Raw genomic sequence first — 115,343 nt, forward strand, 5'->3', positions numbered from 1 at the left:
TCGTCGTTTTTTCCACCACCCACTCCACCTGCGGCAGCAGCGGCATTACATAGCTGCCCTGATGCGGCGGCAGCGTCTGCGCCAGTTGCTGCACGGTGGCATCGGTCCAGCGCATTACCACGACATGGTCGCCCTCGCCCGGCCACGCCACCGCATTGTTGCCGTCGGCGCCAGCAGGCTCCAGCACCAACTGCCACTCATGCCCCGCCACCCGCAGCGGGCGGCCAAACGGCAGGCGCAGCGGCAGCAGGGTCACCAACTCGTCTACCTGGCGAGCGCCCACCGTGACCTGCGTGATCGGCTTACGCAGCAGCCGCTTCACTTGCTTGAGGCCCAGCACATCGGTGAAAAGGACCCCGCTGGCAGACCTATCGCGCCTCAAGCCCTCGTCCACCTGCTGCTTCACCGCCGGGTTGGCCAGTAACGACGCGCGGCCTAGGTCCGTCACCCACAGCGGCATGTGCGGCAGCAGCACCTCCAGCAGGCTGCGGGTGCGCCACTGCTTGGCCGCGCGCTCCTCCTCCACCGTCAGGCCCACCACCTGCAAGAACTCCACCGAGCCATTGGGCGTGGCCAGCGGCTCGGCAAGCTCCGGGTCCGTGACAAAACCCATGGAGCAGATCTGCGTGGCCCGCCCCAGCGCAATCGGGCCATTGGCCGTCATCCAGTGCCCATCGCGAAACACGTTGTCGCTCTGGAACACATAGCGCGCAAGGTTCTGCAAAAAGTTCAGCGCCCAGGCCGGTGGCTCGGCGTTGGGGTCTCCAGCCACCTCGCCCTGCTCCATGGCCAGCCGAAAGGTCAGCTCGAACCCGTAGCCGCTCACCTCCGGGTCATCGGACTCCTTGGCATACAGCTCGCTCAGCCCATAGGTCACAAAGTGCCAGTGCGGCACCGGGTCCGTGCGCCGCCACGCGCTAATGCCGTCCAGCGGGTCTGGCCCGCCCAGCATGTGCGAGATCAGCGTACCGAAGTGCTTGGGCTCCTGGCCGGGGTAGAGCTGGTCCACGCGGGCGGAGATGGCGTCCCAGCCGGGGGAGGATGCCTCGGTATCGTCGTCGATGGTGGTTGAAGTCATACCTGCCCCCCCACACCTTTAAACTTCTCGACAAACGCGGCGATTTTCTGAAACACACCTTGCTTTGTGGTCAGGTACTGCGGATTCAAAGGGCTCATTTTCGGAAGCACGGTGTTGAGTTCTGTACCGTTGTCGCTGGCGAATTCCCGTTTGAGCGAGGTGGCGATATAGCGTCGTGCTGCCTCAGGATTCAGATTCTCGGCACTGATCAACTCTTGCGCCTCGCGCTGCTGTTCCGTCTGCGCAAAGATGAAGAAGGAATCAATCACGCTGGCCTTGTCGCCAATCTGGTCCAGATCGGTCTGGTTGATGAAGTCCACCAGCAAGCCCTCTTTCGCGCGATTGCCCAAGCTTGCGCGAATCACCCGGCGCACTTCATCCACCAGCTCCGATTTGCTCTTGACCTTCTTGTTGTGCTCAAAGATCAGTTCAAGGATGTAGTCCAGGTTGATTTCCTGAGATTTGAGCAAATCCACCTCAAATACCACGTCATCCCAGTCAATGGTGGACTTCTCTTTCTCGGCCCCGGCCTTGTCACGGCGCAGCCAGTCGCGCACGTCGTTGTAGGTCGAGCGGTAGTCCTGAATTTTCCGCTCAGCCGGGAGCGTGATGGTTTGCAGCGCCGTCAGATCTTCATCGCTCAGATAGTGCTTGGCTTTGAACGCCTCTACTGCGGCAGGGTCGGCAAGATCGACGTTTTGCAACTCCTTCAAGCTGGCAAACTCGTCGTAGTTTTGAAGCACATTCTCCACGCGCAAATACTCACCAAACAGCTTGGCGAAGGCCTTCTTGTCGGCCTCCTTTTCAATGGCTGCGGGGTCTGGAAAGCGTGTTTCCAGTTCCGTCACCACATCCATGAAGCCTCGCCGCGCCTCGCCGGTGGTCGCATCGGTGAAGCCTTCCATGTACTCCTTGTAGCTCTTCTCCAGCACCACGTTCTTGGTGTTGGTGTCACCGAACAGTGTGATGGCATCGATGGTCGCCTGCTCCAGGTCGCGGAAAGTGATGATGTTGCCGAAGGTCTTGGTAGCGTCGAAGATGCGGTTGGTGCGCGAGTAGGCCTGCATCAGGCCGTGGAAGCGCAGGTTCTTGTCGACAAACAGCGTGTTGAGCGTGGGTGCATCAAAGCCGGTCAGGAACATGCCCACCACGATGAGCAGGTCGACTTCCTTGGCCTTCACCTGTTTGGCCAGATCTCGGTAGTAGTTCTGAAAGCCGTTGCTGTCCACGCTGAAGTTGGTCTTGAACAGCGCGTTGTAGTCGGCGATAGCTGCGCTCAGGAACTCCTTGGCGCTGCTATTCATGGCCGAAACATCAAAGCTCTCGTCCTGGATGTCGCCAATCGCGTCCTGCTCTTCGTTGGCGGCGAACGAGAAGATGGTGGCTACCTTCAGCGGCTTGTCGCTGGTCTTCTGCAACTCTCGGAAGCACTCGTAGTACAGCTTGGCAGCATCCACGCTGCTGACTGCAAACATGGCGTTGAAGCCTTTGTTGCCCGCGTGCAGGCGGTGGGTCTTTTGCCGGAAGTTGTTCAGGATGTACTGGGTGATCTCACGAATGCGATCCGGGTGCAGCAGGGCTTGCTTGTTCTCTGCTGCGCCCAGCTTCTTCTCATCCTTTTCGGTTTCAATGGCCTTGAACTGCGGACGTACATCGTTGTAGTCCACCTTGAACTTCAAAACCTTTTCGTCTCGAATCGCATCCGTGATCACGTACGAATGCAATTCACGGCCAAACACGCTGGCAGTGGTCTCAGCGCCCGATGCGTTCTCCGGGAAGATGGGCGTGCCGGTGAATCCAAACTGACAGAACTTCTTGAACTTCCTCCTCAGGTGTTTCTGGGCTTCGCCAAACTGGCTGCGATGGCACTCGTCAAAAATGAACACCACTTGCTTACCGTAGATAGGCAGGTCCGCCTCGCTCTTCATCAGGTTGTTGAGCTTTTGGATGGTGGTCACAACGATCTTGTTGTCGTCCTTCTCCAGGTTGCGTTTCAGGCCCGCCGTGCTGTCCGAGCCGTTTACGCTGTCCGGTGAAAAGCGCTGGTACTCCTTCATGGTCTGGTAGTCCAGATCCTTGCGGTCCACCACGAAGAACACTTTGTCGATGAAGTCCAACTCGGTGGCCAGGCGCGCTGCCTTGAAGCTGGTCAGCGTCTTGCCCGAGCCGGTGGTGTGCCAGATGAAGCCGCCGCTTTCCGTTTTGCTCCAGCTCTTGGCCTGATGGCTGTTTTTTATCTTCCACAGAATGCGTTCCGTTGCGGCAATCTGGTACGGGCGCATCACCAGCAACGTGTTGCTGACATCAAACACCGAGTAGTGCAGCAGCACATCGAGCAGCGTGTGCTTCTGAAAGAAAGTGGCTGTGAAGTCCTTCAGGTCCTTGATCAGGCTGTTGTCCGCCTTCGCCCAATTCATGGTGAAGTCGAAACTGTTCTTGTTGCGCTGGGTGGTGTTGGCAAAGTAACGGCTGTCGGTGCCGTTGGAGATAACAAACAACTGCAGATACTTGAACAGAGAATGCTCGCTGTTAAAGCTTTCCTTGCTGTAGCGGTGCACTTGGTTAAAGGCTTCACGAATCGCCACGCCGCGCTTCTTCAATTCCACCTGCACCAGCGGCAGACCGTTGACCAAAATGGTCACGTCATACCGGTTGGCATGTGAGCCTGCTTGCTCAAACTGCTTGATGACCTGCACCTTGTTGCGGGCGATGTTCTTTTTGTCCAGCAGGTAGATGTTCTGGATGCGGCCATCGTCAAACACGAAGTCATGCACATAGTCATCGTGAATCTTGCGCGTCTTCTCAACAATGCCATCGCTAGGCTTGTCCAGCCAAGTTTCCACAAAGCGCTGCCACTCGGCATCGGCAAACTGCACGTTGTTGAGCGACTGCAGCTGTGCACGCACATTGGCCAGCAAGGCAGCAGGTGTGTTAAGGCCTGGCGGAGCCTCATAACCTTGATGGACCAGGTCTTGAATAAACTCCCGCTCCAGATCACCCTCACTCTGGTAGCTCTCATTGGTTTGCCATTCCTTCGTGTACTTGTCCAGAACGATGAAGTTTTTGGATTCGGCAATGGTCTTGTAGTCACTCATTCGGCTTGCTCTCATCGTTGTGAATCAGCGCGGTCAGCTCGCTCTCAATCTCTTGCACCGTCGGCAGCTGCGACTGCACCGACAGGGGAATGTCTTTGGTGATGAATGAGCTCACGCCCATCGGTTTGTTAATGTCGCGCAGGGCATATTCCACATCCAGCTTGTCTTTGTCTTTGCACAGGATCAGGCCGATGGTCGGCTGGTCCCCCTCAGCGCGCAGCTGGTCGTCTACCGCCGAAAGGTAGAAGTTGAGTTTGCCCACGTACTCGGGTTTGAACTCGCCCGCCTTCAGCTCAATCACTACATAGCACTTCAGCCGTGCGTGATAGAACAGCAAATCCAGAAAGTAGTCTCTGCCATTTACCACCAGCGGATATTGCCGCCCAAGGAATGCAAAGCCCTTGCCCAGCTCTAGCAGAAACCGGGTGATCTGCGCCACCAACTGGTTCTCAATATCCCGCTCCACCGCCTGCGGGGTCAGGGTCAAGAAGTCGAACACATAAGGGTCTTTCAGGCTTTGCTGCACCAGCTCTGATTGGGGTGCTGGCAGCGTCTGAGCAAAGTTGCCTACGGCCTTACCGGCGCGCTCATGAAAGCGCTGCTCAATCTGCCACTCCAGCACGTTGCGGCTCCAGCCATGCTCGATGCAGGCCTGCGCATACAGCAACACCAGCTCTACAGACTTCACCTTGGTCAGCAGGGTGCGCACATGCCCCCACGGCATTTGTCCCACAGGCTGTGGGACAACTTCAAACTGAGGGCTGAAGAACGCATAAAACTGCCGCATGGCAAACAGGCTGGTGCGTGAGAAGCCCTTCATGCCGGGGTAGGTGGCTTGCAGGTCCTGCGCCATGTGCTCCACCACCGCTGAACCCCAGGCTCGCTCACGTTGCCAGGTGTCCAGTTGGCGGCCAATGTCCCAATACAGGTTCAGCAACTCGGCATTCACCGCCAGCACAGCGCGGATTTGCGATGCCTGAATACGCTGCTTGATGGCGGTAATCGCCTGCCGGTAGTCGGTGTGCTGGGTGATGTCGGTCATGGGGTCAGGCTCCCTGCTGCTGCCAGAAAGCATGGCGGCTTTTCAGGTGATCCGTCAGCAGCTTGACAGTCACCTGTTCTGCGGGCGTCGGCACCGCCATGGCTTCATTCGACAGCGTGCTGTGGCTGGTGAAATTGATGATGCGGCTGTAGTACAGCTGCTTGTCGTCTGGCAGCAGCTCTGACCACTTTGGGTAGCCCAAGAAACTGGCCGTCTTCTCGTAAAGATTGCGCAGCAGCGTGAAGTGGTAGCGCTCCACCTTTTGATCGGCAATCGCCTGCTCGATGGTCTGCAACAGGTGTAGGTGGTAGGAAAAGCTCTTGTTGGAGTCGCCGTGTTTTTCGGTCAGTGTGAAACTGCCGTCTTCCTGGCGATCCAGCATGTAGCAGGCTTTGCTGTTGAACTCGTTGAACAACACGTTGTAGAACAGCGGGTTGTGGGTGGCGATGATGAACTTCAGATCAGTGGACTGGCTGGATTTGATCAACCCCGCCAAGTTCACCGCCAGCTCGATCACATGGTTTTCATCCAGTGAACTCACCGGGTCATCCACAAAGACGTACCTCAGATTGTTGAAAACATCGGTGGATCGGTTGGCGACCTCTGCGATGTTCAGCTCGGCAATCACTTGTTCGAGCAAGGCATTGAACACACTCCAGATGAAGTTGCTTTCCTCGCCCTTGGAAATCTTGATGTTCGGTTCATGCTGGTCGTTGCCACGCTCAAATGAGAAGGTGACCGAAGAAAAATCTGCACTGAAATGGGGTGTCAACTTCCCGCTGGTGTAGTGCTGAAAAGTGCCGGTGATGCTCTGGTCCTGGCCCTGTTCTTCAAGCACCCAACGGGTGAACGCGTTGGGCTGTATGACCAGCCTGGGCTCAACGTCTCGCTCCAAGTCGTTCTTCCAATAGAACAGATCTTCCGTGAACGCGCTGTAGTAGATGACCTTCTTGGCAGCTAAGTCAGACGCCTGCGCTTCTTCGCCCTCTGTCTTGGGCGAAATCAACTCCTTGAATGCTCGAGACAATCGCGTTTTACCCGTGCCGTTGAAGGCATAGATCAACTGCACCTTCTTGTTGGCATCCCTCAGCTGCTCGGCGATTTCGGTCAGCGTCTGGCTCATGTCAGGTCGCAGCCTCTTTCGGCTTCGGGAAGCTCAACATCAGATCGCGGTAATGCTCGTACTGCTTCTGACGAAGCTCGATTTCCCGGGGTAGTCCTTCGGTGATGGAGTTGGTTAGGGCGTTGAATTTGTCCAAGATGGAAACAATGCGCGCCTGCTCAACCAATGACTTCTCGATATCGTCCGGATGGGGGATCGGTATTCTGACTTTCGCGACGCCATCGACGAGCAATCTGTTGACCTTGCCACGCGACACATGCTTTGCCTTTTCATCGATGAACGCAGCGGTTTGCATTGCATAGGATATGTACTTCGGATTCATGGAATGACGAAAAGCATAGCTGTCATCATGAATGGCGACATCGCCGTCACCAACCCAAGCGACTGCTTTGCCAACGTCTTCCACGGTTTCACCAACTCCGGTTATCACGACATCGTTGGGCTCCGCGTAGCGCAATGCGCCTTCCAAATCAGATCGAACCTTAGAAACGGCATGATCGGTCCAAGTGTCATACCGGGTGTAAATCTCTCCGTAATGGATTGCACTGATTCCGTTTTCCACAAAATCAGCTTTTGTAAAGCGCTTGCCACGTATAAATTTCCCGATTTTGTTTAACGGCTTCCACTCGACACTCTCGTCTTCAAACCGCAATAATTGATCGCGATAGTGCCTGTATTGTTTCTTGCGTGCCGTAAGCTCGGCCGTAAGCTCGGCCGTAAGCTCGGTAAAGGCATCCAATGATCGGACGATTTTTGCTTGAAATTCAAGTGACCTTTCGATGTCATCAGGGAGAGGGATGGGGACTAGATAATTTAAAATTTCTTCCGTTGGCAAGTGTGCGGGAATAGCATCTGTTGCCAGCGATTGAATTTCTTTTTGATTATTTTTTAAATAATAATAGAGGTATTTATTATTGAGTGCTTGACTTGGTTTTACGCAATAGCAAACGTCGTTTGCCCAAAAATCCGTCTCGATGAGGTTAATGAAGCCGGCGGTTCCATACTTAACGATAGTAATGGTATTTTTTGCCTGATTAAAGTTGTCATAAAACCCCATTGGGGTAACGCCGCCGCTAAAAACGGGGTATTTCTTTTCAGGGCTCAACTCACTTTTTGTCACGCGACGACCTCTCTCGAGAGTTGCGCATGACTCCAGCGGCATCCACTTCACCTCAACTCCATCCAGCAGCTTGTCCAAAAAGTCCACGCTGCTCATACCTTAGTCTCCTCGCCTTCGATTTCAGCCACGATGGCGTCAATGTCTTTGCGCAACTGATCGATCTTGGCCACGGTGGTTTTCAGCTCGGCATTGAGTTGGGCGATGTCCACCACTTCGCGGTTGTCCTTGGCGTCGATGTAGCTGCTGACCGACAGGTTGTAGTCGTTGGCGGCCACCTTATCGAACGGCACGGAATAGGCGAAGTGATCTACATTTGCCTTACTGTCGAAAACCGCCATGATCTGTTCAACGTGCACGTCCAGCAGCGCGTTATTGTTGGTCTCTTTCTTAAACAGGCCGCTGGCGTCAATGAACTGGATTTTATTGTTTTGCTTGTTTTTTGCCAGCACCAGAATATTCACAGCTATGGTGGTGCCGTAGAACAGGTTGGAGGCCAGCGCTATCACCGTTTCTACATAGTTGTTGTCCACCAGATATTGGCGAATTTTCTGCTCGGCCCCACTGCGGTAAAAGATGCCAGGAAAGCAGACGATGGCAGCGCGGCCTTTGGCCGAGAGGTAGCTGAGCGCATGCAGCACAAAGGCAAAGTCGGCTTTGGATTTGGGAGCCAGCACGCCTGCTGGGGCAAAGCGGTCATCATTGATGAGGGTAGGGTCGTCCGAGCCTTTCCACTTCACTGAGTAGGGCGGGTTGGAGACGATGGCGTCAAAAGGTTTGTCGCCCCCAAAGTGCGGCTCAATCAGGGTATCGCCCAGCTGGATGTTGAATTTGTCGTAGTTGACGTTGTGCAGAAACATGTTCATCCGCGCCAGGTTGTACGTGGTGTGGTTGAGTTCCTGGCCAAAAAAGCCGTCTTCGATGATGTGTTGATCGAAATGTTTTTTGGCTTGCAGCAACAGGGACCCCGATCCGCAAGCAGGGTCGTAAATCTTGTTGATGCTGGTTTGCCCGTGCATGGCCAACTGGGCAATGAGCTTGGAGACCTGTTGCGGCGTGAAGAACTCGCCGCCTGATTTGCCCGCGTTGGCGGCGTAGTTGGAGATGAGGAACTCGTAGGCATCGCCAAACAGGTCGATGTGGCTGTCGTCAAAGGTGCCAAAGTCCAGGTCGGCAACCCCTTTGAGCACGGCGGCCAAGCGGGCATTTTTGTCTTTGACGGTGTTGCCCAGGCGGTTGCTGGTAGTGTCAAAGTCCGCAAACAGGCCTCGGATGTCGCGCTCTGACGGGTAACCGATGGCAGAGGATTCAATGAGAGAAAAGATTTTGGCCAGGTCGGTGTTCAGGCTTTCGTTGGTGTTGGCTTTGGCCGCGACATTGACGAATAACTGGCTGGGGTAGATGAAGTAGCCCTTGGTCTTGACAGCGTCGTCGCGGATTTCGGGGGTGATCACGAGGTCGGACAGCGCTGCGTAGTCAACGCCGTCGTCCCCGCCCTCGATGTAGGCCGCAAAATTTTCGCTGATGAAGCGGTAGAACAGGGTGCCAAGCACGTATTGCTTGAAGTCCCACCCATCTACGGCACCACGCACATCGTTGGCGATTTGCCAGATGCGGCGTTGCAGTTCGGCGCGTTGTTGGATGCTTGTCATGGTTTTCTGGTGTCAATACCCGGGTGCAAAAGGGCGAGCTTTGGGCTGTCGAGCGTTATCGAGAACGAAATCGTTGCGATGAGCTACTTGCTCTCGCAAGGCGCTGGGAAGTCTACTTGCGCTCCACGCACAGGACGCGGTTCAATGAGATTTAAGGCGTTGGCGCAATGAACTGATTTGCGCTCCGGCAAAAGCGGTCGGAGGGCAAGCGACCAAGGGGCCGCTCCAAAGCAGTCTCAACAGTCTAGCGCCGAGGTATCACAGGAAGTGCCTCTTTTGGAGTGAACAGGCGGGCGTCGTCGATCTGCACGCTCAGCAAGTAACGCACATCGGATCGAGGGTCGTTTCTGGTTGCTTGGGTGACCTGATTCGTACCGGCTCAAGCGGTGATTACTGCTCGGCGTACTTGCGACTGCTTCACCGTGCCTGATCCACAGGGTATTCCTGTCCCTTGATCCCCACCTTGGCATTCGCCGTCTCAGTCAAATCAACCTCCAGCGCAGTGACCATCTGCACAAGGTACAGCAGCACATCTGCCATCTCATACGCAACGGCCTGTTTCTTGTCAGTCGGCAGGTTGCGGCTTTGCTCCTTGGTCAGCCACTGAAAGTGCTCCAGCAGCTCGCCGGCTTCCACGATCAACGCAGACGCCAGGTTCTTGGGCAAATGGAGCTGGCCTCAGTTGCGCTGCTGCGCGAAGTCTTGCAGGCGCAGGGCCAGTTGCTGCAGGGTGGTGGCAGGCGCTGTGGCTGGTGTTGTGGAAGGGTCTTGATGCATAGATAGAAGCCGAGCTTGATGAAAAAACGCCCGGGTGTTGGCCGGGCGTTTTTGTTTATTAGTGCACCACTACAACGTAGCGGGCTGGCTCACACATCAATATTCCCCGCCCGCAGCGCATTCGTCTCAATGAAATCCCGCCGCGGCTCCACCTCATCCCCCATCAGCATCGTGAACACCCGATCCGCCTCGATCGCATCATCGATCTGCACGCGCAGCAGGCGCCGCACATTCGGGTCCATCGTCGTTTCCCACAGCTGCTCGGGGTTCATCTCGCCCAGGCCCTTGTAGCGCTGGCGGCTGGTGGTGCGTTCGGCTTCGGTGATGAGCCACTTCATGGCCTGGCGGAAGTCGCCGACTTTCTCTTCCTTCTGCTTCTCGCCTTCGCCGCGCAGGGCCTTGGCGCCCTCGCCCAGCAGGCCGCGGAAGGTTTCGGCGGCTTCGGCCAGGGCGGCGTAGTCGGCGCCGTGCACGAAGTCCTGCGTGATGACGCTGCTCTTGACGTTGCCGTGGTGGCGGCGGCTGATGCGCAGGATGGGTTTGTCGGTGCGCACGTCGAATTCGCCGGCCACTTCGGCGGGCGTGCCGGTGGTGTTCAGCTCGCGCAGCTTGATCTGCAGGGCCACGGCGCTGGCTTCGGCTTCGGCCACGGAGTCGAGCTTGAGGCTCACGCCGTCGGCCACGGCGCGCAGGGCTTCGGCGTCCATGAAGTTGGACAGGCGGTGGATCACGCTTTCAGCGACCTGGTGCTTGCGCGCCAGTTCGGCCAGGGTGTCGCCGGCCAGCACTTGCGGGTTGGCGCCACCGGTGCTCACGCTGGCGTGGTTCAGCGCAATGCGCAGCAGGAAGCCGTCGAGCGCGGGGCCGTCTTTCAGGTACAGCTCTTCCTTGCCGGCCTTGACCTTGTATAGCGGTGGCTGCGCAATGTAGATGTGGCCGCGCTCGACCAGCTCGGGCATCTGGCGGTAGAAGAAGGTCAGCAGCAGGGTGCGGATGTGGGCGCCGTCGACGTCGGCGTCGGTCATGATGATGATGCGGTGGTAGCGCAGCTTGGCCACGTCGAAGTCATCGCCCCCCGTGGTGCCGCCGGCCTTGCCGATGCCGGTGCCCAGGGCGGTGATCAGCGTCAGGATTTCGTTGCTGGTCAAGAGCTTTTCATACCGGGCCTTTTCCACGTTCAGGATCTTGCCGCGCAGGGGCAGGATGGCCTGGAACTTGCGGTCGCGGCCCTGCTTGGCGGAGCCGCCGGCGGAGTCACCCTCGACGATGTAGATCTCGCACATGGCCGGGTCTTTTTCCTGGCAGTCGGCCAGTTTGCCGGGCAGGCCCATGCCGTCGAGCACGCCCTTGCGGCGGGTCATTTCGCGGGCCTTGCGGGCGGCTTCGCGGGCGCGGGCGGCTTCGACGATCTTGCCGCAGATGATCTTGGCGTCGTTGGGCTTTTCCTGCAGGTAGTCGGTCAGCAGCTTGCCCACGATGTCTTCCACGGGGGCGCGCACTTCGCTGGACACCAGCTTGTCCTTGGTCTGGCTGCTGAACTTGGGCTCGGGGACCTTCACGCTCAGCACGCAGCACAGGCCTTCGCGCATGTCGTCGCCGGTCACTTCGACCTTGGCCTTCTTGGCGAACTCGTTTTCTTCGATGTACTTGTTGATGACGCGGGTCATCGCCGCGCGCAGGCCGGTCAGGTGGGTGCCGCCGTCACGCTGGGGAATGTTGTTGGTAAAGCAGAGCACCTGCTCGCTGTACGCGCTGTTCCACTGCATGGCCACTTCGACGCCGATGTGCGTGCCCGGGATGCCGCCATACGTCTCGGCCGGGCGCTCGCCCGCGGCGTAGAACGAGTTGGGGTGCAACACCGTCTTGCCCTTGTTGATGAACTCGACAAAGCCGCGCACGCCGCCGGCGCCCGAGAAGTCGTCTTCCTTGCCGCTGCGCTCGTCCTTCAAGCGAATGCGCACGCCGTTGTTCAGGAAGGACAGCTCGCGCAGGCGCTTGGCCAGGATCTCGTAGTGGTAGTCGTTGTTCTCTTTGAAGATCTCGGTGTCGGGCAGGAAGTGCACTTCGGTGCCGCGCTTTTCGGTGTCGCCGGTGACCTTCATGGGGCTGACTTCAAAGCCGTCCACGGTGTCGAGCAGGCGGTCTTGCACAAAGCCGCGCGCAAACTCGATCTGGTGCACCTTGCCTTCGCGGCGCACGGTCAGGCGCAGCCATTTGGAGAGCGCGTTCACGCAGCTCACGCCCACGCCGTGCAGGCCGCCCGAGACCTTGTAGCTGTTCTGGTTGAACTTGCCGCCGGCGTGCAGCTCGGTCAGCGCGATCTCGGCGGCACTGCGCTTGGGCTCGTGCTTGTCGTCCATCTTCACGCCGGTGGGGATGCCGCGGCCGTTGTCGGTGACGCTGATGGAGTTGTCGGAGTGGATGGTGACGACGATGTCGTCGCAGTGGCCGGCCAGGGCTTCGTCGATGGAGTTGTCCACCACTTCGAACACCAGGTGGTGCAGGCCGGTGCCGTCGGACGTGTCGCCGATGTACATGCCGGGGCGCTTGCGCACGGCCTCCAGGCCTTCCAGGATGGTGATCGAGCCTTCGCCGTAGCTTTCGCTGGCGCCGGCCTGGTTGGTGTCGATCTTGTGCGGAACAGGCTCACCCGTGCCGGTAGGTTCTTGCTCGGGCAGGTTGTTGTCAGCGGTCATGGTGGGCCTTGGGATCCGTGGAGGCCGGGGTCGGCGTCCAATGTTTTCAATAGGGGTCAAATAGCGCCCTACCGCTTGTCCATCCTGCGGTAGCAGCTATCATTACAGTAGCAAAAGCGAAGCAGCCCCGTTCAGGCCATGCACCTGCACAGGGGCAAGGCACGCCGGGCCGGGGCCGATGGCTAGATGCGCATCGGCATCACCACGTACTTGAAGCTTTCGTTGTCGGGGATGGTCATCAGCGCAGAGCTGTTGCCGTCCGAGAGCTCCACCTTCACCATGTCCTGGCCCATGTTGGCCAGGGCGTCGATGAGGTAGGTCACGTTGAAGCCGATCTCGATGGTGTCACCACCGTAGTCGATGTCGAGCTCGTCCACGGCCTCTTCCTGCTCGGCGTTGTTGGACGCCACGCGCAAGGTGCCGGGCTCCAGGTTCAGGCGCACGCCCTTGAACTTGTCGCTGGTCATGATGGCGGTGCGCTGCAGGCTGGCCAGCAGCGGCGCGCGGCCCAGGGTGATGCTGTTCTTGTGGTTCTTGGGGATCACGCGGTTGTAGTCGGGGAACTTGCCCTCGACCAGCTTGGTGACGAACTCCATGCCGCCGAAGGTGAACTTCGCCTGGTTGTTGGCGAACTGCATCTCGATGTGGGGCTGGTTCTCGCCGCCGGCGTCCGACAGCAGGCGCTGCAGCTCGATCACGGTCTTGCGCGGCAGGATGACTTCCTGCTTGGGCACTTCGACGTCCAGCGTGGCGCTGGCAAAGGCCAGGCGGTGGCCGTCGGTGGCCACCAGGGACAGTTGCTTGCCCTCGGCCACGAAGAGGATGCCGTTCAGGTAGTAGCGGATGTCCTGCACGGCCATTGCGAACGACACCTGGGACAGCAGGTCCTTCAGCACCTTCTGCGGCACGCTGAACGCGGGGCCGAAGGCGGCGGATTCCTGCACCAGCGGAAAGTCTTCGGCCGGCAGGCTCTGCAGGGTGAAGCGGCTCTTGCCGCCCTTGAGGATGAGTTTGGACTGCTGCGACTCCAGGCTCACCGTCTGGTCGCTGGGCATGGTGCGCAGGATGTCGATCAGCTTGCGCGCGCCCACCGTGGTGGTGAAGTCGCCGGTGTCGCCGCCCAGCTCGGCCGTGGTGCGGATCTGGATTTCGAGGTCGCTGGTCGTCAGCTGCAGGGCATTGCCCGTCTTGCGGATCAGCACATTGGCCAGGATGGGCAGGGTGTGCCGGCGCTCGACGATGCCAGCCACGGACTGGAGTACCGCGAGAACCTTGTCTTGTGTTGCCTTCAGGACGATCATGTCATCAACCTCTTGTGGATTTTCTAAAACGGTGCGTCGGCAGCGGCACGGGTGGTGCCCCCCCTGCTGCCCAATCCGTCATTTTGCCTTGTAAGAACGTGTTTGCTGCCTCGGCATGGCAACGAACAAGTTCTTACAGAAGCGGGCCTGGCTGGACACACGGGAGTTCAGCCTTTCAGCGTCTGCTCCAGCACGTGCAGCTGCTGGTTCAACTCGGTCAACTGCTGGCGCTCGCCGGAGATCTTGCGCACGGCATGCAGCACGGTGGTGTGGTCCCGACCGCCGAACAATTCTCCGATCTCCGGAAGGCTCTTTTGCGTCAGCTCCTTGGCCAGGTACATCGCGATCTGGCGCGGGCGGGCAATGCTGGCCGGGCGCTTCTTGCTGTACATGTCGGCGACCTTGATCTTGTAGTAGTCGGCCACCGTCTTCTGGATGTTTTCCACACTGATCTGCCGGTTCTGGATGGACAGCAGATCGCGCAGCGCCTCGCGGGCCAGCTGGATGGAGATTTCCTTCTGGTTGAAGCGCGAGTACGCCAGGATCTTGCGCAGCGCGCCTTCGAGTTCGCGCACGTTGGAGCGCACGTTCTTGGCGACGAAGAAGGCGACCTCCTCGGGCATTTCGGTGCCTTCGACGCGGGCCTTGTTGATCAGGATGGCCACGCGCATTTCGAGTTCGGGCGGCTCGATGGCCACCGTCAGGCCCGAATCGAAGCGCGAGACCAGCCGCTCGTGGATGTTGGCCAGGCCCTTGGGGTAGGTGTCCGACGTCATCACGATGTGCGACTTCTTGGCCAGCAGAGCCTCGAACGCGTTGAAGAATTCTTCCTGCGTGCGGTCCTTGTTGGCGAAGAACTGCACGTCGTCGATGAGCAGCAGGTCGAGCGAGTGGTAGCGCTCCTTGAACTCGTCGAAGGTGCGGCGCTGGTAGGCCTTAACCACATCCGACACGAACTGCTCGGCATGGATGTAGAGAACTTTGGCGTCGGGCTTGTCCTGCAGCAGGCGGTTACCCACAGCGTGCACCAGGTGGGTCTTGCCCAGGCCGACACCGCCGTAGATGAACAGCGGGTTGTACAGATGGCCCGGCATGCCTGCCACGTGCATCGCCGCGGAGCGTGCCATGCGGTTGGCCGTGCCCTCCACCAGGGTCTCGAAGGTGAGGGCCGCGTTCAGGCGGTTGCGGAAGGCACCGGCCGAGGCGTCGTCGCTGCTGGCGGCGGGCGATTCGGCGGGCTGCGGGGTGTTGGTCGGCTCGGCTGCGGCGGGGCGAACGTAAGTGCGGGCCACGGATTCCCGCTGAGCGAGCGCTAACTCCAGCGTGACGGGCTGGCCGTACAGGCCTTCGAGCAGCGACGCGATGCGGCCCGCGTACTGCGCGCGGATCCAGTCGAGCTTGAAGCGGTTGGCCACCAGCAGGGTGACCTTGGAGAAGTCTTCGGCCACCTGGGCGGTCAGCGGCTTGATCCAGGTGTTGAACTGCTGCTCGGGCAGGTCTTGCGCCAGTTGCTCTACGCAGGCTTGCCACAGGCCCTGGCCGGCGTCGGAGCCGGACGATGGAAGGGTGCTGCGGGAGGGTTCCTCGGTCATTTCGGGGGAATTCTTGTTGTGGATAGGAGGAACGGGGCTGGGCGGGGGATTGTACCTTGTCAAGGAGTTATCCACAATTTGCGGCCTGCCCGCAGCCGGGTGATTCCCGGGGTTGAGTTTTGGTCGTGGCTGTGCTCGCTGGAGGGCTTTCGGGACCCGCTCGTCGGTGAACATATCTGTGCTTTGGCCGCGCGTTTTAGTGGGGCTCAAGGGGTACGACAACCCGCCGGCCAGCCCGGCCAGGCCTGTCTTTCAACGGCCCCGGCCAGTGCGAACAAGGCCCGTCCAGCCGAAAGGCATTGCCAGCGGCCACCAAGCCTGCGATAATTTTGGGTTTCCCTGAATGTGTTCAGGGTGATTTGACCCGGCGCGCCGTTATTTCTGCCCCGTGGGTCTGCCGCCAAGGCGCTGTTTTATATGGTGTGGCTGTGCAGATTGCAGGGGGTTCAAGAGCAGCAGTCCGGAACTGAACCTCAAGGAATAGCACCATGAAACGTACTTACCAGCCCTCCAAGACGCGCCGCGCGCGCACCCACGGTTTCCTCGTCCGCATGAAGACCCGCGGCGGCCGTGCCGTCATCAACGCACGCCGCGCCAAGGGCCGCAAGCGTCTGGCCGTCTAAGGCAGACCCGGTCTACGGCCTGCACGCCGCCTGCTCCCGGTTTGTACCGTCAGGTTCCAAACGGGGCGCTTGCATGCAACGGCTGAAAACCCGTCCGCAGTTCCAGGCCGCCATGGCGGGGGGCACCGTCTCCCGCACTGCGCATTTTGCGTTGCACCGCCTGGTGCTGGGGGCCGAAGGCAGCCTCGCCGCTGCCGACTCCGCCAGTGCGGCACCCACAGGGCCCGGTTCCTTGCCTTCAACGCAAGGGCCGCAGGCCCTGTTTGCCGTGCAGGGCGTCTGGCTGGGCGCCATGGTGCCAAAGCGCTGGGCGCGCCGCGCCGTGACGCGCAATACCATCAAGCGGCAGATCTACACCGTGGGCGACACCTTCGAGGCGCGGCTGGAACAGGTCGCGCCGCAGTCCGCCCATGTGGTGCGCCTGCGCTCGGGGTTCGACCGCAAGCAGTTCGTGAGCGCCACGTCCGACCAGCTCAAGGCCGCGGTGCGCGCCGAGCTGCTGCAGCTGTTTGGCTACGCCACGCGGCGTGCGGGCGGCAGTGCGCCGGCGGCCAGCGCTGCCGTCACGGCTGCGGGCGCGACGACTGTGACTGTGACTGTGACTGCTGCCGCCATGGCCCCGCCCCAGCCCCCGGCCGAGGTGCCTGCGCCATGCTGATGCAGCGCCTGCTCATCGGCGTGGTCAAGGGCTACCGGCTGTTTCTCAGCCCCTGGCTGGGTTCGGCCTGCCGCTTCGAGCCGACCTGCTCGGTGTATTCGCTCAAGGCGCTGGAGTTGCACGGCGCCGGCGTGGGCAGCTATCTCACGGTGCGCAGGCTGGTACGCTGCCACCCCTGGTGTGACGGAGGCCACGATCCGGTGCCTCCGGGCCCTCACGATCTGCCGCGCAGTTTGCGGCTGTTTTCGCGGCTCTCCGATTCCAACACCCAACCATCCTCACCAAAGAAGTCTTCATGAACGACATTCGCCGCACCATCCTGTGGGTGATTTTTGGCTTTTCCATGGTTCTGCTGTGGGACAAGTGGCAACTGCACAACGGCAACAAGGCCACCTTCTTCCCCAGCACCACCGAGGCGGCGGCGCCAGCCCCGGCGGCCAACGCGTCCGGCGCAGCGGGTGCGGCCAGCGTGCCGTCTTCGTCCAGCACCCCGGTCGCGGCCACTGCAGGCGCGGCGGCAGTGCCCGGCCAGCAGGCACCCGCTGCGGTGCCCGCTGCCCCGGCCGCGCGTGAGCGCGTGCAGGTGACCACCGACGTGTACCGCCTGACGTTCGACAGCGAAGGCGGCTCGCTCACCCATGCCGAGCTGCTCAAGCACGCCGACATGGCGGACAAGGCCCGCAACTTCCTGCTGCTGGACGAGAGCGCACAGCGCGTCTACGTGGCGCAGACGGGCCTGATCGGCGGCAACTTCCCCACGCACAAGACCCCGATGACGGTGGTGCCCGGCCCGCGCGAGCTCAAGGACGGCCAGGACGAACTCAGCATCCGCTTCGAATCGCCCGACCTGGGCGGCCTGAAGCTGGCCAAGACCTGGACGATCAAGCGCGGTGTCTACGACATCGCCGTCAAGCACGAGGTGGTCAACACCGGCACCGCAGCTGTGTCGCCGCAGCTGTACTTCCAGCTGGTGCGCGACGGCAACAAGCCGCCGGGCGAGTCGTCGTTCTACTCCACCTTCACCGGCCCAGCGGTCTACACCGAAGCCAAGAAGTACCAGAAGATCGAGTTCAAGGACATCGAGAACGGCAAGGTCGACATCCCCAAGGATTCGCCCAACGGCTACGTGGCCATGGTGCAGCATTACTTCGCCACGGCCTGGCTGCTGGCCGACGGCACGCAGCGCGAGCTGTTCACCCGCAAGGTCGACACCAACCTGTACTCCGTGGGCATGCTCACGTCGCTGGGCGCCATCGAGCCCGGCGCGACCAAGACCGTGGACGCGCGCCTGTTCGCCGGCCCGCAGGTCGAGACCATGATGGAAAAGCTGTACCCCGGCCTGGAGCTGGTCAAGGACTACGGCTGGCTGACCATCTTGTCCAAGCCGCTGTACTGGCTGCTGGACCAGCTGCACAAGCTGTTGAACAACTGGGGCTGGTCCATCGTGGCGCTGGTGCTGCTGCTCAAGATCGCGTTCTACTGGCTCAACGCCAAGGCCTACGCCAGCATGGCCAAGATGAAGGCCATCAACCCCAAGATCATGGAGATGCGCGAGCGCCTGAAGGACAAGCCGCAGCAGATGCAGCAGGAGATGATGCGCATCTACCGCGAGGAAAAGGTCAACCCGATGGGCGGCTGCTTCCCCATCATGATCCAGATCCCCGTGTTCATCGCCCTGTACTGGGTGCTGCTGTCCAGCGTGGAAATGCGCAACGCGCCCTGGATCGGCTGGATCCACGACCTGTCGGCCCCGGACCCGTTCTTCATCCTGCCGCTGCTGATGACGCTGTCGTCGCTGCTGCAAACGGCGCTGAACCCCGCGCCACCCGACCCGATGCAGGCCAAGATGATGTGGTTCATGCCGCTGATCTTCAGCGTGATGTTCTTCTTCTTCCCGGCCGGCCTGGTGCTGTACTGGCTGACCAACAACATCTTGTCGATCGCGCAGCAGTGGCTTATCAACACCCGCATGGGCGTGCCGCCGCAATTTAACTTGCCTAGCTTCAAGTGACCTTGAGTCGCTGAGAAAGCACGAACCCCGAAGGCCGCGCAAGCGGCCTTTTTTATTCCACCCGCACCCCACCCTTGTAAAGTCGCCCCCATGCTTGCCCGCCACCAGGACCCCATCGTCGCCATCGCCACCGCTCCGGGCCGGGGTGCCGTCGGCATCGTGCGGGTGTCCGGCCGGGCCATCGGTGGGCTGGTGCAGGCGCTGTGCGGCCGGGCGCTCAAGCCCCGCGAGGCCACCTACCTGCCCTTTCGGGATGCGCAGGGCCAGGCCATCGACCAGGGGCTGGCGCTGTACTTCCCCGGCCCGCACAGCTACACCGGCGAGGACGTGCTGGAGCTGCAGGCCCACGGCGGCCCCGTGGTGCTGCAGCTGCTGCTGGCCCGCTGCCTGCAGGCGGGCAGCGCGCCCGACGCCGCCACCGGCCAGGCCTGCCTGCCCGGGCTGCGCGTGGCGCAGCCCGGCGAGTTCACCGAACGCGCTTTCCTGAACGACAAGATCGACCTGGCCCAGGCCGAGGCCATCGCCGACCTGATCGACGCGAGCACCGAGGCGGCGGCCCGCAGCGCCAGCCGGTCGCTGACGGGCGCGTTCTCGGCCGAGATCCACGGCCTGCGCGACGCGCTCATCCACCTGCGCATGCTGGTGGAGGCCACGCTCGACTTTCCGGAAGAAGAAATCGACTTCCTGCGCAAGGCTGATGCGCACGGGCAGTTATCGAATCTGCAGCAGACGCTGGCGTCGGTGATGCAGCGCGCACGCCAGGGCGCGCTGCTGCGCGAGGGCATCAAGGTGGTCATCGCCGGCCAGCCCAATGCGGGCAAGAGCTCGCTGCTCAACGCTCTGGCGGGGGCCGAGCTGGCCATCGTCACGCCCATTGCCGGCACCACGCGTGACAAGGTGCAGCAGACCATCCAGATCGAGGGCGTGCCCCTGCACATCATCGACACCGCCGGCCTGCGCGACAGCGAGGACGAGGTGGAGCGCATCGGCATTGCCCGCGCATGGGACGAGATCGCCGGGGCCGATGCCGTGCTGTTCCTGCACGACCTGGAGCGTGCCGATACTATTGAATACATAGCTGCTGACGCTGACATAGCAAGCGCTATCGCCCAAAGGCTGCCCGCTTCCATCCCGGTCATCGACGTCTGGAACAAGCTGGACCGTGCACCGGCCGCACCCGCTGCAGCGCTGCCCGCGGACACCACGGCAGCTGCGTCCACTGCCGCTGCGGTGCCAGCCCCCGCCAATGCCGGCGCGCGGCCCAGCGTTCGCCTGTCCGCCCGCACCGGCGAGGGGCTGGACAGCCTGCGGCGCGTTCTGCTGGACGTGGCCGGGTGGCAGTCGGCGCCCGAGGGCATCTACATCGCCCGCGCCCGGCATGTCGAGGCGCTGCAGGCGGTCGGCGCCCACCTGCAGGAGGCCGCCGACCAGCTCGGCGCCCAGGGCCCGGCGCTCGACCTGCTGGCCGAAGAGCTGCGGCTGGCGCAGAACGCACTGAGCGCGATCACCGGGGAATTCACCTCCGACGACCTGCTGGGCGTGATCTTCTCAAGCTTCTGCATCGGCAAGTGAACGGCCGACCGGCCGCCTTTGGGTCTAGCCGGCCAGTGCCTACGCAGGGTCGAAAATCAGGCCGCCCCCCTTGGCCCCGCCCCGGTTTGCCCCGTAGAACAGCCCCAGCCCGCCGCCTGTCGCTAATGTTGTAAACGGACGTAAACAGCGCTTGTGTCCAACCTGTAACAAGGGTAGCTTCGCGCCCCATGAACGTTTCCTCTCCATTGGCGCCCAAGGTTGACCTGCAGGGCCTGATCGACGCCATCGCGCAGGCCAGCGCCGATGACAGCATGACCAACCCCTTGACCCCCGCGCAGTGGGAAATCCTGTCGTCGTACCTGCTGCCCGTGGTCATGCCCGCCGGGCAGGTGCTGTTCTCGCAGGGCGCGACGGACCGCACGCTGTACCTGGTGGAAAGCGGCAGCCTCAGCGTGCACTACCAGGACGAAAAAGAGCGGTTGCGCCTGGCCATCGTCGGCGCGGGCTCCGTGGTGGGCGAAGGCGCTTTCTTCTCGCACCGCTCGCGCAGCGCCACCGTGCAGGCCAGCGCGCCGTGCAAGCTGTGGAGCCTGCCGGCCCTGCGCTTCACCGAATTGACCAACCGCCAGCCCGCCATTGCGCTCGGCCTGGTGATGGCGGCCGGGGCCGTGCTGGCCAAGCGGCTGGGTAACCGCCGCCGCCGCGTTGCGGCCACCTGACAGGCGGGCGGTTCAGGCGGGCCTGCGGGCTTTTGCGGGGCGATATCGGGTGTACACCGCGTTACACTCAATTTTCGATTTCCCCGGGCGCCATCTGTAGAAAGCAAGTCATGTCCCTGTTCAGCTGGTTCAGCCGCAAACCTGCCCCTCCCAAGCCCCGCCCGGCCGCCGAGCCCTCGGGCTTGCTGAATGCCGACGCCACCGTGCCCCTGTCCCCGGGCCGCCTGGGCAAACCGCTGCTCGAACCCGTGCCCCCGGAGCATGCCGCCAACCGCAAGAACGAGCGCATGGAGCGCCGCGAGCTGCTGTACACCGTGGTGCGCGATGCGATGGTGCGTGCCGGCGTGCTGTCGGCCAGCTACAAGTTCAAGGTGCTGTCGCTGGACCAGCGCGGCCGCCAGTTCCTGGTGATGATGGACCTGGCCCGCGAATACGGCGGCGAGACCGTGCGCCTGTCCGAGATCGAAGCCCTGATCGCCCAGACCGCCAAGACCCGCTACGACATCCTGGTGACCGCCGTGTACTGGCGCATCAACGACCATGTGGCGGTGGGCATTCCGCAAAAGGGCGTGGCGCCGCTGGGCGCCTCGCTGCAGGCGGCTCCGGCGCCCGCCGTGCGCCGCCCGGCGCCCGTGCTGGCAACGCCCGCCCCCGCCCCCGCCCCTGCGCCCGCTGCCATGCCGGCACGTGCGGCCGCTGCGCCCGTGCCTGCGGCGCCAGCCCCGGCGCCTGCGGTGCGCCCAGCTGTTGCAGCGCCCGCGCCAGCGGCATCCGCCCCTGCGGCGGCCGTCCCGCCGGTGCGGCCGGCTGCGCCCACACTCGCGGCCCAGGCCACGGCGCCCGCGCCGCTGCTGCCGGCCGCTCCCACCCTGGCCCCGGCCCCCGCGCCAGCCACGCGCCCGTCGCCGCGCTACGAGCCCATCGAGGCCGACGAGGTGGCGGCGTTCAAGCGGGCGCTGGCCAATGCCGCAGGTGCCAGCGCCGCGGCGCCCGCAGCCGCCGCTGCCGCCCGGCCGGGTGTGCCGGTGCGCTCCGGTCCGCTGCTGCCGCCGTCGTCGCACTCCACAGGTTTCGAAGACACCGAGATGCCTGGCTCGGACGGTCCGTCCCCCGACCTCAGCAGCACCCAGTATGGCGAGCTGAACTGATTGCATGGACCGGATCGGTGGCGGCGGGCGTGGGTGCCCGCCCCGCCGCTGATGGATGCCAGCCCTCCGCATGGAGGGCTTTCCTTTTGGCGCGCCCGAAGCGACGGGTGGGGCTGGTGTCCCGCCTTCCTGCCGCTGCCTGCGCCGTGGCGTGGCCTCAGTGCCCGGCGAAGTCGACCAGGGTGTACAGCGGCAGGCCGCCGTCGCGCAGGCGCTGCGAGCCGCCCAGCTCAGGCAGGTCCACGATGGCGGCGCCTTCGGTGACGGTGGCGCCCAGCTTTTCCAGGAGCTTCTTGCCGGCCATCATCGTGCCGCCGGTGGCAATCAGGTCGTCGATCAGCAGCACGCGGTCGCCCGCCTTCACGGCGTCGGTGTGCAGCTCCACCGTGGCGCTGCCGTACTCCAGCTCGTAGGTTTCTTCCACCGTGGTGAAGGGCAGCTTGCCCTTTTTGCGGATGGGCACGAAGCCCACGTTCAGCTCGTACGCCACCACGGCGCCCAGGATGAAGCCGCGCGCATCCAGCCCGGCCACCACGTCGGGGCGCAGCGCCTTGTCCATGTAGCGGTGCACGAACGCATCGATGAGCACGCGGAACACCTTCGGGTCCTGCAGCAGCGGCGTGATGTCGCGAAACTGCACGCCCGCCGCGGGCCAGTCGGGCACGGTGCGGATGTGCTGGCGAAGAAAGTCGTTGACGCTGAGTGGCTGCATGAGCGGGCGGTGTGGGCTTGTTGGAGAGAGGGGCGGTGCGGCGCCACGGGGCTGCGCGCCGGGCGCGCGGGAGGGCACGAGTGTAAACACCGGACAACGGTGGGCCAGACAGGTGCCGCGCGGGGCTGTCAACCGCCATAATGTTCCTGTGTTGTTACATACTCCCGCCCGCACCTGCCGCCGCGCACCCCTGCACTGAAGATCGGCACATGCCCATCACCGTCCTGCTGATCGAAAACGACCCCGCCCATGCCCAGGCGGTGGCGGATGCCTTGGCGGACCCGTGGTCGGGCTGGCGCGTGGACGTGGTGGGCTCGCAGGCCCAGGCCGGCGCGTACCTGCAGCACCAGCGGCCCGACATCGTGCTGGCCGCGCAGCGCACGGTGGGCGGATCGGCCTTCGACCTGCTGCAGTTGCTCGGCGGCGTGCCCGCCATGATCCTCGTGCGCGCCGGCGCCGAAACCCATGCGGCGCAGGCCATGCGCTACGGGTTCGAGGACTTCGCGGTGCAGGACCCTGCGCTTGATTACCTGCTGGAACTGCCCGCGCAGATCGACACCGTGCTCGAGCGCCACTCCAGCGCGCGGGCGCGCCAGGTGGCCGAGGCCATGCTGGCCCGCCAGCACCGCCTGCTGCAGGCCATCTCGCGCGCGCAGGCCATGTTCATCGCCAGCTCCGGGCCGCGGGCCGCGTTCGAGGCGCTGCTGCAGGAGCTGATGTCGCTCACGCACAGCGCCTTCGGCCTGGTGGGCCAGGTGGTGCGTGCGGAAGACGGCCACCCGCTGCTGCGCGTGCATGCGATGACGGACATCAGCTGGGACGAGGCGTCCCGGGCCCGCTACGCCCAGCACGCCGACGAAGGCATGGTGTTCGACAACCTGCAGTCCCTGCTGGGCGCGGCGCTGGTGTCGGGCGAGCCCGTGCTCACCAACGATGCGCGCCAGGACCCGCGCAGCGCGGGCACGCCCCCGGGCCATCCGCCCCTGACCACCTACCTGGGCCTGCCCATCCATGCCGCGGGCGAGCTGGTGGCGCTGGTGGGCCTGGCGAACCGCAGCGAGGGCTACACCGCCGCCGACGTGGAGTTCCTGCAGCCCCTGCTCAACACCATCGGCCAGCTGGAGATGGCCCGCCGCGCGGAACTCGCGCGCCGCGAGGTCGAGGCCGAGCTCGAGCGCACCAGCGGCCTGCTCGCGGACAAGACGCGTGCGCTGGAGGCCACGCTGGCCAGCGTGTCGCAGGGCATCACCAACGTGGACGCCGAGGGGCGCATCCGCGTCTACAACCGCCGCTACCTGGAGCTGCTGGACCTGCCCGAAGCGCTGCTGGCCACGCAGCCGCGCTTCGAGGAAGTGGTGCGCTTTCAGACCGAGCGCGGCGACTTCGGGCCGGGCTTTCAGTACATCGAGCCCATGGCGCGCAGCTATGTGTCGTCGCAGGCCGACACACCCGACGGCAACGTGCAGATGCCGGCCGCCTACGTGCGGCGCACGCACACCGGCCGCTACATCGAGGTGCGCACGCGCAGCCTGGAGCAAGGCGGGCGGGTGCGCACCTTCACCGATGTCACCGACTACCTGAGCACGCTGGAGGCCCTGCGCCTGAGCGAGGCGCGCTGGCGCAGCCTCACGCAGCTGTCGTCGGACTGGTACTGGGAGCAGGACGCGCAGTTCCGCTTCGTGCGGCTGGATGGCAACCCCTACCGCGAGGCGGGTGTGCCCGACGAGATGCACTACGGCCGCACCCGCTGGGAGCTGCCCGACACCTTCGTGACCGACGGGCAGTGGCGCGAGCACCGCGAGAAGCTCGAAGCCCGCCAGGTGTTCCACGACTTCGAGATGCAGCGCATGACCGAGGACGGCAAGCCGGTGTGGGTGTCGATCAGCGGCGAGCCCATCTTCGATGCCGAAGGCCAGTTCACCGGCTACCGGGGCGTGGCGCGCGACATCACCGAGCGCAAGCTGGCCGAGGCCGAGATCCAGCGCCTGGCCTTCTACGACGAACTCACCGCCCTGCCGAACCGGCGCCTGCTGATGGACCGCCTCGAGCGTGCCGTCACGGCCTGCGCGCGCGAGGGCTGCCACGGCGCGCTGCTGTTCCTGGACCTCGACAACTTCAAGGGCGTGAACGACACCATGGGCCACGAGTGGGGCGACCGGCTGCTGGTGCAGGTGGGCCACCGCGTCAGTGCCTGCGTGCGTGCCACCGACACCGTGGCCCGGCTGGGCGGCGACGAATTCGTGGTGGTGATCCAGGGCCTGCACGCCCACGCGGACGAAGCCGCCGCCGAAGCCGAGGCCGTGGCGCAGAAGGTGCTGGCCTCGCTCAACCAGCCCTACCTGGTGCAGGGCAGCGAGGTGCACAGCACGCCCAGCATCGGCATCGCGCTGTTCCGCGACGTGGAGCTGCCGGTGCAGGAACTGCTCAAGCGCGCCGACCTGGCCATGTACCAGGCCAAGGCCCAGGGCCGCAACACGATGTGCTTCTTCGACCCCGCCATGCAGGCCGCGGCGTCGGCGCGGTCGGCGCTGGAGGGCGACATCCGACAGGGCATCCTGCGCAGCGAGTTCGTGCTGCACTACCAGCCCGTGGTGAACGAGTCCGGCCAGGTGCTGGGCGCCGAGGCCCTGGTGCGCTGGAACCACCCGCAGCGCGGCATGGTGCCGCCGGGCGAGTTCATCTCGCTGGCCGAGCAGACCGGCCTGATCCTGCCCCTGGGGCGCCAGGTGCTGGGCATGGCCTGTGCGCAGCTGGCCCGGTGGTCCCACACGCCGCACAAGGCCCACTGGAGCGTGGCCGTCAACGTGAGCGCGCACGAGTTCCGCCAGGCCGACTTCGTGCAGGAGGTGCTGGCCGTGCTGGAGAGCTCGGGCGCCGACCCGCGCCGGCTCAAGCTGGAGCTGACCGAGAGCCTGCTGCTGCAGGACGTGGAAGACAGCATCCGCAAGATGCAGGCCCTGCGCACGCTGGGCGTGGGGTTCTCGCTGGACGACTTCGGCACCGGCTACTCGTCGCTGTCCTACCTCAAGCGCCTGCCGCTCGACCAGCTCAAGATCGACCAGAGCTTCGTGCGCGATGTGCTCACCGACCCCAACGACGCCACCATCGCCTGCACCATCATCACGCTGGCCCACAGCCTGGGCCTGGACGTGGTGGCCGAAGGCGTGGAAACCGAAGGCCAGCACGCCTTCCTGCTGCGCAACGGCTGCCAGCGCTTCCAGGGCTACTTCTTTGGTCGGCCCGGACCTGCAGAATTGTTGTGAATGCTATACAAAAGATAGCTGTTGGCGCTTGATACACAATCGCCAGAGGCTGTTTTTGCCATCAATTCGCCACAGCGGGCAAAACGGGCACGCCCCCGGCCAGCGACCGCCGCGCAAGGGCCGCCCCGCCGCGCTGGCGGTGTCCCCCTCCCCCAATGGCGCAGCCGTTCGAGAGAAGGGGGAGGGCGCGAAGCGCCTCAGGGGGATGCACCTCTTGCTTATCCCTTGAGCAGCTTTTCCTCGGCCAGCGACAGCGCCGCCGGGTGGCCCGAGAGCACCAGCGTGTCGCCCACCGCCAGCAGCGCGTCGTCCACGGCCGAGCTCATGTGGCCGCTGCTGCGCCGCAGGTTCACCACCCGCACGCCCATGGCCGACAGCGCCAGCTGCCCCAGGCTCTGGCCCAGCGCGGTGGAGCCCGGCGGCAGGTTGATGGTGGACAGGCGCTCCTGGTCGCGCTCGTTGGCGGTGTCGTCGTCGGCGCCGTGGAAGTAGCCGCGCAGCAGGTTGTAGCGCGCGTCGCGCTGGTCCTGCACCAGGCGCAGCACGCGGCGCATGGGCACGCCCACCAGCGCCAGCGCATGGCTGGCCAGCATCAGCGAGCCCTCGATGGCCTCGGGCACCACCTCGGTGGCGCCGGCGGCCTGCAGCTTGTCCAGGTGGGCGTCGTCCTGCGTGCGCACCACCACCGGCACCTGCGGCGCGTGGGACCGGGCATTGGCCAGCACCTTCAGGGCGGCGGGTACGTCGATGTAGGTGATGGCGACGGCGCTGGCGCGCACCAGGCCCGCGGCCATCAGCGCCTGCAGCCGGGTAGCGTCGCCATACACCACCGAGTCGCCGGCCGCGGCGGCCTGGCGCACGCGGTCCGGGTCCAGGTCGAGCGCCATGTACGGGATGCCTTCGTGCTCCAGCATGCGCGCCAGGTTCTGGCCGCAGCGGCCGTAACCGCAGATGATCACGTGCTTGCTGGTGTTGATCGACTTGCGCGCGATGCTCGTCATCTGCAGCGACTGCTGCAGCCAGTCGCTGGCCACCAGCTTCATCACGATGCGGTTGCTGTACATGATGAGGAACGGCGTGGCCAGCATCGACAGCACCATGGCCGCGAGGATGGGGTTCATCAGCGCGGGCTGCACCAGGCCGTTGGCCTGCGTGAGCGACAGCAGCACGAAGCCGAACTCGCCCGCCTGCGCCAGGTACAGCCCGGTGCGCAGCGAGATGCCGGTGGTGGCCCCCATGCCGCGCGCCAGCACCAGGATGATCACCAGCTTGAGCACCAGTGGCACGGCCAGCAGTCCCAGGACCATGGCCCAGCGGTCCACCAGGATGTGCCAGTCCAGCATCATGCCGATGGTGATGAAAAAGAGGCCCAGCAGCACGTCGTGGAAGGGCCGGATGTCCGTGCCCACCTGGTGCTTGTACTCCGTCTCGGACACCAGCACCCCCGCGATGAAAGCCCCCAGGGCCAGGCTCAGCCCCGCCACCTCCGTCAGCCAGGCCAGTCCCAGCGTGATCAGCAGCAGGTTGAGCATGAACAGTTCGTCGCTCTTGCGCCGCGCCACCAGCGTGAGCCACCAGCGCATCACCCGCTGCCCGCCGGTGAGCAGCAGGCCCACCAGCACCGTGGCCTTGATCAGCGCCCAGCCCAGCGCGGGAAGCAACTGCTCGGGCGACGAACTCAGTGCCGGGATCAGCACCAGCAGCGGCACCACGGCCAGGTCCTGGAACAGCAGGATGCCCATCACGCGGCGGCCGTGCTCGCTCTCCAGCTCCGCGCGCTCGGCCATCAGCTTGACCACGATGGCCGTGCTGCTCATGGCGATCACGCCCGACAGCGCCAGCGCCGTCTGCCAGCCCATGTCCCACACGCCGCCCACGAAGCGCGACAGCAGCAGGGCTGCGCCGGCCACGATGGCCATGGTCAGCACCACCTGCATCAGGCCCAGGCCAAACACCTGCCGGCGCATGGCCCGCAGCTTGGGCAGGCTGAACTCCAGGCCGATGGCGAACATCAGGAACACCACGCCGAACTCGCCCAGGTGGCGCACGCCTTCGGAGTTCTGCGCCAGCGCCAATGCGTGCGGCCCGATCAGCACGCCCGCCGCCAGATAGCCCAGCATGGGCGGCAGCTTGAGGCTGCGGCAGGTCACCACCCCCAGCACGGCGGCCAGCAAATACAGCAGGGTGAGGGCGAGCGAAGACATGGTTTCGATGCTATCCGAGGCGTGGGGCGTGGTTACAGTTTTTTCGGCCCTGCATGCATGCGCCGTGCCACCGAAGGACAAAATGCTGTCGCCGCGGGCGGGCATGCCCCGCTCGATAGAATCGCCGGATGACTCCCGCCCCTGCCGCGCTGCCCCCCTTCGATGCCGAACAGGCCCTGCGCCTGGCCCGCGAGACCTTCGACATCGAGGCCGCCGCCCTGCACGGCCTGTCGGCGCGCGTCGACGGCGTGTTTGCGCAGGCCGTGTCGATGGCCCTGCAGACGAGGGGCCGCGTGGTGGTCATGGGCATGGGCAAGAGCGGCCACGTGGGCCGCAAGATCGCCGCCACCCTCGCCTCCACCGGCACGCCGGCGTTCTTCGTGCACCCCGCCGAGGCCAGCCACGGCGACCTGGGCATGGTCACCGGCGACGACCTGGTGCTGGCCATCTCCAACAGCGGCGAGAGCGGCGAGCTCACCGCCATCCTGCCCGTGCTGCGCCGCCTGGGCGCGCCGCTGATCGCCATGACCGGCGGGCTGGAGTCCACCCTGGCGCGCCACGCCGAGCTGGTGCTGGACACCAGCGTGGAGCGCGAAGCCTGCCCCCTGAACCTGGCGCCCACCGCCAGCACCACGGCCCAGCTGGCCATGGGCGACGCGCTGGCCGTGGCCCTGCTGGACGCCCGGGGCTTTCGCCCCGAAGACTTCGCCCGCTCGCACCCCGGTGGCGCGCTGGGCCGCAAGCTGCTCACCCATGTGAGCGATGTGATGCGCACCGGCAGCGAGATCCCGCGCGTCGCGCCCGAGGCCTCGTTCAGCGACCTCATGCGCGAGATGAGCGCCAAGGGGCTGGGCGCCTCGGCCATCGTCGGCCCGGCGGGCCAGGTGCTGGGCATCTTCACCGACGGCGACCTGCGCCGCCGCATCGAAGCCGGGGCCGACCTGCGCACCGCCACCGCCGCGCAGGTGATGCACGCCGGGCCCCGCCGCATCGCACCCGACGCACTGGCCGTGGACGCCGCCGAATTGATGGAGGCCCATGCCATCACGAGCGTGCTGGTGGTGGATGCCGCCGGCCTGCTGGTGGGGGTGGTGCACATTGGTGACCTGATGCGCGCGAAAGTCATATGACCCCCTGTGTCGCTTCGCGCCTTACCCCAAGGGGGACGCACCCGGTGGACCGGCTGAGCCGGTTCCACGGGTGCGCTGGTGTGCGCCGTGCCTGTTCAAACGCTGTGTGATGACCTCTGACGTGACCTTTCCTGTGCTGCAATTTCCGCCCGAGCTGCTGCTGCGTGCCCAGGATGTGCGCGTGGCGTTCTTCGACGTCGACGGCGTGCTGACCGATGGCAGCCTGTACTTCAGCGAGGCGGGCGAGACGATCAAGCGCTTCAACACGCTGGACGGGCATGGGCTCAAGCTGTTGCAGAAGGCGGGCATCACCCCCGCCGTGATCACGGGGCGCGACTCAGCGCCGCTGCGCGTGCGCCTGAAGGCGCTGGGTGTGGAGCACGCGGTGTTCGGCACCGAGGACAAGCGCCCCGCGGCCGAGGACATCCTGGCGCGGCTGGGGCTGGCCTGGGCCCAGGCCGCGGCGATGGGCGACGACTGGCCGGACCTGCCGGTGATGCGGCGCAGCGCTTTCGCGTGTGCACCCGCCAATGCCCAGGCCGAGGTGCGCCATGCCGCGCACTTCGTCACCCAGGCGCGTGGCGGCGACGGCGCGGCGCGCGAGCTGTGCGACCTGCTGTTGGTGGCGTCGGGTCGCTACGCGGCACTGCTGGCGGAATACACCGCATGAGCAAGGCACCCATGAACGCGTGGCTGCACCGCCGCCGGCCTGCCGGTGCGGAGGGCTGCCTGTGAACCGCATGGTGCGCCAGGGCTGGGACCAGTTCTCGCTGTATTTGCCCGTGGTGCTCATGGGCCTGCTGGCCCTGGGCACCTGGTGGCTGGTGCGCAACGCGCCCGCCCCGGTGCTGCCCGCCGTCGCGCGCACGCAGGGGCACCAGCCGGACTATTTCATGAAGGGCTTTTCGGTGAAAAGCTTCGACGCCACCGGCCGCCTGCAAAGCGAGGTGCAGGGCGAGGTGGGCCGCCACTACCCCGACACCGACACGCTGGAGATCGACAAGGTGCGCATGCGCTCGGTCGCGCTCGACGGCCGCATCACCGTGGCCACGGCCGACCGCGCGCTGTCCAACGCCGACGGCTCCGAGGTGCAGCTCTTTGGCAATGCCATCGTCACCCGCGAGCCCCTGCCCGCCAAGCCGGGCAAACCGGCCGAGCCCCGCCTGGAGTTCCGCAGCGAGTTCCTGCACGCCTACACCAACACCGAGCGGGTGCGTTCGGACAAGCCCGTCGTCCTCACCCGGGGCAACGACCGGTTCACGGCCGACGGCATGGACTACGACAACCTGGACCAGGTGATGCAGATGCGCGGCCGTGTGCGCGGCGTGCTGCAGCCCGGTGCCGCCAAGTAGCCGCCAGCCCTGCGCTGCCTGCCGCTCCCACCCCCGCCTGTCCCCGCCCGCCGGAGCCCGTATGACCACCCCTCTCGTCTTCATCACCGGCGCTTCCAGCGGCATCGGCCAGGCGCTGGCCCTGCGCTTTCACCAGGCCGGCTACCGGCTGGCCCTGGCCGCGCGCCGCACTTCCGAGGTCCAGACCTGGGCTGCCGCGCAGGGGATCAGCGCCGACAGCTATGAAATATATAGCGCAGACGTCGCGGTGACCGACAGCATCGTCGCCGCGGGCCGGGACTGCCTGCAGCGCCAGGGCGTGCCCGACGTGGTCATCGCCAATGCCGGCATCAGCGTGGGCATGGACACCGCCGTGCGGAACGACCTGGACGTGATGGCCCGCACCTTCGCCACCAACAACCTGGGCCTGGCCGCCACCTTCCACCCGTTCGTGGACGCCATGGTGCAGCGCGGCAGCGGCACCCTGGTGGGCATCGGCAGCGTGGCGGGCATCCGCGGGCTGCCCGGGCACGGCGCCTACTGCGCCAGCAAGGCGGCCGTCATCAGCTACTGCGAAAGCCTGCGCGGCGAGATGCGCCCGCACGGCGTGCGCGTGGTCACCATCTCGCCCGGCTACATCGACACCCCGCTCACGCAGCAAAACCGCTACGGCATGCCGTTCCTCATGCAGCCCGGCGACTTTGCCGACCGCGCGTACCGCACCATTGCTGCCGGGGTGAGCTACCGCGTCATTCCCTGGCAGATGGGTGTGGTCGCCAAGCTGCTGCGCCTGCTGCCCAATGCGGTGTTCGACAAGCTGCTGGCAGGCCGCCCGCGCAAGCGCCGAATCGACGAATAGCAGCCCTCCCTGTCTGTGGCGCTTTGCGCCTTTTCCCGCAGGGGAACGCTCCCGGCGTAGCGGGCCGGCCTTTGCGCAGGCGCAGTGGCCGTCTCGTGCCGCCTTGCGACGACGGGACCACGGAATTCGAACTCGTCACGCCGTGGCATGAAAGATGGCCGCTGATGCCCAACGGAGCGCTTTTCACTCTGCAGCGGCCCGGACATGAAAAAAGCTCCCGAAGGAGCTTTTCTCAAGAATGCAGTACCTGCGAGGCTCAGTAGCCGCTGTTGCCGCCGCCGCCGTAACCGCCGCCGCCACCATTGCGGCCACCGCCGCCGCCATTGCGGGAGCCCGAGCCGTAGGGGCTGCGAAAGCCGCCTTCGCCACGGCCACCACCGCCGCCGCCATATCCGCCGCCGCCGTCACGGCCGCCACCACCACCACCGTAGCCACCGCCGCCGCCTTCACGGCCACCGCCGTAGCCGCCGCCGCCACCACTGCGGCCACCGCCGCCAAAGCCGCCACCACCACCGCCGCCGAATCCACCGCTGCGGGGTGGGCGGGCTTCCATGGGACGGGCTTCGTTGACCACGATGGAGCGGCCGCCCAGGGGCTGGCCGTTCATGCCGTTGATGGCGGACTGGGCTTCTGCGTCGCTGCCCATCTCCACGAATCCAAAGCCCTTGGAGCGTCCCGTGTCGCGCTCCATCATGACCTTGGCGCTGGTCACGGCGCCAAATTGGCCAAAGGCCTGTTCCAGATCACTGTCGCGCACCGAGTACGGCAGGTTGCCGACATACAGTTTGTTGCCCATCGAGGGACTCCTCAAAAACACATGGATAAAGCGAAGGGAGTCCCGAAAACGCAGCCAGCTGATCTCAATGACATTCTTAGCGCGAAACTGACGGACACCGCAGACTTGGACGACGGGGGAAAATCCCGCCAGCACACTATGCTCCACACTTTGGCTGAAAATGCAAGCGCTATCGCATGCTGTGGTGACTTTGCTGCGCATCCATGAAATGGCCCTGGCTCCTTGGCGTTGCCGCACCTTGCCGGCGGCCGTGCGGGGCGGCTGCGCCAGGCGGGTTTTTGCGCTGCAGCGATGGACGCCGCCAGTGGCATGGCGATCGTCCGGACATGAAAAAAGGAGCCCGAGGGCTCCTTTGTCTTGCCTTCAGCAGACACCGCGAAGGGTCTGCTGATCAGGTCTTTCAGTAGCTGCCGCGGCCACCGCCGTAGCCACCGCCACCACCTTCACGGCCACCGCCGTAACCACCACCGCCGCCGCCGCCGCTACGGCCACCGCCGTAACCGCCGCCGCCACCACCGCCGTAACCGCCACCACCGTTGCCGCCGCCGAAGCCGCCGCTACGTGGAGCGCGTGGCTCCATAGGACGGGCTTCGTTGACCACGAGGTCACGGCCGCCGAAGTTTTGGCCATGCACGCCTTGGATGGCGGCTTGTGCTTCGGCATCGCTGCCCATTTCCACAAAGCCGAAGCCCTTGGAACGGCCGGTGTCACGTTCCATCATGACCTTGGCGCTGCCAACGGAGCCGAATTGGCCGAAAGTCTGTTCCAGATCTTGGTCGCGGAACGAATAGGGCAGGTTGCCCACGTAAAGTTTGTTGCCCATGAAGGACTCCTCAAAAAACACAAAAACGCGATGGAGTCCGACGCAATCAACAAACCTGTGACGACTTCAGAGACGCGAAACTGACCATACACCGCTAAGCTATTTGCCCCCTGCGAGCAGAAGAGCGGATTCATTATCAATCACTTTATGGACCCCGTGGGGGTTTATTTGGTCATCGGGCGACCGAATCCGCAGAAAGTTGAAGGGATTGGGGCCTTTCTTTGCAGAATCTGCGGGGAAACCCGCAAAAAACGGAAGCCGGCCTCCCGCCCGCGGGCGCCGCCGAGGCGCTGCCGGACCACAGCGCCACGCCGGTCTGCTAAAATCCGCCGGTCTTTGGGGAGTAGCCCGCCCGGTGCGCAACGCGCCGGGGGCATGCGTCAACAAACTTGGGTCCTGTGGGCCTATGGCGCATGCGGTTGTTGAGCTGGGCGAGACCATTGACTGCATGCCGATCCAATGGCCGGAGTCGGGGTGCAGTCAATGCGTTGTCTATAACTATCCGGCCGGATAGATCCCCACATGGAACCGTTCTTCATCTCCACCGCCATCGTCGCGCTCGCCGAAATGGGCGACAAGACGCAGCTCCTGGCGCTCGTTCTCGCCGCCCGCTTTCGCAAACCCTGGCCCATCGTCCTGGGCATCCTGGTGGCCACCCTGGTCAACCACGGCCTGGCCGGCGCCGTGGGCTCGTGGGTGACCACCTTCGTGGGCCCGCAGGTGCTGCGATGGATCCTCGCGGCATCCTTCATCGCGATGGCCATCTGGATGCTGATCCCCGACAAGCTCGACGAAGGCGAGGCCGACGGCTCGCCGCGCTGGGGCGTGTTCGGCACCACGCTGATCGCGTTCTTCCTGGCCGAGATGGGCGACAAGACGCAGATCGCCACCGTCATGCTGGCCGCGCAGTACAACGCCTACGTGTGGGTGGTGGCCGGCACCACGCTCGGGATGATGATCGCCAACGCGCCGGTGGTGTGGCTGGGCGAGCGCATCACGCGCCGGGTGCCGATCCGCGCGGTGCACATCGTGTCGGCCGTGATCTTCCTGGTGCTGGGGTGCCTGGCCATCTTCATGCCTGCCGGCACCTGATGGATGGACGAAGTGGCAGGCGCTTTGGTATATTTACCGCCAGCGCCGATTTGCCACAGCTTGCGGGCGCTCTATAAATTCTGCTAAAGACCCGTCCGACGTACCTGCCCGGCCTCGTTTTTAGCGACGCCGGGTATTTTTTTGCCGCGGGCTGCCAGCCAGCCCCGGCCAAAGCGGCTCCTGCAGGGAGCATTCGGCGAATGCAAGCGGTGGAACGTGAGGGCTCACCAGTTCCAACTATGTCGTTCATCGCCACACCCCAGACCATGCACTTTGCGGAGGTGCTGCCGCTGCAAAGCGGCGCGACCATCCGCGCCTTCGACCTGGCCTTCGAGACCTACGGCACGCTCAATGCCGACCGCTCCAACGCCGTGCTCGTGTGCCACGCGCTCAACGCCTCCCACCACGTGGCGGGCGTCTACGCCGGGCAGGACAAGAGCGAAGGCTGGTGGGACAACATGATCGGCCCGGGCAAGCCGGTGGACACCGACCGCTTCTTCGTGATCGGCGTGAACAACCTGGGCTCGTGCTTCGGCTCCACCGGCCCCATGCACACGCACCCCGACACGGGCGAGGTCTACGGCGCGGACTTCCCGGTGGTCACGGTGGAGGACTGGGTCAACGCCCAGGCCCGCCTGCTCGACCGCCTGGGCATACGGCAACTGGCCGCCGTGCTGGGCGGCAGCCTGGGCGGCATGCAGGCCCTGAGCTGGACGCTGCAGTACCCCGAGCGCATGCGCCACGCCGTGGTGGTGGCCAGCGCGCCCAACCTCACGGCCGAGAACATCGCCTTCAACGAGGTCGCCCGCCGCGCCATCGTGACCGACCCGGACTTCCACGGCGGCCACTTCTACCGCCACGGCGTGATCCCCAAGCGCGGCCTGCGCATCGCCCGCATGATCGGCCACATCACGTACCTCAGCGACGATGTGATGAACGAGAAGTTCGGCCGCAGCTTGCGTGCGCCCACGCTCCCCGCTTCGCGTGGTTCGCTGCCCCCCGAGGGGGCTGGTCCGGCTCGGGGCGGCCCAGCGCCGGACCTCCGCGACTATCTGTACAGCACCCAGGACATCGAATTCCAGATCGAGAGCTACCTGCGCTACCAGGGCGACAAGTTCAGCGACTACTTCGACGCCAATACCTACCTGCTGATCACCCGCGCGCTCGACTACTTCGACCCCGCCCGCGCGCACGCTGGCAACCTCACGCGGGCCCTCGCGCGGGCCACGGCGCGGTTCCTGCTGGTGAGCTTCACCACCGACTGGCGCTTCTCGCCCCAGCGCAGCCGAGAGATCGTCAAGGCCCTGCTCGACAACCGCCGCAGCGTGAGCTACGCCGAGATCGACGCACCCCACGGCCACGATGCCTTCCTGCTCGATGACGCCCGCTACATGGGCGTGATGCGCTCTTACTTCGATAGCATTTCCAAGGAGGTGCAGCCATGACCGACAAAGCCGCCATGGAGGCGCTGGCGCGCCTGGTGCCCCAGGGCAGCCGGGTGCTCGACCTGGGCTGCGGCAATGGCGCCATGCTCGACTACCTGCAGCGCGAACGCGGCTGCAGCGGCTACGGCGTGGAGATCGCCGATGCCAACGTGCTGGCCTGCGTGCAGCGCGGGGTGGACGTGATCCAGCTCAACCTGGACGAAGGGCTGGCCATGTTCGGCGACAACAGCTTCGACGTGGTGCTGCAGATCGACACGCTGCAGCACCTGCGCAATGCGGAGGTCATGCTGCGCGAAACGGCGCGCGTGGGCCGCACCGGCGTGGTGGCCTTTCCCAACTTTGCGCACTGGCCCAACCGCCTGTCCATCCTGCGCGGGCGCATGCCCGTCACGCGCCGCCTGCCCTACCAGTGGTACGACACGCCCAACATCCGCGTGGGCACGTACAAGGACTTCGAGGTGCTGGCCACCAAGAACAGCCTGCGCATCCTGGAGTCCTTCGGCCTGCAGGACGGGCAGGAAGTGCGCTGGCTGCCCAACATGCGCGCCAGCACGGCAGTGTTCCATTTTGAACATGCGTAGCGATGCGGCGTCCATCGGCTTGAACCGTTCACGCTGACGCAGTCGAAGCGCCGCGCAAGGATTCGACAGGCTCGGCCCGAACGGTGGGTGCGAGTGCAAAGAGGCCCATGCCATGGCGGCTCCCGAGGGGCGCGAAGCGAGGCGACACGCCGCTGTCAACCGCATCGGCTAAGGTGCGCTCTTCTTGCAAGGACTGAAGGAGACCCGCATGAACCGCATTGCACTGCGCACCGTGGCTGCCGCCGCGCTGCTCGCCACCTGGGCCCTGGGCGCCACAGCTCAGCAGGCCTGGCCGCCCACGCCCACCGTCATCGCCCACCGGGGCGCCTCGGCCCTGCGGCCCGAGCACACGCTGGCGGCCTACCAGAAGGCCATCGACGACGGCGCCGACATCATCGAGCCCGACCTCGTGATCACCAAGGACGGCGTGCTGGTGGCGCGGCACGAGAATGCCATCGCCATCCTGGGCACCGACGGCGCGGTGAAGGAAGCCACCACCGACGTGGTGGACCGCCCCGAGTTCGCCGCGCGCAAGGCCACCAAGACCATCGACGGCCAGTCCATCACCGGCTGGTTCACCGAAGACTTCACGCTGGCCGAGCTGAAAACCCTGCGCGCCCGCGAACGCATCCCGGCGCAGCGCCCGGCCAATGTGGCCTACAACGGCCAGTTCGAGATCCCAACGCTGCAGGAAGTGATCGACCTGGCCAAGGCCCAGAGCACCAAGACGGGCAGGACCATCGGCATCTACCCCGAAACCAAGCACCCCACCTACTTCCAGTCCATCGGCCAGCCGCTGGAGGCGCCGCTGCTGGCGGTGCTGGAGAAGAACGGCTGGAACCACCAGGACGCACCCGTGTTCGTGCAGTCCTTCGAAGTGGCCAACCTGCAGGCCATCCGCAAGCTCAGCACCGTGCGCCTGGTGCAACTGATCGCGCCGTCGGGCCGGCCCTACGACTTCGTGGCCCAGGGCGCGGCCAACGCGCGCAGCTATGCCGACCTGCTCACGCCGGGCGGCCTGCAGCAGGTGGCCGCGTACGCCAACGCCATCGGCCCGTTCAAGACCCTGGTGGTGCCGGTGAAGGACGGCCTGCCCGGCGAGCCCACGGGCCTGGTGGAGCGCGCCCGCGCCGCCGGCCTGGCCGTGCACATCTGGACCCTGCGGCCCGAGAACGCCTTCCTGCCTGCAGGCCTGAAGAAGGCGCCTGCCACCGACGGCACGCAGCGCGGCGACAGCGTGGCCGAGATCACCGCCTACCTGCGCGCGGGCATCGACGGCTTCTTCACCGACGACCCGGCCGTGGGCCGTGCGGCGGTGCAGGCCTTCACGGCGTCGTCGGCGTCGTCGGCGAAGAAGTAGCGGCGGGCGCGAGGCCGGGCCCGGTGCGCCGGCCTCGCGGCGCGCGCCGCGCCTGCCGCGCGCCCAGCTGGCGCGCCGCCTCCACCCACTGCGCCAGCCGCCCGGTGCTGGCGCTGCGCACCGGGCCGAAGCTGTGCACGCGCACCGGCCGGATGCCGCAGAACTCCAGGATGGCCTTCTTCATCTGGTGGTGCCCCGGCATGCGCGTGACCCAGCGGAAGTACCACGGCGGCGAGTCCATCGTCACCAGCAGCTCGGCCGACCGCCCGGCCAGCAGCTTGTCCCACAGCGACGAACCGGGGCGGTATTTGAATGCGTACCCGGGCAGGAACACCCGGTCGATGAAGCCCTTGAGCAGCGCCGGCATGGCGCCCCACCAGATCGGGTAGACCCACACCAGGTGCCCCGCCCAGGCGATGTCGGCCTGCGCGGCCGCGAGGTCGGGCTCCAGCGGCTGGGCCGCGCCGTAGCCCTGGAACCGCGGGTCGAACGCCAGCTGCCCCAGGTTGAGAAGCCTCACCTCGGTGCCCGCCTGGCGCGCGCCATCGGCATACGCGTGCGCCATGCCGGCACACAGGCTGTCGGCCGACGGGTGGCCCAGGATGATGAGAATGCGCTGCTGCTCTGCCACAAAACCTCCATTCGCCTGCACGGCGTGAGAGCCTGCTCAGGCTCTTGGTTGTCGATGCAGGCATGGTCACCCTGCCCCGCGGGGCAGAGTCAAGCAGCGGGATCAAACCCTGGCGACAAAGCCGCGTGGCGGGTTGGTGCGCGCAGACTTGGTGGCGGGCCTCGATGGAGGTGGGGGCGGTGGCGAGGCAGGCTCCACCGCGCAGGCCGCAGCGCTCGCGGGCACGGCCTGGGCATCGCACTGCAGCAGCTCCCGCTCCAGCTGCGCCAGTTCGGCATCGAGCAGGTCCAGGCGCGCGCGCTCGGCGGCCACGGCAGCGCGGCGGTCGGCGATGAGCTGGCCCACGGCGTCCCACCCCGTGGCGGAATCGAGCGCAGGCAGACCGCCCAGCTCCGCCAGCCGAAACCCCAGCGCCTGCGCGCGCCGGATCAGCAGCACCCGCGCCACATCAGCCTCGCCATAGTCGCGGTAGCTGCCTGAGCGCGCCACCGCGCCCATCAGGCCGCGTGCCTCGTACAGGCGCACGGCCTTGGGGGTGGTGCCGGTGCGTTGGGCGAGTTCTCCGATGCGCATCGAGGGTCCTTCACGGTGACTGGAAATGGTGTGGAAATAGCAATGCTATTAATTTATGAGCTGCTGGCGCTCGTCCATCAAGCGGTAGCGGCCATTTTGGCTTGTAGGTGTCGGTGTGCCGTGCTGCAGCCTGCCTGCTGCACGATAAGCTGCCGGGTCCTGAACGCCACTGCACCCGCTGCCATGCCCCAGTTTGCCGCCAACCTGACGCTGATGTACACCGAGCTGCCCTTCCTGGACCGCTTTGGCGCCGCGGCGCGCGACGGTTTCAGCGCGGTGGAGTTCCAGTTCCCGTATGCCTGGGCCGCGGGCGACATTGCGGCGCGGCTGCAGGACAACGGCTTGCAGCTGGTGCTGTTCAACGCGCCGGCTGGCGGCGCCGACCCCGCCGGCATGGCCGCCGCCTGGGACCAGAGCGCGCGCGGCACCGCCGCCCTTCCCGGGCGCGAAGCGGAGTTCCGCGCCGGCGTGCAGGAGGCCCTGCGCTACGCCGACGTGCTCGGCTGCCCGCGCATCCACGTGCTGTCGGGCATCGTGCCATCGGGCGTGGAGCGCGAGTCGCTCAAGGGCCTGTGCGCGGGCAACCTGCGCTGGGCGGCGGACGAAGCCGCGCGCTCCGGGCGCGAGATCCTCATCGAGCCCATCAACCTGCGCGATGTGCCGCGCTACTTCCTGAACCGGCAGGACCACGCGCACGAGCTGCTCGACGCGGTGCAGGCCGACAACCTCAAGGTGCAGATGGACCTGTACCACTGCCAGATCGTGGAGGGCGACGTGGCCACCAAGCTGCGCCGCTACCTGCCCACCGGCCGCGTCGCGCACATCCAGATCGCGGGCGTGCCGTACCGCCACGAGCCCGACCAGGGCGAGCTGCACTACCCCTACCTGCTGGACACCATCGACGCCCTGGGCTGGCGCGGCTGGGTGGGCTGCGAATACCGGCCGGCGGCGGGCACGACCGAAGGCCTGGGCTGGCGCGACCGCGCCCTCGCCCGGGCCGCCGCGGCGACCTGAGCGCGGCGCACCGCCGGGCGCCTTGCGCCGCAGGCCTGCACATTTGCCGTTTCCTGCGCCGCGGTCCTTGGTTTATGCTGGGCCGACCCACCACAAGCACCCACTCCAGCACTTCATGGCTGCCCACGTCCCCACCATGCTGGCAATGATCATTGTCAGCTCGCTCATGATGGCGGCCGCCATGGCCGTGGTGGGCTGGGGCCGCCGGCGCGACGGCCTGGCGCGCTGGGCCGGGGCGCTCCTGGTCAATGCCATCGGGCACAGCCTCATCATGCTGCGCGGCGTGGTGCCCGACGTCCTGTCGGTGGTGGTGGGCAACGTCCTGCTGTCGTGCGTGTTCGTGGGCATGATCGCGGCGATCTACCAGTTCCAGGGGCGGGCGGTGCGCTGGATGCTGCTGTGGGCGCCGCCTGCGCTGGTCGCCGGGGTCGTCATCGTTTTCATCGACAACTTCGCCGCGCGCGTGAGCTTCGTCAGCCTGGTGATCGGCCTGCAGGCCGTGTGGACGCTGGTCTCCGCGCTCGAGCGCCGCCACGCCACGGTGGGGCGCGGGCAGTGGCTGCTGGTGGCGGGGCTGGGCATCGAGGCGGCCGTGCTCGGCGGCCGCGCGCTGCTGGCGCTCAGCAGCCATTCCACCGCCATGAGCATCCTGCAGGGCAGCGTGCTGCAGACGCTCACGTTCATGGGCACCTTCTCGGTGGTGCTCATCAGCACCATGGGCTTCGTCTTCATGGCGCGCGACCGCGCCGATGAAAACAACCGCATCATGGCCGCGGTCGATCCGCTCACCGGCGTGGCCAACCGCCGCTCGCTCATCGCCGCGCTCGACCGCGATGCCTCGCGCGCCGTGCGCACGCGCGAGTCCATCGCACTCATGATGGTGGACATCGACCACTTCAAGCGCGTGAACGACCGCTACGGCCACCCCGCCGGCGACCAGGTGCTGTGCCACGTGGTCAACGTGCTGCGGGCCCGCGTGCGCGCGCAGGACCTGGTGGGCCGCTACGGCGGCGAAGAGTTCATGGTGCTGCTGCCCGACACCACCCTGCTGGGCGCCGAGCAGCTCGCGCGCGCGCTGTGCCGCGAGGTGGCGGACTCGCGCTGCCGCATCCGCGCGGCCGACGGCACCGAATCCAGCGAAGGGGTCAGCATCCCCGTCACCGTGAGCATCGGCGTGTTCGGCGGGCGGCTGGAGCCCGGCGACAGCTGGGACATGCTGATCGCCGCCGCCGACCGCGCGCTCTATGAGGCCAAGGAAAAAGGGCGCAACCGCGTCGAGGTGGCCACGTCGCTGCGCCGCCCGGCGGACCCGGGCCCGCGCAGCAGCCCCGACACCCAGCCTGCGTCGCGGTACTGAAGGGCTCCTGGTTACCGGCGGGCGCTGCCGCCTGCGCGCTGCCGCATGGCGGGGCACTCCAGGGACATGCCTTTGCGCCATGGCGCCCGCGCGGGTGTTGTGTTGGAATGGTGGTTTTGGTCCACGAGACCCATCCCACCTTCGAGGAGAGCCGCCCATGAACGCCCGCATTCCCGCCCACGCACTGCAACCCGACCTGGCCCTGGAACGGGTGAGCCAGGCGTGGGACAACGACATCGTCCGCCAGCTGACCGACTACATCGCCATCCCCGCCAAGTCGCCCATGTTCTCGCCCGACTGGGCCGAGCAGGGCCTGCTCGATGCCGTGGTGCGCAACGCCGCCGCGTGGGTCGAATCGCAGAAGGTCGCAGGCCTCACGCTCGAAGTCGTGCGCCTCCCAGGCCGCACCCCCGTGCTGTTCTTCGAGATCGAATCCACCCAGGCCGGCACCACCGACACCGTGCTGATGTACGGCCACCTCGACAAGCAGCCCGAATTCAGCGGCTGGCGCAACGACCTGGGGCCCTGGACGCCCAAGTACGAGGACGGCAAGCTCTACGGCCGCGGCGGCGCCGACGACGGTTACGCGGTCTACGCCAGCATCGCGGCCGTGCAGGAACTCAAGCGCCAGAACGTGCCCCACCCGCGCATCGTCGGCCTGATCGAGACCTGCGAGGAAAGCGGCTCGCGCGACCTGCTGCCCTACATCGATGCGCTCAAGTCCCGCATGGGCAACGTCGCGCTGGTGGTGTGCCTGGACTCGGGTGCGGGCAACTACGACCAGCTGTGGCTCACCACCAGCCTGCGCGGCATGGCCACCGGCACGCTCAAGGTCGAGATCCTGACCGAAGGCATCCACTCCGGCGACGCCTCGGGCCTGGTGCCCTCGTCGTTCCGCATCATGCGGCAGGTGCTCGACCGGCTGGAAGACAGCGCCACCGGCCGCCTGCTGCCGCACAGCTTTCATTGCGAAGTGCCTGCCGACCGCCTGGCCCAGGCCCGCGCTACGGCCGCCATCCTGGGTGAAGAGGTGTACAAGCGCTTCCCCTGGGCGCACTACGACTGCGGCGGCGCCACCACCTTTGCGCTGCCCACCACCACCGACCCGTTGCAGGCTCTGCTCAAGCGCACCTGGGAGCCCACGCTCAGCGTGACCGGCGCCGAGGGCTTCCCCGCGCTGCAGGACGCCGGCAACGTGCTGCGCCCCTACACCGCGTTCAAGCTGAGCCTGCGCCTGCCGCCCCTGGTCGATGCCGGCCAGGCCGTGCAGGAGCTCAAAGCCCTGCTCGAAGACAACGCGCCCTACCAGGCCAAGGTCACCTTCCAGGGCACCAGCGGCGCCACCGGCTGGAACGCGCCCAGCGCCACGCCGTGGTTCGAGCAGGCGCTCAACGACGCATCGCAGGCCCACTTCGGCGCGCCCTGCGGCCACATCGGCCAGGGCGGCACCATCCCGCTCATGAACATGCTCAGCGAAGGCTTTCCCACCGCGCAGATGATGGTTTGCGGCGTGCTGGGCCCCAAGAGCAATGCGCACGGCCCCAACGAGTTCCTGCACGTGCCCTATGCCAAGAAGCTCACCGCCGCCGTGGCACAGGTGATCGCGGCATTGCCGGTGGCGTCGGCCTGATACCGGCCTACCCGCGCGCCTTCGATCCCATAAACCCCGCTCACGCCGAGCCGCCCCAGCGCCGCGCAGGCCTTGTCCGGGGTGCGCACGGGTGGGCGGATGGAAGAAGGGCACATCCCGGTGCGCTGCCGCGTCCGCACCTGTCACCGCCCCACCCTGCTCCTGCCTGTTTTTATTGCCCCCTCATCGCTGCTCCCCTATGTCCGAACTCGCCGTCTCGACCCTGCGCACCTTCACCGCCGCCGATGGCGAAAACCTGGCCATGCAGGACTGGGCCCTGGCACCCGGCGAACCCTGCCGCGGCACGGTGCTGCTGGTGCACGGCCTGGGTGAGCATGTGGGCCGCTACGACCCTGTCGCGCGCCGGCTCAACAGCTGGGGCTTCGCCGTGCGCGGCTACGACCAGTACGGCCACGGCGAGTCCGGTGGGCCGCGCGGCGGGCTGACCAGCGACATGCGCCTGCTGGCCGACCTGGCCGACATGGTGGACGCCACCCGCGCCCGCATGCCGGCAGGCCAGCCGCTGGTGCTGCTGGGCCACAGCATGGGCGGGCTGGTGGCGTCGCGTTTCGTGTCGCTGAACCTGCGGCCGGTGGATGCGCTGGTGCTGTCGTCCCCCGCACTGGACGCAGGGCTCGGCCCCGTGCAGAAGCTGCTGCTGGCCACGCTGCCGCGCCTGGCACCCAACCTTCGCGTGGGCAACGGGCTCGATGCGCAGTACCTCTCGCACGATCCGGCCGTGGTGGCCGCCTACCTGGCCGACCCGCTGTGCCATGACCGCATCAGCGCACGCCTGGCGCGCTTCATCGCCCAAGGCGGCCCCGCCACCGTGGCCTGCGCGGCGCACTGGACGGTGCCCACGCTGTTGATCTGGGCTGGCGCGGACAAGCTCGTCAACCCCGCTGGCAGCCGCGCCTTTGCGGCCGCGGCACCCGCGGCCGTGGTGCAGTCGCACTGCTTCGAACCGCTGTACCACGAGCTGTTCAATGAATGCCCCGAGCTGGCCGAGCCCGTGTTCGAACGGCTGCAGCGGTGGCTGGTGGCGCGGCACCCCGCGGCGGCCTGAGGCCGCCGCGCCAGCACTGCGGGTGGGCGCCGCGTCACTGCCTGCGGTGGAGCCGGTGCCAGGCCACCGTGCCGTAAACCCCTGCTGCATAGAGACACACCAGGACGACCATCACGAACAAACCGCCGCTGAGGCAGGCGTCCAGGCTGTCCACGACATCGGCCCAGGCCACGCCGCCATCGTCATCGTGCAGCAAGAGGTCGTTCCACACCCAAAGCGCCTTGGACAGCAGAAAGTAAGCCAGCATCAATGCCGCCGCGATACGGCTGCGCCAATGGATGCCCGCCGTGAGTCCCGCAGGGATCAACACCTCCAGCAGCAAGGGCCAGCTGAAAGGCACACCGTTCGTGCCCATGGCCGCGCCTGCAGTGACGGAGATGGTGAGGACGGTGGTCAGCAGCCCGGTGGCCGCCGCCGCACGGATGCAGCGCTGCGCCCTTCGCAAGGCCGGTGACGCTGGCGCTGGCTGCGGGGGCTGCTGTGGCGGTGGGTGGGACGTTGCCGGCGCAGGCAGGTCAAAACCACCCGTTGTCATGGAGCACGACCTTCTTGTAGTAGTCGCGGTTGGCCATCATGCCGAACAGTGCAGCCCAGGCTCCGGTGTAGTGCACACCTTTGAGAACATGCCCGAACCCGGCCAGCGTGATGATCAACTCCAGCAGCAAAATGCCTGCAAATGCCATTCCCCAGTAAGCCAGCCCGCGCTTCCACATGCCCTTGGCGGCATAGTAGAACGGGCCGAAGATGGCTGCCAGCAAATTGAAGTTGCAGGCCATGCGCTCGCGAAAGTTCAGCTCCTTGAGCTTGGGCATCTTCACGCCCCCTGCGCGTTTGATCAACGCGAAACGCTTTTGCCAGGCCTCCGACAACTCCACCGTGTCGGTGGCGCTGGCCGGGGCTGCGGGTTCGAAAGACGGCGTGCCGGTGTGGTCGGCGTTGGGTTGGCTCATGCTGGAATTCCCTCTCGTTGGTGTTGTGACGCGACGTGCCTGCGCAGTGGCAGAGACGGCGGCACAAGATGCTAAGCGCACCACCTTGGGGAGGGCTGTGAGAACTTCTCTGAGCTGTGAAGAAAGGTAACCTGGCGCACCGGCACACACAGACGCACAGCGGCCCACATGCCGGGGAACCCTGCAGCGCTTGTTCAGACGGCGCTACGTGCTTCTATTTTTGTAGCAAACCGCCCAGCATGCCGAACAGATCGTTGGCATTGCCAAACCCACCTTGCGGTGCCTGGCCTTGGGGGCTCAACTGATCCACCAGGCCTGGCAGCACCTGCGCCAGTTGCCCGGCCGCGGCGCCGGAGCCCACACCCAGTTGCGCCGCAATCTGCGACAGCGGGCCGCTGCCCAGCACCTGCGACAGCTGATCGCCCGAGATCGCCTGGTTGGGCCCCGAGCCCAGCCACGACGCAATCACATTGCCCAGCCCCGCCTGCTGGAACTTGGCCATCAGGCCCGGCAGGCCACCCACCGGGCCGTCGTTGCTGATGAGGGACATCACCGCCTGGATGAGCTGCGGGTTCTGCGCCGCCAGGCTGATGAGCCCGCCCAGCCCACCGGCTGCACCGCCGTGGCTGGCAGCATTGGCGCTGCCCTGCGAGGCGTTGTTGATGACGGCACCCAAAACGGAATCGAGCAAGCCCATGGCGATCTCCTGCGCAAGACAACAAAAGGCAGATGTTACGCAGTCGGGGGCACGCCCTGTGTCAACAAAGGTGAATTCAGTGCTCTATCGCCCTGCGTTGCTGACTGCGCAGCGCCCTGGCTTCGACAGGCTCAGCCCGAACGGGTGGGAGGGGTCGCCGCTATGTCCCCAACCTGCCGATACTGGCGCGGCCCCAGGCCAGTGCCGCCGCGCAAGGGCCGCCCCGCCGCGCTGGCGGCGTTCCCCTTGGGGGAAGCGGCGAAGCCGCTCAGGGGGGCTACCTTTTCTGCCGCTTTTCCAAAAGCGGTTCGCTCACGCCTTGCACACCCACCAGGCCCAGCACCGTCACCAGCGAGGTCTGCGCGCCCTTCCAGGCGTCGGTCAGGTCGATCCACTCCGACAGCGCATGAAAGCCGCCCGTCTTGCCCCCGCCCCCGATCACGATGGCCGGGATGCCCAGCGACATCGGCACATTGGCATCGGTGCTGGCACCGCCCAGCACCGTGGTGCGGCCGAACGCGGTGTTGGCGCGCACGGCGGCCTCCACGATCACCGAGTCCGCCGCGGTGCGGCCACCCGGCCGGTCGCCGATGAGCTTGGTCGATGCCGACAGCGTGTTCACGCTCCAGCGCGCGTTCTCTTCCGCCACGGCGGCGTCGATGGCCGACAGCACCTGCTTTTCGGTGGCCAGCAGCGGCGCCATCTCGTCGGAGCGGATGTCCACCGCCATGCGCGCATCGGGCGCAATGGTGTTCACCGACGTGCCGCCGCCCACCGTGCCCACGGTGAAGGTGGTCTTGGGTGTGGCGGGCGTGCGGATCTCGGCGATCTTGGCGATCGCGCGGCCCATGCCGTGAATGGCACTGGGCACCTGGCCGAAGGCCGCGTAGCTGTGGCCGCCGGGGCCCTTGAAGGTCACCTCGTGGCGGTGGCTGCCCGTGCCCAGCACCAGCACCGTGCCGTCGGGCGCGGGCTCCAGCGCCACCATGCCGTCGATGTCCAGGTGCTCCTTGAACAGGTGCTTCATGCCGCGCAGGTTGCCCAGCTCTTCCTCGCCCACATTGCCGACGAACACCAGGTCGCCCACGGTGGCGATCTTCTGGTCGTTCAGCACCTTGAGCCACGACAACAGCACGGCCAGGCCGCGCGTGTTGTCCGAAATGCCGGGCGCGTACAGCTTGCCGTCACGCTCCTTGACCTTCACGTCGGTGCCGGCCGGGAACACCGTGTCCAGGTGCGCCGAGATCACGAGCTTGGGGCCGTGGCCCGTGCCCTTGCGGATGCCCACCACGTTGCCTTCGGCGTCGATGGCGGCACTCATCAGGCCCAGGGCCTTCAGGCGCGCGAGGAACGCCTCGGCGCGCTTTTGCTCCTTGAACGGCGGCGCCTCGATCTCGGTCAGCATCTTGAGGTCTTCGGTCGCGCGGTCATGGTCGGCCTTGACGGCGTCGAGCAGGCGTGCGACCTGCGGCGCGGCCATGAGCTGGGTGTAGGCCTTGTCCACCGCCGGGCGCAGCGTGGTGGGCGTGGGCGCGACGGCGCCCTGGGCATGGGCGGCCACGGGGCCGAGCAGCGCGGCAGCGGCCAGGGCCGCGGCGCCAGCCAGGGGAGTGAAGCGAAGGGTGCGGGCAGGGTTCTTCATGGTCAGACAAAAGAGGGCGAGACAAGGGATGCAGGCCAGCATGGCTTCATCGATGAAGCCCGTGGCACAGCACAAAATGCCATGCAATTGTTGGACCGATTCGCACCCGCCGGTTCTGCTTTAATCTGCCGAGCCGGCAGTTTTTCTTACACCTCATCGCATGCGCCACCACATCCCCAGCACTCGCGCCCTGCTCGTCTTCGACGCCGTGGCGCGCCACCACGGCGTGAGCAAGGCCGCCGAAGAGCTGTGCATCACCCACAGCGCCGTCAGCCAGCAGCTGCGCCTGCTCGAAGGGCAGCTCGGCCTGCAGCTGGTGCAGCGCGGCGCGCGCGGCTCCACGCTCACCGACGTGGGTCGCCGCTACCACGCGCAGATCGTGGGCGACCTGCTGCGCCTGCAGAACCACACGCTCGAAGCCATGGCCCAGCGGCCCGACGGCGCGCGGCTGCTGGTGGGCTGCGTGCCCGTGTTCGCCGAGCGCTGGCTGCTGCCGCGCCTGCCCACCTTCCTGGCCGCGCACAAGGCCTGCAGCCTGCACCTGCAGGTCTACCCCACGCACACCTACATGCAGGAGGTACCGTTCGACGTGGCCGTGCAGTACAGCGATGCGGCCTGGCCCGGCGCGCAGCCCGTGCCGCTGATGAGCGAGGTCTGCGTGGCGGTGTGCGCACCCGCGTCGCGCCACCGCCGCGCCATGGAGCGCAAGGACTTCCGCGCCGTGCCGCTGCTGCAGCTGAGCTCGCGGCTGGGCGCGTGGGACGCATGGTTCAGCCGCGCCGGCATCACCCGCGTGCCCGCGCACAGCCTGGGCGGCCACCGCTTCGATCTGTTCTCCATGCTGGTCGAGGCCGTGCGCGCCGACCTGGGCGTGGGCCTGGTGCCGCGCTACTTCGTGGAGCGCGAGCTGCAGTCGGGCGAGCTGGTGCTGGCCCACCCGCACCACGACAGCGACGCGCGCGGCTACAGCCTCTTCGTGGCGCAGGACCGGCGGGAGGACGCGGCCGTCGATGCCTTCGTGCAGTGGCTCATGGCCGCGGTGCAGGACCGGGGCCGGACGGGATAGCGCGCCGGCGCTGCACCGCCAGCCAGGCGAGCGCCAGGCCCGTGACCGCCATCGGCGCGAGCGTGCCGGCATTGAGCAGCGCCCAGCCCTGCGTGGTGACCAGCACGCCCGACGCGAACGAGCTCATCGCCAGCGTGCCGAACACGCAGAAATTGATGGCGGCCTGCGCGCGGTCCTTCTCTTCGGGCCGGTAGGCCGTCATCGACAGGGTGGTGGCGCCGGTGAAAAGAAAATTCCAGCCCACGCCCAGCAGAAACAGCGCAATGCCGAAGTGGTGCAGCTCGATGCCCATCAGCGCCACGGCCACGCAGGCGAGGTTGAGCAGCACGCCCGCGCCCATGATGGGCAGCACGCCCAGGCGCTTGATGAGGTGGCCGGTGACAAAGCCCGGCGCGAACATGCCGATCACATGCCACTCCAGCACCAGCGCCGAGTCGTTGAAGCCGAAGCCGCACACCTGCATCGCCAGCGGTGTGGCGGCCATGAGCAGGTTCATCACGCCATAGCCCAGCGCGGCTCCCAGGATGGCCACCACGAACACCGGCTGTCGCATCAGCTCGGACAGCGGCCTGCCGTGTACGGGCTGGCCAGCGGCGTCGCGCGGCGCAGCGCGTGGCGCGAACCGTATCGCGGCCATGCACAGCATCGACAGCAGCGCCACCCCCATGAGAGCGACATAGGCGCCCGCAAACGGTACGGGAAACAGCGTGCGCGTGGCGCTGGCCAGGTTGGGCCCGGCCACCGCGCCCAGCAGGCCCCCGGCCAGTACCAGCGACACGGCCTTTTCGCGGTAGTCCGGCGCGGTCAGCTCGGCAGCCGCAAAGCGGTACAGGCTGCCGTTGGCGCTGTAGTACCCCGCCACCAAGGTGGCCGCGCACAGCATCCAGAAGTGGGCCTGGAAGGCCGCCCACGCGCACAGCCCGCACGACACCACGGCCACGGCCAGCCCGATCTGGAACGACGCCCGCCGCCCCCAGCGCGCCTGCGTGCGCGCCACCAGCGGGGTGGAGAGTGCGGCACCCACCACGTAGCCCATCACGGGCAGCGTGGCCATCCAGCCGAAGGGCGCCAGCTGCAGCCCCACCAGACCATTGATGGCGATGAAGACGACGTTGTTGGTCAGGAAAAGGCCCTGGCACAGGGCCAGCAGCCACAGGTTCTTGTTCACGGTGATGGAGGGGGCGAGGGAGGGGTCGGGCGCAGACCGCACCGGATCGAACCCAGGCGCAGGGCCCTGGCATTGTGCACGCCGGCGGATGAGGATCAGCCAGCGTGCAGCGCCCCGTGGGTAAGGTGGCGGCCAGTGCTTGAAACTCCGGCTTGCTGCGGGGCGCTTTCGCCGTCGTCCGTCATGCCGTCTCGACTGGCCGCGCCTGAACCTGCCGAAGCCTTGCGCCGCGCTTCGACAGGCTCAGCGTGAACGGTGGGTGGGGTGAGGTTGGGTTCGGCGAGGTTCAGCGGGGTGCAACGGCAACCGGGGCCGCACTGAGCTTCAGCCCAGCCACCCCTTGGGCACCTTGTCCGCCTTCTTCTCCACCGGGTTGGCCGTGAGCCACTGCGGCGCGTACTGGCGCATGAACTCCTTGGCCTTGTCCTGCCGGGCCGTGAGCCAGGCGTCGTAGGCGCCTTCGTTCAGGATGGCGGGCATGCTCTTTTCGCTGCCGGGCTGCTGGTAGCGGTGCAGCAGCGCGTGGTTGTTGGCGTTCACGGTGAGCAGGCAGTAGCTCACGATGACTTCGCCGTCGCTGCCCTGCCAGCGCGCCCACAGGCCCGCCACGCCCATGGGCTTGCCGTCCACGCGCGAGATGCGGGTGGGCAGGGTCTTGCCGGCGCGGTAGTCGTCTTCGTAGAACGCCTGCATGGGCACGATGCAGCGCTGGCCCTTGAGCCACGCGTCGCGGAACGCGGTGCCGGTGGAGGCGAGGTCGGACTTGGCATTGACCAGCTTGGGCGCGCGCAGCTTCGCGTCGGATGCGGACTTGACCCAGTGCGGCACCAGGCCCCATTGCGCAGGCACGAACACGCGGGTGGTCGCAGGGGTGGCTGCGGCAGTGCCTTGGCCGGGGGCGGTTGCCTCTGCCTCGGCAGCGGCAGCTTCCGCGTCCTGGGCGCTGTCGCCGGGGGCCTCGACGGCGGCGGCGGTGGTCGCTGCAGCAGGGTTGGCAATGGCGGCGGCGGTGGCGGCGTGGACGATGAAGCCCCCGGGCTTGCGCGGCCACAGGTGGCGCTCGCCGGGATCGGCGGGGGGCTCCACGGCGAACGCCTCGCGGTAGGTGTCGGCGGGGTGCAGGGTTTCGTAGTGCGTGCTCATGGTGCGATGGTACCGGGCTGGGCCGAGGTTTCCATTAAAAATGCCCGCTACCGCTGAATTGGCAAGCGCGGGTAGCTATCAAAAAAGGAGTGCCTTTGCGCGGCCAAGTGATGGAGCTGTGAAGCGGTGGAGCTGTGGAGCTGTGGAGCTGTGGAGCTGCGGCACCGGTGGCCCGCCTTAAGCACCTTGGCGCCTGCCTGGCCGTGGCCACCGGTGCGCCTTTAGGCGCTCAGGCGCGGGCGCCTAAAGGCTGGCCGGGGCCTTTGCCGCTGGCACGCGGGTGGATCGGGGCGACGACGATGCGGTTGCGCCCGAGCGACTTGGCGGTGTACAGCGCCTGGTCGGCGCGCTCCAGCGTCAGCTCCACCGTGTCGCCCGGCAGGTGCAGCGCCAGGCCGGCCGACAGCGTCATGTGCAGGCTGCCCGAGGGGTGCGGGATCTCCATGCCGGCCACCGCCAGGCGCACGCGTTCGAGCAGTTCGCGCGCGTCGTCGCTCTGGGTGTCGGACAGCAGCAGCACGAATTCTTCGCCGCCCCAGCGGCCCAGCACGTCGGTGTCGCGCACGCTGGCCCGCACCACGCCGGCAAAGGCCTGCAGCGCGCGGTCGCCGGTGGCGTGGCCGTGGCTGTCGTTGATGCGCTTGAAGTGGTCGATGTCCAGCTCGGCCAGCAGCATGGGGCGGCCGCTGCGCAGGCTGCGGCGGTGCTCCAGGTCCATCAGGTCCTGCATGGCGCGGCGGTTGGGCAGGCCGGTGAGTTCGTCGCGCGTGGCCAGCTCGCGGTTCACGGCCAGGGCCTGGGCCAGCGCTTGGCGCTGCTCGCTCAGCCGCGCGCGGATGCGCTGGATGCGCAGGTTCAGCGCAATGCTGCCACCCAGCACGATGAGCACCATGAGCGCGTAGGCCGTGTCCAGGTAGCCGAAGGGAGAGGTGCTGAAGCGCGTGGTGGCCGCCACCGCGCAGCTGAAGGCCAGCAGCGCGTACACGCCGATGCCGATCACCTCCGCCACGCTGAGGCCGAAGGTGCCGAAGAACAGGATCATGGCCAGCACGCTGGGCACGATGCCCCGCGCTTCGCCGGCCAGCACGTACGCCACGGCGCCGCTGGTGATGGTCCAGACCATCTGCGGTACGGTCAGGGAAGGGTCGGCCAGGCGCGCTGTGTGGCCGGATCGGATGAAAGCGGTCATCACGGCCAGCCCACCCACCGAGATGGCGGCCCACCACTGCACGGCGGGCGCATTCGTCGCGTCGCTGGCCCCGGCCACCAGCAGCATCACGCCCGAACTGGCGCTCATCAGCACCAGCGCGAGCAGCGCCACGCTCATCAGCGTGCGCCGACGGGGGTCGGTGGAGAGAACCACGTCCCTCAAGCGTTTCCAGCGTGACGGTGCGCGCAAATCGAAGCTCCTGATGGACCAATCACCGCGCAAGGCACGGAGCAGCAGGCCGCCCCGGGAGGGCCTGGGCCTGACGTCGTTTCATTCTAGGCCTCGGCCTGCGGGGCGTACAGGCCCACAGGGCGGGATGACGCGGGGTGCGGGTGGCCGCCTACAGGGTGAGCGCGGCCAGGGCGGCCAGTGGCGCCGTTTCGGCCCGCAGCACGCGCGGCCCGAGCGTGGTGGGGGCAAAGCCATGCTGCAGTGCAAGATCTTCCTCGGCGGCGCTGAGCCCACCCTCGGGGCCCGACAGGAAGACCAAGGCCCGTTCTTCGCTCCCCGGCTCGATGGCGCCGCGCAGGGGTGCCGTGCCGGCGCGCAGCGACAGCAGCAGGCGCTGCGCACCCGCGGGTGCGCCGGCCAGGCCCGTGGCCGCGCCCTGCGCGCGCACCCACCCGGCCAGGTCGACCGCGTCATGCACCACGGGCACGCGGTTGCGGCCGCACTGCTCGCAGGCGGCCACGGCCACGGCCTGCCAGTGGGCGAGCTTCTTCTCGGCGCGCTCGCCCTTGAGCTTGAGCACGCTGCGCTCGGCCACCAGCGGGGTGATGCTGGCCACGCCGAGCTCGGTGGCTTTCTCCACCAGCCAGTCCATGCGCTCGTTGGCGGTGATGCCCGCCAGCAGGTGCACGGCGCGCGGTGCCTCGCGCTCGACGGCGTGGTGCGCGCCCACCACCACGCGCACGTCGCTGCGGCCCATGCGCAGCACGGTGGCGTCGAACTCTCCGCCGGGGTCGCCCGCGCCCTGCCCGCCATGGAACAGCGTGATGCCGTCACCCGGCTGCAGGCGCAGCACCTGCACATGGCGCGCGGCGCCGGGGGGCAGGTCCAGTTCGGCCCCGGTGATCAGGACCTCCGGGCAATGGAAACGGGGCATATGCTATTAATTTGGTAGCTGCTGGCGCTTGCTGGATGAGCGGCAGAGGCTGTTTTGATGGTGAGAGCGGCTGGCCTATATGCGGCCGTAGGCAAAGCCCACGACCGGCTGCGTGCCTTCGATCTCGTCCAGCATCTTGAGCAGCGGCCCGAGCTGGCGGTAGCGGTTGGCCGTGGCGCCGATGTAGGCCATGAAGCGTGGCGTGTCGGCCAGGTACTTGGGCTTGCCGTCGCGCAGCGTCAGGCGTGCAAAGATGCCCGCGACCTTCAGGTGGCGCTGCAGGCCCATCCACTCCACGCTGCGGTAGAACTCGCCGAAGTCGTTGCCCCAGCCGCTGGCGCTGCTCGCGCCCAGCAGGCCGGCCTTGCGCGCCTTTTCCCAGTAACGCACGGTAATGTCGATGACAAACTCTTCTTCCCAGCTGATGAACGCGTCGCGCAGCAGGCTGGCGATGTCGTAGGTGATGGGGCCGTAGACCGCGTCCTGGAAGTCCAGCACGCCCAGCGGGCCGTCGGCGGGCGTGGCCGGGCTGTGGGCGGGCCGGGCCCCCGCCGGTACAGGGGCCATCAGGTTCCGGGTCATGAAGTCGCGGTGCACATACACGCTGGGGGCGGCCAGGTTGTGCGCCACGATCGCATCGAACGCGCTCTGGAGCGTGGCCTGCTGGGTGGCATCGAGCGTGACGCCGCGGTGCTTGCCCAGGTACCAGTCCGGAAACAGCGCCAGCTCGCGGCGCAGCAGAGCTTCGTCATAGACGGGCAGCACGCCGGGCTGCGAGGCTTTCTGCCAGTCCAGCAGCGCATCGGTGGCCTGCTGGTACCAGGCGTACGCGTCCTGGGGCCGGGCGGGGTCCAGCAGCTCGATCAGGGTCTGGTGGCCCAGGTCGGACAGCAGCATGAAGCCGCCCGCCTCGTCCCAGGCCAGGATCTGCGGCACGTGCAGGCCTGCGGCGGCCAGAAGGGCCTGCACCTGCACGAAGGGCCGGCAGTTTTCCTTGTCCGGCGGAGCGTCCATCACGATGCGGCTCACGCCGCTGGCGCTGTCGATGCGCAGGTAGCGCCGAAAGCTCGCATCCGCCGAGGCGGGGCGCAGCGTGTGGGGCAGCAACTGGTGGGGGCCCACCAGCGGCGCGAGCCACGCATCGAAGGCGCTGTGGCGGGCTGCGTCAGGCCAGGTGACGGCCGTGGCGGCGGGGGCTGAGCCGCCCGGCGAGGCGGGTGGAACGGCGGGCAGGGAGGGGGATGGGTGGCTCATGGATAATCCGATTTTACAAACCGCTGTGGGCTCCCCTGCCGCGGTCTTCCTTTTGTCCGCCCTCTGCCCACCGCCCCACGTGCCACGCAGCCAGCCTTCTCCCGCGCAGACCCCCTCCCTCCGGACCCGGCCCGCCACGGCACAGGCCGCTCGGTTGCGCCCGCCCGTGCCGCGAGCCCTGGCCTATGGCGTGGCGCTCGCCTGGTGCGGCCTGCCCCTGTCCGCCCTGGCCCAGGCCGGTACGGCGCCCGCCGGCAGTGCCTGGGATGCGCCGCCCGCGCTGCGCAGCTCGCCCCTGCTGCAGGAAAAGATCCCGGACGCGGTGCGGCCCCAGTTGCCCGTCTTCGTGCGGGGTGACCACATCAGCGGCCAGACCGACTTGAACGCGGTCATCGAAGGCAATGCCGAGCTGCGCCGGGGCGACACCGTGATCCGCGCCGACCGGCTGGACTACGACGTGCCCGAAGACCTGGCCAAGGCCCGGGGCCAGGTGCGCGTGAACCGCGCCGGCAACGTCTACGAAGGCACGGCGCTCGAGCTGCGCGTGGATGCGTTCGAGGGCTTCTTCAGCGACGCGCGCTACCGCTTTCTGGCCACGCAGGCGCACGGCGAATCCAAGCGGGTGGACTTCATCGACAAGGACCGCGCGGTGGTGCACAGCGCCACCTACACCACCTGCCAGGTGGGCGACGAAGCCAGCTGGCAGCCTGACTGGGTGCTGCGCGCCAGCGTCATCCGCATCGACAACGAAGAGTCGGTGGGCACGGCCGAGAACGCGGTGCTGGAGTTCAAAGGCGTGTCGCTGCCGCCCATCCCGTACATCAGCTTTCCGCTGTCGGACAAGCGCAAGTCGGGGCTGCTGCCGCCGACCATCGGCCTCGACAGCCGCGACGGCGTGGCCTATTCGCAGCCCTACTACTGGAACATCGCCCCCAACCGCGACGCCACGCTGCGCGCGGCGCTGATGACCAAGCGCGGCGCCAACCTGGGCGGCGAGTTCCGTTACCTGGAGCCCAGCTACAAGGGCCAGATCAGCGGCGACGTGATGCCCGGCGACCGGCTGCGCGACCGCATGCGCTGGAGCTACTCGGGCCAGCACCAGGGGATGCTGGATACCGGCATCGGCGGCGTGGGGCTCAACATCAACGTCAACCGCGTGAGCGACGACAACTACTGGCGCGACTTCGGCCGCGCGTCCGAGCCGCTGCGCCAGCGCCTGCTGCCCAACGACGCCAGCCTGTCGTGGGGCTCCAACGACATGAGCGCCTCGGTGCGCACCCTCAAGTGGCAGACGCTGCAGGACGTGAACTCGCCCATCGTGCCGCCGTACGACCGCATGCCCCAGATGCAGTGGCGCTACGTGCCCTCGCAGCTGGGCGGCGGCTTCGATGCCACGGTGGAACTGGACACCACGCGCTTTCAGGCGGCCCGGGCGCTGACCAACCAGCCCAACGCCGACCGCAGCTATGCCATGGCGGCGATCAGCCGGCCGTTTCTGGCGCCCGGCGGCTTCATCACGCCGCGTCTGCAGCTGCATGCCACCACGTACCAGTTCGACACGGGCCTGAGCAACGGCGACCGCTCGGCCAGCCGCACGCTGCCCACGTTCAGCCTGGACAGCGGCCTGGTCTTCGAGCGCGACGCGGCGTACTTCGGCCGGTCGTTCCTGCAGACGCTGGAGCCGCGCGCCTTCTACACCTACACGCCATACCGCGACCAGAGCCGCCTGCCCGTGTACGACACGGCCGCCAACGACTTCAACTTCGCGACCATCTACACCGAGAACGCGTTCGGCGGCAACGACCGCATCGCCGACAACAACCTGCTGACGCTGGGCGTGAGCACACGCCTGCTGGACCCGAACACCGGCGCCGAGGCCGCGCGTTTCGGCATTGCGCAGCGCGTGCGGTTCTCCGACCAGCAGGTGACGCTGCCTGGCGGCGCGCCCGTGAGCGAGCGCCTGTCGGACGTGCTGCTGGGCGCGGGCATCTCCTGGACGCCGCAGTGGGGCTTTGACTCCACCGTGCAGTACAACCCCAAGACGGGGCGTTCGATCCGCTCGACCATCGGCGCGCGCTACAGCCCGGGCAACTACCGCACCGTGAGCGCCGCCTACCGCCTGCAGCGCGGCACCAGCGAGCAGATCGACATCGGCTGGCAATGGCCCTTGAACGACCTGTGGGGCGACAAGGGCCAGGACCTGGGCCGCGGCCGGGGCCAGGGCGGCAACCGCTGGTACACCGTGGGACGCCTGAACTACAGCCTGCAGGACCGAAAGCTCGTGGACACCGTGGTGGGCCTCGAATACGACAGCTGCTGCTGGATCGGCCGCGTGGTGCTCGAGCGCCTGCAAAGCGGCGTGACCACCTCCAACACCCGGCTTCTGTTCCAGGTGGAGTTCGTCGGCTTCTCCCGCCTGAGCCTGGGCTCCAGCCCGCTGGAAACCTTCAAGCAACATGTGCCGCGTTACCAGTACCTGCGCGAGCAGGTCAGTACGCCCAGCCGTTTCACCAACTACGACTAGGCGCTCGTGCGCCCCGGTCACCTCTTACGCTCCACACCATGAACCAACGAGCATTTGCCCTGGCCTTGGCGGCCGCCCTGGTTTCCCTCATGGCCCAAAGCGCCGCCGCGCAGGGCCTGCGGCCTTCAGGGGCTGCTGCGGGCACGGGGCTGTCGCGCCCGGCCGCCACACCGTCGATCACGCTGCCGCCTGAAAGCAGCGCCAGCGGCACCAGCAGCGCCGGCCCGCGCGCTGCGGACTACATCGTGGCGGTGGTGAATTCCGAGCCGATCACCAACAACGAAGTGCGCTCGCGCCTGGCCCGCGCCGAGGCCCAGCTGGCGCAGCAGGGCGGCGCCCAGCCGCCGCGCGACGTGCTGGCGCGCGAGGTGCTCGAGCGGCTCATCGTCGAGCGCGCGCAGCTGCAGCAGGCCAAGGAATCCGGCATCAAGGTGGACGACTTCGCCGTGTCGCAGGCCGAGCAGGGCGTGGCCCGCCAGAACAACATGACCACCGACGAGCTGTACCGGCGCCTGGCCCGCGACGGCATGGGCAAGGAGCGCTTTCGCGAAGAGCTGCGCAACCAGCTGCTGCAGCAGCGCCTGCGCGAGCGCGAAGTGGAAGCCCGTGTGAAGGTCAGCGACCTGGACATCGACCAGTACCTGCGCGAGCAGCAAAAGGGCACGGACGTCGCGTCCATGGAAATCAACCTGGGCCACGTGCTGGTCCTGGTGCCCGAGAACGCCAGCCCCGTGCAGGTGGCCGAGCGCCAGGCACGCGCCCAGCGCGCCGCCGACCGCGTGCGGGCCGGCGAGGACTTCGCCACCGTCGCGCGCGAACTCTCCGACGCACCCGAAGGCCAGCGCAACAACGGGCTGCTGGGCCTGCGCCCTGCCGACCGCTACCCCGAACTGTTCGTGAACTCCACGCTGGGCCTGCCGGTGGGCGGCATCGTGGGCCCCGTGCGGTCGCCCGCGGGCTTTCACGTCCTGAAGGTGGTCGAGCGCGTGACCGCAGGCGTGCCCACCACCGTGACGCAAAGCCACGCACGCCACATCCTGCTGCGCACCAGCCCCCAGCTGACCGAAGCCGCCGCCGCGGCGCGCCTGGCCGACTACCGCCGCCGCATCCTGGCAGGCCAGGCCGACTTTGCCGCGCTGGCGCGCGAGCATTCGCAGGACGGCAGCTCCAAGGAAGGCGGCGATCTGGGCTGGGCCAACCCGGGCCGCTACGTGCCCGAGTTCGAGCAGGCCCTGAACGCTTTGAAGCCTGGCGACATCAGCGAGCCGCTGGTCTCGCGCTTCGGCGTGCACCTGATCCAGCTGCTGGAGCGCCGCGAGGCCAAGCTCACGCAGCGCGAGCAGCGTGACATGGCGCGCGACACGGTGCGCGAGAAGAAGCTCGACGAGGCCTACGCCACCTGGGCGCAGGAACTGCGCGGCCGGGCCTACGTGGAATACCGCGACCCGCCGCAATGAAGAATCAGTGCATCCCCCTGAGGCGCTGCGCGCCTCGGCACCGCAGCCAGAGACAGCGGCTCTTCGGGCACGTCCAAGCCTGCGCAGGCAGGCTTGGAGCCGCGGCCCTCAGCCCCTTCTCTCCCATCGCTGCGCGACTCGGGAAGGGGGACGCCGCCAGTGCACGCCAGCGAAGCGCAGCCTGCGCTGCCAAGCGGCCCTTGCGCGGCGGCCGCTGGTCTGCGCGCCCTCGTCACAGCTCGCACATCGACCACACACGCGGGCCCATGGCATGAAACACATTCCCCGCAAGCGCTTCGGGCAGCATTTCCTGTCCGACAAAAGCATCATCGAAGACATCGTGCAGGCCATCGCGCCCCAGCCGGGCGACCCCATGGTCGAGATCGGCCCCGGGCTGGCGGCGCTCACGCAGCCTCTGGTGGAGCGCCTGGGCCGCCTGACGGTGATCGAGCTCGACCGCGACCTGGCCCTGCGCCTGCGGCTGCACGGGCATCTCGACGTGATCGAGTCCGATGTGCTGCGGGTCGACTTCACGCAGCTGGCGCAGGACTTTCGCGCCAAGGCGGGCCAGCCCGACCTGCGGCTGCGTGTGGTCGGCAACCTGCCGTACAACATCTCCACGCCCATCCTGTTCCATCTGCTCGAACATGTGGAGGTCATCCAGGACCAGCACTTCATGCTGCAAAAGGAAGTGATCGACCGCATGGTGGCCCGCCCCTCGACCAGCGACTACGGCCGCCTGTCGGTGATGCTGCAGTGGCGCTACGCGATGGAGAACGTGCTGTTCGTGCCACCGGAGAGCTTCGACCCGCCCCCGCGCGTGGACAGTGCCGTGGTGCGCATGGTCCCGCACGCCGAGCCCGCTGCGCTGTCGGTGCCCCTGCTGGAAGAACTGGTGCAGGTGGCCTTCAGCCAGCGCCGCAAGCTGCTGCGCCACACCCTGGGCCGCTGGCTCGAGGCCCGCCAGTTCCCCGGCACCTTCGACACCCAACGCCGCGCCGAGGAAGTGCCCGTGGCCGAATACGTGGCGCTGGCACAGGCTTGCTCTTGAATTGATAGCTGTTAGCGCTTGCCGGACAAGCGGTAGCGGTCAATTTGATCAGTGATAAGGGGCGTCTGAGGGCTCAGGCAGGCTGCACGGTGCAGCTGCAAGCACGCCTGCCAACGTCGCACCGGTCCCGACGCGATGCCAAACCCGTCGGTCAAACGTCAACAGGTTTGAAGCAGGCACGCGCTGCAGTCGTGTACGCTGATTTCGTCACTTACACCGAAACTGGCGCGGCCAAGGCGTGAGACACCGCGCAAGGGCCGCCCCGCCGCGCTGGTGTCGTCCCCCTTCCCGAACGGCGCAGCCGTTCGAGAGGAGGGGCTGAGGGCCGCGGATCCAAGCCTGCCTGCGCAGGCTTGGACGAGCCCGAAGAGCCGCCGCCTCTGGCGGTGGCACCGAGGCGCAGCGCCTCAGGGGGATGCCCCTGCTACGCGGCGCTGAGCCAGTACCCGGAGTTGAAGGGGCTGCTCATGCGCAGCGCCATGGGCGAGACGTCCACGAGCTTGTCGGTGGGCATCTTCTCGCCGGAGGGATCGGTGGCAACAGCTGCTGCTGCGCTGCCGATGTCTATGACCTCGACACCCGGGGTGCCGTGAGCCTCGTTCGCCCGTTCTGCTTGGCTGGTGGATGCAGAACGGGCTACAGAAAAGAATAGAAACACCGGAAGGGGATCTTGCGGTCGCCCCAGTAGTCGGCAGCGTCCCGGAAGATGTCGAGCAGTTGCTCGCGGGCTTCCTTGTCGAACTTGCCGGTGGCGGGGATCTGCTCCAGCACCACGATGAAACCAGGCTGCGGGCCTGATTTGTGCAAGGGGTCTGTCATGCAGTCGTACAACGCGTCGAAGTTCTTGCCGAAGTGCGACGGGAAGGTGAATTGCCCGGCAATCAGGTCCAGCACATCCTGCTTGGACTGCGCGTGGGCCAGGTTGGCGTACAAGAAATGGTGACCCATGGAAGTGGCTGCATCCTGCAGGTCCTGCACGCGGAAGGCGCGGATGGACTGCACGATGTTGGTGCGCACGCCACGCAGTGGCGTTTCCAGGTCTTTACGAAGTGGCGTCTGCATCTCCGCTACTCTTTCTTTAGAAAGTCCACAAACTTCTGGCATCTCGCAGGGCTGCGAGGGCCAGCCTGCGATGGGTGAATTCAATGGGATACGGTGCAGGTTGCCAAGTTTCATTTGGCAGGCGTGCACCGCAACGGGTGTCATTTGGCGATTTCGCGAAAACTGGCGTAGTGGTCGCTGGTGTAGTAGCAGGCGTCCGGGGTCCGGGGCTTGCCGCCGCACACGATGCGCCGGGCTCCCCGGTCGCGCGATCCTGGCGTTCTGACGGTGTATTCGCGGTAGTAGCCCCGCTGGTGGGCGGGCAACAGCCGCTCGCGATTGCCGAAAACCGATCCATCCTTGTCGTACGGAAACGGCCCGCCCTCAAGGATCAGCGCATACGTCGCTCGCCCTTGGGGCGGCAAGTCGGCCAGTGCAATGGGGGTGATGGACCCGTCTGTGGACGGGGATTTACGGGCGTGCCCCGCAACCGGGGACAGCACGAACGCAACACCCAGAACACACAAAACCCCTGCTTTGCGCGCCCGGGTGGCTACAGCCTTCAGCATCAACGAAACCTTTCACACGACTTATGCAATCCTGGACAGGCAAATCGCCTATCCCTGAAAACGCACTTCATGCCCCCTTGTTTGCATAAGTCCAGACTCCAGAAACCTACGGGTTAACCCGAAATTTCGACCCGCTAGTGTGACTCAATGGCCCCCAAAAAGCAAGCGTCTGCACAAAACTTGGGCAGACGCTGAAAGGGGGTGCAAGTGTTTTAAGTTAGCACTTGCTATCGGTTGGTGACTTACCGCAACGCGTTGGCATCGGCCACGGTCAGTGCGGTCATGTTCACGATGCGGCGCACGGTGGCGCTCGGCGTCAGGATATGGACCGGCTTGGCGGCGCCCAGCAGGACCGGGCCGATGGCGATACCGCCGCCCGCAGCCGTCTTGAGCAGGTTGTAGGCGATGTTGGCCGCGTCGATGTTGGGGAAGACCAGCAGGTTGGCATCGCCCGTCAGTTCGCTGCCGGGCATGACGGCCGCACGGGCCTTGCCGTCCAGCGCCACGTCGCCGTGCATCTCGCCGTCCACCTCCAGCCACGGAGCCTGCTGGCGCAGCAGCTCCAGCGTCTGGCGCATCTTGATGGCGCTGGGGCTGTTGCTGGTGCCGAAGTTGGAGTGCGACAGCAGCGCGGCCTTGGGCTTGAAGCCAAAGCGCATCATCTCCTCGGCGGCCAGCGCGGTGATCTCGGCCAGCTCCTGGGGCGTGGGGTCGTAGTTCACGTGCGTGTCGACCAGGAACACCTGGCGGCCGGGCAGCATCAGGCCGTTCATGCAGGCGTACACCGGCACGTCCTGTTCGGTGCTGTCGGCGCCGCCCGCGTGCTTGCCGATCACCTGGTCGATGTACAGCAGGTGGTTGGCCGTGGTGCCCCACGTGCCGCAGATCAGGCCGTCCACCTCGCCCTTGTGCAGCATCATCGCGCCGATCAGCGTGAGGCGACGGCGCATCTCGATCTTGGCGACCTGCTGGGTGATGCCCTTGCGCTCGGTCATGCGGTGGTAGGTCTGCCAGAAGTCGCGGTAGCGGTGGTCGAAGTCGGTGTTGACCACGTCGTAGTCCACGCCTTCCTTCAGGCGCAGGCCGAACTTCTCGATGCGCTGGGCGATGATGGCCGGGCGGCCGATCAGCGTGGGGCGCGCCACGCGCTCGTCCACCACGATCTGTGCGGCGCGCAGCACGCGCTCTTCCTCGCCCTCGGCGTACGCCACGCGCTTGCGCGCGGCGGTGCGGGCCGCATCGAAGATGGGCTTCATCGTCGTGCCGGAGGCGTAGACGAAGGCCTGCAGGCGGTCGCGGTACGCATCCATGTCGGTGATGGGGCGCTGCGCCACGCCGCTGTCGGCCGCCGCCTGGGCCACGGCCGGGGCGATCTTCATCATCAGGCGCGGATCGAACGGCTTGGGAATCAGGTACTCAGGGCCGAACGACAGCTTCTCGCCCACATACGCTGCGGCCACCACTTCGCTTTGCTCGGCCTGGGCCAGCTCGGCAATGGCGTGCACGGCCGCGATTTCCATCTCATCGGTGATGGTGGTGGCGCCGCTGTCCAGCGCGCCGCGGAAGATGTACGGGAAGCACAGGACGTTGTTGACCTGGTTGGGGTAGTCCGAGCGGCCCGTGGCCATGATGATGTCGCTGCGCACGCTGTGCGCGAGCTCGGGCATGATTTCGGGGTTGGGGTTGGCCAGCGCGAAGATCACCGGGCGCTCGGCCATGGTGGCCACCATTTCGGGCTTGAGCACGTTGCTGGCCGACAGGCCCAGGAACACGTCGGCACCGGCGATCACTTCGGCCAGCTTGCGCGCGTCGGTCTTTTGCATGAACTGGCGCTTGTCGTCGTCCATCAGCTCTTCGCGGCCTTCGTACACCACGCCGGCCAGGTCGGTGACGAACACGTTCTTGCGCTGCACGCCCACCTTGAGCAGCAGGTTCAGGCAGGCCAGCGCCGCGGCGCCCGCGCCGCTGGTCACGAGCTTCACATCCTCGATCTTCTTGCCCGCCACCTTGAGCGCATTGACCATGGCCGCCGCCACCGTGATGGCCGTGCCGTGCTGGTCGTCATGGAAGACCGGAATCTTCATGCGCTTGCGCAGCTCGCGCTCCACGTAGAAGCAGTCGGGCGCCTTGATGTCTTCGAGGTTGATCGCGCCGAAGGTGGGCTCCAGTGCCGCGATCACTTCCACCAGCTTGGCGGGGTCCTTCTCGTCGATCTCGATGTCGAACACGTCCACGCCCGCGAACTTCTTGAACAGGACGCCCTTGCCCTCCATCACCGGCTTGGAGGCCAGCGCGCCGATGTCACCCAGGCCCAGCACGGCCGTGCCGTTGGTGATGACGGCGACCAGGTTGCCGCGTGCGGTGTAGCGAAACGCGTTGGCCGGGTCCTTGACGATCTCTTCACAGGGGGCGGCCACGCCGGGCGAGTAGGCCAGCGCCAGGTCGTGCTGGTTGACCATCTGCTTGGTGGCGGCAATGGCGATCTTGCCGGGCTTGGGAAACTCGTGGTACTCGAGAGCGGCACGGCGCAGTTGGGCGCGCTTGTCGGATTCGTTGTTGTTGTTCTCGTTCTGGGCCGTGGTGTTCTCGGGCATTCAGTGTCTCCAACTCAGGGGTGGGTGCAAAAAAACCGGGCTGCAGCGGCTCCGCGCGGGCTGTCAGCTTTGTAAGGGTCCGCGATTGTAGGACGATGCCGGTAAAAACCCTAGTAAGCGGATCTGCTTATGCGGGTGCATCAGTGATGACCTGCGCCGCTGCAATCGGCGCCCCCATGAAAAACGCCCCGCAGCCGAGGGGCTGGGGGCGCTGCAGGGTCAAATCAGCGGGTATCTGCGCTTATCTGCCGGCATCACCGGCTGCTGGGGAAGGCGAACACCGCGCCCTCGCGCACACCGGCGCTGGGCCAGCGCTGCGTGATGGTCTTGCGCTTGGTGTAGAAGCGCACCGCATCGGGACCGTAGGCGTGCAGGTCGCCGAACAGGCTGCGCTTCCAGCCGCCGAACGAGTGGTAGGCCACGGGCACGGGCAGGGGCACGTTCACGCCCACCATGCCGACCTGGATGTGGTCGGTGAAGTAGCGGGCGGCTTCGCCGTCGCGGGTGAAGATGCAGGTGCCGTTGCCGTATTCGTGGTCGTTGATGAGCTGCATGGCTTCCTGCAGCGTCTTCACGCGCACCACGCCCAGCACGGGGCCGAAGATCTCTTCCTGGTAGATCTTCATGCCGGGCTTGACGTTGTCGAACAGGCAGGCGCCCAGGAAGTAGCCCTCTTCATGGCCCGCCACCTTCATGCCACGGCCATCGACCACCAGCGTGGCGCCCTCGGCCACGCCGCTGTCCACATAGGCAGTCACCTTCTCGAAATGCGGCTTGCTGACCAGCGGGCCCATGTCGTTGCCGCCGTTGTCGGTCTGGGTGCCGGGGCCGACCTTCATCTTGGCGATCTCGGTCTTCAGGCCCGCGATCACGGCGTCACCCACGGCGTCGCCCACGGCCACCAGCAGCGGGATGGCCATGCAGCGCTCGCCGCACGATCCGTACGCCGCGCCCATCAGGGCGCTCACCGCGTTGTCCACATCGGCATCGGGCATCAGCACCGCATGGTTCTTGGCGCCGCCCAAGGCCTGCACGCGTTTGCCGTGCTTGCAGCCTTCGGCGTAGATGTACTCGGCAATGGGGGTGGAGCCCACAAAGCTCACGGCCTTGACGCGCGGGTCCTGCAGCAGCGTGTCCACGGCTGTCTTGTCGCCGTTGACCACGTTCAGCACGCCCGGTGGCAGGCCGGCTTCGAGTGCCAGCTGGGCGATGAACAGCGTGCTGCTGGGGTCGCGCTCGGAGGGCTTGAGCACGAAGGTGTTGCCGCAGGCCACGGCCATGGGCCACATCCACAGCGGCACCATGGCCGGGAAGTTGAACGGCGTGATGCCTGCCGTGACGCCCAGCGCCTGGAACTCGCTCCACGAGTCGATGCTGGGGCCCACATTGCGGCTGTGCTCGCCCTTGAGCAGCTCGGGCGCATAGCTCGCGTACTCCACGTTCTCGATGCCGCGCTGCAGCTCGCCGTGCGCGTCGCTCAGCACCTTGCCGTGCTCGGCGGTGATCAGGGCGGCGATCTTGTCGGCGTTCTCTTCGAGCAGGACCTTGAGCTTGCTCATCACGCGCGCGCGCTTGAGCGGCGGCGTGTTGCGCCAGGCGGGGTAGGCCGCCTCGGCCGATGCGATGGCGGCCTCGACCGTCGCCTTGCTGGCCAGCGCCACGCTGGTGGTGGACTGGCCGGTGGCGGGGTTGAACACGGGCTGTGTGCGCTCGGTGTCGGCAACGAGCTGGCCGTCGATCAGGTGGCCGACAGTGGTGGTGACGTTCTTGTCGTGGTTCATGGCTGGTTTCAAGTAAAAAATGCCGCTACCGCTGGATGGGCAAGCGACAGCAGCTATTGATTTAGGAGCTTGGGGTGTGGGCGTCGGTGGCCGGGCCCAGCGCTTACGCGGTCTCGCTGAGTGCGTCGCCCAGTGCGTTGACCAGGCGATCAATCTCGGCCTCGGTGCTGATGAACGGGGGCGCCAGCTGAATGGTGTCGCCGCCGTAGCGCACGTAAAAGCCCTTGTCCCAGCACTTCATCGCGATCTCGTACGGGCGGCGGGCTGGCTCGCCCGGCAGGGCGCTGATGGTGATGCCCGCGGCCAGGCCGTAGTTGCGGATGTCCGCCACGTGCTTGGCGCCCTTGAGGCCGTGCACCGCGTTCTCGAAGAACGGAGCCAGGGCCTTCACGCGGCCGGGCATGTCTTCTTTTTGCAGGATGTCCAGCACCGCATTGCCGGCCGCGCAGGCCACGGGGTGGGCCGAGTAGGTGTAGCCGTGCGGGAATTCGAGCATGTACTCGGGCCCGCCCTGGCTGATGAAGGTGTCGTAGATCTCCTTGGTGGCGATCACGCCGCCCAGCGGCTGAGCGCCGTTGGTCACCTGCTTGGCGAAGTTCAGGATGTCCGGCGTCACGCCGAAGGCCTCGGCCCCCGTCCACGCGCCGCAGCGGCCAAAGCCGGTGATCACTTCATCAAAAATCAGCAGGATGTTGTTCTGCGTGCAGATCTCGCGGATGCGTTCCAGGTAGCCCTTGGGCGGGATCACCACGCCGGCCGAGCCCGAGAACGGCTCCACGATCACCGCGGCGATGTTGGATGCGTCGTGCAGCGCGATCACGTCCAGCAGCTTGTCGGCCAGCGCACGGCCGCCGTCCTCGGCCATGCCCTTCTGGAAGGTGCCGGCCGGTGGCTGGGTGTGGGGCAGGTGGTCGGCCTCGATGCCCTGGCCGAAGGTCTTGCGGTTGCCCACGATGCCGCCCACCGAGATGCCGCCGTAGTTCACGCCGTGGTAGCCCTTTTCGCGGCCGATCAGGCGGGTCTTGCTCGCCTGCCCCTTGGCGCGCCAGTAGGCACGGGCCATCTTGAGCGAGGTGTCGGCCGACTCGGAGCCGGAGCCTGTGAAGAACACGTAGTCCAGGCCTGCGGGCGTCAGCTCCTTGAGCTTGTTGGCCAGCGCGAACGAGGCCGGGTGGCCGAACTGGAACGCGGGCGAGTAGTCCAGCGTGGCCGCCGCCTTGCCGATGGCTTCGGCCACGTCCTTGCGGCCATGCCCGAGACCGGAGCACCACAGGCCCGAGAGGCCGTCGAAGATCTTGCGGCCTTCGGCGTCGGTGTAGTAGGCGCCCTGGCCGCTCACGATCATGCGCGGCTTGGCCTTGAAGTTGCGGTTGCCGGTGAAGGGCATCCAGTGCGCATCGAGCCATGCGGCATCCATGCGAGGGCTGTCCGGGCCAGCGGCGGGTTTTTCGATGTGGACGAAGCTCATGGCGGTCTCCAGGGCGGCGGTAAGGGGCGGGGTGAAAGGACGGTAAGGGGGCAGCGCAGGGCCTTGCGTGGCAAAGCCCTGCCGACAGCGCATTGTTGTGCCGCCTGTTAATCTCTCCAATAGTGCAATATCAATGTTTACTTGACGATTTATGCAAGTAAAAGACACCCCCAAGCCATCTCCCGCTCCCCCGGCCACATCGCTGTCGAGCCCCAACGCCCGGCACCGCGCGGTGCTGGGCCAGCTCAGCGACATGGACCTGCGCCTTTTGCAGGTGTTCAAGAGCGTGGTCGAATGCGGCGGCATGTCTGCGGCCGAACTGGAGCTGAACATCGGCACCAGCACCGTCAGCCGCCACATGAAGGACCTGGAAACCCGCCTGGGCCTCACCCTGTGCCGCCGGGGCCGCGCGGGCTTTGCGCTCACGGCCGAAGGCCAGCGCGTGTACGACGAAACCCTGCGCCTGCTGTCCGCCGTGGACGCCTTTCGCAGCAGCATCGACGACATCCACCGCCGCATGGGCGGGCGGCTGGAGGTGGCGGTGTTCGACAAGACGGCCAGCAACCCCGCCGCGCACATCGGCGACGCCATCGCCCTTTTCGCCACTCAGGCGCCCGAGGTCAGCCTGCAGATGCACGTGGCCAGCATCAACGCCATCGAGCGCGGGCTCATCGACGGCAGCTTCCACGTGGGCATCATCCCGGCGCACCGCGCGTCACAGAGTCTGGTGTACGCCAACCTGTTCACCGAGACCATGCTGCTGTACTGCGGCGCCCGGCACCCGCTGTTCGGCACCGACCATGCCAGCCTGACCTGGGAGGCCTTGCGCGCCTACCAGTTCGCCGGCCTGGGCTACCACTCGCCCAACATGGAACTCAGCCACAGCGCCCGCCTGCCGCGCAAGGCGACGGGGTTCGACCAGGAGTCGATCGCGACGCTGATCCTGTCCGGGCGCTACCTGGGTTTTCTGCCTGACCACTATGCGGAGAGCTTCGAGCGCCAGGGGCTGATGCAGGCGGTGTCGCCCGCGCAGTTCTTTTACCGCTGCGAATTCGTGAGCGTGCTGCGCAAGTCGCCCCAGCCGCCGCGGGCGGCCCAGGCGTTTGCGCAGTGCCTGGTGCAGGCGCACAGTGGATGACGCCTTGCGTCCAGCAAGAACCGGGCGGACAATCGGGGCCTTCTTCCTTCAGCGCGTTGAGCGGAGCACACCATGGCCAGCATTTCCTCCATCGGCAGTTCCGGCCTGCAGGCCGCCCAGTTGCGCCTGGATGCCTCGGCCAACAACGTGGCCAACATGAACACCCCCGGCTACCGCCGCGAGGTGGTGGCCCAGCAGGAGGCCAAGGACAGCGCGGGGGTGCAGGCCACGGTGCAGCGCGAGCAGGACGCCAAGGGCGTGGCGCTGGAGCAGGAGGCGGTGGAGCAGATGTCGGCCACCTATGCGTTCAAGGCCAACCTGCAGACCATCAAGACGCAGGATCAGATGATGGGATCGCTGCTGGACACCCGGGCCTGACCGGCAAGCAAACCGCCGGGGCGGGCGGCAGTTGCTTCTGGCCCCTTCTGTATCACCTGATGCCCCGATTGCGGGGCATCGTCGTTTTTGCGCCGGGTTTTCCGACGATGGCGTCAGTGCGTCGACGCCATGCGCGCCAAGCGGTCGACAAGCCAGCGCTGAAACGCCAGGCCTGCGGTGGAACGGCTGTGGAGAGGAATCTTGTACATGGTGGGCTCCTTGCGGGGTCGATTGCTGATGGATGAAGGAAGGGCTCGGACTCTCTTCAACCGGCCTGTGGCGCAAGCGCTGCATGCGCACCACCGGGCGCTGTGCCCGCGGCTTTGCGCAGCTTGCGGTCCCAGGCCTTTTCGTGAAAGAAAAACGCCACCGCCTGCACCGTAGGCTCGAGCAGGCTCAGCGTGAGCGACGCCCAGAAATTGCCCGTCACCGCGTAGGCCACCATCGCGGCGACGCAGATGTGTACCAGGTAATAGCTGCCGGTTTTCATCAGCATGGTCTTGTTCTGGTGAGCGGCTTGGCGGATGCGGGTCATGGTGGGGCTCCTGTCAGTGGCAACGCCGATCCCGGGTGTGTAACGGCTCGGGAAGGCATGGAGTGAATGGTAGGCATTCTCAATAGCGAAGACCAATTGATTGCCGCTAATGCAGAGATAGCCGCTATGCACCGTGCCGAGCCTGTGCTGGCCGGTACGAGGACAGCGCAGGGTGTGAACTACTTCACGGCCGCGCCCTGAAAAAAGCGCCGGAGGCCTGCAGCCCCGTTGCTATGATGGCCGCTCTCTTCAACCCCCTTCTCTTTGCTTTGGGAGCAGACATGGCCCTCATGGACTTCATCAAGAAACAGTTCATTGACATCATTCAATGGACCGAAGAGGGGGACGGCACCCTGGCCTGGCGCTTCCCCATGCGCGACATGGAAATCCAGAACGGCGGCACGCTGGTGGTGCGCGAGTCGCAGATGGCCATCTTCGTGAACGAAGGCCAGGTGGCCGACGTGTTCACGCCCGGCACCTACAAGCTCACCACGCAGACGCTGCCGGTGCTGACGTACCTCAAGAACTGGGACAAGCTCTTCGAGTCCCCCTTCAAGAGCGACGTCTACTTCTTCAGCACGCGCCAGCAGATCGACCAGAAGTGGGGCACGCCCCAGCCCATCACGATCCGCGACAAGGACTTCGGTGCGGTGCGCCTGCGCGCGTTCGGCAATTACGCCTTCCGCATTGCCGACCCCAAGCTGTTCCACACCGAGATCTCGGGCACGCGCGAGTCCTACCCCGTGGCGGACCTCGAAGGCCAGTTGCGCGGCCTGGTGCTGCAGAACATCAGCAACGCCATCGCCGGCAGCGGCCTGCCGTTCCTGGACCTGGCGGCCAACCAGGTCATGTTCGCCGATGCGCTGACCAAGGAACTCGCGCCCATCTTCGCCAAGCTGGGTTTGCTGATCGAAAACCTCACGGTGCAGAACGTCTCGCTGCCCGAAGAGCTGCAGAAGATCCTCGACCAGAAGATCGGCATGGGCATGGTCGGCAACGACATGGCCAAGTTCATGCAATACCAGACGGCGCAGGCCATCCCCAAGTTCGCCGAAAACAGCGGTGGCGGCAGCGGCATCGCGGGCGACGCCATGGGCCTCGGGGCCGGCGTGGCGCTGGGCCAGGTGCTGGCGCAGAACCTGCAGCAAGGCCTTCAGACGCCGGTGGCGCCTGCTGCCGCAGCGGCGGCCCAGGCGGCGGCTGCGCCCGCGGGCGTGCGGCCCGACGAGGTGATGGCCACGCTGGAGAAGCTGGGCGAGCTCAAGTCCAAGGGCATCCTGACCCAGGAAGAGTTCGACGCCAAGAAGGCCGAGCTGCTCAAGAAGCTGATCTGACCCGGTTGCTATCATAATAATAGCTGCCTGCGCACGAGGGACAAGCGCCAGGGCCTTCACCGGCCCTGCATCGCGCTGAACGGCGCAGCACCAACACAGCACGATGGCCACCGCCGACCCCACACAGCGTTACTACCGCGCGCCCTGCCCGGGCTGCGGCGCGCCGGTTGAATTCCGCAGCGCGCAGTCCACGCACGCCGTCTGCGGCTACTGCCAGAGCACCGTGGTGCGCAATGGCGACGTGCTGCAGCGCCTGGGCAAGATGGCCGAGCTGTTCGACGACCACAGCCCGCTGCAGCTCATGGCCAGCGGGCGGATTCAGCTCGATGGCAAGGACATCCCCTTCACGCTGGTGGGCCGCCTGCAGTACAAGGGCGATGCGGGGGTGTGGACCGAATGGGCGGCGTTCCTCAACGACGGCACCCTGGCCACGCTGGGCGAGGACAACGGCGCCTACGTCTTCACCCGCCCCATCGACCCGGGCCGCGAGATGCCCGCGGCCGAGCGCTTTCGCGTCGGCACCACCACCGCCATCAACGGCAAGCCCTACAGCGTGGCCTACACCGGCCAGGCATCGCTCATCTCCGCGCAGGGCGAGTTGCCCAAGCTGCCGCCGCTGGGGCACCCCTTCGGCATGGTCGAGCTGCGCAGCGCCGACGGCGAAGTGGTCAGCATCGACTACGGCCACACCCCGCCCAATGTGGAGCGCGGCAAGTCCGTGCTGCTCGAAGACCTGCAGCTGCAGGGCCTGAAGGACGAGTCCGCCAAGGACGAAAAAGGCCGCCAGTTCAGCTGCCCGCACTGCGGCGCACCGGTGCAGGTGCAGCTGTCCAGCACCAAGAGCCTCACCTGCGGCTCGTGCGCGAGCATCATCGACCTCAGTGGCGGCGTGGGCGGCGAGCTGCGCTCTGCCGAGCAGGACGAGCCCGTGCAGCCCATCATCCCGCTGGGCAGCAAGGGACAGCTGCAGGGCGTGCACTGGCAGGTGGTGGGCTTTCAGCACCGCATGGGCGTTGCGCCCGGCGACGACGAACACTTCGGCTGGAGCGAGTACCTGCTCTACAACCAGAAGCGCGGCTTCGCGTTCCTGGTCGATTCGGAAGAAGGCTGGAGCATGGTGCGCCCCACCACCGGCGCGCCGCAGCTGGCCGGCACCGGAAGCACCGCCACCTACCTGGGCACGACCTACAAGCTCAAGTACAGCTACGAGGCCGAGACGACCTACGTGCTGGGCGAGTTCTACTGGCAGGTCACGCGCGGCCAGAAGACCTTCAACCGCGACTTCGAGGGCAGCAAGGGCGTGCTGTCGATGGAGCAGAGCACCAACGAGATCACCTGGTCCGCCGGCGACAAGCTGGCCAGCGACACGGTGGCCAAGGCCTTCAAGCTCGAAGACAAGCAGGACGTGCTCAAACGCGACGACCCGGGCCCGTTCGTGGCCAAGTCGGGCCTGGGCTGCGGCACCATCATCATCATCGCGGTGGTGATCTTGATCCTGCTCGTGCTGCTCAGCCGCTGCTCCAGCTGCGATCCGCAACGGGAGAACTGCTCGTCGTCGTCCAGCTACCGCAGCTCGGGGGGCTCGTACGGTGGGTACTCCTCGGGCGGCAGCCACAAGTAGGTGCGGCGCTGGAGGCCAAGGCTGGCGCACCGCCCCTCTTTTTTATTCAATCGACAGACAGACAACCGTTCCAAGGAGAACACATCATGATGGGAATCGAATGGCTCAAGCCCGCGGCGTTCCTCGGGTCCATCCTGTACGCACTGATCGGCGTGGTCATCTTCTGGGTGTGCTTCGTCATCGTCGACAAGATCACGCCGTACGACCTGTGGCGCGAAATCGTCGAAAAGCAGAACAGGGCCCTGGCCATGGTGGTGGCAGCGATGTGCCTGGGCATCAGCATCATCGTGGCGGCTGCGATTCATTGAATTCGGCAGTGCCGTACCGGGCGTGCCGTCCGCACCCGCAGCGAACACACTCGCGGGGTCCACGCGAACAGCCTTGGCAGCCGCAATAGAAATTCAATGTATGGACGCGAATGCGTTGTGACATGTCCTCTGCGGAGCTCACGGCCCATCGAATTGCAGGCCTGGTTGCAAGCACACTCTCCCACGGAGGACGGGCGTCATGAGTGGAAGGAATAGCGCACCTGACACACAGCGTGACCGGCCGCAAAGGCGACGATCTGGCGTCCTACGCCCTTGCCGGTTTATGCCTTGTTGCTCCCCCAACTGCTGATTCCTGAGTTGGCGTATCGCAAGGAGTATGTGAAGGCGTTACTCGACGAGGTGTCCAAGAAAGGGCATTCGGAATATCGGCGGGAAAACCAAGGCGGCGGCGGGCGCTGGGCTCGACTTTCGAAGCTTCCGCTCTCGCCACGTGATGCCACGATTCATGCTCCGCAGAGCTTCCAAAACCCGGACTGATCCCAAACAAAATGGATTCTTCCCCAATGGGCTTCAAATAAGTCTTGGGCATCAATTGGTTGCGTTGAACTTGGCTCCCCAATCATCCCCAATCAGTCTCAGTCGGCTATTCATCGCGATTCATGAAATCACTCCACATCGTCATTCATCACGAACATGCTGCCGAGCAGCTACGCCGTAGCGTGACAGGCATGCCTGATGCCCAGCAGCGCGGCACCAACCTCCCGCAACCGCAGCTCGCTGGGGTAGCGGGTTGACCACGGTGCAACCGTCACCCGCACGACCGGCAGAACAAGCCCCGTCGCAGGGCGCACGCCCCATCGACATCGCGCTGCTCATCAGCGTCTTCGTCGTGGCCGCCTGCGGCCTGCTGTACGAACTGGCCGCCGGGGCGCTCGCGTCCTATGTGCTGGGCGACTCGGTGCTGCAGTTCTCCACCATCATCGGCACCTACCTGTTCGCCATGGGCGTGGGCTCGTGGCTGTCGCGCTATTTCGAGCGGCAGCTGCCTGCGCATTTTTTGCGCATCGAGCTGCTGGTGGCGCTGGTGGGCGGGGCGCTGCCGGCCACGCTGTTCCTGGCCAATGCGTACACGCCGGGGGCGTTCCGGTTCCTGCTGTACGGCATGGTGATGGTGGTGGGCACGCTGGTGGGGCTCGAGATCCCGCTGGTCATGCGCATCCTCAAGCGCAACGTGGCGCTCAAGGACCTGGTCTCGCAGGTGCTCACCTTCGACTACCTGGGCGCGCTGGCGGTGTCGCTGGCCTTCCCGCTGCTGCTGGTGCCGCACCTGGGGCTGATCCGCACGGGGCTGCTGTTCGGCGTGATGAACGCCGCCGTGGCGCTGTGGGCCGTGTGGCTCTTTCGGCACGAGCTGCGCCGCCTGCGCGCGCACGTGGCCGCCTGTGCCATGGTGCTCGCGCTGCTGATCGCGGGCTTTGCCGGGGCAGACCACATCACCAGCTTTGCCGAGGACAAGTTCTACCAGGACCGCATCGTCTTCAGCACCGCATCGCCCTACCAGCGCATCGTCGTGACGCAAGGGCGGCTGGGCCACCGGCTCTACCTCAACGGCAACCTGCAGTTCGCGCAGGCCGACGAGTACCGCTACCACGAGGCCCTGGTGCACCCCGCCATGTCGGCCCACGGCCATCCGAAGCGCGTGGCCGTGCTGGGCGGCGGCGACGGCATGGCCGTGCGCGAGATATTGAAGTACCGCTCGGTCGAATCCGTCACGCTGGTGGAGCTGGACCCGGCCATGACGCGCATCTTCAGCGAGAACCCCATGCTCGCGCAGCTCAACGGCAACGCGCTGCGCGACCCCAAGGTGAAGATCATCAACACCGATGCGTTCGGGTGGCTGCAGGGCAACACGGCCGAGCCGGGTGCCGAAGCGCAACCCCCAGCCGCCAGCGCCTCAGGCGCCAGCAGCACTGGGACTGCACCGCGCGGTCCAGCAAGTCCAGCGGCAATCCCTGCGGCGCTGGAGACCTTCGACGTGATCGTGGTGGACTTCCCGGACCCCACCAATTTTTCCATCGGCAAGCTGTACACCAACAGCTTCTACGCGCTGCTGGCCAACCGCCTGGCCGCCAGCGGCTATGCGGTGGTGCAGACCACCTCGCCGCTGGTGGCGCGCAAGAGCTTCTGGACGGTGGTGCAGACCATGGAGTCGGTGGGCCTGCAGACCGCGCCGTACCACGCCCACGTGCCCAGCTTCGGCGAATGGGGCTTCGTCATCGCCAGCCGCCGGCCCTGGCGCCTGCCCGAGACGCTGCCGGACCACCTGCGCTTTCTGACGCTGGACTCGTTGCCGCTGCTGTTCGACTTTCCGCGCGACATGGCACGGGTGCCGACGGAGGTGAACCGGCTGTCGAACCAGGCGTTGGTCCACACCTACGAGCGCGAATGGGGAAAGCACTAGATGCCTATTCCCTTTTTGCACCCCACGGCTTAGCGGCCCAGCAAGTTTTGCCAATGAAAGAACCGTTCACGCTGAGCCTGTCGAAGCGCCGCACAAGGCTTCGACAGGCTCGGCCCGAACGGTGTGGATGGTTGACTGCAGACCCGAATCCAACACACTGACACTATGCAACGCCGCCATTTTCTAGCCACGGGTGCTCTTGCGACATCCGCAGTTCTGCTGCCGGGCTGCGACGAGGCGCCGCGCACGCTGCAGGGCGGCTTCGCCGGCATCGACATGCAGCGCGGCCATGCGCTGCGCGACCTGCTCAAGACCGGCACCCTGCCCGAGCCCACGGTGCTGCGGCGCGCGCAGGTGATCATCGCGGGCGGTGGCGTGGCGGGGCTGGCGGCGGCGCGGTCGCTGCGGCTCGCGGGCGTGGACGACTTTGCGCTGCTGGAGCTGGAAGACAGCGCCGGCGGCAACAGCCGGGGCGGCGCGGTGGGGGGCATTGCCTGCCCGCTGGGCGCGCACTACCTGCCGGTGCCGGGCGACGATGCGCCCGAGGTGCAGAACCTGCTGGAAGAACTGGGCCTGCGCCAGCGCGTGTCCGGCCGCTGGCGCTACGACGAGCGCCACCTGTGCCACAGCCCGCAGGAGCGCCTGTTCTTCCAGGGTGAATGGCAGGAGGGCCTGCTGCCCGTGCACGGCGTGCCCGACACCACGATCGCGCAGTACCGCCGGTTTGCGCAGGCGGTGGACGATGCCACCCGGGCCGCGCGCTTCACCATGCCGATGATGCGGTCCCTGGGCCCCGGCCAGCCGCTGCCCCAGCCCCACCAGGCGCTCGATGCCGTCACGTTCGCCACCTGGCTGGATCAGCAGGGCTTCGACGACGGGCACTTGCGGTGGTACCTCGACTACAGCTGCCGCGACGACTACGGCGCAGGCACGGCCGTGGTGTCGGCCTGGGCGGGCATCCATTACTTCGCCAGCCGCCACGGCTTTCATGCGCCCGGCGAGGCGGCGGACGAGTCCCGCGAGAGCGTGCTCACCTGGCCCGAAGGCAACGGCTGGATCACCCGGCGCCTGGCGGCCCCGCTGCAGAACAATGCCCAGGGCGGCGGCCAGCTGCGCACCGCCACCAGCGTGTTGCGCATCACCGAAGGCCGCCACGGGGTGGAGGTGGATGCGTACAACCACGCCACCGACAGCGTGGAGCGCTGGCAGGCGCCGCGCTGCATCGTGGCGCTGCCGGTGCACATCGCCTCCCGCGTGGTGCGCAACCCGCCCACCTTCCTGACCGGCGCGGCGCAGCGCCTGACCTGGGCGCCCTGGCTGGTGGCCAACCTCCACATCGACAGCCCGCTGACCGACCGGCCCGGCGCCGCGCCCGCCTGGGACAACGTGCTCTACGCCGACGCCACGCCCGGCGGCCTGGGCTACGTGGACGCAGGCCACCAGCGCCTGGACACCCGCGCCACACTGGCCGGCCCCACCGTGCTGACGTACTACCAGGCCCTGGGCAGCGTGCCCGACGGCCGTCAGCAACTGGCGCAGCAGCCCTGGCAGCACTGGGCCGAGGGCGCGCTGGCCGCCCTGTCCGTGCCCCACCCCGACCTGCGCCGCCGCGTCACGCGGGTCGAGGTCACGCGCTACGGGCACGCCATGGCCATCCCCACGCCGGGGCTGGTCACGTATTTGAGCCAAATCGGCCTCTACCGCGCACCTGGCAAGCGCAGCCAGCTATCAAAAGCAGAGCGCGCGCTGGCCCTGCCCACGCCCGCCACGGCGCGCCTGGCGTTCGCGCACAGCGACTGGTCGGGCTACTCGGTGTTCGAAGAAGCCTTCACCCGCGGGCATGGGGCTGGCCTCGTGGCGGCCGCGGGGTAGGCGGGCCGTGGGCGCGGCGATCCACATCGCAATCCACATCGGCCGGCAGGAGCTGTGCCTGCTCGCTGGCGACGAGGTGCTGGCCCGCTACCCGGTGTCCACCGCGCTGAACGGCGTTGGCGAGGCCCACGGCAGCGGTTGCACGCCACGCGGCCAGCACCGAGTGCGGGCCAAGGTGGGCGCGGGCTGCGCACCCGGCACGGTGTTCGTCGGGCGCCGGCCCACGGGCGAGGTGTATTCGCCCGAACTGGCCGCGCAGCATCCCGGACGCGACTGGATCCTGGCGCGCATCCTGTGGCTCACCGGCTGCGAGCGCGGTTTCAACCGGGGCGGCGGTGTGGACACGCTGCGCCGCTTCATCTACATCCACGGCTGCCCGGACGGCACGCCGCTGGGCGTGCCCGCGTCGCACGGCTGCGTGCGCATGGCCAATGCGGATGTGATCGACCTGTTCGAGCGGGTGCCCGTGGGGACGCCGGTGTTCATCCAGGCCTGAGGCCCGGCGGGGGCTGCGGCGCGGCGGCCGCCGTTCGGCCACGCCCTGGTGCGGTTTTTTGCCCAATTGTTCACGCTCCGGCCCCTGCCTGCGGGCGCAGGGGCGCGCTGGCCGCGGCAAACCGGAGACACTCGCGCATCGCCCACTTTTTTGGAGAAAAGACGCCATGACGCTCATGCGCCGCCTGCTCGTATCGCTTGCCACCGCGGTGTCCGCGCTGGTCCTCGTCTCGCCCGCCTCGGCCCAGGACATCGCCGGGTCCAAGGACAACCCCCTGGTCAAACGCTTCGCCGGCTCCACCATCGTGGGCTACGACTACAAGCGCTTCGACGAATACGTCGTGCCCACCGGCACCTACAAGAAGTACGACACCACCACCACCAAGCGCTCGTGGGCCAGCACCCTGCCGGTCGAGGGCGCGGTGACCCGCCTGTGGTACGAGGCGGCCGGCGACGCATCTCCCGCCGAGCTGGTGCGCAACTACCAGAACGAAGTGCAGGCTGCGGGCGGCACGGTGCTGTACGACTCCGGCAAGGACGATGCCTTCCGCGACCGCACCTGCTTTTTGTGCACCTACGGCTGGCGCAAGATCAACACCACGCGCTCGACCTACACCTTCACCCAGGCCGACACCGCCACCGCGCGCATCGCCAGCTTCAAGATCCCGCGCCCGCAGGGAGACATCTACATCGTGGTCGAGGCGGTCAGCTGGCCCAACGCCAGCAAGGACTACAAGGCCGTCAAGGGCGCCTACGCGGCGGTCGACATCATCGAGACCGGCGCCCTGCAGCAGAACATGGTCACGGTGAACGCGAGCGACATGTCCAAGGCCATCGCCACCACCGGCCGCGTGGCCCTGTACGGCATCCTGTTCGACACGGCCAAGGCCGACATCAAGCCCGAGTCCAAGCCCGCGCTCGACGAGATCGCCAAGCTGCTCAAGGCCGAGGCGACCCTCAAGCTGCGCGTGGTGGGCCACACCGACAACCAGGGTTCGCTGGATTCCAACATCGCGCTGTCCAAGCGCCGGGCCGAGGCGGTGAACGCCGCGCTCACCAGCCAGTACGGCATTCCGGCCGCGCGCCTGTCCGCCTTCGGCGTGGCCGACCTGGCCCCGGTGGCCAGCAATGGCGACGAAGGCGGCCGCGCCAAGAACCGGCGCGTGGAGCTGGTGCCGCTGTAAGCGGCGGCCCGCACTGGCCACGCTCTCCGCGCCGCCGCCGCCGCGGTGGTCGGTGCGGTCGGTGCGGTCGGTGTGGTCAGCGCGCAGCGCCCCGGGCCTGCCGCACCGGCGCCCCACGGTCACACCCTCGTCACGGGCAGGCGGCATCGTCGCCGCTTCATCTGCTTTCACTGCCCGAGCGACCATGTCCCGACTCTCCACCCTGGGTGCCTGCGCCCTGCTGGCGTGCACCGCCGCCGCCTGCTTCTCCACCTCTGCCCTGGCCCAGCAGGCCTACCCCGCCACGCTGGCCGGCCACGCCGTGCTGCCGGCCTTCACCGTCATCCCCGCACCCAAGGACGCACCGCAGGACCTGCAGGCCAGTGGCAAGTTCACCACCCCGCGCCGCGTGGAGACCATCGGCACGGTGATGGGCCAGTCGGGCGGGCGAGACACCGGCGTCTCGCTGCCCTTCAAGGGCCAGCCCCTGCAGGGCCACTCGGGCATCAAGCGCATGGCCGACGGATCGTTCTGGATCCTCACCGACAACGGCGCCGGCGCCAAGGCCAACTCGGCCGACTTCATGCTGTACCTGAACCACTACACGGTGGACTTCCAGGGCGGCGAGTTCAAGCGCCAGAAGACGATTTTCCTGCACGACCCCGACAAGAAGGTGCCGTTTCGCATCACGCACGAAGGCACGGACCAGCGCTACCTGACCGGCGCCGACTTCGACCCCGAGAGCTTCCAGTTCGCCGGTGGCGCACTGTGGATCGGCGACGAGTTCGGCCCCTTCCTCATCAAGGCGGACCTGAACGGCAAGGTGCTGGGCGTGTTCGAAACCAAGGTCGACGGCAAGGTCGTGCGCTCGCCCGACGCCCCCGGCGTGCTGATGCCCGGCGCGCCGGACGCCAAGCCCACGCCCTTCGAGGTCAAGCGCTCCAAGGGCTACGAAGGCATGGCGTCGTCCAAGGACGGCAGCAAGCTCTACGCCCTGCTCGAAGGCCCGCTGTGGAACGAGGACGCCAAGGCGTACGAGAACGTGGGCGGCAAGCAGTACCTGCGCGTGCTGGAGTTCGACGTGAAGAGCGAGCAATGGACCGGCCGCCACTGGAAGTATGTGCTGGAGGCCAACCACCACGCCATCGGCGACTTCAACATGATCGATAGCAGCACGGGCCTGATCATCGAGCGCGACAACGGCGAAGGCACGGCCGACAAGGCCTGCCCCGCAGACCAAAAGCGCACCGACTGCTTCCACGACCTGGCCAAGTTCAAGCGCGTGTACAAGGTCGAGATGAGCGACGCGAACGTGGGCGGCGAGATCCGCAAGGTCGGCTACATCGACCTCATGAACATCCAGGACCCCAAGCGCCTGTCGAAGAAGCCGCTGACCAACGGCGTGCTCACCTTCCCGTTCTTCACCATCGAAAACGTGGACGTGGTGGACGGCACGCACATCGTCGTGGGCAACGACAACAACCTGCCTTTCAGCAGCAGCCGCGAGCCGAACAAGGCGGACGACAACGAGCTGGTGCTGCTGGAAGTGGGCGAGCTGCTGCGAGCCAAGTAATCGGGGCGGGCAACAGCCGCGCGGTGTGTGACGACCGCTGGGGCTGCCCCAGCGGTCGTCGTGAGATCTCCACAGCCCCTCAACCGTTCGGGCTGAGCTTGTCGAAGCCAAGGCAAGGCTTCGACAGGCTCAGCCCGAACGGTGATAGGGGCTAAGGCTTGAGGCGCAGCCTGCGCAGCGGTCGAATGGCAAAATTCGCCTTTGCCCATCCGCGGGCTCCACCGCCCCTCCCCACCATGTTCACAGGCATCGTCCAGGCCACGGCAGGCATTGCCGCCATCCAAGACCGCGCAGGCCTGCGCACCTTCACGCTCGACTTTCCGCCAGGCTTCTGCCAGGACCTGGCCATCGGCGCCAGCGTCTCCACCGACGGCGTGTGCCTCACGGTGACCGAGATCCTCTCGCCCACGCAGGCCAATTTCGACGTGATGCTGCAGAGCCTGAACATCACCACGCTGGGCAGCTACGCCGAGGGCGACCGCGTGAACGTGGAGCGCGCGGCCAAGGACGGGGCCGAGATCGGCGGCCACCCGCTGTCGGGCCATGTGGACTTCACCGGCACGCTGGTGCAGCGCCGCGAGTTCGACAACAACCTGGTGTGGCGCGTGGCGGTGCCCGAGGCCTTTCGCCGCTACATCTTCGCCAAGGGCTACATTGCCATCCACGGCGCCAGCCTCACGGTGGCCGAGGTGAACCGGCCAGAGGGCTGGTTCGAAATCTGGATGATCCCCGAGACGCGCCGCGCCACCGTGTTCGAGGGCAAGCGCGAGGGCGATGCGCTCAACATCGAGATCGAGCGCAGCACCCAGGTGGTGGTGGACACCGTGCGCGAGGCGGTGCAGGAAAGCCTGGGCCGCCTGCAGCCCGTGCTGGAAGCCCTGCTCAAGGAAAAGGGCCTGTCGCTCGACGACTTCGTGCAGGCGCCGGTGCTGAAGTGACGTGGTGAGGGTGAGGGCCTGCAGTGCAGTCCTGACGCCGCCTTGCTTCGCGTTGCGCCGTGTCGCAGTCAGGCCCCGGCGACATAGTCGAGAAAACCGGTCACTTTGCGCAGGCGGCCGTGTGCGTCGACCTCCGCCATATCCGTGCCGCGCGCCACGGGCTCTGCGCCATCGGCGGCCAGCGCCCACGAAAAGCGCACGACATCATGGTGCCCCTCGGGTGTGCCCAGCAGGGTGAAACGGTGACCCGCAAACCGCTGCTGCGCACCAGCGATCAATGCGGCCAGGCCATCGTGGCCCTGGCCTTCCATCATGGGGTCGCGGTACTGCACATCGCTGCTGAAAGTGCTGCGCACCAGATGGTCGCGCTGCGCGCCGTCGGTGGCGTTCCAGGCGGCGATGTAGCGCGCGGCCAGCTCGGGGGCAACCGTGGCGGCGGTGGGGATGGTGGTGGCGTGCTCCGGGGTTTCGACGGTGTTCATGGCATGGCTCCTTTTGAGGGTGTGGATACAGGTGGGTCGGCCGCACAGGACATGCGCGTGCGGCCTGGGGTCATTGTTCAAAAGGGCGTGAACGGCGTCGATGACCCGGCAGGTCATGCACGTCCCTATCATTGAGGACCTGGCCATTGCTGACCACCGTGCCCTGATGCGCTCAACTCCACCTCACGTTCGCCCCCTCTCACTGCAGGACCTGCCCGGCCTGCTGGCGGTGCAGCTGGCCTGCTACGGCGAGGGCTTTGTGGAAAGCGGCGAGGTCTTTGCGCGGCGTCTGGCCAGCCCCGCCAACTGCTCGCTGGTGCTGGAGCGCGCGGGCGTGGTGTGTGCCTACCTGGCCGCCTACCGGTCGGTGCGGCACAAGGTAACGCCCCTGCACGGCAGCTTCGAGGCGGTGCCGCAGCCCGACACGCTCTATCTGCACGACATGGCCGTGCTACCCGACTGCGCGGGCCAGGGGCTGGCCCGCGCCCTGCTGCAGCCGATGTGGGATGCCGCGCGGGCGCAGGGACTGCAGCACACGGCGCTGGTGTCGGTGCAGGGCTCGCAGGGCTACTGGGAGCGCCAGGGCTACGCGGTGCAGCCCCTGGCCGATGCGGTGCAGCGCGAGCGGCTGGCCAGCTATGGCGCAGGCGCGGTGTACATGGTGCGAATGCTGTAGGCAACTGGCGCCAAGGCAGCACTGCCGTAGCCCCTGCGCGACAGCAGCGCAGGGCGGCTGGAACGGGCTGTTGGCAGCACGTCATGCTGCCTCGTCATAATGCGCGCCATGCCCCACCGCTGGAAACCCAACGTCACCGTGGCCGCGCTCGTCGAGCGCGACGGCCGCTTTCTGCTGGTCGAGGAAGAGACCACGGACGGCCTCAAGCTCAACAACCCCGCGGGCCACCTGGACCCGGGCGAGTCGCCCATCCAGGCCTGCGCGCGCGAGGTGTTGGAGGAAACGGCCCACGACTTCGAGCCCACGACCCTGATCGGCGTGTACCTGAACCGCTTCACCAAGACGCGCACCGGCGACGACATCACCTACATGCGCTTTGCGTTCGCGGGCACGCTGGGCACGCACCATGACTGGCGCACGCTCGATACCGGCATCGTGCGCACGGTGTGGATGACGCCCGACGAGATCCGCGCCTGCCCGGAGCGCCACCGCAGCCCGCTGCTGCTGCGCTGTCTGGAGGACTACCTGGCGGGCCAGCGCTTTCCGCTGTCGCTGGTGCACACCGACATCTCGGTCACCGAGCCGGCGTCGCAGCAGGGCTAGGCCCGGGCCTTCCTGCAGGCCGCCCATAGGGCCGCTCTTTGGCCGCTCTGTGGCTCGCCTGTGGGCCGCAGCGCTCACTCCGCCGTGAGCTTGCGCTCCTTGATGATGGCCGCCCACTGCGCGGATTCCTTCTTCATGAAGGCCGTGAGCTGGGCGCGCGTGGTGGGCTGGGGCGTGAGGCCGTGCTTGTTCAGCGCCTCTTTCACGCCCGCATCGTTGAGCACTTTCACGATCTCCTGGTTCCAGCGGTCCAGGATGGCCGGCGGCGTCTTGCCGGGGGCGACGAAGGCATACCAGTTCAGCGCCTCGAAGCCGGGGTAGCCCGACTCCGCCACGGTGGGGATGTTCGGCAGGTACGCCGGGCGCGTGAGGCCCGTGGTGGCCAGGGGGATCAGCTTGCCCGTCTCCACATGCGGCATGGCCGTGGGCGGCGCGGCAAAGTACGAGGTGATGCGCCCGCCCAGCAGGTCTTGCAGGGCTGGAGCACCCCCTTTGTATGGAACGTGGGTCATGTCGATGCCCGCGCGCTGGTTGAACAACTCGCCCGCCAGGTGCGACGCCGAGCCCGCGCCGGTGGAGGCAAAGTCCACGCTGCCGGGCTTCTTCTTGGACAGCTGCACGAACTCGGCCAGCGTTTTGGCGCCCGCGTCCTGGTGCACCACCAGCACGTTCGGAAAGTTCACCCCGCCCGACACCGCCGCCAGGTCCTTGAACGGGTCGTAGGTGAGCTTCATGAGGTGCGGCGCGATGGTCAGCGGCCCCACCGAGCCCAGCAGCAGCACGGTGCCATCGGGCACGGCATTGGCCACGAACTGGTGGGCGATGTTGCCGCCCGCCCCGCCCTTGTTGTCCACCACCACCGGCTGGCCGATGTTCTCGCCCAGCTTCTTGGCGATCAGGCGCGCGGCGGCGTCGGCCGCGCCGCCGGCGGCAAAGCCGACGACCAGGGTCACGGGCTTTTTGGGCGGAAAGTCCTGGGCATGGCTGGCGCCACCCAGCAGGAGGGCGGTGGCCGTGGCGAGGGCGTGCAGGGCAGCGCGTTTTTTCATGGTTGTCTCCTTCATCGTGGTGTTGTGGATTCGTGTTGTCGTGGGGGTGGCGCTCTGCGGACCCGTATGGCGTTTCGCCGCTGCAAGTCTCAATCGGCACCCAGTCCGATGGGGTGGGGCTGGCGCTTTTCCACCGCATGGCGCAGCAGCGCTGCGGTGCGGAAGATGCCGTGCGCGAACTTGCCGTAGGGCAGCGTGGCGAACAGCGCCATCACCGCGCCCAGGTGCAGGCACAGCATCAGCGCCAGGGCCGGCGTGCCGCGCGCGGCCCAGAGCAGCAGGCCGCTGGTCGCGGTGAGGAACAGCAGCGCGATGAAGCCCCGGTCCATGGGCTTTTGCGCGGCGTCGCCCTGCGCGGGGTGGCGGCGCAGGTTCAGCCACCACAGGCCCGCGGTGCCCAGCGTCAGGCTGATGCCGCCCACGCCGCCCAGCAGTTTGGGCAGGCTGGGCAGGTCGTACGGTGCCGCCTGGCCCAGCAGGTAGTGGTACAGCGTGGCCACGCTGGTGGCGGCAAAGCACAGCATGAAGCCGTAGAACGTGAGGTGGTGAAACCGCCGGCGCGACAGGGTGTACGCGTCGTCCTCGTTGTGGCAGCCCTCGCCATGGCCGCCGTCCAGGTATTTCAGGCGCAGCACGGCATCGGTGGCCTCGGCCGTGGCGGGCGCGCTCAGCGGCGCGCCGCTGGTGGCGGGCGTCACATCGCGCCAGAAGCGGCGCACGCCCAGCGCCAGGGCCAGCGTGGCGAACAGGAACACCGGCGCGAACAGGCCCACCAGCAGGTTGTGCGGAAAGATGCCGTAGAAGCCGCCCTGCGGCGTGCTCCACAGCGCAGCCAGGCCCTGCCCGTGCAGCACCACCGCCAGCACCAGGAACAGCGCCAGGCCTAATGCCAGCGCCAGCGACAGCGTGAGGCCGTTGCGCTGGTACAGCGCGCCCAGCGCCGGGGGCCACGCGTAGTCCGCATACGTCTGGCCGCGCACCTGCGCCATGGCCTGCGGGATGTTCACCGCAAATTCGTGCGGCGGCGCGTACTGGCAGGCGTGCAGGCAGGCTCCGCAGTTGTGGCACAGGTTGGCGATGAAGTGGATGTCGGCCTTGGGGAATTCGAGCCGGCGCGTCATGGCCGGGAACACGGCGCAAAAGCCTTCGCAGTAGCGGCAGGCGTTGCAGATCTGCAGCTGGCGCGCCACCTCGGCTTCGGCGCCCGACAAGGGCAGTGCAGGCACCACGTCGCCGTTGGCCAGCGCCCGGGCATCGCGTGTCAGGGCTTCAAGCGCTTGCATGGGGTACTCCTGTTTTTGTAGCTGGTCGCGCTGGGTGGGCAAGCGGTAGGCCCTGTTTTGATGCCAAAGCGGCCTGTGCGCCCGCGATGCGCCCGAAGGCCGTGCCGATGCTCATGCCCACTCCGGCCGTGTAGCCCTTTCCCAGCACGTTGCCGGCCATCATTTCGCCAGCGACGAACAGGTTGGGGCTGGGCGCATTGCCAAAGCGCACGGCGGCGGTGTCGTCGGTGTGCAGGCCCAGGTAGGTGAAGGTCACGCCGGGCCTGAGCGCATAGCCATAGAACGGCCCTTTATTGATGGATCGCGCCCAGTGGGTCTTGGCGGGCGCGATGCCCTGTGTGTGGCAGTCGTCCAGCGTGGTGTGGTCGAAGGTGCCCACGCGACAGGCAGCGTTGTAGGTATCGAGCGTGTGCATGAAGGTGTCCACGGGCAGGCCGAGCTTTGCGGCCAGCTCGGGCAGGGTGTCGGCCTTCACGCCCGGGAACACGGGTGGCATGAAGCGGCCAATGGCCTGGCTGTCGATGACCGAGTAGCCGATCTGCCCCGGCTGCTGCGCCACCAGGCGTCCCCAGATGGCATAACGCTTGGGCCAGAAGTCCTCGCCCTCGTCGTAGAAGCGCTCGCCATCGCGGTTGACCACCACGCCCAGCGACACGCAGTCGATGCGCGTGCAGATGCCGCCGTCGTACAGCGGCGCGCGCGCGTCGATGGCCACCATGTGGGCCTGCGTGGGGTCGCCGATGCGGTCCGCGCCGTGGTCGTCGAGCAGGTGCCGGAGCAGCACGCCCCGGTTGTAGGCCGTGCCGCGGATGAGGAAGTTGTCCGACGGCCACTCGCCGCGCTCGTTCTGGCCCCAGGCCTCGCGCAGCCATTCGCGGTTGGACTCGAACCCGCCGGCCGCGAGCACGCAGCTCCTGGCGGTGATGCGCTCGCCGCCCGCCAGGTGCGCCGCGACGAAGCGGCCGTTGTCGATATCCAGGCGCTCCACCGGCGACTCGTAGCGCACCTGCACGCCCAGCGCCTCGGCGCTGCGGTAGTAGGCATTGACCAGCGCCTTGCCGCCGCCCATGAAGAACGCGTTGGTGCGCGCCACATGCAGCGTGCCCGCCAGCGCGGGCTGAAAGTGCACGCCGTGGCGGCGCATCCAGGGGCGGCAGGTGGCCGACGCGCGGATCACCAGGCGCGCCAGGTGTTCGTTGGTCAGGCCGCCCGTGACCTTGAGCAGGTCCTGCCAGAACTCCTCTTCGGGATAACTGCCGACCAGCACGTCCTGCGGTGCATCGTGCATGCAGCGCAGGTTGCGGGTGTGGGCCGAGTTGCCGCCGCGCCAGGCCCGCGGGGCCGATTCGAGCAGCAGCACGCTGGCCCCTGCCTCGCGCGCCATGAGCGCGGCGCACAGCGCGGCGTTGCCGCCGCCGATGACCAGGACATCCACGCTCATGGCCGTGGGCCCGTGCGGATGCGGCGGGTGCAGCCCGTGCCGCAGGCAGGCGTGGTGGGAGGGGGTGTGGGGCCCATGGTGGTGTCTCCTGGCGGGGTCGCCGTGTCGTTCATCGTGTGACGGCGACTGTAGGGAGACGGCGGCCCGCCGTGCAGCAGGCTCAGGTCATGGGGGTATCACGGATCGAGATGGCAGCGTGGCCGTTGAGGGCGCGTGGCAGGTTCAGACGGTTGCGCCTTCGCCGCCGATCCACGTCGTTCCGAACCACTGGCCGCTGGCGACCAGCTCGCGCACGCAGTCCGCCATGACCACGCGCGTGGCCAGTGCGGCGGGCGAGAGTTCTTCGTCCGGAAGGCTGCACAGCAGGTTCACGCGGCGCGCGGGCGCGTCGGTCAGGCGCGCGCACTGAAAGCGCTCGGCCGCGTCCGGGTAGCGGCCCATGGCGGCCCAGGGCTGCACGGTGGAGCCCAGGCCCGCGTCCACGGCGGCCATCACCATGGCCAGCGAGTCCACCTCCAGCACCACGTGCGGCGCCACGCGGTCGCGCGCAAAGGCGGTGTCGAGCGTGCTGCGCAGGCCGTGCGGGCCGGTGGGCAGGATCAGCGGCTCGTCGCCCAGCTCGGCCACGGTCAGGGTGTCGGGCAAGGCGCGGCCGCCGGGGTTGCCAGGGCCTCGGCGCGCGCAGATGAGGAACAGGTCTTCTTCCAGCAGCGGCGCCATCTCCCAGCGCCGCGCGCCCGCGGCCTGCCGGGCCTGGTGCAGGCGGGTGTCGAACAGCACGGCCAGGTCCAGCTCGCGCGCGTTGAGCATGGCCGTGAGGTGGCCCGACATGCTCTCGACCATGTGCAGCCGCACGTCGGGGTAGCGCGTGCGCATGGTCTGCATCAGCGGCAGGCCCAGCACGCCCGCGGTGGTGGGCGCCAGGCCCACGGTGACGGTGCCCGACAGGCGTGCCTGCTGCGCGGCGCGCACGGCCTGGTCGGCATGGCGCAGGGTGAGCTGGGCCTCGCGGAAGAACGCCAGGCCCGCCTCGGTGGGCGTCACGCCGCGCGGCGTGCGCTGCAGCAGGCGCGTGGCCAGCTCGCCCTCCAGCCGGGTGATCTGCTGGCTGAGCGCGGACTGCACCACGTCCAGGTCCAGGGCGGCGCGGCTCATGGAGCCACGCTCCACCACGCGCACGAAATAGCGCAGTTGTCTCAGTTCCATCGCAGGGCCTCGTGGGCGAATGCCATCACGGTGTGTGATGGCGCGGATGTTCGCACACTCGGGTGGCGCTGCTTTTTGGTGAAAAACGGGCCCTGCCGCTGGATGGGACAGCGCAAGCAGCTACTGTTTTTGTAGCGTGGTGACGCCAGGGAAGAATCGACGGCGCGCAGGTGCCATGCCGCCCGCATGGGCCAGAAAAGAAACAGGCTGCGCAGCCCCACCAGACGCTGCGCAGCCGGGCCTGGCGACCTCAGAAGCTGTGCATCACACCGGCAGACACGCCGCTGGCCGTGCGCTTGTTGGCCGCGCCCTGAAAGCCGTTGCGCCAGCGCGTGTGGTCCAGCTCGGCGTACACCCGGGTGCGGCGCGACAGCTTGTACTCGGCAAACGCGACCATGCGGCCGTAGCCATCGTCGGCCGAGCCGGTGCGCTCGCGGTCCACCTTGTAGTAGGTGGCGGTCAGGTCCAGCAGCGGCAGGGCCGCCCAGGTGGCACCTGCCGAGAGCACGCGCTGCTCGGTGTGTGTGGCCGCACCGGTCTGCGCCTTGCTGCGCCCGGCGTTGGCCGCCAGGCGCACGGTGCCCCACTGGTAGGCCGCGCCCAGCGTCGCGCCGTCCAGCGAGCGGAGGTTGGCGTCCTTGAAGTTCTGCACTGCGCCCGACACGGTGAAACCGCCGTCCGCATAGGCCAGGCCCACGCCGCGCGAGGACAAGGGCGAGGTCTGCGACGCCACCTCGCCCAGGCCCAGCATGGCCCGTGCGGTGAAGCCGCCGAAACGGCCGGTGTACTTGATGGAGTTGTCCAGCCGGTACGAGCCCGAGTTGGCGCCCGCGCTGCCGTACTCGATGCCCAGGCCGTGCTGGCTGAGCGCGGTCACGCCGATGTTGGGGTTGAAGCTGGCAAAGCGCATGGCCAGCGGGTCCACGGGCGATATGGCGTCGGCCAGCGTGGTCGTCTGCCGCCCCAGCGCCACCGTGCCCCACCCGCCCTGCAGGCCCACCCACGAAGCGCGGTCCAAGTACTTGCTGCTGTTGGCGGGCGCGCCGGTGTCGGCGTTGAGGCCGCTTTCCAGGTTGAACAGCGCTCGCAGGCCGCCGCCCAGGTCTTCGGTACCCCGCACGCCCCAGCGGCTGGTGGTGTGGATGCCGCTGCCCAGGCTGCGGCTCGACCCCGGCGCGGGCGCGTTGGCGGCCGAGAGGCCGCTGGCCTGGCGCACGCCCAGGTCCACCACGCCGTAGAGCGTGAGCGCGGAGGATGGGGTGGAGGCTGCAGGCGTCGTCTGCGCGAAGGCGGGTGTGCAGGCCAGCAGTGCGCAGAGTGTGAAGGGCGCGGACAGGGCGTACGGCGCCGCGGTCTTTGTTGTCATGGTGTCTCCTCGGATCGGTGTGTTCTTTGGGGGGCGGGGTCAATCAGCCGTCAGTTGGGCCTTTTGCACCACGCCGCGCCACTTGGCGAGTTCCTGGCGCACGGTCATGGCCAGCGCCTCGGGCGTGCTGCTGTCCACCACGGCGCCCTGCTCCTCGATGCGGCGCGCGACGTCCTTGTCGGCCAGGGCAGCGTTGAGCGTCTTGTTGAGCTGCTCTACCACCGCCTTCGAGGTCTTGGCCGGGGCGAACAGCGCGTACCACTGCGTGATCTCCACGCCCTTGATGCCCGCCTCTTCCATCGTGGGCACGTCGGGCATCAGCGACGAGCGCTTGGGACCGGCCAGGGCCAGCGCGCGCAGCTTGCCGTTCTTGACGTGCGAGGAGGCCGAGAACAGGCTGGGGAACATGACCTGCGTCTGGTTGGCCATGGTGTCGTTCATCGCCGGGGCCGAGCCGCGGTAGGGCACGTGCGCCATCTGCGCGCCGCTTTCGAGCTTGAACATCTCGGCCGAGAAGTGCGGCGCGGTGCCGTTGCCGGCCGATGCGTAGTTGTAGGCGGTGGGGTTCGCCTTGGTCAGCGCCACGAACTCGGCCACGGTCTTGGCGGGCACCTTGGGGTTGATCACCATCAGCGTGGGCGAGTAGCAGACCATGCCGATGGGCTCGAACTGGGTGATGGGGTCGTAGCGCAGCTTCTGCAGTGCGGGGCTCATGCCGTGCGTGCCGATGTAGCCGAACAGGATGGTGTGGCCGTCCGGCGCGGCACGGGCCACAAACTCCGCGGCGATGGCGCCGTTGGCCCCGGCCTTGTTCTCGACGATCACCGACTGGCCCAGCAGCTGGGACATCTTCTGGGCCACCACGCGGGCCATGCCGTCGTTGCCGCCGCCGGCCGCGGTGGGCACCACGAGGGTGATCGAGCGCTCGGGAAAGGCGGCGTGCGCGGCCAGCGGCATGCCGGCTGCGAGAGTGGCCAGGGCCAGCCCGGCGGCCAGCGTGCGCCGGCGCGAAAGGGGAGCAGCGTGGGGTGTGGGTGCAGTGTGGCGAGTCATGTCTTGTCTCCTGTGATGTAGGTATGGAATAGCGAAAGCGGAAAGCGGAAAGCGGAAAGCGGAAGGGTTGAGGGTTGAAGAAGGGCGGCGCGGGACGTGCCCGCGGTACGCCGCGTTACGTATCGATGTGCCCGCCGCACGGCAGTACGGTCTCGGGGTGGGAGCCGTGGGGCGTCAGTCGTGCGGCTCCAGCGTGTGGTGCGCCACGAACAGCGTGCCCTCCAGGATCTTTCGGGCCGTGCGCACCAGGGCGGCCTGCACCAGCGTGCAGTGGCCGTCCACCAGTGCGAGCTCCACGTCCACGTGGATGCGGCCGGCCGGGTGCAGCACCTCCACCCGGCGCGCGCCGGCGCTGGGCGCGGTGCGGGTGTCGGTGGCCACGGTGCCGGGCAGCACCATCGCGGCGGCCACGCCGATGGCGCCGGTCACTGCGTGTGAGCGGTGGCAGCGCCGGGGCGTGAAGTAGCGCGAGGTGATGCTGCCGGGTACCGTGCCTTCGGAGACGATCACCGGCTTGGGCAGCACGCTGTGGGACACATCGCCCATGCCCATGCGCAGCCCGGCTTCGCAGCGCAGGGCTTCGAGCCGGGCCAGCAGGGCCGTGTCGGCGTCGAGTTCGGCAGGCGTTTCGTCGCCGCGCAGGCCCAGGTCAGCGGCGCGCACCAGCACCATCACCTGGGCGGCGTCGATGCAGGTCACTGGCAGGCCGTGGAGGGTGTCGATGCGCTGGCCGGTCGGAAAGATCTGGCCCGTGACGGCGCCCCAGGCGTCGAGGAAGTTCATCAGCACCGGGGCGGCCGTGCCCTGCACGCCGTCGATGTGCACGTCGCCTTCGTAGTGCACCCGGCCGCCGCGGGTCTGCACCTGCACGTCGATGCGCGAGCGGGTGTTCACGTTGTAGACCCGCACCCGCGTCACGTCACCGGTGGCGCTGGCGGGCACCAGGCCTTGCTCGATGGCGAAGGGCCCCACGCCAGCGAGCATGTTGCCGCAGTTGGGGCGGGTGTCCACGCGGGCCTCGTCCACGCTGACCTGGGCGAAGAGGTAGTCCACATCGCAGTCGGCGTGCACCGACCGCGAGACGATGGCCACCTTGCTGGTCAACGAGTTGCCGCCGCCCAGGCCGTCGATCTGCAGCTCGTGCGGCGAGCCCAGGGCCGCTATCAGCGTGCGGTCACGCTGGGCGGTGTCCTGCGGCAGCCAGTCGGCCAGGAAGAAAGGGCCCCGGGAGGTGCCGCCGCGCATCAGAACGCAAGGAAGGTTGTAGCTCATGGGTCTGCATGGTGCGGCGCTGCGACTTGTTTGTGAATTGCATTGTTGGCAACGATTGATGCATGCTGTGCAATAGATGCCGCGTGCTTTTACGTGCTGAAATGGCATCTGTAAATTGCAACTTTGCGAAGCATTGATGCACACGGAGCAATGGTTTCGGGCACACAGAACGCGTCCACTGCACCTTTTTCCATTACCGCCAGAACGCCCAGCACCGCAGGACCGCCATGAACCAGAAATTCGATCTCGCCGACATCCAGGCCTTTGCCGCCGTGGCCGAGCTGCAGAGCTTTCGGGCCGCGGCCGAATCCATCCACCTGTCGCAGCCGGCCTTCAGCCGCCGCATCGACAAGCTGGAAGAGGCGCTGGGTGTGCGCCTGCTCGACCGCACCACGCGCCGCGTGACGCTCACGGCCGTGGGCCGCGACTTCGCGCGCAAGACGCGCGTGTGGCTCGACGACCTGGATGGCATGCTCATGGGCCTGGGCGACGTGGCGGCGCGGCGCATGGGCGAGGTGACCATTGCCTGCGTGCCCTCGGCCGTGTATTACTTTCTGCCGCAGGTGGTCAAGCGCTACCACGAGCGGTTTCCGAAGATCCGCGTCAAGGTGCACGACGCCAGCGCCAACGAGGTGCTGGTGGCCGTGGCGCAGGGCGATGCGGATTTCGGCCTCAACTTCATCGGCAGCCAGGAGGCCGAGATCGAGTTCAAGCCGGTGCTGGCCGAGCGCTTCGTGGCGGCCTGCCGGCGCGACCATGTGCTGGCGCGGCGCAAGAAGGTCAGCTGGGCGGAGCTGGGCCAGCACGATTTCATGTCGGTGGGCAAGACCTCGGGCAACCGCCTGCTGATGGACCTGGCGCTGGCCAACGTGCCCGACCGCCCCCAGTGCCTGTACGAGGCCAAGCACGTGACCACGCTGCTCGGGCTGGTGGAGGCGGGACTGGGCGTGGCGGCGGTGCCCAGCCTGGCGATGCCGGGCAAGGACCACCCCACCCTCGTCAGCATTCCGCTGGTGGACCCGGTGGTCACGCGGCAGATGGGGCTGATCAAGCGCCGGGGGCGGTCGCTGTCCCCGGCGGCCCAGCAGCTCTATGACCTGCTGGTGGCTACGCGTACTGCGCGGCCGCGCAGCGCCGGGGCGTCCGCAAAAATACAATCGCAGGGATGACAGCATCCCCCAAGCAGCGCGTCGTCGTCGGCCTCTCCGGCGGCGTCGACTCCGCCGTGACCGCCCACCTGCTCAAACAGCAGGGCCATGAGGTGGTCGGCATTTTCATGAAGAACTGGGAAGACGACGACGACAGCGAGTACTGCTCGTCCAACATCGACTTCGTGGACGCGGCCGCCGTGGCCGATGTGATCGGCATCGAGATCGAGCACGTGAACTTCGCGGCCGACTACAAGGACCGCGTGTTCGCCGAGTTCCTGCGCGAGTACCAGGCCGGCCGCACGCCCAACCCCGACGTGCTGTGCAACGCCGAGATCAAGTTCAAGGCGTTCCTCGACCACGCCATGCGCCTGGGTGCCGAGAAGATCGCCACGGGGCACTACGCCCGCGTGCGCCAGAACGGGGCTTCGGGCCTGTTCGAGCTGCTCAAGGGGCTGGACCCCTCCAAGGACCAGAGCTACTTCCTGCACCGCCTGAACCAGGCGCAGTTGTCCAAGACGCTGTTCCCGGTGGGCGAGCTGCACAAGACCGAAGTGCGCCGCATCGCCGAGGAGATCGGCCTGCCCAACGCCAAGAAGAAGGATTCCACCGGCATCTGCTTCATCGGCGAGCGGCCGTTCCGCGAATTCCTGAACCGCTACATCAGCCACGAACCCGGCCCCATCCAGGACGACCGGGGTCGCACCCTGGGCAAGCACGTTGGCCTGTCCTTCTACACGCTGGGCCAGCGCCAAGGGCTGGGCATCGGCGGCATCAAGGAAAAGGGTGCCCAGCGCGGCGGCGGCGAGCACGAGCCCTGGTTCGTCGCCCGCAAGGACCTGGCCAGGAACACCCTGCGCGTGGTGCAGGGGCATGACCACCCCTGGCTGCTGTCGCACCAGCTCTCGGCCCAGGACGCCAGCTGGACGGCGGGCCAGCCGCCGGCGCCGGGCGCCTACGCCGCCAAGACCCGCTACCGCCAGCAGGACGCGGCCTGCGAGCTGAGCGGTGCACAGGCGGACGGCTTCGGGCTGCGCTTCGACCAGGCGCAATGGGCCGTGACGCCCGGGCAGAGTGCGGTGCTGTACGACGGCGAGGTGTGCCTGGGCGGTGGGGTGATTTCAGGCGCTTCGGACTGAAACATTTACACACCACGATAGTTGCAAAAAACTATTAAATTCAGCATTTAATAGTTTTCGTGATGGTTGGTGTGGTTTGGTACCTACAAACCGGTCGGTAGTTGCCGGCAGTTGAACCAAGTTGACCTTTGGATGCAGGCCGAAAAGGGCGTGTGCGGATCAAGGCTTCTAAAATTCCGGCACGCTGATTGAAACCATGTGTATCAATCGGTGGTTCTGGTTTACCCTTAGTTCGGTCAATCCTGCGCCGGCCCGCCGCCGGTCTGATGTTCCTGCCTGCGCCATGTCCACTTCCGCCGCTTCCTTCCCCAGCCCAGAGATCGCCGAGCACATGGCCACGCAGCAGTGCGCAGCGCAATGGAGGGGGTTCCTGCAGGCGCTGACGGAAGAATTCGCGTCCTCCCTGGCCCCCGAGGATTTGCATGCGCTGATGTTCCGCGTGGGAACGCGCTTTGCGGCCGCGAACCCCCTGGCGCCCGCTGCCACGCTGGACGAGCTGCAGCGCGGCATGACGGCGGTGTGGGAGCGCATCGACTGGGGCTGGGTGCAGCTGTCGCAAGAAGCGGCGCGCTTGAACATCCAGCACAGCCTTTCGCCCGTATCTGCAGCATTCGGGGCGCGCCACGTCCAGTGGTCGGGCGGTTTCCTGGAGGGGGTGTACCAGAGCTGGATGGAGCAGGCCGGCTCCGGGGCGCTGCGCGTGGTCCAGGTGGCTCCTGCCGACGCCTGGGGCTGCGTGCAGTTCCAGCTGGCGCGCTGAACTGTGGCCCCGCACGCAACAACGCACAGACGGTGATTGACCTATGAAGCCCTCCGATGACGTCGTGAACCTCTTTCAACAGTTTGGCGCCAAGCCCGGCCCTTACCAGGAACTGGCGCGCCAGCAGGAGCACCAGCTGTCGCGTGACCGCTGGCCGCTGGTGACGGCGGTGCATGGCGCCGTGGCCGGGGACATCCCGTCGGTGGTGCGCCGCGGCGATGCCGCGGAGGCGGCTCCAGTGCCCGCGGTCCGGCCGAACGCTGTGCCGGCCGCCGCTCCCGCGGGTCCGGGTCCTGCCGCATGGGCGCAACTGGCCCCTGCGCCTGTGTCGGCGCCCGCCCCTGCCCCTGCGGCCCTGGCCCCGGCTGCCGCTTCGGTGGACGCCTTGGCGCAGCCCGCACCCGTCGCCGCCCCCTTGATGTCTGCGGACCACGCGCCAGGCTACCGGGCGGCAACGCCCGTTTCTCCGGCCCCGGTGGCCGCATCGGCGCTGGCGTCGCGCTCGCCGCTGTCGGGCCTGGCGGGCCTGCGCTCCGGCGCTCCCGCCGCCGAAGCCCCTGCGCCCGCAGCCGGTGCATTGCCCACGGACCTGCCCTCCGTGTTCGCCCGTTTGGCCGGGGCGGCCGCAGCCGCTCCGGCCGCCCCGCAAGCTGCACCCGCGCCTGCTCCGGTCTGGCAACCGCGCCGAGGTCCGTACCCATGAAGGTGATCGCTATCGTTTCCGCCAAGGGGGGCGTGGGCAAGACGACATTGACGGCGAACCTGGCCACGGCCCTGCAAAGCCAGGGCGTGGGCACGCTCCTGGTGGTGGACATGGACCCGCAGAACGCGCTGGGCCTGCACTTCGGTGCCGACCCGCGCGCGCTGGGCGGGGTGTCCCGCGCCAGCCTGGAAGGTGAACACTGGGGCGCTGTCTGCGTGCGCAGCCTCTCGGGGGTGAACGTGCTGCCCTTCGGGATGGTGAACGAGTCGGACCGGGTGGCCTTCGAGCGCCACCTGGACGCCCACCCTGCCTGGCTGGTCGAGCAGCTGCAGCGCCTGGAGCTGCCGCCCGACGCCGTGGTGCTGGTCGACACGCCGCCCGGCCCGTCGGTGTATATGCAGCAGGCGCTGTCGGCCGCGCAGGCGGCGGTGATCGTCAGCCTGCCCGATGCGGCTTCCTATGCGGCCCTGGCGCTCATGCAGCGCCTGGTGAATACATATTGCGCTCCCCGACCGGACTTTGTGGACGCGCTGTACGTGGTCAACCAGGTCGACAGCGCGCGCCAGCTGGCCAAGGACATCACGCGCGTCATGCAGGACAACCTGGGCGAACGCCTGGTCGGTGTGATCCATGAAGACCAGGCGGTGCGCGAAGCACTCGCCTACGACCAGAGTGTGCTGCAGTACGACGCCCACGGCCAGGCCGCCGACGACCTGCGCAAATGCGCGCGGGCGATCACCCAGCGCCTGCGCCTGCCGCTGCTGCCGGGAGCGCCGCGATGAGCGTCGACCAGCGCCCCCGGGCGGACGAAGTCGCCGACGCCGATTCGCACAGCCCCCAGGCGCACTGGCGCACGGTGGTGCATGCCATCACGGCGTGGGATATCTGGACGCATCCTCTGGCGCGCGTGGCGGCGGTGGTGTTCAGTGCGCTGCTCATGGGCTTGGTCATCAGCGTGCCGCTGGACCTGCAGGGGCAGGTGCTGTTCTCGCTGGGCTCGTTCGGCGCCGCGCTGCTGCTGAGCAAGACCCCGGGGCGGCTGTCGACGCTGGCGATGATCGTGCTGTCGATCTCGGCCTCGTCGCGCTACATCTACTGGCGCTTCACCGACACCATCGGCTTCACCAACTGGGTGGACGCCGCCTTCGGCTACGGCCTGGTGCTGGCCGAGCTGTACGCGTTCGCCGTGCTGCTCATCGGCTACCTGCAGACCGCCTGGCCGCTGCAGCGCCGCCCGGTGCCCATGCCCGCGGACGTGAGCACCTGGCCCAGCGTGGACGTTTTCATCCCCAGCTACAACGAGCCGCTGGAAGTGGTGCGCCAGACGGTGTTCTCGGCCATGAGCCTCGACTGGCCCCAGGACCGCCTGCACGTGTACGTGCTGGACGACGGCCGCCGCCAGGACTTCCGCGAGTTCTGCGAAGAGCTGGGCGTGGGCTACATCATCCGTGACAACAACCACCACGCCAAGGCGGGCAACATCAACGCGGCGCTCAAGATCACGAACTCCGAGTACATCGCGATCTTCGACTGCGACCACATCCCGACGCGCTCGTTCCTGCAGGTCTGCATGGGCTGGTTCTTCAAGGACACCAACCTGGTGATGCTGCAGACGCCGCACGTGTTCTTCTCGCCCGACCCCTTCGAGCGCAACCTGGACACCTTTCACCGCATGCCCAACGAGGGCGAGCTGTTCTACGGCATCGTGCAGGACGGCAACGACCTGTGGAACGCGTCGTTCTTCTGCGGCTCCTGCGCCATCATCCGCCGCAAGGAGCTGCTGGAGGTGGGCGGCATCGCGGTGGAGACCGTGACCGAAGACGCGCACACCGCGCTCAAGCTCGCGCGCCTGGGCTACAACACCGCCTACCTCGAAGTGCCGCAGGCCGCGGGCCTGGCCACCGAGAGCCTGTCCGGCCACGTGGGCCAGCGCATCCGCTGGGCGCGGGGCATGGCGCAGATCGCCCGCACCGACAACCCGCTGTTCGGCAAGGGGCTCAAGTTCGGGCAGCGGCTGTGCTACCTCAATGCGATGCTGCATTTCTTCTACGGGCTGCCGCGCCTGGTGTTCCTGACCGCGCCGCTGGCCTACCTGTTCTTCGACGCGCACGTGTTCCAGGCCACCGCGCTCATGATCACGGCGTATGCGCTGCCCCACCTGGCCCACGCCAGCGTCACCAACTCGCGCATCCAGGGCCGCTTTCGGCACTCGTTCTGGAACGAGGTGTACGAGTCCGTGCTGGCCTGGTACATCATGCGGCCGGTGATCGTGGCCTTCATCAACCCCAAGCTGGGCAAGTTCAACGTGACGGCCAAGGGCGGCGTGATCGAGAAGGCGTACTTCGACTGGACCATCGCGCGGCCCTATGTGGTGCTGCTGCTGATCAACCTGGTGGGCATCGCCGTCGGCATCTGGAAGCTGTTCTACGCGGACGGCGACGAGACGACCACGCTGGTCATCAACATGGTCTGGACGGTCTACAACATCATCCTGCTCGGCGCGAGCGTGGCGGTGGCCAGCGAGACGCGCCAGATCCGCGGCACGCCACGCGTGGCGGCGGCCCTGCCGGCGGTGATCCGTTTCGAGAACGGCCGCACCCTGGTGTGCAAGACCGAAGACTTCTCGCAGCACGGCCTGGGGCTCACGGTGCCGCCCGAGAGCGACATCCCGATGGGCAGCAAGCTGTCGGTATCGCTGTTCCGCTCCGACGAGGAGGGCGTCTTTCCGGCGGTCGTCACCTTCAACGGCAAAGGCCGCCTGGGCGTGAAGTTCGACAACCTCACCCTGGCCCAGCAGGCAGAGCTGGCATCGCTGACCTTTGCGCGCGCCGACGCCTGGATCGCCACCTGGGGCACCGGCCAGCGCGACAAGCCGCTGCGCTCGCTCGGGAGCGTGATCACGATCGGACTGCGCGGCATGGGGCAGCTGGCCTCCACCGCTGTCAAGTCGCTGAAGCCCCGGTAGCCGTTCCGTTTCCTGTATCCGAAGATTCCACACATGACCTCCACACGACAACCGACAGATCGGCTGCCGCGCCAGCGCATGCTCCCCGCCATGCTGGCCCTGGCGCTGGCAGGAACGGCCGCCCCCGTCGCGCAGCTCGCTGCGGCACCTGCACCCGCACCGGCTGCGGAGACCACCGCCGGGTCGCTGCCGGCAGCAGGCGGCGTGCGTGTGCAGCGCAACAGCTTCAAGGAACTGGGCGCGCTGTTCCCGCTGCAGTTGCGCGGCGTGGACGGCACGAGCGGCGTGGCCTTCAGCGTGCGCAACGACGAAGTGGTCACGGGCGCGAAGCTCAAGCTCAACTACTCGTACTCGCCGGCGTTGCTGACCAACCTGTCGCACATCAAGGTGATGGTCAACGAGCAGGTGGCCGCGACCATTCCCGTCACCACGCAGCAGGCGGGCGAAAACCTGCAGCGCGAGATCACCATTCCCCCGCGGCTGATCACCGAGTTCAACCGGCTGAACCTGCAGCTCATCGGCCACTACACGATGGAGTGCGAAGACCCCCTGCACTCCAGCCTGTGGGCCAACGTCGGCAACGACAGCTTGCTGGAGCTGACCGTGGCCCCGGTGGCGCAGACCAACGACCTGGCGCTGCTGCCCCAGCCGTTCTTCGACCGCCGCGATGTGCGCCCGCTGGAGCTGCCCATCGTGTTCAACGCGGCGCCCAACACCGCAGCCCTGCAGGCGGCGGGCACGATGTCGTCGTGGTTCGGCGCGCTGGCGGGCTTTCGCGGCGCCAAGTTCCCGTCGCTGATCGGCGAGCTGCCGGCACGCGGCAACGCCGTGGTGATGGTGGCGGGCCGCGCGCAAGCCCCGGCCGGCCTGTCGCTGCCGGACATCCAGGGCCCCACGGTGGCGGTGGTGAGCCACCCCGCGGACCGCAACGGCAAGCTGCTGCTGGTGATGGGGCGCGACGATGCCGAACTGGCCGTGGCGGCCAAGGCGCTGGCGGTGGGGTCTTCGGCCCTGTCCGGTTCCATCGCGCGCATCACGGAGGTCACGGAGCTCAAGCCCCGCAAGCCCTACGACGCGCCCCACTGGCTGCCCAACGACCGGCCGGTCAAGTTCGGCGAACTGGTCGAGGCGTCTGCGCTCGACGTGTCCGGCTACTCGCCCGACCTGATCCGCGTGAACTTCTTCCTGCCGCCCGACCTGTTCGCATGGCGCCAGAAGGGCATTCCGGTGGACCTGCGCTACCGGTACACCCCGCGCCCCAACGCCGACAAGTCCACGCTCAACATCAACGTGAACCAGCAGTTCCTGCGCTCGCTGCCGCTGCGTTCCGTGACCCACGAGGAGCCCGGCACGTTCGACCGCCTGCTGACCAAGGTGCTGCCGCTGAGCGAAACCGGGCCGGAGCGCGAGAAGTTCCACATCCCGCTGTTCAAGCTGCCGTCGCAGTCGCAGCTGCAGATGCATTACTACTACGACGTGGTCAAGCAGGGGGCCTGCAAGGACGTGCCGCTGGACAACGTGCGCGGCTCGGTGGACGCGGATTCGACCCTCGATATCTCCGGCTTCAAGCACTTCATCGCCATGCCCGACCTGGCCGCGTTCGGCAACGCGGGCTTCCCGTTCACCCGCATGGCCGACCTGTCGGACACTGCGGTGGTCATGCCCGACAAGCCGGGCCTGGCCGAGTACGGCACCTACCTGGGCCTGATGGGCATCATGGGCCGCGTGACCGGCCACCCCGCCATGGGCGTGACGGTGGCGCAGGCGCAGCAGGTGGACAAGCTCTCCGACAAGGACCTGCTGGTGATCTCTTCGGGCGGCGGCAACCAGCCGCTGCTCAAGCAGTGGGCCAGCTCCATTCCCGCGGCGCTGCAGGGCGACGCCAAGAGCTTTCAGCTCGCCGACCTGGCCCGCCGCCTGATGCGCTGGTGGGGCTTCGAGGAAGAGGCCGGAGTGCAGACGCGCCGCAACCAGGTGGCGTTCTCGAGCAGCAGCACCGATGCTTTCATCGCGGGCTTCGAGTCGCCGCTCAAGAACGGCCGCAGCGTGGTGCTGGTGGCCAGCAACCAGCCCGCCGGGCTGTCGCAGGTGGTGGATGCGCTGCTCGATGCCGATTCGCTCACGCACGTGCAGGGCAGCACCACCGTGATCCGCGGCAAGCAGGTCGACAGCCTGCTGGCCGAGAAAAACTACTATGTGGGCCAGTTGGGCCCGCTGCTGTACACACAATGGTTCCTCTCGCGCAATCCGCTGCTGCTGATCCTGCTGGGGGTGTCTGCCGCGGTGCTGGTGGCCATCGTCATGTACCTGTCGCTGCGTGCACGTGCCAGGGCCCGCCTCAAGCAGAAGGCGTGATGACGCCGCGCGGCGCATCGGCGCCCGCTGCGATGTTCTGAAACAAGCAAATCGTTCCCGGCCCCGTTGTGGGCCGGGGCCATCTGGGAGAAGGAAGGCATGGCCTCCAAACACCGTCGTCACCACACACTTGCGCTGGGGCTGATGGCCTCGATGATGGCGCCCGCGGCCTGGGCCCAGACCGGGGCCGAGCAGACGCTGCTCGACCAGGGCCAGTACTGGCAGGAGCGGGGAGATACCGACCGCGCGGGCGAGGCCTGGCAGAAGCTCTTGCGCATCAATCCCCAGAACGCCCAGGCCCTGTACGGGATGGCGCTGGTCGAGCTCAACGCGCAGCGCCCCGAGGGCGCGCAGCGCTACCTGACGCAACTGCAGGCGGCCCAGCCGCGCAGCCCGCTGGTGAGCCGGCTGCAGGAGTCCATCCGCAACGGGCGCAGTGCCCCGCAGATCGAGACTGCACGCCAGCAGGCCCGCAGCGGCCAGGCCAGCCAGGCGCTGAGCACCTACCAGGCCGCGCTGGGTGACCGCGCGCCCACCGGCCCGCTGGCGCTGGAGTACTACCAGACCCTGGGCGCCACGGCGGGCGGCTGGGACGAAGCGCGCCGCGGCCTGGGCCGGCTGGCGCAGGAGTCCCCCGAAGACCCGCAGATCGCCCTGGCCCTGGCGCAGCACCTGACCTACCGCGACGCCACGCGCCGCGAGGGCATCGGCCAGCTGGCGCGCCTGGCGGGCCGACCCGACGTGGGCAAGGCCGCCACGGAAAGCTGGCGCAAGGCGCTGGCCTGGACGGGCACGCGCTCGGCCGACATCCCGCTGTACGAGAACTTCCTGCGCGCCAACCCGGGCGACACGGCCGTGCAGACGCGGCTGACCCAGGCGCAGAACCTGCAAAAGCAGGCGCAGAGCTCCGGCCGCCCGGCCGCAGGCGCCGACCCGCTGCGCCAGCGCACCACGGCCGGCTTCCAGGCGCTGGACGATGGCGAGCTCGATGCGGCGGAGACCGCCTTCTCGAGCGTGCTCGAAGCGCGCCCCGCCGACGGCGATGCGCTGGGCGGCCTGGGCATCCTGCGCTTGCGCCAGGAGCGCTTTGCCGACGCGCGCGGCCTGCTGGAGCGCGCCTCGCGCGCCGGCTCGGCCGGCCGCTGGAAGCAGGCGCTGGACAGTGCCACTTACTGGAGCCTGGTCGAGCAGGCCACCAGCGAGCGTGAGCGCGGCGACACGGCGGCTGCCCAAAAATCCCTGGAGCAGGCCGTGCGCATGAACCCGGCCGAGGTCACGGCACAGACCGACCTGGCGGACCTGCTGGTCGAGGCAGGGCAGTACGACGCCGCCGAAGCCGCCTACCGCCGCGTGCTGGCGCGCCAGGCAGACAACCCCGATGCCGTGCGCGGCCTGGTGGGTGTGCTGGCCCAGAACAACAAGGCGGCCGAAGCGCTGGCCCTGGTCGAGAAGCTCTCGCCCTCGCAGCAGGAAAAGGTCGGCGCCCTGGGACGCCTGCGCGCAGCGCAGGCACTGGGCCAGGCCCGCGCCGCCACCGAGCGCGGGGATACCGCTGCGGCCCGCGTGGCGCTGGAAGACGCGCTGCTCAACGACCCCGCCAGCCCCTGGGTGCGCCTGGACCTGGCGCGCCTGTACCTGCGCATGGGCGCGGTGGCCGAAGCGCGCGGCGTGATGGACGGCCTGCTCATCTCCAACCCCAACATGCCCGAGGCGCTGTACGCCAGCGCGCTGCTGGCCTCCGAAGCCAGCGACTGGCCGGGCGCGCTGGCGCTGCTGGACCGCATTCCCGAGAAGCACCGCACGCGCGACATCGCGGCCCTGCAAAAGCGCGTGTGGGTGCATGTGCAGGCGTCGGCCGCCTCGGCCCTCGCGGCCGAGGGCCGCCAGTCCGAGGCCCTCGCCACGCTGGCCCAGGCCGAGTCGTTTGCCACGCAGGACACCGAATTGCTGGGCGCACTGGCCCTGGCCTATGCCGACGCCGGCGAGCCCCAGCGCGCCCTGGGCATGGTGCGCCAGGTGCTGGCGCGCACCCCGCGGCCCGACGTGGGGCTGCGGCTGCAGTACGCGGCCACGCTGCTCAAGACGCAGCAGGACGTGGAGCTGGCCGGCATATTGCGCCAGTTGCAGACCGCGCCGATGAACGACCGCGAACGCAAGAGCTTTGCCGACATCCGCCGCGCGTACATCGTGCGCCAGGCCGACGGCCTGCGCGAGGCGGGCGACCTCGTCGCTGCGTACGACACCCTGGCGCCGCTGCTGGCCGAGCAGCCCGACGAGCCGCTGGCCATGGCGGCCCTGGCCCGCATGTATGCGGCCAACAACGACTATGCGCAGGCGCAGGCGCTGTATGCGCGGCTTTTGGAGAAGTCGCCCAACGACGTGCCCCTGATCCTGCAGACCGCAGCCATGGCCACGGGTGCCAAGGACTACGGCTACGCCGAGTCGCTGCTGTCCGTGGCGCTGGCGCGCGCGCCGCGCGACCCCGAGGTGCTGACCGCCGCGGGGCGGCTGTACCGGGCGCAGGGCAAGAACAGCAAGGCCACCGAGTTTTTCACCGCCGCCGTCGCTGCAGAGAACGCGCAGCGCGACGCCGTGCTGGCCGCCAGCGGCGTGTCCACCGGCCCGGCCCGCATGGGCAATCCTTTTGCCCAGCGCGCAGCCCTGCAGCGCACCAGCAGCGGCCTGTCGGTGCCTGGGTCTGCGTCCGCTGGTGCCATGGCGCGCACCCCGCTGGGCTACACGCCCCTGCAGTACGCGCCCCAGCCTGTGGCGCGCAGCAATGCGCCGTCGGGGCTGTACATCCCGGATCCTGCCGGTGCGAGCCGTTTTGCGCCCGCGCCCCAGATGGTGGTCCAGGCACCGCCCATGACACCGGCCAGCTACTACCCCGAGCTGGCCACGCCGGCCCCCGCTGCCGAGAGGGCCGCATCGCCATCCACCAATGCGCGGCGCAACGCGGCGGCGCCCACGGCGGGCCGCACCGCCGTGGCGCCCGCGCAGCGGCAGGCACCGGCGTCATCCGCCGCCGCTGCCCCGGCCGCGGGCGGCACTGGAGCGGCCAGCGTGCCCGCCTATGCCCCTGCGTACGCCCCTGCCTACGCGCCCGCAGCGGTGCCGGCGCAGCAGAACGCCTCGGCAGGCTACATAACCCCCGCGCAGGGCTATGCCGGTTATCCGGGCATGCAGCCTTCTGCACAGCTGCAGCAACAGCAGCAGCGGGCGCAGGCGATGGCCCCGCAGCCGTCGGCATGGTCCACCGCAGGCACGTTGAACGCCGTGCCGGACCCCACGCGCCCGCGCACGGCGCGCGATGAGCTGCGCGAGGTGCAGCAAAGCCAGATCAGCAGCTTTTCCGTCGGCGCCACGGCCCGCGCCCGCCAGGGCGAGGCGGGCATGAGCCAGCTGTCCGAGATCGAGGCACCGGTGCAGCTCAAGATGAGCGTGGGCGATGGACACCTCATCCTGGGCGTGACGCCCACCGGTGCCAGTGCGGGCTCGCCGGGCACGCCGTACGGCACCGTCAGCCGTTTCGGCGGTGGGCCGGTCACGGCGCTCGACATGCCCGAGCGCGCTCCGGGCTCGCAGAGCGACAGCGGCATCGGGTTGAGCGTGGGTTACGAGTCCGGCAACTTCAAGGCCGACATCGGCACCACGCCCCTGGGCTTCGGCCAGGCGGACGTGACAGGCGGCGTGCGCTACCGCATGCCCATCAACGACGACCTGACCATGGCCGTGGACTTGTCGCGCCGCCCTGTGACCGACAGCCTGCTGTCGTTCGCCGGGGCGCGCGACGCCCGCACCGGCGACCGCTGGGGCGGCGTGTCGGCCACCGGGGGCCGCGTGGACCTGACCTGGGACGACGGCGAGCTGGGTGTGTACGGCTACGGCTCGCTGCACGGGCTGACCGGTGAGCGGGTGCGCAGCAATGCACGCGTGGAAGCCGGTGGCGGCATGTACTGGCATGTGCACCGCACGTCCAACGCCGACCTGACCGCCGGCCTGAGCTTCACGGGGCTGTCCTACCAGCGCAACCTGCGGTACTTCACCGTGGGCCATGGCGGGTACTTCAGCCCGCAGCAGTTCCTCTCGTTCGGCATTCCCATCGAGTGGGCGCAGCGCAATGGCCGCCTGTCCTACCAGCTCAAGGGTTCGGTGGGCGTGCAGTACTTCAAGGAAGATGCCGCGCCCTACTTCCCCAACAGCCCCTCGCGCCAGGCGGCAGCGGCGGCGGCGGCCAGCGATGCGCTGGCGTTCGGCGAAACCGGTGCCACCGCCATCTACCCCGGGCAGTCGCGCACCGGCCTGGGCTACAACCTGGGCGCTGCCATGGAGTACCAGATGCATCCGCAGGTGTTCCTGGGCGGCCACCTGTCGCTCAACAACGCGCGCAACTACCGCGAGTTCGCCGGCGGCCTGTACGTGCGCTATGCGTTCCAGCCCTACACCGGCCTGCAGGCGTTCCCGGTCAACCCGCTGCGCTCGCCCTACGCCAGCAACTGATCACCGCGCCCCACGGTGCGGCGTGCCGGGCCGCTGCGGGCCGGTCCCGCCAGGACAAACCTGAAAAAGCCCCCCATGCCAGAAGCATGGGGGGCTTTTTTTTCAGCTCCTGCTGCGCGCAGGGCTGGAGGGTGGAGGGGGTGCCTCAGGCACCCCCCCCCCCGGATTCCACCGGCGCTCAGCGCGTACCGATGAAGATCGTCTGGAAGCGCTGGCCTGTCAGCGTGCGCGCAGCTGTCAGCACGCGCAGGCCCGTCACGGCCTGCCCTGCGGCATCAAAACGGGCGGACGCCACGCCCGTCTGGTTGGGCGAGCTGTTGAAGGGGCAGCCGCCGCCGGTGTAGGCCAGGTTCTGCACGCGGTAGAGATTGTTGCCGCCGCCTTCATACGCAGTGACCACGCCCGTGAGCGCGCAGCCGTTGCTGGTGGTGCCCTTGATCTCGCCCAGCGCGTTGAGCGTGAGGCTCATGCTCGTGCCGCCAAAGCCGATGGAGGGGCTGCTGTAGGTGCCTGCCAGGCGCGCGACCGACGAGGACAGCAGCGCGTTGTACGGGAAGGTGGTGTCGGGCACCATCGAGAACGACGTCGCCGCGCTGCCCTGGGCGGGGTTGGCGTAGGTACCGGCAAAGCTCACGCCGGTGCGCGCGTCGCCGCTGAGCACCATCGACTCGGTGTACTGCGTCGCCAGCGGATTCTGGTGGTTGAAGTAGGCACCGTCGTTGGAGCTCACGAGGCTGCTGCCGGGCGTGACCAGCAGCGTGCCGTACAGCGCGTCGTAGCCCGCGCCGATGGGGCGGTAGAAGAAGTAGCCGCCGTCGGGGAGCACGGCCGCGGACACCGACGTGGCGCCCGAGCCGCTGACCGTGCCGGTCCAGTTGCCCGCCGCGCTCTGGGCCGTGGGGGCGGGCGTGGGGTTGTTGGGGCTGTCTGCCTTGCCTTCCAGCACGAAGGTGTTCGCCGGGCCGGTGGCGTTGCGGGTCATCATCCAGATGCCGCTGCGCTCCGTGGCGCTCACGTCGAACTTGAGCACCGCGACGCCGGCCTGCGTGGTGCCGGCGCCCGCGCACAGGGTTTCATTGCCCGAGAGGTTCATCGACACGCCGTACACCGCGGAGTCGCTGGCGCGCGGGATCACCGTGCCGGTGACCGTGCAGGCACCCACCGATCCGGTGAGTGCGCCTTGCGCCGTGATGGACAGCACCCAGTTGCCCCCGAACACACCGCCGCCGCGGTAGGTGCCTTCCATGAGCGACAGGCGTGCGGGGTGGTTGTTCAGGTCGCTGTAGTTGAGCTTGAACGTGGTCGTGGAGCCGGTGGCGGCCGCCGTGGCCACAGGGTCGCTGTAGTTGCCGCTGATGGCATTGGTGCGGCCCGTGGTCGCGCTGGCCGATGCGGTGCCGCGCAGCGTCACGTTGGTGGCGAACTTGCCGTCGCGCACCGAGAAGTACGTGACCCCGGTGGCCAGCACCGTGGTGCGGTCCACGTTGAGCCGGCCGTAAAGGCCGTCGTACCCGGCAGAGCTGGCCGCCTCGCGCGCCAGGTAGAACTCGCCGCCGGTGCCCGTCGGGCCGGGGTCGATATAGCCGAACACCTGGCGCTGCAGGGCGCCGGTACCGACCGTGCCCGACCAGACACCGCCCGGGTACTGCTGCACGCCGGGTGCGGGGCCCACGTCCCCCCCGTCGGAGGAGCCGCCGCCGCAGCTGGCAAGCAATGCCGCACATGTCAGGGAGAGCCAGGAGAATTTGCGCATGATGGACTGGAAAGAAGATGCTGGAAATGACGGGAGTTCGGGGCGTGGCACTCTGCGGCAGCGTGGACTTGTCAGCCGCCTGGTGGCCGAGGCCAGCGCAAAAGACAGCGAGAGCAATGCCCGTCCAGCCCGAGAGACCGCCCGGCCAAAACACTGCGTGCGGGGCCGGGCTGCTGTATCCAATTGTGCCAGCTATAGGTAAAAAGGCCTTCTAAAAATCGCTTCCAGGCGTAGCGGCGGCCCCGGCGGGAATGACTGCCGTGGGCCCAGGCCGACGTGATCGATGGCTACGGTGTGGTAGCTATGAAATGTGTAGCAATAAAGGCAATCACAACAAGCGGCAGGGGCATTTTTGGCGTGTCCACCGCCGCCAAAAGAAAAGGCCGGGCACCCTCGCAGGTGTCCGGCCTTTTCAGCCTGTGGTGCCGCACCGTGTCTGGCGCGGGCTCGGCTGGGGGTATCAATCGTCGTTGGTCGCCAGGCTGATGAGGATGCGCAGTACGTACCAGAGCATCAGCGCGATGGAGGCGAACAGGTGCAGCGCAGCGCCTGCAGGGCGGTCGGCCGGGTAGTCGTGGATGATGCGCGAGGTGTCGTACAGCACGCAGGCGCCGGCAAACAGCACCATGATCCCGGAGAACCAGATACCGAGCTTGAAGCCGAAGATCGCACCGGCCACGATGGTGCCGAGCGCCACCAGGCCACCCACCTTGAGGATGCCGCCCAGGAACGAGAAGTCGGACTTGCTGGTGAACGCCGTCCAGGTGAGCGCCGCCACCATCAGCAGCGTGATGAACGCAGCCGCACCGATGGCGCCGGGCACCAGCAGCTGGGCGATGCCGAACATCGGCGCGAAGATCAGGCCTTCGGCGAGCACGTACAAGCCCAGGCCCATGAGCTGGGTCTGCGGGTTCTCGGCGTTGTCGGCCAGGTGGGATGCCAGCCAGCCCACCAGCATGAAGGCGCCCATGACGCCGAGCCAGATGAATTTGTTGCCGCTGCCCATCAGCATCTTGGCGGTGGCGGTGGAAAAGCCGCTCATCATCAGCACGGCCGAGAGCACGACAAAGGCCAGGATGGCCGCGCCCAGGTGCTTGTACGTCGAGACGATGAAATCGCGCCGCTCCAGCGGTGCGCCGGCGGGTGTCTGGGGTGACAGTGCGTTGGGATTCATGGTGTAGGTCCTCCGGTGATGAAACTTATGGTTGCTGTGATCACGTTGTGCGGGAGGGGCGCGCGCCGGGCGCTACCCCTCCCTCCCTCTCGTGTTGCTGGTGGCGTGCCGCCATGCAGGTGCATGGCCGGTGCGCGCTGGAGGCATCAGGCGGCAGCGGCCTGTGCGTCTTGCTGGTCTTCGCTGCGCCGCAGCTTGCGGTTGGCCCACACGCCGCCCGCGCCGATCAGGGTCAGGAAGATCGCGAAGATCCACGTGCCCGCGCCGCCGAACGACTTGGCGTTGGACTGCGCTTCGGAGAGCAGGCGCTGCTTGCTGGCTTCGTAGGCGATCACGGGTTGGCCGCCGGTCACGATTTCATAGACGAGGTCGTTGTCGCTGGAGTCGAACAGCGCGGTCACCTTTTCATCGATCAGGTTGCCCACCAGGGTGGGTTGCGTGCTGTGGTCGATGCGCAGCTTGCGGTCTTCGCCGCCCGCTTCGGGCTTCACGGTGATTTCGTAGTACTTCTTGGTGGTGCGGCGCTTGCGCGTCACGGTGACTTCAGAAGCGCCCGTCACGGTGCCGGCCAGCGACGTCAGCTGCTCGCGCGCCTTGTAGGCGTGGTCGCCGTCGGCTTTCCACTGGCTCCAGACCGACATGCCGATCAGGCCCGGGCCGGCCAGCAGCAGCAGCCAAGCGTAGCCGGTGATGAAAATCAAGATCTTGCGGACGAATCCCATGGAAAACTCCCTGTGTGTGTTGTGTGTGTTTTTTTGGTCCGCCGGCTCGCCGTTCAGGCTGCAACGGAGCACGCATTGGCGATAAAAACGCCAAGGCCGCGATGATCTGCGAGTTAGGTGTGAGGGATGTTTCAAAGTGTTGCGCGCGTAGCATGGATGCCGCAACTTGACAAACATGCCCTTCCCCGTCGCATGGAATTCGTGTAAGCCGTGGGTCAGTATCCAGGCCGCTTCAGCCTGCTGCCCGTCCGGCGTGGTGTGCCGTGCTGCTGGTGGCGGGGTGGCGGGGTGACAGGTGAGCGTTCGAACGCACGCCCCACGGCACGGCACTGAGCGAGCACAGCTTTCACAAAGGACAAGGGGTGGTCCAAGCCTGTCGCAGGGGTCTGCTGCGGCGCTGCGTTGCACAGCGCTGGCTTGCTATGGGGGAGGGATCAGAGCCCGGCCGCAGGCCGGGTCGCTGTGCTCAGCGGGCAGGGTGCGCACCGGTTGCGCCCTGCCAACCGCTGGCCGGTCTTGGTCAGAACGGAATGTCGTCGTCCATGTCATCAAAGCCCGACGCGGCACGCGGTGCCTGCGCTGCGGGCGCAGGGGCCGGGCGCTGTGCCGGCGGGCGGGCTGCCTGCTGCGGCGCAGGGGCTGCACGCCGTGGAGGGGGCGCCTGGTCGTAGCCGCCGCCCTGGTCGCCGCCATAGCCGCCGCCGTCGTCATAACCACCGCCGCCGCCTTGCTGGCCACCGCCACCGCCGCCCATGCCCTGGCGGCTGCCCAGCATCTGCATCTGGTCGGCACGGATTTCGGTGCTGTACTTTTCCACGCCGCTCTGGTCGGTCCACTTGCGGGTGCGCAGCGAGCCTTCCACATACACCTGCGAGCCCTTGCGCAGGTACTGGCCGGCGATCTCGGCCAGGCGGCCGTTGAAGACCACGCGGTGCCACTCGGTCGCTTCGCGCATCTCGCCGCTTTGCTTGTCTTTCCACTTGTCGGTGGTGGCAATCGTCACATTGGCCACCTGGTCGCCGCTGGGAAAGGTGCGCATTTCAGGGTCTCGGCCCAGGTTGCCGACGATGATGACTTTGTTCACGGATGCCATGCTGCTCTACCTCGAAGTTAAAGGGCGCCCGTCGTTGAGAAGGAGTCCGGGCGCCAAACGCTCCATTGTGCCGCAACGCCGCCAGCCCGGGCCACAAAGCAAAGCGCCTGGCCGGAGGAGGTGGTCAGCGTTTCACGGGCCGCAAAGGCCAGGTCAGCACCAGCCACAGGGCCGTCAGTCCTGCGGTCACCGCGAACAGGCCCGGTGCCCCCGCCCACTTCACCAGCGCGCCGCCCAGGGCGCCACCGGCAAACAGGCCCAGCGACTGCAAGGTGTTGTAGCTGCCCAAGGCCGCGCCGCGCAGCAGCGGCGGCGCCATGCGCGAGACCAGGCTGGGCTGGCTGGCCTCCAGTGCATTGAATCCGCAAAAGAACACGAAGAGCAGCGGCCCCAGCACCCACAGCGTGGCCGGCATGCCGCTGGCGGCCAGCGCACCCAGGCCCACCTGCACCAGCAGCACCAGCGCAATGGCGCCCAGCAGCGCGGCCCGCAGGCGCCCCGCCCGCTCCAGCGCGAACAACCCGCCCATCGCCGCAAACGACAGCACCACGGCGGGCAGGTACACCTGCCAGTGGTGGTCCTTGGCCAGGCCCGCCTGCACCAGCATGGCCGGCACGGCCACCCACATCGACAGTTGCACCGTGTGCAGCACGAAGACGCCCAGGTTCAGGCGCAGCAGATCCGGGTGGGCCCACACATCGGCCAGGCGGCCGCGGGGGGCGTTCTGGTGTTGCAGGGGCTCGGGCGGCACCCACCACAGCACCACCGCGATGCCTGCCAGGGCCAGGGCGCAGGTCAGGCCGAACAAACCCGCCAGGCCGATGTGGGCCGCCAGCACAGGTGCCGCCACCAATGCCACGGCGAACATCAGGCCGATGCTGCCACCCACCAGCGCCATCGCCTTGGTGCGCACCGCGTCGCGCGTCTGGTCGGCCAGCAGCGCCGTCACGGCAGCAGACACGGCACCGGCGCCCTGCAGCGCACGGCCCACCAGCAGCCCGGTCAGGGAGTCGGCCAGCGCCGCCAGCAGGCTGCCGGCAGCGAACACCAGCAGACCGAGCACGATCACCCGCTTGCGGCCCCACCGGTCGGATGCCATGCCCAGCGGCAATTGCAGCATCGCCTGCGTGAGGCCGTAGATACCCATCGCCAGGCCCACCAGCGCCGGATCGTCCCCACCGGGATACTTGCGGGCCTCCAGCGCGAACACGGGCAGCACCAGGAACAGGCCCAGCATGCGCAGCGCGAAGATGAGTGCCAGGCTGAGGCTGGAGCGGCGCTCCAGCGGGGTCATGGTGGTGGAAGGTGTCACGGGCGCGGAAGCGGCGGTTGGCAAGGGCTGGGGCACGTCGGGGCGCACGGATGGGGGCGTGGGTGAAAGCAAGCGAAGCCGCGATTTTCGCCCATCGCCTCGCGGGGGCTCCCAAACCGGTCTAGACCGGGGCTGATTCACGCGGGTTATGTGCCCCAAACAGGCGTGTGCTGTGGCGGTGGCCGCAAGCATCCTCTCTTGCACCGCATCCGCGCGGCGGGCCCGTGCCGAGCAATGCGGCCCGCTGGCCTGCGTGTCGGCGTCTCTTCAGGCGGCATGCGCAGCACGCGGCACGCGCATCCGGCTACCGTCCCTCCATGCCGCACCCCCTGGCTGTCAGGATGGGTGCGGCGATGGTGCTGCGCCTCAGCCGGCGCGGCGTTGGCGGTATCTCACTCCCAGCAAGCCGACGATGGACGCCATGAGGGCCAGCGCCCAAGGGTTGTCGACAGGGATTCCCACAGCGCCGCTTCCAGGTGCAGCCAGGGCAGGGGCGAACGGGTCGCGGATGGTGCCCAGCGCAGAGTCGGAATCGCCGACGCCGTTGTCGGTCACTGTGTAGACCACGGTGCGGCGGTCGAGGCTCAAGGTGGCGCCGGTCCAGGCGAACCAGGTGGAGGTGAGCGCGCCGGGCGTGGCTGGCCCGAGCTTCCAGAACTGCACACCTGCCGGGAGGGGATCCGGATAGTTCAGCGTGAGGGTGACATTGCTCGTGCAGCCCGTGGCGAGGAATTGGAAGCCGCCATGGGGAAGCGTATAGCCTCCCGGTGTACTGCCAGGCGTGATGAACGCTGTGCCGCCGCTGTTGAGCGTACAAGCGGCGCCGCCGCCCGACAGGGTGGCCGTGGCCAAGCCTGCCATGCCTGGCACTGTCCCGGACACTACCAACTGCGCATTCACGGCAAAAGTGCGGGTGACTTGTGTCGCTGCCAGATAACTGCCGTTGCCCGCCTGGTCTGCATTGATGGTGCAGTTGCCCGCCGTCAAGAAGGTCAGCGCACCGCCGGGAGTGATGGAGCAGGAGCCCGGCGAGCCGGAGGTGAATGTCGGTGACAAACCAGAGTCGGAGGTGGCTGTCAGCGTGGGGGTGGTCCCGAAGTTCTGCGTGCCCGGGTTGGTGAAGGTGATGGTCTGGACGGCTTTGGGCGTGACGGAGTTGGAGGCCGCGGAAGCCGCGCCCGTACCAGCGGCGTTGTCCGCCGTCACGGTGAAGGTGTAGGCCTGGCCGTTGGTCAGGCTCGTGACCACGATGGGTGACGACGCGCCGCTCACGGGTGCCACGTCTGGCGGGTTGGCGGTCACGGTGTAGCCGGTGATGGCAGAGCCCCCTGTATTGGTGGGCGCCACGAACGCCACCGACACCTGGGTGTCGCCCGCCGTGGCGACCACGGATGTGGGGGCGGCCGGCACAACGGGGCTGACCGTGAAGGAGCGCGAAACCTGGGGGGCAGCCAGGAAGCTGCTGTTGCCCGCCTGGTTGGCGTTGATGGTGCAGGTGCCGGCCGTGACGAAGGTCAACACCCCTGCGGAGGTGATGGTGCACACACCCGTCGTGGACGAGGTGAAGGTTACCGGCAGCCCCGAGGTGGAGGAAGCGCCCCCGCCCAGGGTGGACAGGTTCGGGCTGGTGCCGTAGGTCTGCGTCCCCGGATTGGCGAAGGTGATCGTCTGTGGCGCCGCCGGCGTGACCGAATTGGAGGCCGCCGAGGCCGGCCCCGCGCCCGCGCTGTTCGTCGCGGTGACGGTGAAGGTGTAGGCCACGCCGTTGGTCAGACTGGTCACGGTGATGGGTGAGCCTGCGCCGGTGCCCGTTATCCCCGTCGGACTGGAGGTGACGGTATACCCTGTGATGGCGGCCCCCCCGTTGCTGGCCGGTGCGCTGAAGGTGACCGATGCCTGGGTGTCGCCCGCCGTGGCGGTACCGATGGTAGGTGCGCCGGGCACGATGGCGTTGACCGTGAATGTACGCGGCACCGTGGTGGCCGCATTCCAGGTGCCGTTGCCGGCCTGGTCCGCATCGATGGTGCAGGAGCCTGCCGTCACGAAGGTCAGCGTGCCGCCGCTGGTGATGGTGCACACGCCTGTGGTGGAAGAGGTGAACGTCGGTGTAAGGCCGGACGAGGCGGTCGCCGTCAATGTGGGCGAGGTGCCGAAGCTCTGCGGGCCTGGGTTCGCGAAGGTGATCGTCTGGTTGCCCTTGGGCGTCACGGAGTTGGATGCGCCAGACGCCGTGCTGGTGCCCACGCCGTTGGTAGCCGTGACGGTGAAGGTATAGGCCGTGCCGTTGTCGAGCCCGGTGACTGTCGCGGTACAGGCTGCCGGCCCCGCGCATGTGCCAGTGGCACCTCCCGGGTTGGCCGTGGCGGTGTAGGTCGTGATCGCGGAGCCGCCGTTGCTGGCCGGCGCGGAGAACGTCACGGAGGCTTGGGCATCGCCCGGCGTGGCGGTGCCGATCGTGGGGGCGCCTGGCGCGGTGAGGACGTTCACCGTGTGCGTGCTGCCGCCGTTGTACGCGGGTATGGAGTTGCCCACACCATCAATGATGTTGGTGCCCCCATTGAGGTTGACCTTGAGGGTGCCCGTGCCACTGATGCCGGCGATGTTCACGTCGACGGTTGACCCGCTGCTTGCGGACACGCTGGCGATGCTGCCGGATGCCGAGCCCGTCCCCACGAGCATGAAGTCGTCGGTGGAAACGTTGGCCACGGACTCGCTGAAGCTCACCGTGAAAGCCATGCTGGTGGCGCCGCTGCCGGGCGACCCGTTCACCGCGATGCTGCTGACGAAGGGCGCGATGTTGTCCACGGCGGCGTTGGTGGTGTCACCCGTAGTTGTCACGTTGCCGGCGTTGTCCTGGGCGGTAACGACGACGTTGCGGTTGTTGGCAGCGATGCCCCCTGCCACGATGGTGTAGGTCGCCGTCCAGGTGCCGCTGCTGTTGGTGGCCGGCACCGCGGCACCGCCGCCGAACTGGGCGAAGTTCACCGTCACGCTGCTGATGATGTCGATGTTGTTGTCGCCGCCGGCCGTGTTGTCCCACGTCGCCGTGACGGTATCGCCGATCCGGTAGGCGCCCCCAATGCCCGAAGCACCACTGATGTTGATACTGCCGTCCGTAACGGTGAGGGCAACGCTGTCCACCGTGGCGTTGGTGGTGTCGGCCGTGGTGGTGCTGCCGCCGGCATTGGTGGCGGTGACGCTGACATTGCGGTTGATGGCGTCAATGGAGCCCGCCGTGATGGTGTAGGTGGCTGTCCAGGTGTTGCCGCTGTTGGAGGCTGTCACGGCAGAGCCGCCGCCGAACTGGCTGAAGTCGACAGTCACGCCCGTGATGCCGCTGTTGTTGTCGCCACCGGCGGTGTTGTTCCAGGTGGCGGTGACGGTGTCGCCGATCTTGTACGCGCCGCCGGTGCCCGAGGCACCGGAGATGCTGATGCGGCCATCGGTGACGGTGGGTAGCGGCGGCGTGTTGACGGCATTCTGAATGGTAAAGCTATCAAAACTGAAAAATGCTGGTTGGTCATTTGCCAAGCCGTTGCATGCTGTAGAGCAGTCGAATAGAAGTTTAAAACCTTTCAGCTTTTGACCCGCAAAGGTAGACAGCTTTGTGTTATCAAATACAAAGCTGTCTTGACCGGCCGTTCCATTAATGGCAGTTGAAGTTACTGCTCCGCCTGACTGCAAGTAGCCGACGACCCGGACGTTAGTGAATTCAGAGGCCCTGCCAGAAGCTGAAGGGGATTCAAAAGCTTGCACTTGAGTTAGTTCAAATGCAGTAGTATTTGTGCCATCTACTTGTACATAGAAAAAATTGCCTGACGCACCTGCCATATCTGGCGAGAAGGCATACGAGGTGCTTCCTATGTATTTGCCAATATTCGCCCCCCCTTTGACTGTTATCCTAAAGTCGTCTGAAGTTACTGTGGGAGTATAAAAACCACTCCAATTGACAGTCCCATTGAAATCTTTCAATCCCGCCGAAGCAACCAAAACCCCTGAGAAATCGAGCAAGGCCTTTTCTGAGAACGCCAGCGTTGATTCGATATTCCCACGTTTGACCTCTAGGTCCCAATCGCCCCCCAGAGCCTTGCTACCAGTCAGATTGCTAGACGCCGCTACATCAAGGCCGGTCTCTCGCTGAACAATTTCGAGCAACACGCTGCCTTCAGTGCTGGCGGCGAGATCGCAGCCATAGAACAGCAGGTCCGCACCGGGTCGCACCGCCTCGCGCAGCGCGGACAGCGCGGCCAGTTCCTCGTGGGCGTTGTCGGGCGTGATGCGGCTGCTGCCCAGCAGCAGCACACCGGCGCTGGCGTGCGACACCACGTGAATGGCCGCCAGGTTGCGATGTCCGCGCAGCGCATCGGCCAGCTGGGGCAGGCCGGGCCGCGACGGGTCGATCTCCACGGCCACCACGCCGGGCTTCAGGCCCCGGTACAGCGTGGCCTTGTCGGCGACGGAGCCGTCGATGACCACCAGTTCGGTGGCCACCGGCTGCTGCAGGATATCCAGGATGGCGACGTCGGTCGGCGCCGCGGCGTTCCGGGCCGATGGCTTGGCCTTCTGGGGCGCCGTGACGGCGGGGCTCAAGGCGTCTATCTGCAGGCGCGCATGGCTGCGCGGCTGATAGCCCCCACGCATCAGGTACCCCCCGGCCGAGGTGGCCGCGGCGTGGGCTGCAAAGGGAAACAGCAGCGTGGAGAGGCCGCTGAGCAGGGCACGGTTCATTGGGTGTCCTTGGTAATGTGCGTATTGGGAG

At 67.2% G+C, this 115,343-nt stretch carries 92 protein-coding genes and 1 riboswitch (2 of these 93 running past the window's edge); of the genes, 46 read left to right on the forward strand and 46 right to left on the reverse strand.

From position 1 onward, the window contains the following. The 10 genes from ASG27_RS02020 to dnaA form a co-directional block, all read right to left on the reverse strand. Window positions 1-1,078 carry the 5' portion of a suppressor of fused domain protein gene (locus ASG27_RS02020; protein WP_056410828.1) on the reverse strand. Its footprint begins 41 nt before the window's first position, so 1,078 of the gene's 1,119 nt are visible here — the first part of the coding sequence; it begins with the start codon at window positions 1,076-1,078; its stop codon lies beyond the left edge, outside the window. After that, complete coding sequence (locus ASG27_RS02025) at window positions 1,075-4,173, reverse strand: type I restriction endonuclease subunit R (protein WP_056410832.1); 3,099 nt, start codon at window positions 4,171-4,173, stop codon at window positions 1,075-1,077. Before ASG27_RS02025 ends, ASG27_RS02020 begins: the two co-directional genes overlap by 4 nt. Further along, window positions 4,166-5,215 (reverse strand): PDDEXK nuclease domain-containing protein, encoded by a 1,050-nt coding sequence (locus ASG27_RS02030; protein ID WP_056410835.1) that lies wholly within the window; start codon window positions 5,213-5,215, stop codon window positions 4,166-4,168. The genes ASG27_RS02025 and ASG27_RS02030 overlap by 8 nt, the downstream gene beginning before the upstream one ends. A 4-nt stretch (window positions 5,216-5,219) precedes the next feature. Then, window positions 5,220-6,338, reverse strand: coding sequence for an AAA family ATPase (locus ASG27_RS02035; RefSeq protein WP_056410839.1), 1,119 nt, complete (start codon window positions 6,336-6,338; stop codon window positions 5,220-5,222). A gap of 1 nt (window position 6,339) precedes the next feature. After that, entirely contained in the window at window positions 6,340-7,554 is a 1,215-nt protein-coding gene (locus ASG27_RS02040; RefSeq protein WP_056410842.1) for a restriction endonuclease subunit S, read from the reverse strand. Then, window positions 7,551-9,107: a type I restriction-modification system subunit M gene (locus ASG27_RS02045; RefSeq protein ID WP_056410845.1), complete on the reverse strand. Its 1,557-nt coding sequence runs from the start codon at window positions 9,105-9,107 to the stop codon at window positions 7,551-7,553. The genes ASG27_RS02040 and ASG27_RS02045 overlap by 4 nt, the downstream gene beginning before the upstream one ends. Before the next feature lie 417 nt (window positions 9,108-9,524). Then, window positions 9,525-9,773, reverse strand: coding sequence for a nucleotide pyrophosphohydrolase (locus ASG27_RS02050; RefSeq protein ID WP_326938654.1), 249 nt, complete (start codon window positions 9,771-9,773; stop codon window positions 9,525-9,527). A 200-nt stretch (window positions 9,774-9,973) separates the two neighbouring features. After that, window positions 9,974-12,580, reverse strand: coding sequence for a DNA topoisomerase (ATP-hydrolyzing) subunit B (gene gyrB, locus ASG27_RS02055; protein ID WP_056410848.1), 2,607 nt, complete (start codon window positions 12,578-12,580; stop codon window positions 9,974-9,976). Window positions 12,581-12,762: 182 nt separating this feature from the next. Beyond that, the gene (gene dnaN / locus ASG27_RS02060; RefSeq protein ID WP_056171502.1) at window positions 12,763-13,881 is read right to left on the reverse strand and encodes a DNA polymerase III subunit beta; all 1,119 of its coding nucleotides are present in this window, start codon (window positions 13,879-13,881) and stop codon (window positions 12,763-12,765) included. A 167-nt stretch (window positions 13,882-14,048) separates the two neighbouring features. Continuing rightward, window positions 14,049-15,473: a chromosomal replication initiator protein DnaA gene (dnaA, locus tag ASG27_RS02065; protein WP_056171500.1), complete on the reverse strand. Its 1,425-nt coding sequence runs from the start codon at window positions 15,471-15,473 to the stop codon at window positions 14,049-14,051. Between the two features lie 488 nt (window positions 15,474-15,961). Here dnaA and rpmH point away from each other — a divergent pair, with 488 nt between their 5' ends. The 7 genes from rpmH (at window position 15,962) to ASG27_RS02100 (ending at window position 22,165) form a co-directional block, all read left to right on the forward strand. Next, window positions 15,962-16,096, forward strand: coding sequence for a 50S ribosomal protein L34 (gene rpmH, locus ASG27_RS02070; RefSeq protein ID WP_005798102.1), 135 nt, complete (start codon window positions 15,962-15,964; stop codon window positions 16,094-16,096). Window positions 16,097-16,169: 73 nt separating this feature from the next. Further along, on the forward strand, window positions 16,170-16,754 hold the full coding sequence (locus tag ASG27_RS02075) for a ribonuclease P protein component (RefSeq protein WP_082485708.1): 585 nt from the start codon (window positions 16,170-16,172) through the stop codon (window positions 16,752-16,754). Beyond that, a complete protein-coding gene (gene yidD, locus ASG27_RS02080) occupies window positions 16,751-17,053 on the forward strand; it encodes a membrane protein insertion efficiency factor YidD (protein WP_056171749.1) in 303 nt (100 codons plus the stop codon). Before ASG27_RS02075 ends, yidD begins: the two co-directional genes overlap by 4 nt. Continuing rightward, entirely contained in the window at window positions 17,050-18,765 is a 1,716-nt protein-coding gene (gene yidC, locus ASG27_RS02085; RefSeq protein ID WP_056410851.1) for a membrane protein insertase YidC, read from the forward strand. The genes yidD and yidC overlap by 4 nt, the downstream gene beginning before the upstream one ends. Before the next feature lie 90 nt (window positions 18,766-18,855). After that, window positions 18,856-20,337, forward strand: coding sequence for a tRNA uridine-5-carboxymethylaminomethyl(34) synthesis GTPase MnmE (mnmE, locus tag ASG27_RS02090; RefSeq protein WP_056410853.1), 1,482 nt, complete (start codon window positions 18,856-18,858; stop codon window positions 20,335-20,337). 188 nt (window positions 20,338-20,525) lie between these two features. Beyond that, window positions 20,526-21,017 (forward strand): Crp/Fnr family transcriptional regulator, encoded by a 492-nt coding sequence (locus tag ASG27_RS02095; RefSeq protein WP_056171495.1) that lies wholly within the window; start codon window positions 20,526-20,528, stop codon window positions 21,015-21,017. 110 nt (window positions 21,018-21,127) lie between these two features. Next, entirely contained in the window at window positions 21,128-22,165 is a 1,038-nt protein-coding gene (locus ASG27_RS02100; RefSeq protein WP_056410855.1) for a hypothetical protein, read from the forward strand. A 157-nt stretch (window positions 22,166-22,322) separates the two neighbouring features. Here ASG27_RS02100 and ASG27_RS02105 read toward each other — a convergent pair whose 3' ends face one another. Continuing rightward, the gene (locus ASG27_RS02105) at window positions 22,323-22,877 is read right to left on the reverse strand and encodes an adenine phosphoribosyltransferase (protein WP_056410858.1); all 555 of its coding nucleotides are present in this window, start codon (window positions 22,875-22,877) and stop codon (window positions 22,323-22,325) included. 209 nt (window positions 22,878-23,086) lie between these two features. Between ASG27_RS02105 and ASG27_RS02110 the strand changes: the two genes are divergently transcribed. Then, on the forward strand, window positions 23,087-26,140 hold the full coding sequence (locus ASG27_RS02110) for an EAL domain-containing protein (RefSeq protein ID WP_056410862.1): 3,054 nt from the start codon (window positions 23,087-23,089) through the stop codon (window positions 26,138-26,140). A 218-nt stretch (window positions 26,141-26,358) separates the two neighbouring features. On the opposite strand, the gene ASG27_RS02115 is transcribed toward ASG27_RS02110, so the two are convergent. Beyond that, window positions 26,359-28,344, reverse strand: coding sequence for a monovalent cation:proton antiporter-2 (CPA2) family protein (locus tag ASG27_RS02115; RefSeq protein ID WP_056410865.1), 1,986 nt, complete (start codon window positions 28,342-28,344; stop codon window positions 26,359-26,361). A 128-nt stretch (window positions 28,345-28,472) separates the two neighbouring features. Between ASG27_RS02115 and ASG27_RS02120 the strand changes: the two genes are divergently transcribed. The 4 genes from ASG27_RS02120 (at window position 28,473) to ASG27_RS02135 (ending at window position 31,664) form a co-directional block, all read left to right on the forward strand. Next, window positions 28,473-29,474, forward strand: coding sequence for a KpsF/GutQ family sugar-phosphate isomerase (locus tag ASG27_RS02120; RefSeq protein WP_056410871.1), 1,002 nt, complete (start codon window positions 28,473-28,475; stop codon window positions 29,472-29,474). 109 nt (window positions 29,475-29,583) lie between these two features. After that, window positions 29,584-30,144: a KdsC family phosphatase gene (locus tag ASG27_RS02125; RefSeq protein ID WP_056410875.1), complete on the forward strand. Its 561-nt coding sequence runs from the start codon at window positions 29,584-29,586 to the stop codon at window positions 30,142-30,144. Between the two features lie 70 nt (window positions 30,145-30,214). Next, entirely contained in the window at window positions 30,215-30,826 is a 612-nt protein-coding gene (lptC, locus tag ASG27_RS02130) for an LPS export ABC transporter periplasmic protein LptC (protein WP_056411607.1), read from the forward strand. Between the two features lie 61 nt (window positions 30,827-30,887). Further along, the gene (locus tag ASG27_RS02135; RefSeq protein ID WP_056410876.1) at window positions 30,888-31,664 is read left to right on the forward strand and encodes an SDR family oxidoreductase; all 777 of its coding nucleotides are present in this window, start codon (window positions 30,888-30,890) and stop codon (window positions 31,662-31,664) included. 256 nt (window positions 31,665-31,920) lie between these two features. Here ASG27_RS02135 and ASG27_RS02140 read toward each other — a convergent pair whose 3' ends face one another. Both ASG27_RS02140 and ASG27_RS02145 read right to left on the reverse strand, forming a co-directional pair. Continuing rightward, window positions 31,921-32,460 (reverse strand): RNA recognition motif domain-containing protein, encoded by a 540-nt coding sequence (locus ASG27_RS02140; protein ID WP_056410879.1) that lies wholly within the window; start codon window positions 32,458-32,460, stop codon window positions 31,921-31,923. Between the two features lie 400 nt (window positions 32,461-32,860). Beyond that, window positions 32,861-33,283 carry an RNA recognition motif domain-containing protein gene (locus ASG27_RS02145; protein WP_056411609.1) on the reverse strand — a complete coding sequence of 141 codons (423 nt, stop codon included), beginning with the start codon at window positions 33,281-33,283 and terminating at the stop codon, window positions 32,861-32,863. 326 nt (window positions 33,284-33,609) lie between these two features. Then, window positions 33,610-33,783: riboswitch (yybP-ykoY riboswitch) on the forward strand. A 22-nt stretch (window positions 33,784-33,805) separates the two neighbouring features. On the opposite strand from ASG27_RS02145, the gene ASG27_RS02150 reads away from it, so the two are divergent. The 4 genes from ASG27_RS02150 to ASG27_RS02165 all read left to right on the forward strand — a co-directional run bounded on the left by ASG27_RS02150 (window position 33,806) and on the right by ASG27_RS02165 (window position 37,761). Further along, on the forward strand, window positions 33,806-34,375 hold the full coding sequence (locus ASG27_RS02150; RefSeq protein ID WP_056410882.1) for a TMEM165/GDT1 family protein: 570 nt from the start codon (window positions 33,806-33,808) through the stop codon (window positions 34,373-34,375). A 239-nt stretch (window positions 34,376-34,614) separates the two neighbouring features. After that, entirely contained in the window at window positions 34,615-35,820 is a 1,206-nt protein-coding gene (gene metX / locus ASG27_RS02155) for a homoserine O-acetyltransferase MetX (RefSeq protein ID WP_056410884.1), read from the forward strand. Next, entirely contained in the window at window positions 35,817-36,401 is a 585-nt protein-coding gene (gene metW / locus ASG27_RS02160; protein ID WP_056410887.1) for a methionine biosynthesis protein MetW, read from the forward strand. Before metX ends, metW begins: the two co-directional genes overlap by 4 nt. A 208-nt stretch (window positions 36,402-36,609) precedes the next feature. Further along, window positions 36,610-37,761 carry a glycerophosphodiester phosphodiesterase gene (locus ASG27_RS02165; protein WP_056410890.1) on the forward strand — a complete coding sequence of 384 codons (1,152 nt, stop codon included), beginning with the start codon at window positions 36,610-36,612 and terminating at the stop codon, window positions 37,759-37,761. On the opposite strand, the gene ASG27_RS02170 is transcribed toward ASG27_RS02165, so the two are convergent. Continuing rightward, window positions 37,727-38,392 (reverse strand): NAD(P)H-dependent oxidoreductase, encoded by a 666-nt coding sequence (locus ASG27_RS02170; protein WP_056410892.1) that lies wholly within the window; start codon window positions 38,390-38,392, stop codon window positions 37,727-37,729. The genes ASG27_RS02165 and ASG27_RS02170 overlap by 35 nt on opposite strands. Before the next feature lie 102 nt (window positions 38,393-38,494). Continuing rightward, complete coding sequence (locus ASG27_RS02175) at window positions 38,495-38,965, reverse strand: MerR family transcriptional regulator (RefSeq protein ID WP_056410893.1); 471 nt, start codon at window positions 38,963-38,965, stop codon at window positions 38,495-38,497. 183 nt (window positions 38,966-39,148) lie between these two features. Between ASG27_RS02175 and otnI the strand changes: the two genes are divergently transcribed. The 4 genes from otnI to ASG27_RS02195 all read left to right on the forward strand — a co-directional run bounded on the left by otnI (window position 39,149) and on the right by ASG27_RS02195 (window position 44,032). Continuing rightward, window positions 39,149-39,979, forward strand: a complete 831-nt coding sequence (otnI, locus tag ASG27_RS02180) for a 2-oxo-tetronate isomerase (protein ID WP_056410895.1) — start codon at window positions 39,149-39,151, stop codon at window positions 39,977-39,979. A 115-nt stretch (window positions 39,980-40,094) separates the two neighbouring features. Continuing rightward, entirely contained in the window at window positions 40,095-41,336 is a 1,242-nt protein-coding gene (locus ASG27_RS02185; RefSeq protein ID WP_056410900.1) for a GGDEF domain-containing protein, read from the forward strand. 157 nt (window positions 41,337-41,493) lie between these two features. Then, window positions 41,494-42,966 carry a M20 family metallopeptidase gene (locus tag ASG27_RS02190; RefSeq protein WP_056410903.1) on the forward strand — a complete coding sequence of 491 codons (1,473 nt, stop codon included), beginning with the start codon at window positions 41,494-41,496 and terminating at the stop codon, window positions 42,964-42,966. A gap of 199 nt (window positions 42,967-43,165) precedes the next feature. Then, a complete protein-coding gene (locus ASG27_RS02195; RefSeq protein WP_056410905.1) occupies window positions 43,166-44,032 on the forward strand; it encodes an alpha/beta hydrolase in 867 nt (288 codons plus the stop codon). A 34-nt stretch (window positions 44,033-44,066) separates the two neighbouring features. Here the strand turns inward: ASG27_RS02195 and ASG27_RS02200 are convergent, their stop codons facing one another. From ASG27_RS02200 to ASG27_RS02215, 4 genes are all read right to left on the reverse strand, one after another. Continuing rightward, on the reverse strand, window positions 44,067-44,567 hold the full coding sequence (locus tag ASG27_RS02200) for a hypothetical protein (protein ID WP_156370411.1): 501 nt from the start codon (window positions 44,565-44,567) through the stop codon (window positions 44,067-44,069). Continuing rightward, a complete protein-coding gene (locus tag ASG27_RS02205) occupies window positions 44,548-44,982 on the reverse strand; it encodes a DUF2628 domain-containing protein (RefSeq protein WP_056410910.1) in 435 nt (144 codons plus the stop codon). The genes ASG27_RS02200 and ASG27_RS02205 overlap by 20 nt, the downstream gene beginning before the upstream one ends. A 214-nt stretch (window positions 44,983-45,196) precedes the next feature. Beyond that, window positions 45,197-45,679: a YidB family protein gene (locus ASG27_RS02210; RefSeq protein WP_056410913.1), complete on the reverse strand. Its 483-nt coding sequence runs from the start codon at window positions 45,677-45,679 to the stop codon at window positions 45,197-45,199. A 277-nt stretch (window positions 45,680-45,956) separates the two neighbouring features. Further along, complete coding sequence (locus ASG27_RS02215; protein ID WP_056410916.1) at window positions 45,957-47,321, reverse strand: M20/M25/M40 family metallo-hydrolase; 1,365 nt, start codon at window positions 47,319-47,321, stop codon at window positions 45,957-45,959. A gap of 160 nt (window positions 47,322-47,481) precedes the next feature. On the opposite strand from ASG27_RS02215, the gene ASG27_RS02220 reads away from it, so the two are divergent. Further along, window positions 47,482-48,387 (forward strand): LysR family transcriptional regulator, encoded by a 906-nt coding sequence (locus ASG27_RS02220; RefSeq protein WP_056410921.1) that lies wholly within the window; start codon window positions 47,482-47,484, stop codon window positions 48,385-48,387. Here the strand turns inward: ASG27_RS02220 and ASG27_RS02225 are convergent. From ASG27_RS02225 to ASG27_RS02245, 5 genes are all read right to left on the reverse strand, one after another. Further along, window positions 48,350-49,555: an MFS transporter gene (locus ASG27_RS02225; protein ID WP_056410923.1), complete on the reverse strand. Its 1,206-nt coding sequence runs from the start codon at window positions 49,553-49,555 to the stop codon at window positions 48,350-48,352. The genes ASG27_RS02220 and ASG27_RS02225 overlap by 38 nt on opposite strands. A 324-nt stretch (window positions 49,556-49,879) precedes the next feature. Next, complete coding sequence (locus ASG27_RS02230) at window positions 49,880-50,698, reverse strand: SOS response-associated peptidase (protein ID WP_056410927.1); 819 nt, start codon at window positions 50,696-50,698, stop codon at window positions 49,880-49,882. A 229-nt stretch (window positions 50,699-50,927) separates the two neighbouring features. After that, on the reverse strand, window positions 50,928-52,061 hold the full coding sequence (locus ASG27_RS02235) for a diguanylate cyclase domain-containing protein (RefSeq protein WP_235503868.1): 1,134 nt from the start codon (window positions 52,059-52,061) through the stop codon (window positions 50,928-50,930). 187 nt (window positions 52,062-52,248) lie between these two features. Further along, complete coding sequence (locus tag ASG27_RS02240; RefSeq protein WP_056410932.1) at window positions 52,249-53,013, reverse strand: 16S rRNA (uracil(1498)-N(3))-methyltransferase; 765 nt, start codon at window positions 53,011-53,013, stop codon at window positions 52,249-52,251. A 75-nt stretch (window positions 53,014-53,088) separates the two neighbouring features. Then, on the reverse strand, window positions 53,089-54,267 hold the full coding sequence (locus tag ASG27_RS02245) for an aminoglycoside phosphotransferase family protein (protein WP_056410935.1): 1,179 nt from the start codon (window positions 54,265-54,267) through the stop codon (window positions 53,089-53,091). Between ASG27_RS02245 and ASG27_RS02250 the strand changes: the two genes are divergently transcribed. The 3 genes from ASG27_RS02250 (at window position 54,266) to rsmA (ending at window position 59,299) form a co-directional block, all read left to right on the forward strand. Then, window positions 54,266-56,791, forward strand: coding sequence for an LPS-assembly protein LptD (locus ASG27_RS02250; protein WP_056410939.1), 2,526 nt, complete (start codon window positions 54,266-54,268; stop codon window positions 56,789-56,791). The two genes, ASG27_RS02245 and ASG27_RS02250, sit on opposite strands and share 2 nt — an antisense overlap. 38 nt (window positions 56,792-56,829) lie before the next feature. After that, a complete protein-coding gene (locus tag ASG27_RS02255) occupies window positions 56,830-58,248 on the forward strand; it encodes a peptidylprolyl isomerase (protein ID WP_056410943.1) in 1,419 nt (472 codons plus the stop codon). Window positions 58,249-58,519: 271 nt separating this feature from the next. After that, a complete protein-coding gene (rsmA, locus tag ASG27_RS02260) occupies window positions 58,520-59,299 on the forward strand; it encodes a 16S rRNA (adenine(1518)-N(6)/adenine(1519)-N(6))-dimethyltransferase RsmA (RefSeq protein WP_056410945.1) in 780 nt (259 codons plus the stop codon). 636 nt (window positions 59,300-59,935) lie between these two features. Here the strand turns inward: rsmA and ASG27_RS02265 are convergent. From ASG27_RS02265 to ASG27_RS02285, 5 genes are all read right to left on the reverse strand, one after another. Beyond that, window positions 59,936-60,361 (reverse strand): barstar family protein, encoded by a 426-nt coding sequence (locus ASG27_RS02265; protein ID WP_010464776.1) that lies wholly within the window; start codon window positions 60,359-60,361, stop codon window positions 59,936-59,938. 140 nt (window positions 60,362-60,501) lie between these two features. Then, a complete protein-coding gene (locus tag ASG27_RS02270; RefSeq protein ID WP_056171418.1) occupies window positions 60,502-60,909 on the reverse strand; it encodes a ribonuclease domain-containing protein in 408 nt (135 codons plus the stop codon). 242 nt (window positions 60,910-61,151) lie between these two features. Then, the gene (locus ASG27_RS02275; protein WP_056410948.1) at window positions 61,152-63,503 is read right to left on the reverse strand and encodes an NADP-dependent malic enzyme; all 2,352 of its coding nucleotides are present in this window, start codon (window positions 63,501-63,503) and stop codon (window positions 61,152-61,154) included. A 254-nt stretch (window positions 63,504-63,757) separates the two neighbouring features. Next, on the reverse strand, window positions 63,758-65,284 hold the full coding sequence (locus ASG27_RS02280) for a CoA-acylating methylmalonate-semialdehyde dehydrogenase (protein WP_056410949.1): 1,527 nt from the start codon (window positions 65,282-65,284) through the stop codon (window positions 63,758-63,760). A gap of 103 nt (window positions 65,285-65,387) precedes the next feature. After that, window positions 65,388-66,752: an aspartate aminotransferase family protein gene (locus tag ASG27_RS02285; protein ID WP_056410952.1), complete on the reverse strand. Its 1,365-nt coding sequence runs from the start codon at window positions 66,750-66,752 to the stop codon at window positions 65,388-65,390. A gap of 232 nt (window positions 66,753-66,984) precedes the next feature. Between ASG27_RS02285 and ASG27_RS02290 the strand changes: the two genes are divergently transcribed. Both ASG27_RS02290 and ASG27_RS02295 read left to right on the forward strand, forming a co-directional pair. Next, window positions 66,985-67,890 (forward strand): LysR family transcriptional regulator, encoded by a 906-nt coding sequence (locus ASG27_RS02290; RefSeq protein ID WP_056410955.1) that lies wholly within the window; start codon window positions 66,985-66,987, stop codon window positions 67,888-67,890. A gap of 72 nt (window positions 67,891-67,962) precedes the next feature. Further along, window positions 67,963-68,268 (forward strand): flagellar basal body protein, encoded by a 306-nt coding sequence (locus ASG27_RS02295; RefSeq protein ID WP_056171407.1) that lies wholly within the window; start codon window positions 67,963-67,965, stop codon window positions 68,266-68,268. 265 nt (window positions 68,269-68,533) lie between these two features. Here ASG27_RS02295 and ASG27_RS02300 read toward each other — a convergent pair whose 3' ends face one another. Further along, entirely contained in the window at window positions 68,534-68,803 is a 270-nt protein-coding gene (locus ASG27_RS02300; RefSeq protein ID WP_056410957.1) for a DUF2061 domain-containing protein, read from the reverse strand. 281 nt (window positions 68,804-69,084) lie between these two features. Here ASG27_RS02300 and ASG27_RS02305 point away from each other — a divergent pair, with 281 nt between their 5' ends. The 10 genes from ASG27_RS02305 (at window position 69,085) to ASG27_RS02345 (ending at window position 80,529) form a co-directional block, all read left to right on the forward strand. Further along, window positions 69,085-70,137, forward strand: coding sequence for an SPFH domain-containing protein (locus ASG27_RS02305; protein WP_056410959.1), 1,053 nt, complete (start codon window positions 69,085-69,087; stop codon window positions 70,135-70,137). Between the two features lie 103 nt (window positions 70,138-70,240). Then, window positions 70,241-71,758 carry a DUF4178 domain-containing protein gene (locus ASG27_RS02310; RefSeq protein ID WP_056410962.1) on the forward strand — a complete coding sequence of 506 codons (1,518 nt, stop codon included), beginning with the start codon at window positions 70,241-70,243 and terminating at the stop codon, window positions 71,756-71,758. Between the two features lie 86 nt (window positions 71,759-71,844). Beyond that, window positions 71,845-72,066 (forward strand): DUF350 domain-containing protein, encoded by a 222-nt coding sequence (locus tag ASG27_RS02315; RefSeq protein WP_056171400.1) that lies wholly within the window; start codon window positions 71,845-71,847, stop codon window positions 72,064-72,066. A gap of 273 nt (window positions 72,067-72,339) precedes the next feature. Then, window positions 72,340-72,564: a hypothetical protein gene (locus tag ASG27_RS27420; protein ID WP_156370414.1), complete on the forward strand. Its 225-nt coding sequence runs from the start codon at window positions 72,340-72,342 to the stop codon at window positions 72,562-72,564. A 253-nt stretch (window positions 72,565-72,817) separates the two neighbouring features. Further along, window positions 72,818-74,488 (forward strand): polyamine aminopropyltransferase, encoded by a 1,671-nt coding sequence (locus tag ASG27_RS02320; protein WP_442854066.1) that lies wholly within the window; start codon window positions 72,818-72,820, stop codon window positions 74,486-74,488. Between the two features lie 165 nt (window positions 74,489-74,653). Next, complete coding sequence (locus tag ASG27_RS02325) at window positions 74,654-76,360, forward strand: NAD(P)-binding protein (protein ID WP_056410965.1); 1,707 nt, start codon at window positions 74,654-74,656, stop codon at window positions 76,358-76,360. Between the two features lie 7 nt (window positions 76,361-76,367). Beyond that, window positions 76,368-76,856 carry a L,D-transpeptidase gene (locus tag ASG27_RS02330; RefSeq protein ID WP_235503870.1) on the forward strand — a complete coding sequence of 163 codons (489 nt, stop codon included), beginning with the start codon at window positions 76,368-76,370 and terminating at the stop codon, window positions 76,854-76,856. Between the two features lie 166 nt (window positions 76,857-77,022). Continuing rightward, window positions 77,023-78,039 (forward strand): OmpA family protein, encoded by a 1,017-nt coding sequence (locus tag ASG27_RS02335; RefSeq protein WP_056410967.1) that lies wholly within the window; start codon window positions 77,023-77,025, stop codon window positions 78,037-78,039. Window positions 78,040-78,223: 184 nt separating this feature from the next. Then, the gene (locus ASG27_RS02340; RefSeq protein ID WP_056410970.1) at window positions 78,224-79,591 is read left to right on the forward strand and encodes an esterase-like activity of phytase family protein; all 1,368 of its coding nucleotides are present in this window, start codon (window positions 78,224-78,226) and stop codon (window positions 79,589-79,591) included. 236 nt (window positions 79,592-79,827) lie between these two features. Continuing rightward, window positions 79,828-80,529 carry a riboflavin synthase gene (locus ASG27_RS02345; RefSeq protein ID WP_056410973.1) on the forward strand — a complete coding sequence of 234 codons (702 nt, stop codon included), beginning with the start codon at window positions 79,828-79,830 and terminating at the stop codon, window positions 80,527-80,529. A gap of 68 nt (window positions 80,530-80,597) precedes the next feature. On the opposite strand, the gene ASG27_RS02350 is transcribed toward ASG27_RS02345, so the two are convergent. Continuing rightward, a complete protein-coding gene (locus ASG27_RS02350) occupies window positions 80,598-81,011 on the reverse strand; it encodes a nuclear transport factor 2 family protein (protein ID WP_156370415.1) in 414 nt (137 codons plus the stop codon). Between the two features lie 166 nt (window positions 81,012-81,177). Between ASG27_RS02350 and ASG27_RS02355 the strand changes: the two genes are divergently transcribed. Then, the gene (locus ASG27_RS02355) at window positions 81,178-81,687 is read left to right on the forward strand and encodes a GNAT family N-acetyltransferase (protein ID WP_056411616.1); all 510 of its coding nucleotides are present in this window, start codon (window positions 81,178-81,180) and stop codon (window positions 81,685-81,687) included. 108 nt (window positions 81,688-81,795) lie between these two features. Next, entirely contained in the window at window positions 81,796-82,290 is a 495-nt protein-coding gene (locus tag ASG27_RS02360) for an NUDIX hydrolase (RefSeq protein ID WP_056411618.1), read from the forward strand. Window positions 82,291-82,364: 74 nt separating this feature from the next. On the opposite strand, the gene ASG27_RS02365 is transcribed toward ASG27_RS02360, so the two are convergent. The 7 genes from ASG27_RS02365 to ASG27_RS02395 form a co-directional block, all read right to left on the reverse strand. Then, complete coding sequence (locus ASG27_RS02365) at window positions 82,365-83,339, reverse strand: Bug family tripartite tricarboxylate transporter substrate binding protein (protein ID WP_056410976.1); 975 nt, start codon at window positions 83,337-83,339, stop codon at window positions 82,365-82,367. An 89-nt stretch (window positions 83,340-83,428) separates the two neighbouring features. Then, window positions 83,429-84,622: a tricarballylate utilization 4Fe-4S protein TcuB gene (gene tcuB, locus ASG27_RS02370; protein ID WP_056410979.1), complete on the reverse strand. Its 1,194-nt coding sequence runs from the start codon at window positions 84,620-84,622 to the stop codon at window positions 83,429-83,431. After that, complete coding sequence (gene tcuA, locus ASG27_RS02375; protein WP_056410982.1) at window positions 84,609-86,063, reverse strand: FAD-dependent tricarballylate dehydrogenase TcuA; 1,455 nt, start codon at window positions 86,061-86,063, stop codon at window positions 84,609-84,611. Before tcuA ends, tcuB begins: the two co-directional genes overlap by 14 nt. Window positions 86,064-86,285: 222 nt before the next feature. Next, entirely contained in the window at window positions 86,286-87,269 is a 984-nt protein-coding gene (locus ASG27_RS02380; RefSeq protein ID WP_056410985.1) for a LysR substrate-binding domain-containing protein, read from the reverse strand. Window positions 87,270-87,519: 250 nt separating this feature from the next. Next, a complete protein-coding gene (locus ASG27_RS02385; RefSeq protein ID WP_056410987.1) occupies window positions 87,520-88,635 on the reverse strand; it encodes a porin in 1,116 nt (371 codons plus the stop codon). Window positions 88,636-88,674: 39 nt separating this feature from the next. After that, the gene (locus tag ASG27_RS02390) at window positions 88,675-89,688 is read right to left on the reverse strand and encodes a Bug family tripartite tricarboxylate transporter substrate binding protein (protein ID WP_056410990.1); all 1,014 of its coding nucleotides are present in this window, start codon (window positions 89,686-89,688) and stop codon (window positions 88,675-88,677) included. A gap of 174 nt (window positions 89,689-89,862) precedes the next feature. After that, the gene (locus ASG27_RS02395; RefSeq protein WP_056410993.1) at window positions 89,863-90,960 is read right to left on the reverse strand and encodes a 4-oxalomesaconate tautomerase; all 1,098 of its coding nucleotides are present in this window, start codon (window positions 90,958-90,960) and stop codon (window positions 89,863-89,865) included. 227 nt (window positions 90,961-91,187) lie between these two features. Here ASG27_RS02395 and ASG27_RS02400 point away from each other — a divergent pair, with 227 nt between their 5' ends. From ASG27_RS02400 to ASG27_RS02435, 8 genes are all read left to right on the forward strand, one after another. Then, the gene (locus tag ASG27_RS02400; RefSeq protein ID WP_056410997.1) at window positions 91,188-92,129 is read left to right on the forward strand and encodes a LysR family transcriptional regulator; all 942 of its coding nucleotides are present in this window, start codon (window positions 91,188-91,190) and stop codon (window positions 92,127-92,129) included. Next, window positions 92,126-93,247 (forward strand): tRNA 2-thiouridine(34) synthase MnmA, encoded by a 1,122-nt coding sequence (mnmA, locus tag ASG27_RS02405; protein ID WP_056411000.1) that lies wholly within the window; start codon window positions 92,126-92,128, stop codon window positions 93,245-93,247. Before ASG27_RS02400 ends, mnmA begins: the two co-directional genes overlap by 4 nt. A 283-nt stretch (window positions 93,248-93,530) precedes the next feature. Then, complete coding sequence (gene bcsD / locus ASG27_RS02410) at window positions 93,531-94,007, forward strand: cellulose biosynthesis protein BcsD (RefSeq protein WP_235503871.1); 477 nt, start codon at window positions 93,531-93,533, stop codon at window positions 94,005-94,007. Between the two features lie 43 nt (window positions 94,008-94,050). Further along, window positions 94,051-94,710 carry a cellulose biosynthesis protein BcsP gene (gene bcsP, locus ASG27_RS02415; RefSeq protein ID WP_056411005.1) on the forward strand — a complete coding sequence of 220 codons (660 nt, stop codon included), beginning with the start codon at window positions 94,051-94,053 and terminating at the stop codon, window positions 94,708-94,710. Next, a complete protein-coding gene (gene bcsQ, locus ASG27_RS02420; protein ID WP_056411008.1) occupies window positions 94,707-95,492 on the forward strand; it encodes a cellulose biosynthesis protein BcsQ in 786 nt (261 codons plus the stop codon). Before bcsP ends, bcsQ begins: the two co-directional genes overlap by 4 nt. Next, window positions 95,489-97,675 (forward strand): UDP-forming cellulose synthase catalytic subunit, encoded by a 2,187-nt coding sequence (gene bcsA / locus ASG27_RS02425; protein ID WP_056411011.1) that lies wholly within the window; start codon window positions 95,489-95,491, stop codon window positions 97,673-97,675. The genes bcsQ and bcsA overlap by 4 nt, the downstream gene beginning before the upstream one ends. Window positions 97,676-97,708: 33 nt before the next feature. Further along, a complete protein-coding gene (bcsB, locus tag ASG27_RS02430) occupies window positions 97,709-100,030 on the forward strand; it encodes a cellulose biosynthesis cyclic di-GMP-binding regulatory protein BcsB (protein ID WP_056411013.1) in 2,322 nt (773 codons plus the stop codon). Window positions 100,031-100,129: 99 nt separating this feature from the next. Then, a complete protein-coding gene (locus ASG27_RS02435) occupies window positions 100,130-104,530 on the forward strand; it encodes a cellulose biosynthesis protein BcsC (RefSeq protein ID WP_235503872.1) in 4,401 nt (1,466 codons plus the stop codon). Window positions 104,531-104,708: 178 nt separating this feature from the next. Here the strand turns inward: ASG27_RS02435 and ASG27_RS02440 are convergent, their stop codons facing one another. The 7 genes from ASG27_RS02440 to ASG27_RS02475 form a co-directional block, all read right to left on the reverse strand. Next, window positions 104,709-106,283: a hypothetical protein gene (locus ASG27_RS02440; RefSeq protein WP_235503873.1), complete on the reverse strand. Its 1,575-nt coding sequence runs from the start codon at window positions 106,281-106,283 to the stop codon at window positions 104,709-104,711. Between the two features lie 460 nt (window positions 106,284-106,743). Then, window positions 106,744-107,457: a Bax inhibitor-1/YccA family protein gene (locus ASG27_RS02445; RefSeq protein WP_056411015.1), complete on the reverse strand. Its 714-nt coding sequence runs from the start codon at window positions 107,455-107,457 to the stop codon at window positions 106,744-106,746. Window positions 107,458-107,603: 146 nt separating this feature from the next. Next, window positions 107,604-108,179, reverse strand: a complete 576-nt coding sequence (locus ASG27_RS02450) for a hypothetical protein (protein WP_056411018.1) — start codon at window positions 108,177-108,179, stop codon at window positions 107,604-107,606. Between the two features lie 520 nt (window positions 108,180-108,699). Further along, on the reverse strand, window positions 108,700-109,272 hold the full coding sequence (gene ssb, locus ASG27_RS02455) for a single-stranded DNA-binding protein (protein WP_056411021.1): 573 nt from the start codon (window positions 109,270-109,272) through the stop codon (window positions 108,700-108,702). A 124-nt stretch (window positions 109,273-109,396) separates the two neighbouring features. Further along, window positions 109,397-110,566, reverse strand: a complete 1,170-nt coding sequence (locus tag ASG27_RS02460; protein WP_056411024.1) for an MFS transporter — start codon at window positions 110,564-110,566, stop codon at window positions 109,397-109,399. Window positions 110,567-110,950: 384 nt separating this feature from the next. Next, window positions 110,951-115,312, reverse strand: coding sequence for a DUF4347 domain-containing protein (locus ASG27_RS02465; protein ID WP_082485711.1), 4,362 nt, complete (start codon window positions 115,310-115,312; stop codon window positions 110,951-110,953). Further along, window positions 115,309-115,343: the 3' portion of a sulfotransferase family protein gene (locus ASG27_RS02475; RefSeq protein WP_056411033.1), read on the reverse strand. The gene runs 823 nt beyond the window's last position; only the last 35 of its 858 coding nucleotides appear in the window; its start codon lies beyond the right edge, outside the window; the stop codon is at window positions 115,309-115,311. The genes ASG27_RS02465 and ASG27_RS02475 overlap by 4 nt, the downstream gene beginning before the upstream one ends.

Origin of the sequence: Acidovorax sp. Leaf191 (assembly GCF_001424425.1) — a bacterium.
In the GTDB taxonomy this organism is placed as follows: Bacteria; Pseudomonadota; Gammaproteobacteria; order Burkholderiales; family Burkholderiaceae_C; genus Acidovorax.

Bases quoted from the DNA above. Each gene is read 5' to 3' on its own strand.
- tcuA (WP_056410982.1), bottom strand. From the start codon at position 86,063: ATGAGCGTGGATGTCCTGGTCATCGGCGGCGGCAACGCCGCGCTGTGC.
- ASG27_RS02355 (WP_056411616.1), top strand. From the start codon at position 81,178: ATGCGCTCAACTCCACCTCACGTTCGCCCCCTCTCACTGCAGGACCTG.
- ASG27_RS02095 (WP_056171495.1), top strand. From the start codon at position 20,526: ATGAACGTTTCCTCTCCATTGGCGCCCAAGGTTGACCTGCAGGGCCTG.
- yidC (WP_056410851.1), top strand. From the start codon at position 17,050: ATGAACGACATTCGCCGCACCATCCTGTGGGTGATTTTTGGCTTTTCC.
- ASG27_RS02390 (WP_056410990.1), bottom strand. From the start codon at position 89,688: ATGACTCGCCACACTGCACCCACACCCCACGCTGCTCCCCTTTCGCGC.
- ASG27_RS02135 (WP_056410876.1), top strand. From the start codon at position 30,888: ATGACCACCCCTCTCGTCTTCATCACCGGCGCTTCCAGCGGCATCGGC.
- ASG27_RS02400 (WP_056410997.1), top strand. From the start codon at position 91,188: ATGAACCAGAAATTCGATCTCGCCGACATCCAGGCCTTTGCCGCCGTG.
- tcuB (WP_056410979.1), bottom strand. From the start codon at position 84,622: ATGCAAGCGCTTGAAGCCCTGACACGCGATGCCCGGGCGCTGGCCAAC.
- ASG27_RS02275 (WP_056410948.1), bottom strand. From the start codon at position 63,503: ATGCCCGAGAACACCACGGCCCAGAACGAGAACAACAACAACGAATCC.
- ASG27_RS02270 (WP_056171418.1), bottom strand. From the start codon at position 60,909: ATGCTGAAGGCTGTAGCCACCCGGGCGCGCAAAGCAGGGGTTTTGTGT.
- ASG27_RS02140 (WP_056410879.1), bottom strand. From the start codon at position 32,460: ATGGGCAACAAACTGTATGTCGGCAACCTGCCGTACTCGGTGCGCGAC.
- ssb (WP_056411021.1), bottom strand. From the start codon at position 109,272: ATGGCATCCGTGAACAAAGTCATCATCGTCGGCAACCTGGGCCGAGAC.
- metW (WP_056410887.1), top strand. From the start codon at position 35,817: ATGACCGACAAAGCCGCCATGGAGGCGCTGGCGCGCCTGGTGCCCCAG.
- metX (WP_056410884.1), top strand. From the start codon at position 34,615: ATGTCGTTCATCGCCACACCCCAGACCATGCACTTTGCGGAGGTGCTG.
- ASG27_RS02120 (WP_056410871.1), top strand. From the start codon at position 28,473: ATGACTCCCGCCCCTGCCGCGCTGCCCCCCTTCGATGCCGAACAGGCC.
- ASG27_RS02380 (WP_056410985.1), bottom strand. From the start codon at position 87,269: ATGGAACTGAGACAACTGCGCTATTTCGTGCGCGTGGTGGAGCGTGGC.
- ASG27_RS02045 (WP_056410845.1), bottom strand. From the start codon at position 9,107: ATGACAAGCATCCAACAACGCGCCGAACTGCAACGCCGCATCTGGCAA.
- ASG27_RS02450 (WP_056411018.1), bottom strand. From the start codon at position 108,179: ATGGGATTCGTCCGCAAGATCTTGATTTTCATCACCGGCTACGCTTGG.
- ASG27_RS02350 (WP_156370415.1), bottom strand. From the start codon at position 81,011: ATGAACACCGTCGAAACCCCGGAGCACGCCACCACCATCCCCACCGCC.
- ASG27_RS02195 (WP_056410905.1), top strand. From the start codon at position 43,166: ATGTCCGAACTCGCCGTCTCGACCCTGCGCACCTTCACCGCCGCCGAT.
- bcsB (WP_056411013.1), top strand. From the start codon at position 97,709: ATGACCTCCACACGACAACCGACAGATCGGCTGCCGCGCCAGCGCATG.
- ASG27_RS02440 (WP_235503873.1), bottom strand. From the start codon at position 106,283: ATGCGCAAATTCTCCTGGCTCTCCCTGACATGTGCGGCATTGCTTGCC.
- ASG27_RS02340 (WP_056410970.1), top strand. From the start codon at position 78,224: ATGTCCCGACTCTCCACCCTGGGTGCCTGCGCCCTGCTGGCGTGCACC.
- ASG27_RS02335 (WP_056410967.1), top strand. From the start codon at position 77,023: ATGACGCTCATGCGCCGCCTGCTCGTATCGCTTGCCACCGCGGTGTCC.
- mnmE (WP_056410853.1), top strand. From the start codon at position 18,856: ATGCTTGCCCGCCACCAGGACCCCATCGTCGCCATCGCCACCGCTCCG.
- ASG27_RS02295 (WP_056171407.1), top strand. From the start codon at position 67,963: ATGGCCAGCATTTCCTCCATCGGCAGTTCCGGCCTGCAGGCCGCCCAG.
- ASG27_RS02265 (WP_010464776.1), bottom strand. From the start codon at position 60,361: ATGCAGACGCCACTTCGTAAAGACCTGGAAACGCCACTGCGTGGCGTG.
- ASG27_RS02240 (WP_056410932.1), bottom strand. From the start codon at position 53,013: ATGCCCCGTTTCCATTGCCCGGAGGTCCTGATCACCGGGGCCGAACTG.
- ASG27_RS02365 (WP_056410976.1), bottom strand. From the start codon at position 83,339: ATGAAAAAACGCGCTGCCCTGCACGCCCTCGCCACGGCCACCGCCCTC.
- bcsQ (WP_056411008.1), top strand. From the start codon at position 94,707: ATGAAGGTGATCGCTATCGTTTCCGCCAAGGGGGGCGTGGGCAAGACG.
- ASG27_RS02075 (WP_082485708.1), top strand. From the start codon at position 16,170: ATGCAACGGCTGAAAACCCGTCCGCAGTTCCAGGCCGCCATGGCGGGG.
- ASG27_RS02460 (WP_056411024.1), bottom strand. From the start codon at position 110,566: ATGACCCCGCTGGAGCGCCGCTCCAGCCTCAGCCTGGCACTCATCTTC.
- ASG27_RS02360 (WP_056411618.1), top strand. From the start codon at position 81,796: ATGCCCCACCGCTGGAAACCCAACGTCACCGTGGCCGCGCTCGTCGAG.
- ASG27_RS02185 (WP_056410900.1), top strand. From the start codon at position 40,095: ATGGCTGCCCACGTCCCCACCATGCTGGCAATGATCATTGTCAGCTCG.
- ASG27_RS02125 (WP_056410875.1), top strand. From the start codon at position 29,584: ATGACCTCTGACGTGACCTTTCCTGTGCTGCAATTTCCGCCCGAGCTG.
- ASG27_RS02175 (WP_056410893.1), bottom strand. From the start codon at position 38,965: ATGCGCATCGGAGAACTCGCCCAACGCACCGGCACCACCCCCAAGGCC.
- ASG27_RS02220 (WP_056410921.1), top strand. From the start codon at position 47,482: ATGCGCCACCACATCCCCAGCACTCGCGCCCTGCTCGTCTTCGACGCC.
- ASG27_RS02190 (WP_056410903.1), top strand. From the start codon at position 41,494: ATGAACGCCCGCATTCCCGCCCACGCACTGCAACCCGACCTGGCCCTG.
- ASG27_RS02310 (WP_056410962.1), top strand. From the start codon at position 70,241: ATGGCCACCGCCGACCCCACACAGCGTTACTACCGCGCGCCCTGCCCG.
- bcsD (WP_235503871.1), top strand. From the start codon at position 93,531: ATGTCCACTTCCGCCGCTTCCTTCCCCAGCCCAGAGATCGCCGAGCAC.
- ASG27_RS02230 (WP_056410927.1), bottom strand. From the start codon at position 50,698: ATGAGCACGCACTACGAAACCCTGCACCCCGCCGACACCTACCGCGAG.
- ASG27_RS02115 (WP_056410865.1), bottom strand. From the start codon at position 28,344: ATGTCTTCGCTCGCCCTCACCCTGCTGTATTTGCTGGCCGCCGTGCTG.
- ASG27_RS02305 (WP_056410959.1), top strand. From the start codon at position 69,085: ATGGCCCTCATGGACTTCATCAAGAAACAGTTCATTGACATCATTCAA.
- ASG27_RS02110 (WP_056410862.1), top strand. From the start codon at position 23,087: ATGCCCATCACCGTCCTGCTGATCGAAAACGACCCCGCCCATGCCCAG.
- ASG27_RS02255 (WP_056410943.1), top strand. From the start codon at position 56,830: ATGAACCAACGAGCATTTGCCCTGGCCTTGGCGGCCGCCCTGGTTTCC.
- ASG27_RS02145 (WP_056411609.1), bottom strand. From the start codon at position 33,283: ATGGGCAACAAACTTTACGTGGGCAACCTGCCCTATTCGTTCCGCGAC.
- ASG27_RS02200 (WP_156370411.1), bottom strand. From the start codon at position 44,567: ATGACAACGGGTGGTTTTGACCTGCCTGCGCCGGCAACGTCCCACCCA.
- ASG27_RS02395 (WP_056410993.1), bottom strand. From the start codon at position 90,960: ATGAGCTACAACCTTCCTTGCGTTCTGATGCGCGGCGGCACCTCCCGG.
- ASG27_RS02025 (WP_056410832.1), bottom strand. From the start codon at position 4,173: ATGAGTGACTACAAGACCATTGCCGAATCCAAAAACTTCATCGTTCTG.
- ASG27_RS02105 (WP_056410858.1), bottom strand. From the start codon at position 22,877: ATGCAGCCACTCAGCGTCAACGACTTTCTTCGCCAGCACATCCGCACC.
- ASG27_RS02345 (WP_056410973.1), top strand. From the start codon at position 79,828: ATGTTCACAGGCATCGTCCAGGCCACGGCAGGCATTGCCGCCATCCAA.
- mnmA (WP_056411000.1), top strand. From the start codon at position 92,126: ATGACAGCATCCCCCAAGCAGCGCGTCGTCGTCGGCCTCTCCGGCGGC.
- bcsA (WP_056411011.1), top strand. From the start codon at position 95,489: ATGAGCGTCGACCAGCGCCCCCGGGCGGACGAAGTCGCCGACGCCGAT.
- ASG27_RS02285 (WP_056410952.1), bottom strand. From the start codon at position 66,752: ATGAGCTTCGTCCACATCGAAAAACCCGCCGCTGGCCCGGACAGCCCT.
- ASG27_RS02245 (WP_056410935.1), bottom strand. From the start codon at position 54,267: ATGAGCCACCCATCCCCCTCCCTGCCCGCCGTTCCACCCGCCTCGCCG.
- otnI (WP_056410895.1), top strand. From the start codon at position 39,149: ATGCCCCAGTTTGCCGCCAACCTGACGCTGATGTACACCGAGCTGCCC.
- lptC (WP_056411607.1), top strand. From the start codon at position 30,215: ATGGTGCGCCAGGGCTGGGACCAGTTCTCGCTGTATTTGCCCGTGGTG.
- ASG27_RS02205 (WP_056410910.1), bottom strand. From the start codon at position 44,982: ATGAGCCAACCCAACGCCGACCACACCGGCACGCCGTCTTTCGAACCC.
- rpmH (WP_005798102.1), top strand. From the start codon at position 15,962: ATGAAACGTACTTACCAGCCCTCCAAGACGCGCCGCGCGCGCACCCAC.
- ASG27_RS02445 (WP_056411015.1), bottom strand. From the start codon at position 107,457: ATGAATCCCAACGCACTGTCACCCCAGACACCCGCCGGCGCACCGCTG.
- ASG27_RS02385 (WP_056410987.1), bottom strand. From the start codon at position 88,635: ATGACAACAAAGACCGCGGCGCCGTACGCCCTGTCCGCGCCCTTCACA.
- ASG27_RS02210 (WP_056410913.1), bottom strand. From the start codon at position 45,679: ATGGGCTTGCTCGATTCCGTTTTGGGTGCCGTCATCAACAACGCCTCG.
- bcsP (WP_056411005.1), top strand. From the start codon at position 94,051: ATGAAGCCCTCCGATGACGTCGTGAACCTCTTTCAACAGTTTGGCGCC.
- ASG27_RS02165 (WP_056410890.1), top strand. From the start codon at position 36,610: ATGAACCGCATTGCACTGCGCACCGTGGCTGCCGCCGCGCTGCTCGCC.
- ASG27_RS02435 (WP_235503872.1), top strand. From the start codon at position 100,130: ATGGCCTCCAAACACCGTCGTCACCACACACTTGCGCTGGGGCTGATG.
- dnaA (WP_056171500.1), bottom strand. From the start codon at position 15,473: ATGACCGAGGAACCCTCCCGCAGCACCCTTCCATCGTCCGGCTCCGAC.
- ASG27_RS02030 (WP_056410835.1), bottom strand. From the start codon at position 5,215: ATGACCGACATCACCCAGCACACCGACTACCGGCAGGCGATTACCGCC.
- ASG27_RS02280 (WP_056410949.1), bottom strand. From the start codon at position 65,284: ATGAACCACGACAAGAACGTCACCACCACTGTCGGCCACCTGATCGAC.
- ASG27_RS02325 (WP_056410965.1), top strand. From the start codon at position 74,654: ATGCAACGCCGCCATTTTCTAGCCACGGGTGCTCTTGCGACATCCGCA.
- ASG27_RS02040 (WP_056410842.1), bottom strand. From the start codon at position 7,554: ATGAGCAGCGTGGACTTTTTGGACAAGCTGCTGGATGGAGTTGAGGTG.
- ASG27_RS02465 (WP_082485711.1), bottom strand. From the start codon at position 115,312: ATGAACCGTGCCCTGCTCAGCGGCCTCTCCACGCTGCTGTTTCCCTTT.
- rsmA (WP_056410945.1), top strand. From the start codon at position 58,520: ATGAAACACATTCCCCGCAAGCGCTTCGGGCAGCATTTCCTGTCCGAC.
- ASG27_RS02250 (WP_056410939.1), top strand. From the start codon at position 54,266: ATGGATAATCCGATTTTACAAACCGCTGTGGGCTCCCCTGCCGCGGTC.
- ASG27_RS02035 (WP_056410839.1), bottom strand. From the start codon at position 6,338: ATGAGCCAGACGCTGACCGAAATCGCCGAGCAGCTGAGGGATGCCAAC.
- ASG27_RS02300 (WP_056410957.1), bottom strand. From the start codon at position 68,803: ATGACCCGCATCCGCCAAGCCGCTCACCAGAACAAGACCATGCTGATG.
- gyrB (WP_056410848.1), bottom strand. From the start codon at position 12,580: ATGACCGCTGACAACAACCTGCCCGAGCAAGAACCTACCGGCACGGGT.
- ASG27_RS02150 (WP_056410882.1), top strand. From the start codon at position 33,806: ATGGAACCGTTCTTCATCTCCACCGCCATCGTCGCGCTCGCCGAAATG.
- ASG27_RS02100 (WP_056410855.1), top strand. From the start codon at position 21,128: ATGTCCCTGTTCAGCTGGTTCAGCCGCAAACCTGCCCCTCCCAAGCCC.
- dnaN (WP_056171502.1), bottom strand. From the start codon at position 13,881: ATGATCGTCCTGAAGGCAACACAAGACAAGGTTCTCGCGGTACTCCAG.
- ASG27_RS02315 (WP_056171400.1), top strand. From the start codon at position 71,845: ATGATGGGAATCGAATGGCTCAAGCCCGCGGCGTTCCTCGGGTCCATC.
- ASG27_RS02215 (WP_056410916.1), bottom strand. From the start codon at position 47,321: ATGAAGAACCCTGCCCGCACCCTTCGCTTCACTCCCCTGGCTGGCGCC.